Source organism: Streptomyces sp. NPDC051561, assembly GCF_044454195.1.
Taxonomy (GTDB): Bacteria; Actinomycetota; Actinomycetes; order Streptomycetales; family Streptomycetaceae; genus Streptomyces.
The window spans coordinates 114,086-229,428 of sequence record NZ_JBITDM010000011.1 but is presented as its reverse complement, the minus strand read 5'-3'; the positions used below and the strand labels follow the sequence as shown (position 1 = coordinate 229,428).

Sequence of the window (115,343 nt, the reverse complement as noted above, 5' to 3'; positions counted from 1 at the left end):
ATCAGTACGTCCGCGTACGCCGAACCCGCACCGGCCGCCGCGGGGGGCTCCTCCACCGCTGCGGCGGGCTCCTCCACGTCGAGCGCGGGCGGCGGCTCCGGCGGGGCGGGCGGAGCGGGACGCTCCGGTACCACCATGTCGCCGCGGAAGCTAGGCACCGCCTCCAGCAGGCTGGTCAGCGAGTCGCGCTCACTGGTGCTGTCGTCCGCCTCCATGGCCGGGGGCGGAGCGGGCCGCTCCAGTTGCCGGTCCATCATCGGTCGTTCCAGCTGCCGGTCCAGGGCGCGGTCCAACGGCCGCTCCAGGGAACGGTCGAGGGCCCGGTCCAGCGGCCGGTCGGACCGCTCGCGCGGCAGCCGTGCGATCCGGGGCACGAACGGGAAGCTGGGCTCCGGTGCCGCGGGGGTGTCGTCGCTCTCGCCGATCAGCGAGCGCGCCTCGTCGTCCACGGCCGCGACCAGCCGGCGTGGCGGGTCGTAGGTCCAGCTGGCCGAGTGCGGTTCGCCCGCGACCCGGTAGACCAGCAGGACCTCCCAGGTGCCGTCGTCGCGGCGCCAGGAGTCCCACAGGACGGTTTCCTTGTCGGCGCCGCGCATGAGCAGTCGCTCCTGCACCGCCTCGCCGAGCTGGGGTCCGGCGTTCTCGCCGGGGCGGCGGACCGGAGTCTTCCGGGCACGCTCGGCCATGAAGGCGCGCTCGGCGAGCACGGGGCCCTCGAAGCGGCGCACCCGGTCGACCGGAATCCCGGCCATCTGGGCGACCTCTTCGGCAGAGGCTCCTGCTCGTATCCGCGCCTGGATGTCGCGCGGACGGAGGTGGCTTTCCACCTCGATCTCGATCTGGCCGAGACGGGCGCGGTCATTGCGCACGGCGGCACGCAGCCGCTCGTCGATCGGAAGCGTGTACTCCGTGCTGTCCGCAGCCTTCAAAACCAGCCGTGTGCCGTCGTTGCTGACGGCCACGACACGCAGTTCGGGCATGGGGACCTCCCGGGTGGTGCCTGCCGACGTCACGTGCGTCGCTGCTTCCGCTAGTCGAGTGTGGCCTGCCCGGGTGCAGCCTGCCACTACCTTGCCGTGTTGCCCGGCGTGTCGGGCGTTGCGCCCTGGTTCGCCGTTATGACACGGTGACCTGTTGTCTACGCAAAGTAATCTCTGGTCACCCTGTGTCACAGACATCCGCTCGATGCCTGCGATGCCACCGGTGCGAGTGCCTGTCGGCTCCCTCCGAAGGCTCCGGACACCCATGGGGGAGACCGGATCCAGGGCTCGCCACAGTACTCCATTCGGGCCACATGGGTGGACCGGCGCGCCACCGAAGTTCTCCCCGACTGCGGGAGTTGTCGCCTTCCCGCAGGGTCAACCTCATGAACCCCCTCCTGCCCCGCCGGAGGGCGCGCGACGCCGCCGGGTGTCCTGATTCACAGAAAGATCAGAAGCGGAACTTTTCAGTCCTCCCAAATGTCTCCTATGTAGCAAGCTGGAACAGATGGGCAAGCAGGGGCTGGAGATGGACAAGAGGTTGGATACCGGCGAGGAGCCGACGAAACGCCGCATCGATCTGAGCGTCGCCCAGGTCGCGGGCAGCGCCGTCGCCGCAGTTGTCGCGGCCGTGCTGGCGTCCAAGCTCGGGGTGTACGGAACGGTCATCGGCGCCGGCGTCGTCAGCGTGGTCGCCACCAGCGGCGGAACGATTTTCCAGCACTTCTTCCGGCGCACCGGCGAGCAGATCCGTGAGGTCACGGTGCATGCCAGGCCGAGGGGAGGCCAGCCGTACGTCGACAATGCGACGCGGGTGCTCCGGTCGGTCGAGGTGCCGACGGACCTGGGGGCCGAGCAGCTGCCGGAGGGTCAGGTTCCGGGGGACGGTGAATTCACCGAGGGCACCGTGCACGGCACCCGGGTGCGTGGCTGGAAGCGGTCGGCGCTCGCGGCCGCGGTGGTGTTCGCGGTGGCGATGGGCGGCATCACGACGTACGAACTGGTCGCGCAGAAGGACCTCGGCGGCGGCACCGGCACCAGCATCGGCAACTTCGTGCGCGGCGGCGAGAAGAAGGACCCGCCCGCGGAGCAGCCGCCCGCCACCGACAGCCCCGACCGCGACACCCCGGACCCCGGTCGGGAGACTGGCCCGGACACCGGCAAGCAGAGCCCCGACCCCGGAACCGGCTCGGGTTCCGACTCCGGCGGCAAGGAGACGCCCGACCCCGGCGCCACCGCCACCCCCGACCCGGGCAAGTCCGACGGCACGACGAGCGGCGGCGGGAGTGCCAAGCCCACACCGCCGCCCACCGGGACGCCCGAGGAGGGCGCCGACCACGGTGGTACGGGTGCCACGCCCGGGACCGGCGGCTCGGCGGGCCTCCAGGCCCCGGCGCCGGGCGCCACCACCGCGCCGTAGGGGCCCCGCCCCCACCCCTGCTGCCGTGCGGGAAGGGCCCCGCGGTCCCCGCGCCTGCGGGAAAGTGCCCGCAGCCCCCACCCTGCGGGGAGTGCCTGATGCTGGCCGGCCGCCGCCCTGCGGGAGGAAGGCGCCCGCAGGGCTTTCGGGCCCTCAGTCGCCCAGTACGCGCCGCAGATAGTCGTTGCCGAACAGGCGCTCCGGGTCGAGGCGGTCGCGGACGGTGCGGAACTCCTCGAAGCGGGGGTAGACCGACGAGAAGTACTCGGCGTCGCGGGTGTGCATCTTGCCCCAGTGCGGGCGGCCGCCGTGGGCGGTCAGGATGCGCTCGACGGCGGTGAAGTAGCCCTGGTAGGGCGTGCCCTTGTACATGTGGACCGCGAGGTACGAGGAGTCCCGGCCGGACGCGGTGGACAGCGCGATGTCGTCGGCGGGGGCGGTGCGCACCTCCACCGGGAAGCTGATTTTCAGCGGCGACCTCTCGATCATCGCGCGGACCTCGCGCAGCGCGTCCACGGTGGCCTCGCGCGGAACGGCGTACTCCATCTCCACGAAGCGCACCCGTCGCGGGCTCGTGTAGACCTTGTACGGAATGTCGGTGTACGTCCGCGCGGACAGGGCGCGGCTGGCGATCTTGGCGATCGCCGGGATGGTGCGCGGGACGGCCCGGCCCAGCGAATTGACCACCTGGAAGAGGCCGTTGGACATCAGCTCGTCCTCGACCCAGCCCGCGACCTTTCCGGGCGGGGCGGCCGGGCCCAGGCTGCGGTTGTTGCGCTTGGTGTTGCAGTTGCCGGTGTGCGGGAACCAGTAGAACTCGAAGTGCTCGTTCTCCGCGACGAATTCGTCGAAACCGGACATCACCGTCTCGAAGCCCATCGGCTCCTCGCGGGCGGTCAGGAAGAAGATCGGCTCCACGGCGAAGGTGATCGCGGTGATGATGCCGAGCGCGCCCAGGCCCACCCGGGCGACCGCGAAGACCTCCGGGTTCTCCTTCTCGGAGCAGGTCAGGATCCGGCCGTCGGCGGTGACCAGCTCAAGTGCCTTGATCTGGGCGGCGAGCGAGGCCGATTCGCGGCCGGTGCCGTGCGTTCCGGTGCTGGTGGCGCCGGCCACCGTCTGCTCCATGATGTCGCCCATGTTGGTGAGCGAGAGGCCCTCGCGGGCGAGCGCCAGGTTGAGGCGCTTGAGCGGAGTGCCCGCCTCCACGGTGACCGTCCCCGCCTCGCGGTCGATCTCCCGGATGCCGGTGAGGAGGTCGGGGCGGATGTGCGCGCCGTCGGTGGCGGCGATGGCGGTGAAGGAGTGGCCGGTGCCCACGGGCTTGACCTTGAGGCCGTCGGCCGCTGCCTGCCGTACCGCCTCGGCCAGTTCCTCCACCGAGGAGGGGCTCACCGCGCGCGCGGGGCGTGCGGTGACGTTTCCTCCCCAGTTATGCCAGGCGGTGCCCGTCTTGGTGGTGTCGCTCATCGGCGTCGTGCCCTCCCCGAGTCGGTGCCGGCCTGCCCAGCCGGCGGTACCCCAGGAACGCCACCGCGGCCGCGACGGCTCCCGACAGTACGGGCACCACGTACGCTGCGTCCGCCCCCATCCCGTCGACCGCCCAGCCTGCGGCGGAGGAGCCGATCGAGATGCCGACGGCGAGCCCGGTGCTGGTCCAGGTCATGCCCTCGGTCAGTTTGGCGCGCGGTACGTGCTGTTCGACGAGGGCCATCGTGGTCACCATCGTCGGTGCGACGGAGAGGCCCGCGACAAAGAGCGCCACGGCCAGAAACGGAAGGTCCCCGGCCAGTTGGAGGGGGATCATACTCACGGCCATCGCACACACACCCAGCAACCACCGTTTCGTGGGTGCCCCCTTGAGGTGCAGCAACCCGAAGACCGCGCCCGCCAGGCACGAGCCGAGCGCGTACGCGGCCAGCACCAGGCTCGCCATCGCCTTGTGGCCCCGCTCCTCGGCGAAGGCCACCGTCACCACGTCGATCGAGCCGAAGATGGCCCCGGTGGCGACGAAGGTGGCCACCAGGACCTGGAGGCCGCCGGACCGCAACGCCGAGCCCCGGCCGTCCTGCTGGCGCGGATGCGGAACGGGCTCGGTGTCCTTCTGGGTGGTCAGCCAGAACACCCCGACGATCAGGAATCCGCCCGCGATCAGCGGTCCCGCCTCGGGGAACCAGGCGGTCGACAGACCGATGGAGACGATCGGTCCGAAGATGAAACAGACCTCGTCGGCGATGGACTCCCAGGAGTACGCGGTGTGCAGCTCGCGCGGGGACCCGCGGTAGATCGCCGCCCAGCGGGCCCGGACCATCGAGCCGACGCTGGGGACGGTGCCCGCGCCCGCCGCGAACACGAAGAGCGTCCAGTCCGGGGCGCCCTGCTGGGCACAGATCAGCAGACCGGCGACGGCGACGGTGGAAACCAGGGTGGCGGGCCGCAGCACCCGGCTCTGACCGTGCCGGTCGACCAGCCGGGAGATCTGCGGACCGAAGACCGCCGCCGACATCGCGAGGGTCGCCGAGAGCGCGCCGGCCAGCCCGTAACGCCCGGTGAGCTGGGAAATCATGGTGACGATGCCGATGCCCATCATCGACAGCGGCATCCGGCCGAGCAGACCGGCCGCGGAGAAGGCCCGGGAGCCGGGGGCGGCGAATATGGCGCGGTAGGGACTGGGACTGGACAACTGTAATTCCGCCGATCAGGCGCGCGCTTGGGGGTCCGGCGCCGATAACACGTGTAAATGGTTCGTACAGGTTACGTAAGGGAGCGGCGACGCGGGAGTGCGGTCACGTGCGGCGGCGCGCACCGGGTGGAGCAGGGTGCCGAACGCCGGATTGTCGGACGTGGGTGGCAGGATCGTTACATGTCTGATCAGCTCCATGCAGTTCCCGACAACGCGTCGCACGCGGCGCCCGGTTCCGCCCCCGACGCGACCGGCGCGGCCGCGGACCCCGCTCCGTACGACGCCCTGCTGCTGCTCTCCTTCGGCGGCCCGGAGGGCCCCGACGACGTGGTCCCGTTCCTGCGGAACGTGACGCGCGGCCGGGGCATCCCCGAGGCGCGGCTGAAGGAGGTGGGGCAGCACTACTTCCTGTTCGACGGCATCAGCCCGATCAACGAGCAGAACCGCCGCCTGCTGGACGCACTGCGCAAGGACTTCGCCGAACACGGCCTGGAGAGCCTCCCGGTCTACTGGGGCAACCGCAACTGGGCGCCCTACCTCACCGACGCGCTGCGCGAGATCACCCGCGACGGCCACCGCCGCATCGCGGTCCTGGCGACCAGCGCGTACGCCTCGTACTCGGGCTGCCGGCAGTACCGGGAGAACCTCGCCGAATCGATTGCCCTCCTTCGGGCGGAAGGACTGCGGCCGCCGCGCGTCGACAAGCTGCGGCACTACTTCAACCATCCCGGCTTCGTGGAACCGATGGTGGAGGGCGTGCTCAAGTCCCTGGCGGAGCTCCCCGAGGAGGTGCGTGCGGGTGCCCACCTCGCCTTCACCACGCACTCCGTCCCGACCGCCGCCGCGGACACCTCGGGCCCGGTCGACGTGCACGGCGAGGGCGGGGCGTACGTCGCCCAGCACCTGGACGTCGCCGCTCTGATCGCCGCCGAGGTGCAGCGGGCGACGGGTGTCGCCGACCGCCCCTGGGAGCTGGTCTACCAGTCGCGCTCCGGCGCCCCGCACACCCCGTGGCTGGAACCGGACATCTGCGACCACCTGGAAGCGCTGCACGGCGCGGGCGCCCCTGCCGTCGTCATGGTCCCCATCGGCTTCGTCTCCGACCACATGGAGGTCCTGTACGACCTGGACACCGAGGCCACCGGGAAGGCGGCCGAACTGGGGCTCCCGGTGGCCAGGTCCGCGACGGTCGGTGCGGATCCGCAGTTCGCCGCGGCGGTACGGGACCTGGTCCTGGAGCGGGCGGCCCGCGAGCGGGGCCGGACGGTCTCTCCCTGCGCGCTGGGCAAGCTCGGTCCCAGTCACGACCTGTGTCCGGTCGGCTGCTGCCCCGCGCGGGCGCCGAAGCCCGCCGCCGCGGGTGCGGACAGCCCCTTCGAGGAGGAGAGCGCGTGAGCGGCGACCTGAGCGGCGAAGCGCTCGAATCCCTCACCTCGGAGCTTCTCCCGGTCGCCCTGGAGGCCGCCCGGCGGGCCGGTGAGCTGCTGCGCGACGGGCGGCCCGACGACCTGGGGGTGGCCGCCACCAAGACCAGCTCCGTCGACGTCGTGACCGAGATGGACATCGCCGCCGAGAAGCTGATCACCGGATTCCTCGCGGAGCGGCGCCCCGAGGACGGGGTGCTGGGGGAGGAGGGGGCCTCCACCGAGGGGACCAGCGGCGTCCGGTGGATCATCGACCCGCTCGACGGCACGGTCAACTATCTGTACGGGCTGCCCTCCTGGGCGGTGTCGGTGGCCGCCGAGTACCGGGGCGAGGTGCTGGTCGGCGTCGTCGAGGCACCGCTGCGGCGGGAGAGGTACCGGGCGGTGCTCGGGGGCGGGGCGTACGTGGAAGGGCCTTCGACCGGCCGACAGCTGTCGGCCGGGGCGGCGCCGCCGCTGGAGCGGGCGCTGATCGGGACGGGGTTCGGGTACCTCGCCGAGCGGCGGGCGCGGCAGGCGGCGATCGCCGGGCAGCTGATTCCCGGTTTCCGGGACATCCGGCGCGGGGGGTCGGCGGCGATCGACCTCTGTGACGTGGCCTGCGGGCGGCTGGACGGGTACTACGAGCGGGGGCTCAACCCGTGGGACTACGCGGCGGGGGACCTGATCGCCCGGGAGGCGGGCGCGCTGACCGGCGGCCGCCCGGGGGAGCGCGTCTCGGGGGAGCTGGCGATCGCGGCGCCCCCTGGGGTCTTCGAACCGCTCCAGGCCCTGCTCGACGAGTTGGGCGCCTGGCACGACTAGCTCCCGTCGCCCGCCCCTCCCGGGCGCGGCCCCGTCCCGGCGCACGCCCCGGGCACGGCGAAGGCCCACTTCCTGCACGGGAAGTGGGCCTTCGCCATGGTGCGGGGCGTGCGCCGGGACCGGCATGGGGCAGGACGGGACTCAGGCGGCCGCCGCCGCGTCGATCCGGACCCCGTGTTCGGCGGCCAGGCGGTGCAGGTCGTTGAGTTCTTCCTGCTCGACGTCGACCAGGAAGTCGTCGCCGGCCTCGCGGGCCCGCGAGAGGTCCGACTGGGCGGCCTCTATGCGGTGCAGAAGACTCGTGGTGAAAGCGTCCATGTGCGCCCCCTCGTCATGGGTCGGTGGCACGGGGGTGTGCCGAGGGTGGTTCGACCACGCATGTACCTCCTGTGCACGCACTCCCTCTGGGGGACAGAGCGGGCTGTGGCGTGCCACATACAGGGCGTGATCGCGGGTGTTCTGTCGTCCTCCCCACGGCGTACCTCAGGGAAACCTCAACTGCCCCGGGAATCATGGAAATCGCGCCTCCGGAGGGCGGGTGCCCACCCCCCGGGAACACCCTCCGCAGGCCGTCTTACAGCCGGTTTACTGCTGAAACGGGCAGGATGGGCGGGTGCAGGAATTCCCTGCGTGAACTTCGTGCCGCGCGGTATCGATCAATGCCGCACCGGCGACCAGAGGAAGGAACCGACGTGCGCGTACTCGTCGTCGAGGACGAGCAGCTGCTCGCCGATGCGGTGGCCACCGGACTGCGCCGGGAGGCCATGGCCGTCGACGTCGTGTACGACGGCGCCGCCGCCCTGGAGCGGATCGGGGTCAACGACTACGACGTGGTCGTCCTGGACCGCGACCTGCCCCTGGTGCACGGCGACGACGTCTGCCGCAAGATCGTCGAGCTGGGCATGCCCACCCGGGTCCTGATGCTCACCGCTTCCGGTGACGTCAGCGACCGGGTGGAGGGCCTGGAGATCGGGGCGGACGACTACCTGCCCAAGCCGTTCGCGTTCACCGAGCTGACCGCCCGGGTGCGCGCCCTGGGACGACGTACCACCGTCGCCCTGCCGCCCGTGCTGGAGCGCTCCGGCATCAAGCTCGACCCCAACCGGCGCGAGGTGTTCCGCGACGGCCGGGAGATCCAGTTGGCGCCGAAGGAGTTCGCGGTCCTTGAGGTGCTGATGCGCAGCGAGGGTGCGGTGGTCTCCGCCGAGCAGCTCCTGGAGAAGGCCTGGGACGAGAACACCGACCCGTTCACCAACGTCGTACGGGTGACGGTGATGACGCTGCGCCGCAAGCTGGGCGAGCCTCCGGTGATCGTCACGGTGCCCGGCTCCGGCTACCGGATCTGAGGCGCCAGGTGACGACCACACCGGCCCCACCAGCCACCCCGCCCAAGCCGCAGTGGGACCCCGGGCAGGCCGAGCCCGCCTTTCCGTGGATCCGCTCCACGATCCGGATAAGGCTCACGCTGCTCTACGGCGGGATGTTCCTGATCGCGGGCATCCTGCTGCTCTCGATCATCTATCTGCTGACCGCACAGGCCCTGCGCGACGGCACCCAGCAGCCCGACTTCAAGATCACCGGGACGGGCATCCGGATCGCCAGCCCCAGCTGCCCCGACCTGGCGAGCGCCCGCGACAACAGCGAGCTGAACGCGGTGCTGCGCACCTGCCTCGGCAACACCCGACAGGAAGCCCTCAACGACCTGCTCAACCGGTCGCTGCTGGCCCTGGTGGGCCTCAGCGTGATCGCCTTCGCCTTCGGGTACGCCATGGCCGGACGCGTCCTCTCGCCGCTCGGCCGGATCACCCGCACCGCCCGCCGGGTGGCCGGCACCGACCTGTCCCGGCGCATCGAGATGGACGGCCCCGACGACGAACTGAAGGAGCTCGCCGACACCTTCGACGAGATGCTGGACCGCCTGGAGCGGGCCTTCACCGCCCAGCAGCGCTTCGTCGCCAACGCGTCCCACGAACTGCGCACCCCACTGGCGATCAACCGGACCCTGCTGGAGGTCCATCTCTCCGATCCGGGCGCTCCGGTGGAGCTCCAACAGCTCGGCAAGACCCTCCTCGCCACCAACGAGCGCAGCGAACAACTGGTGGAGGGCCTCCTCCTGCTGGCCCGCAGCGACAACCAGATCGTCGAGCGCAAACCCGTCGACCTGGCCGAGGTCGCCACCCGCGCCCTCGACCAGACCCGCGGCGAGGCCCAGGACAAGGGCGTGGAGCTGCGCGGCGAGCAGCAGCCCGCGGTGGTGCAGGGCAACGGCGTACTGCTGGAGCGAATTGCCCTGAATCTGGTTCAGAACGCGGTTCGGTACAACGTGCCCGAGAATGTGGGGAGCGAAGCGACTTCGGGCAAGGGTGCCGGCGGGCGACGGGAGAGCGGCTGGGTCGAGGTGACCACGGAGATCGAGCACGGCCAGGCGGTGCTGGTGGTTTCGAACACCGGTCCAGTGGTTCCCGCGTACGAGATCGACAACCTCTTCGAGCCGTTCAGGAGGCTGCGCACCGAGCGAACGGGCAGTGACAAGGGTGTCGGCCTGGGGCTGTCCATCGCGCGCAGCGTCGCGAGGGCCCACGGAGGCCGTATCATCGCGGAGCCTCGCGAGGGTGGCGGGCTCGTCATGCGGGTCACGCTGCCGGTGTGAGGCACGAAAAGTACGGAAGAGCACGTTGGTGAAGTCATCGATGTGTTCGCTTTAAGCGGAAATCCCGGGACGCGATCCCGGGAGTGACGTGTGTGATCGATCACAGGTCGCACTTTCCGGTCATCCACTCTCCGTGATCACCATCCCACCGTAAATCCGGTAAAAGTCCGGGTTTCCAGGGGGTGAGATCACGGGAAGTACACGGGGTGGCGCTCGGGCAGTGCGACATTCGGACCGTGTACGGTCCCGATCGCCATCCAAGACGATCACTCTGCGGAGTGCGTCTCAGGTGTCGATTGAGTAACAGACCTTGATGTGAGGCAAAATCTCCGCCTCAGGTCGGGCACAAGTCCGGCCTCTCACGCGTTACTGCGCTGGAGACACCGCAACCACCCAGAGGGGGAGAGCGACAATGGCAACGGATTACGACACCCCACGTAAGACCGATGACGACCTCAACGAGGACAGCATCGAGGAACTCAAGGCACGGCGGAACGACAAGTCGAACACGACCGTCGACGTCGATGAGTTCGAGCAGGCTGAAGGCCTGGAGCTGCCCGGCGCGGACCTTTCCAACGAGGAACTGTCCGTCCGTGTGCTGCCCCGTCAGGCCGACGAGTTCACCTGCATGAGCTGCTTCCTGGTCCACCACCGCAGCCAGCTGGCCCGCGAGAAGAACGGCCAGCCGATCTGCCGCGACTGCGACTAGGACGGGGTCGGCCGTGACTGGCGCGACACCGTTCAGGAAGCGGCCTTTCCGACGTGGCAAGAAGGCGTCGGAGGCACCACAGGGCGGGACGGACCCGCAGGACGCCACCTCGGCGCCCGACGAGTCCGCCGCCCTCCTGCCGTCCACCACGTCCACCGGCTCCGCCGTGGGACGCAGGGACGGCGATCTGAGTGACGCCGCCGGCGCACATGACGGCGAGCGGGGCATCATCGCCCGGCTCGGCGCAGTGAAGGGGTCCGTGACCGGGACCCGGCGTCTGGCGGCCCTCAGGCAGGGCACCCTCAAGGGCGGCGAGCGGGCCAGGGCGGGCGTCGCCTACCTCGCCGACCGGATCATCGAGAACGCCCCGCGCGTTCCCGTACGGGATCTGGCGACCCTGCGACGGCAGTTCACCGGGCTGACCGCGGAGGAACTGGCCGACAAGCTCGTGGCGGGTGCCGCCAACGGCACCTCGACCGTGGGCGCCGGCGTCGGAGCCGCCGCGATGCTGCCCGTACCGATGGCCATGCCGGCCGAACTGGCCACCGAGGTCACCGGTGTCGCCGCGATCGAGCTCAAGATGATCGCGGAACTGCACGAGGTCTACGGACAGCGCCCGCCCGGAAATCTCAGGCAGCGCACCATCGCCTACCTCGGCTCCTGGGCCGAGGAGCGGGGCGTCGACCTCACCAAGCCCACCACGCTCAACGCGGCGCTCGGCGGGCAGATGAAGCGCGAGCTGCGCCAGCAGATCATGAAGCGCATGGTCCGCAACCTGCCCAACCTGATGCCGTTCATGGTCGGTGCCGCCGTCGGCGCGGTGATGAACCGCCGCGACACCAGGAAGCTCGCCGACCACATCCGCGCCGACCTGCGCCGCAGGCAGATCCCCTGGGACGCACTCCCCGGGCTGCCGCCGCTGGACCACGCCAAGGAGCTCAGGGAACTGGAGGCGGGCGGCCCCAAGGAGCTGCCCTAGCTGCCGAGCTGCTCCGGGAGCCCGGGAGGCCCTGGCCGTGCCGGCCCTACGCGCTCTCCGCGGTCTCCTTGCGTGCCGCTGCCAGCATGTCCGCCAGGACCTGCGGGTGGCGGGTCGAGAGATAGGCGTACGGGGTCGGGTCCGACGGGTCGGTGATCCGGACCCGCAGCGCGGTGGGGATGTACGAGCGCAGCAGCATGAAGGCGCGCGGGTCGGCCTTGTGGGTGCGCCAGGCACGGGCCTCCTCGGCGTCCAGCACCTCCGCCTCGCCCAGTGCCGTGACCGGGATCCGGGCGTCGCCCGCGACCAGGGAACCGGCCACCACACGGATCCGCGCGGAGCCGTACGAACTCACCGCGACGGCGGCGAGCGCGATCCCGCCGATCACCCCGCCCAGCATCGGCAGCGGACCGACCGGCAGCAGGATCAGCCCGCACGCGATTCCCACGAGCGCGGTGATGAACCACCAGGAACGGGGTGCGGTCAGGCGTTCTTCGTAGGGCTGCATGAGTCCAAGCTTGGCACGGCACGCCCCGCGTCCGGCCACGCGGGGCGTCGCCCGCCGGGGGGCGGCCCCCGGGCCCCCGGCCGCAGGGGCATGCCGCCGGGCGGGGACCGAATGACCTCCACCGGGCAAACCGAAGTAAGGTCTGCGCCTGTGAGTACTGAGAACACCCGGGAGGCGACTCCCAGACGCCCGGCCGGCTCCACGGCCCTGACGCCCCCGGCCGAGGCCATAGCCCCCGTCCGGCACCCCGACGCCCCGGCCCCGGGAGAGCTTCTCGGCGCCCACTACGCGCACTGTTTCGGCTGCGGTGACGGGCAGCCCCACGGGCTGCACCTCCAGGCCAGAGCCGGCGAGGGTGTGCGCGTCGCCGCCGAGTTCACCGTCCAGGCGGCCCACCAGGGCGCCCCCGGGCTCGCCCACGGTGGCGTACTGGCGACGGCCCTGGACGAGACGCTCGGTTCGCTGAACTGGCTGCTGCGGGTGATCGCGGTGACCGGCCGGCTGGAGACCGATTTCGTCCGTCCGGTGCCCGTCGGCACCGTGCTGCACCTCGACGCCGAGGTCACCGCGGTGCACGGCCGCAAGATCTACTCCACGGCGACCGGCCGGATCGGCGGCCCCGAGGGGCCCGTCGCGGTCCGCGCCGACGCCCTTTTCATCGAAGTCAAGGTCGACCACTTCATCGACAACGGCCGCCCGGAGGAAATCCAGGCAGCCATGGCCGACCCCGACCAGGCCAGGCGCGCACGCGCCTTCGAGGTGAACCCATGAGCCGCAGTCCCGTCGATGTCCTGATCAGGCGGGTGGACCCCGGCGTACCGCTTCCGTCGTACGGCCACCCCGGTGACGCCGGGGCCGACCTGGTCACCACCGAGGCCTGCGAACTCGCCCCCGGCGAGCGGACGGTGCTGCCCACCGGCGTCTCGATCGCGCTGCCCGACGGGTACGCCGCCTTCGTGCACCCCCGCTCCGGGCTCGCCGCACGCTGTGGTCTGGCTCTCGTGAATGCCCCCGGGACGGTGGATGCCGGGTACCGTGGGGAGATCAAGGTGATCGTGGTCAATCTGGACCCGCGCGAGAGCGTGCGGTTCGAGCGTTTCGACCGGATTGCCCAACTGGTCGTCCAGCAGGTCGAGAAGGTGCGCTTCCACGAGGTCGCGGAACTTCCCGGTTCGGCGCGGGCCGAGGGGGGCTTCGGGTCCACCGGCGGCCACGCCGCGGTGGGCGGCCCGGCGGGTGCTCCGGTCAATGGCTCCGTGGACGAGCCGGATGACTCAACGGGTGGGAACTCATACGCTTCGGTCGTTACCGACCGGGAAGGACAGTGACGTGTTCGGACGTCGCAAGAAGAGCGAATCCGCCGAGGACGAGGCGGGCGTGACCGAGCAGGTCGCCGACGAAGTCCAGACCGACGAGAACGGCGAGGTGCGCAGGGTGAACCTGCCGCCGGCGCCGCGCCCCGACGGGCCCTGGGACGTCTCCGAGGTGTCCGAGCCCGCAGAGAACCGGGTCGACCTGGGCGGCATTTTCGTGCCCGGCGTCGAGGGCATGGAGCTGCGGGTCGAGGTCGCGGGTGACGCGATCGTCGCCGCCACGGTCGTGCTGCGGGACAGCGCCATCCAGCTCCAGGCGTTCGCCGCGCCCAAGAAGGAAGGCATCTGGGGCGAGGTCCGCGAGGAGATCGCCACCGGCATCACCTCGCAGGGCGGTGTCATCGACGAGGTCGAGGGACCGCTCGGCTGGGAGCTGCGCGCCCAGGTTCCGGTGCAGCTGCCGGACGGCAACAGCGGTGTGCAACTGGTGCGGTTCGTCGGCATCGACGGGCCCCGCTGGTTCCTGCGCGGAGTGATCTCCGGTCAGGGCGCGGTGCAGCCGGAGGCCGCGGGCGTACTGGAGCAGATCTTCCTGGACACCGTGGTGGTCCGGGGCGAGGGGCCGATGGCGCCGCGCGACCCGATCGTCCTGAAGCTCCCCGAGGACGCGCAGATGGTCGCCGAGGGCGTCCAGCAGGAGGAGCAGAGCGAGTCCCGCTTCTCCGGCGGCATGGGGCAGTTGCAGCGCGGCCCGGAGATCACCGAGGTCCGCTGAGGCTCTTGGGGCCGGTTTCCTGCCGGGATCCCTCTCTCGTACGTGGCCGGTGGCCCGCATCCCTCCCGGGGTGCGGGCCACCGGCCTTTTCGCCCCGCCGCCCCCTTTGTGGCCCGGATTTCTCGCCGATCGGGTGCGGAGGCGCCAATTCCCCCGCGACATGCGGGAGTTGATGCGTCAGGACCGTTGCGGGGCCGGTGGGAGGGCTCCCATACTGTGGCGGTCGCACGGGGGAGGAACGGGTGTGCTGAGGGGACTGCGCGGGCGGAGCGGCCCCGGTGGCTGAGTCCGCGGTGAGGACACGTACCCAGGGCACCGCCGGTGGCGGGCCGTCGGGCGGGAAACCGCAACGGGTGACACCGGTCCTGGTGCGCTGGGGCCGGCACCACGCCCTGGTGCTCTGCGCGGCGGCGCTCGCCGTGGCGCTCGCGGCGACCGTGCTGGCCGCCCTCGCCGCCCTCTCCGAGCACGCCGTCGAGGGTGGCGTCAGGGGACACCTCGCCAGTGATCAGGGAGCCGTGCTGGCGGTGACGGGGGACCACCCGACCACGAGCGGTCCGGCGGGCGCGGCCGACCGGGCGCGGACGGACGCGGCGGTACGCGGCGCCGTGGACCGTACCTTCGGCGGCGTCGCGCACCGCACCTTCTCGACGCTGCGGGCGCCCTCGTCGTTCGCGGCGGAGTTCGGGGTGATCGACGGGTCCGGCGGGGAGCGGGAGGACCTGACGGTGGCGGTGGTCTCCGTCGAAGGGGTCGGCGTGGAGGGGGCCGGGGTGGACGGGGTGCGCGCCACCGGTGCCGAGGAGGCGAACGCCCGGCTGGTGGAGGGACGCTGGCCCGCGGCTTCCGGCCGCGGCGGGGTGCTGGAGGGCGCGCTGCCGGTGAACCTGGCAACGCAGCTCGGAGTGCGGGTGGGCGGCAGTTTCGGCGTGGTGGGCGAGGACGACCGGCCCACCATGGTGCGGATGACCGGCAGTTACGAGACCGCCGGGGCCGGCCCCGCGCTGTGGCGGGGGGTCACCGGGCCCTTCGGGGACCGGGACCGGCTGGTGTTCGTGCACCGGGAGGCGTTCCTGGCCCGCAAGGAGTTCACCCGGTCCGCCAAGGACCAGTGGCTGGCCGTCCCCGAGCACGACCGGCTGGGGCTCGGCGACATCGAACCCCTCAGTGCACGGCTGGGCGCCTTCGTGGGCAGCGACACCGCCCTCTCCGTCTTCGGGGAACACCGGCCGCCCAAGGACGTCAGACTCACCGTCGACGGCGCCCTGGTAAGCGCCTTGGGCCGGCTGGAGACCCCGATCGCGGTCTCCCGGGCCGGCCTCTACATCCCGGCCAGTCTGCTCGCCGCGCTGGCCGCCGCCGCCCTCGTCCTCACCGCCCGCCAGCTCGCCGAACACCGGCGCCCCGAACTGGCCCTGCTCGCCGCCCGAGGAGCCGGAACCCCCCGGATCGCCGGATCAGCGGTGGCCCACTGGGCGACCGTCGCCGTCCCCGCCGGACTCGCCGCCCCCTTCCTGGCCGGACCGCTGCTGACGGCGCTGGCCGACACGGGGCTGATCCCCGGCGCCGTACCCGCGTCGGCACTGGTGCCGCTGAGCTGGGCACTGGCCCTGCTCGCGGTGCTGGTGCACGGGGCGGCGATGCTGGCGCCCGCCGTGCGGTCGGCCGGGGACCGGGAGGCGGTGGCGAAACTGCGGCGCAGGCTGGGCAAGCTGCCCGGAGTGCAGAAGGCGGGCACCGATGTGGCGCTGGGCGCCGTCGCCGTGCTGGCCTGGCTCCAGCTGCGGCAGTACCGCAGCCCGGTGGGCGACGCCGGTCTCGACCCGGTGCTGGTGCTCGCGCCCGTCACCATGACCTGCGCCGCCGCCCTGCTCGCACTGCGGCTGCTGCCGCTGATCGCCAGGGTCACCGAACCGCTGGCCGCGCGCGGCCGCGGGCTGGTGCTGCCGCTGGGTGGCTGGCAGGTGGGCCGCCGGGCCGCAGGCAACGCCGGGGCGACCCTGGTGGTGGCGCTCGCCCTGGCGGTCGGCGCGCTCAGCAGCACCTCGCTGGCCATGCTGGAGCGGAGCGACCACGACCAGGCCGTCCATGCCGTCGGCTCGGACCTGAGTATCGTCCCCGACCACACCGGTGGGCCCCGGTCCGACCAGCGATACGCGAAGTACGCGGCGCTGCCGGGCGCCACCGCCGTCACCCCGGTCTTCGACACCCCGGCCAACTCCGGCCAGAAACTGATCGCCCTCACCTCCTTCAACACCACCGCGGGACCCGTGCCCACCCTGCGCGCCGACCTCGCCGACCGTCCGACGGCCGAACTGCTCGCCGCCCTCGGCAAGGACGTTCCCGCCCACGGCGCCGCCCTCGACCCGGCGGCCACTCGCGGCCTCGACGGCCGGCTGCCGCTGCGGGTACGGCTCTCCGCCGACGGCCCCGGACCGGTGCGGCCGGTGACGCTGATGGTCTCCGTCGAGGACGGCGACGGCCTGGTGCACCGCCTCCGGGCGACGATGCGGGCCAACGGGGGCCGCCCGCAGACCGTTTCGGTGCCCCTGCCGACCCGGACGGACGAGAGGAATCCGCTGCGGATCGTCCAACTCGGCCTGAACATGGAGGGCGAGAGCGTGCGGCGCACCTACCGGCTGACCATCGACCGGGTGCCCGGCCTCACCGGCCGCCCGCAATGGGTCGACCCGGACCTCACCGGGCGGTTCGCTCCCCGTTCCGGCGCGCTCTGCCCGGGCACCGCACCGGAGACCTCGGCCGAGGTACCGGCCGGGCCCGTCCTGTGCTCCGACACCGAGGCCCCGGGAACCCTGCTCGACGCCGTAATGCGCGGCCCGCTGGTACCGGGCCCCTTCCCCAAGTGGGAGAACACCCTGCTCCCCAAAGCCACCGGGCTGCCGGCCGTCCCGGTACTGGCCACCGACGACTTCCTCACGGCCACCAACGCCACGGTGGGCACCCTCGCCCGGGTCTGGCTCCCCGGCGGGCGCCCCCTGTCCGTCCGTATCACCGGCAGGATCGCGGGAGTGCCCGGCGTCTCCCGCGACGTACCCCGGCTGATCGTCGACTCCCGGGTGCTCGCCGCCCAACTCGCCCCGACCGGACAGCTCCTGGACCGCGAGGCCCTGTGGTGGGTGTCGGTGCGCGGTGGGGACACGGGCCGCGCCCTGGCTGCCGTGGAGCAGCACGGATACGGGAAGGCCACCGATGTGGCCGGGGCCGAGCGGGAACTGGCCGACGACCCGCTGCGCCAGGGGGCCCGCGGGGCGCTCACCCTGTGCCTGCTGCTGGCGCCCGCCTTCGCGGTGGTGGCGTTCACCCTGCACACCGCGCTCTCCGCGCGCGCCAGACAACGGGAATTCGCACTGCTCCGGGCGCTCGGCGTACGGCGCGGTCAGCTTGCCGCCTATCTGTGGACCGAGCAACTGGCCATCGCGGCCGTCGCCGCCGTCCTCGGCACCTTCCTGGGCACCGCGCTCGCCTCGGTGATCATGCCGTTGGTCACCGTGGACACCGGGGGCGGCCCGGTCTTCCCCTGGCTGGTCACCGAGCTGCCGTGGGGACGGATCGGCCTGACCGTGGCCGCGACGACCCTGCTGATCTGCGGAGTGGTGACGGTGGCCGCGCGCTTCCTGGCCAGGATCGACCTGGCGCGGGTACTGCGGGCGGGGGAGGACCGGTGAAGCGCCCGGTGCGGTGGACGCGGGGGGCGGGGCCGGCGCGGTGGCTGCGACCGGTGCGGGCCGAGCTGCCGCTGATGGGCTGCCTGGCCGTACTGACCGGGCTGCTCGCCCTGGTCGCGGCGGTCGGCCCCGCCGTCGTCGACGGGCTGGCGGGGCGCGCACTGGCCTCCCGTATCAGCGACGAACAACTCTCCCTGCCGGCCGTCGAGTTCACCGGCATCGTCAAACGCAGGGCAGACGTGGCGCCGCCCACCGGGGAGCTGTCGACCGAACTCCGGGCCGCCGCCACCAAGATCCAGAGCGTCGCACCGTCACCCCTCAGGGGAAAGGTGGTCCACGACTCCGCCCGGATCGAGATCCGGTCCGGCACCGGGAACACCGGGGGCGGACAGGCCACCTTCACGCTGTTCCTTGCCGACGACGGCCCGAAGGCCGGGAGTTACGCCGAGGGCCGCCCCCCGTCCGCCACCAGCACCCGCCTGGAGACCGCCGTCTCCACCCGCACCCGGGACGCCCTGAAACTCCGGCTGGGCCAGCGCATCGCACTCGTCCCCGCCCCCGCCAGCGCACAGGCCGCCGGCACCGCGGAGGTGGTCGGCTTCTTCCCTCCCGTCGACAGCGGGCTGATGCGTGAGAAGCCGCTGCTGGCCACGCCGTTGAACACCTCGGGAGCCACCTCCTGGCGGGCCGCCGCCCTGATCGGGGCCGCCGCGACCGAGCAGCTCCAGGAGGACCAGGACCTCAGCCTGGGCGCCGTCTGGCGGCTGCGCCTGAACCTCGTCACCGCCGACGCCACCCCCCTCACCACCTCCCGCGGAAGGGACCAACTGAACAGCGCGGTCCGCGGGTTCCAGGACAGCGCCGCCAACGCCTACTGCGGATTCTCCTCCGCCGGCGGAGACGGCTTCGACTGCCTGCTCGGCCGCCACCCGTCGACCGGCCTCATGGACACCGGCGGCCTCGCCAGGATCCTCGACGGCTTCGACGCGGACTGGGCCAAGGCCCGGGTGATCATCGCCTTCGCCCCCATGTCGCTGTACTGCGTGGGCCTCGCCGCCTGTGCCGCCGCCGCCCTGCTCGGGCTGCGCCGCCGGCTCGCCGACGAGCGGCTGCGACGGGCCCGCGGCGCCTCCGCGCTCCGGCTCGCCGGGGCCGCCGCGCTGCGCACCGCACCGGCGGCGGTCCTCGGATACGGCGCCGGAGTGCTCGCCGCGCGGCTGTCCGCACCCGAGGGGGGCTCGCCGCTCGCCCACACGACCGCGCTGGCGGTGGCCGCCGCCGGCTGGCTGATGCTGCCCGCGCTGACCTGGTACGCGCTGCGCGACGGCGCACTGCACGCGCCGGTGCGTACCCGGACGCGGCGGGTGCGGGGTGCCGCGCTGCGCAGGCTCACCGCCGAGGGCGCGGTACTGCTGCTCACGGTGGCCGGGGTATACACCCTGCACGAGCGCGGGGCGGTCGACGAACCCGACCTCCCGATGGCCGCCGTACCCGCCCTGCTGGGGGTCTCCGTGGTGGTGCTCCTGGTGCGCTGCTACCCACCACCGGTACGGGCCGCCGCCCACTTCTCCGCCCGCAGACGCGGCACCGTCCCGCTGATCGCGCTCTCCCGGGCCGCCCGGGACGCCCCGTCCCGCTCCCTGGCCCTGCTCGTCCTGGTCACCACCCTGGCCACCGCGGTCTTCGGCGGAATCGTCGCCCAGACCCTCCTCGAAGGACGCGCCGAGACCGCCCGCGCGCAGGCCGGCGCGGACGCCTCCTACGTGGCGGAACGCCTGGACGCCCAGACGGTACGCGCCCTCGCCGAAACCCCCGGAGTCCGCCACCGCGTCACCACGGAACTGCGCAGCGCCGACCTCACCGACGCGGCCAACGGCGCCTCCCACGGCACCGTCGACCTGGTCTCGGCCGACTCCGGGGCGCTGCGCACCGCCGACCCCGGCTCCGCCGTCGGCCGGGCGCTGGCCGCACTGCGCGCGGACGGCGCCGACATCCCCGTACTGGCGGGCCCCGACCTGAAGCGGGGCGGCCGCTACCTGGCCGAGGTGGAGGGCAGGAACGTCCGGCTCAAGGTGGTCGGGCCGCTGCCGCCCGGCGCGGCACAGGAACACACACTCGGGCCGGTGCGCGGACGGTCGAACTCGCGGATGCTGCTCACCGACGCGTCGGTGCTGGGCGCCCTCGCCGGCCCGCCGACCGTCGACCGGGGCGCGCTGCTGCTGTACGGGGCGGACATCGACCGGCGGGCCCTGCGCTCGCTGGTCCCGCGGGCCGCCGAAGGGGCCGCCGTCGGGCAGCTGCACATCCTCGCCGACGAGCAGGCGGCCGTCCGTGACGACGGGGTGCTGGCGTCGATGACCACGGCGTTCCGGCTGTGCACCGCGCTGACCGTGCTGCTCGCCCTCGTCGCGCTGATACTGGACCTGCTGCTGTCCGCACCCGAACGGGGCCGCACCGCGGCCCGGTTGAGGACCATGGGGCTGGGCGACCGGGCCACCGGCGGGCTGCACCTGGTGCAGTTGCTGCCGATGGTGCTGGCGGCCGCGATCGGGGGCGGCGCGCTCGGGCTGTTCCTGCCGGACCTGCTCGGCCCCGCGCTGGATCTGCACGGGCTCACCGGGGGCACCTCCGCGCCGGTGGTGCGGGCCGACTACGGCGCGGCCGGGCTGCTGGGCGCGGGCTCCTTGCTGCTGGTCGGCGCGGCCGTCGTGGTGGAGACCGTCATGGCCCGGCGGCGGAAGCTGGGCACCGTACTGCGACTGGGGGAAGAGCGATGACGGGGAGTCCGGGGACGGGGAGTCCGGGGACGGGGAGTCCGGGCGGGGGCGGGGCCGCTTCGGGCCTCACCGATCTGGCGGCGCTGGAGGAGCGTGCCAGGGCGGCCGGGGTGCCGGCCCCCGACGAGGGGCTGATCCACTGCGACAACGTGGTGCGGGTGTACCGCACCGAGGACGTCGAGGTGCAGGCGTTGCAGGGCCTGGACCTGGTGGTGGACGAGGGGGAGTGCGTGGCGCTGGTCGGCGCCTCCGGAAGCGGCAAGTCCACTCTGCTGTCCATCCTTTCGGGCCTCGATCTGCCCACCGCGGGGCGGGCCAGGGTCGCCGGGCACGACCTGCTGGCCATGGGGCGGGCCGAACGGCTCGGCTACCGGCGCTCCACCGTCGGCTTCGTCTATCAGCAGACCGGGCGCAACCTGCTGCCGTATCTGACCGCGCTGGAGAACGTCGCACTGCCGATGAAGTACGCCCGGGTGCCGCGCCGCAAGCGGGCCGCGCTCGCCGGGGAGCTGCTCGACGCCCTGGGCGTCGGGTACTGCCGCAGCCGCCGCCCGCAGCAGATGTCCGGCGGTGAGCAGCAGCGGGTGGCCGTCGCGGTGGCCGGCGCCAACAGCCCGCAGGTGCTGTTCGCCGACGAGCCGACCGGCGAACTCGACACCGCCAGCGGCGAGGAGGTCTTCGCCGCCCTGCGCCGGGCCAACGAGGAGCTCGGCATGACGGTCCTGGTGGTGACCCACGACCCACTGGTGTCCGAGCAGGTCAGGCGCACGGTACGGATCAGGGACGGGCGCACCGCGACCGAGACGCTGCGGGCCGCGGGAGACCCGGGGGGCGAGGAGTTCGCGGTACTGGACCGGGTCGGCCGCCTCCAGCTGCCGCGCGAGCACATCGAGCGGTACGGGCTGCGGGGGCGGGTGCGGCTGTCGGCGGAGAGCGACCATGTGGGGGTGTGGTCGGGCGGGACGGGGGCGGGTGTGGTGGCGGAGCCGTCGCCGGACTCGCCCTCATCGTCGTCCTCGAAAGGTGATCGGCCAACCCCGTGACCAATGTCGTACCCATGGGCAACACTTGGCGCAAGAACGGTAGTGCGAGTGGTTCGCAGTACGAGCGGGGAGCGGAAGATGGCAGAGAGCACGGACGCGGCGGCAGGCGCGGGCACCGGAACCCTGGAGCGGGGCGGCCCGATGGTGCGCGTCGAGGATCTGCACCGCTCCTTCGGTACCGGAGCCGCCGCCGTGCACGCACTGCGCGGTGTCTCCTTCAGCGTCCCGCGCGGTGAGCTGGTCGCACTGAAGGGCCGGTCCGGCTCCGGCAAGACCACCCTGCTCAACCTGGTCGGCGGCCTCGACCGGGCGAACAGCGGCAGCGTCGTCGTCGACGGCACCGATGTCGGCGCCCTCGGCGAGAACGGGCTGCTGGAGATGCGACGCGACCGCATAGGCTTCGTCTTCCAGTCGTTCGGCCTGATCCCGATCCTCAGTGCCGCCGAGAACGTCGGGGTGCCGCTGCGGCTGCGCAAGGCCGACCCCAAGGAACGCGACGAGCGGGTCGCACTGCTGCTGTCACTGGTCGGGCTGGCCGACCACGCCAAGCAGCGCCCCGGCGAGCTCTCCGGCGGCCAGCAGCAGCGCGTCGCCATCGCGCGAGCACTCGCCAACCGCCCGGCGCTGCTGATAGCCGACGAGCCGACCGGCCAGCTCGACGCCGAAACCGGCCTCTCGGTCATGGAACTGCTCCGCGCGGTCGTCCGCAGCGAGGGCGTCACCGCCCTGGTAGCCACCCACGACCCCCAGCTGCTGGGCCTGGCGGACAGGGTGCTGGAACTCAGGGACGGCCACATCGTCGACGGGGTATGAGGCGGAGGGCCGGGGGCAGGGGCCGGCCCCCACGCCCGGGCGGGGGCCGCCACGGCCCCCGCCCTCACCGCCCGCATCAGAATCCCGTCAAGGCCTCCGCCCACCCCTCACCCCGTCCGATTCGTCCCGAACGTGCGACGTAAGGTCGGAGGCAGTGGACACCGGTCGCCTGTGTCCCCGGTGGAAGACAATGAGGCCATGGGACGCGGGACACGCGGAAAACTCCGGATCTATCTCGGTGCGGCGCCGGGCGTCGGCAAGACGTACGCCATGCTCTCCGAAGCCCACCGCAGGGTGGAACGCGGTACCGACTGCGTGGTCGCCTTCGTCGAGCACCACGGCCGGCCGCGCACCGAGGTGATGCTGCACGGCCTCGAAGAAGTGCCGCGCAAGGAGATCCCGTACCGCGGGACCACCTTCACCGAGATGGACGTGGACGCGGTCCTGGAACGCGCCCCCGCCGTAGCCCTGGTCGACGAACTCCCGCACACCAACGTCCCCGGCTCCCGGCACGCCAAGCGCTGGCAGGACGTGGAGCTGCTGCTCCAGGCCGGCATCGACGTCATCTCCACGGTCAACATCCAGCACCTGGAGTCCCTCGGCGACGTCGTCGAGTCGATAACCGGGGTGCGCCAGCGCGAGACCGTGCCCGACGAGATCGTCCGCCGCGCGGACCAGATCGAGCTCGTCGACATGTCACCGCAGGCACTGCGCCGCCGGATGGCACACGGCAACATCTACCAGCACGACAAGATCGACGCCTCGCTCTCCAACTACTTCCGCCCCGGCAACCTCACCGCCCTGCGCGAGCTGGCCCTCCTCTGGGTCGCCGACCGGGTCGACGAGTACCTCCAGCAGTACCGCGGCGAGCACAACATCCGCTCCACCTGGCAGGCCCGCGAGCGCATCGTCGTCGGCCTCACCGGCGGCCCCGAGGGCCGCACCCTGATCCGCCGCGCCTCCCGGATGGCCGCCAAGGGCTCCGGCAGCGAGATCCTCGCGGTGTACGTCGCCCGCAGCGACGGCCTCACCGCGGCCTCCCCCAAGGAGCTCGCCGTCCAGCGCACCCTCGTCGAGGACCTGGGCGGCACGTTCCACCACGTCATAGGGGACGACGTACCGAGTTCGCTCCTCGAATTCGCGCGCGGCGTCAACGCCACCCAGATCGTGCTCGGCTCCAGCCGCCGCAAGACCTGGCAGTACGTCTTCGGCCCCGGCGTCGGCCAGACCGTGGCCCGCGACTCCGGACCCGACCTCGACGTCCACATCGTCACCCACGAGGAGGCCGCCAAGGGACGCGGCCTGCCCGTCGCGCGGGGCGCCAGGCTCGGCTTCTCCCGGATCCTGGCCGGCTGGCTGGTCGGCACCGTGGGCCCGGCCCTGCTGACCGTGCTGCTGATCAGCATCCACAACGGTCCCGGCCTCGCCAACGACGTCCTGCTCTACCTCTTCCTCACCGTCGCCGCCGCCCTCCTCGGCGGCCTCCTGCCCGCCCTCGCCGCGGCCGCCGCCGGCTCCCTGCTGCTCAACTTCTTCTTCACCCCGCCCACCAGAACACTGACGATCGACGACCCCAAGAACATCGTCGCCATCGTGATCTTCTTCGCGGTCGGCGTCGCCGTCGCCTCCGTCGTCGACGTGGCCGCCCGCCGCACCCAGCAGGCCGCCAGGCTGCGCGCCGAGTCCGAGATCCTGTCCTTCCTGGCAGGCAGTGTGCTGCGCGGCGAGACCAGCCTGGACGCCCTGCTGGAACGGGTCCGCGAGACCTTCGCCATGGAGTCGGTGGCCCTGCTGGAGCGGGACAGCGACGTCGACCCATGGACCTGCGCGGGCAGCGTGGGGCCCCGCCCCTCCGAACGGCCCGAGGACGCCGACGTCGACATGCCCGTCGGCGACCACATGGCGCTCGCCCTCTCCGGCCGGGTGCTGCCCGCCGAGGACCGCAGGGTGCTCGCCGCCTTCGCCGCCCAGGCCGCCGTCGTACTGGACCGTCAGCGCCTGGTCGGGCAGGCCGAGGACGCCCGCCGTCTCGCCGAGGGCAACAAGATCCGCACCTCGCTGCTCGCCGCCGTCAGCCATGACCTCCGTACCCCCCTGGCCTCCATCAAGGCCGCCGTCACCTCGCTGCGCTCCGACGACGTCTCCTGGTCCGAGGCCGACGAGGCCGAACTCCTCGAAGGCATCGAGGAGGGCGCCGACCGCCTCGACCACCTGGTCGGCAACCTCCTGGACATGTCCCGCCTGCAGACCGGCACCGTCACCCCGCTGATCCGCGAGACCGATCTCGACGAGGTCATCCCGATGGCGCTTGTCGGCGTACCCGACGACAGCGTGGAACTGGACATTCCGGAGACCCTGCCGATGGTCGCCGTCGATCGCGGCCTGCTGGAGCGGGCCGCGGCCAACCTGGTCGAGAACGCGGTCAAGTACAGCCCCGAGCACACCCCCGTCTCCGTCGCGGCCAGCGCGCTGGGCGACCGGGTGGAGGTACGGATAACCGACCGTGGCCCCGGCGTCCCCGACGACAACAAGGAACGCATCTTCGAGCCCTTCCAGCGGTACGGGGACGCCCCCCGCGGCGCCGGAGTGGGCCTCGGCCTCGCGGTCGCCCGGGGCTTCCTCGAATCCATGGGCGGCACCCTCACCGCCGAGGACACCCCCGGCGGCGGCATGACCATGGTGCTCACCCTCAAGGTGGCCCCCGGCCAGACCCCCGTACAGCCCGATTTCTCGGCCCAGGCCCTCTCATGACTCCTTCGCCCGCGACCGAGCAGCAGACAGCAGCCAAGCAGCAGACAGCAGTGAGGAAGGTCCCCATGACCCGGGTGCTCGTGGTCGACGACGAGCCGCAGATCGTGCGCGCCCTCGTGATCAATCTGAAGGCACGCAAGTACGAGGTGGACGCGGCCGCCGACGGCGCCTCCGCGCTCCAGCTCGCCGCCGCCCGCCACCCCGACGTGGTGGTGCTCGACCTCGGCCTGCCCGACATGGACGGTGTGGACGTCATCAAGGGGCTGCGCGGCTGGACCCGCGTCCCGATCCTTGTCCTCTCCGCCAGGCACACCTCCGACGAGAAGGTCGAGGCCCTCGACGCGGGCGCCGACGACTACGTCACCAAGCCCTTCGGCATGGACGAACTCCTGGCCAGGTTGCGCGCCGCGGTCCGCCGTGCGGAGCCCGTCGGCGGGGGCGAGGAGGGCGACGTCACCATCGAGACCGAGGGCTTCACCGTCGACCTCGCCGCCAAGAAGGTCCACCGCGAGGGCCGCGACGTCCGCCTCACCCCCACCGAGTGGCACCTCCTCGAAGTGCTGGTCCGCAACACCGGCCGCCTGGTCAGCCAGAAGCAGCTCCTCCAGGAGGTCTGGGGCCCCTCCTACGGCACGGAGACCAACTACCTGCGGGTCTACATGGCCCAGCTCCGCCGCAAGCTGGAAACGGACCCGGCGCACCCCAAGCACTTCATCACCGAGCCGGGAATGGGCTACCGGTTCGAGCGCTGAACGCCGCCCCCCACGCCCCTCCCGCCCCATCCCCGCAAGCTGGTGACTACGCCGGGTGACCCCACCGGTCCACACCCCGGTACGCTTCCGGTATGAGTGCCGTACCTCGACCCGAGAAGCCGACCGGGCGGTTCCGCCGGATGCTCGACCGCCTGTCCAGCTCGCAGGAGGACCTGCACTCCGCCGAGCTGCAGGAGGACACCCAGGCAGTGGGGTGCACCCCCATATCCGCCTGCGACGACCGCCAGATCGTCAAGGTGACTGGTACGTTGCGCACGGTCACCCTGCGCCCCCGCGCCGGAGTGCCGGCCCTGGAGGCCGAGTTGTTCGACGGCACGGCACCACTGGACGTCGTCTGGCTCGGCCGCCGCTCCATAGTGGGCATAGAGCCGGGCCGCAAGCTCATCGCCACCGGCCGGATCTCCATGAGCCACGGCCGCCGGGTGCTCTTCAATCCCAAATACGAACTCCGACCACTCGGACAGGAGTAGCCGGTGACGTCCTACGACAAGCCGACCCACGACCCCCAGCAGGACGACACCGCGTACCCGTACGTCGTCCCCGCGGACGCACCGCCCCAGGACGCCGCCGCCAAGGCCGTCACCGAGGCCGCGCTCTTCGAGGCCTTCGGCGGTGTGCGGGGCATGGTCGAGACCGTGCTGCCGGGGCTGCTCTTCGTGACCCTCTTCACGATCACCAAGAACCTGCACACCTCGGCGATCGCGGCACTCGGGATCTCGCTGCTGCTCGTCGTCGTCCGCCTGGTCCGCAAGGACACCATGAAGCACGCCTTCAGCGGTGTCTTCGGCGTCGCCTTCGGCGTGGTCTTCGCGATGATCACGGGCAATGCCAAGGACTTCATGCTCCCGGGCATGCTCTACACCCTGGGCCTCTCCCTCGCGTACCTGATCACCGCGGTCGCCGGAGTGCCGCTGATCGGCCTGATGCTCGGCCCGGTCTTCAAGGAGAACCTCTCCTGGCGCACCCGCAACCCCGGCCGCAAGAAGGCGTACACCAAGGCGAGTTACGCCTGGGGTCTGATCCTGCTCACCAAGTGCGCGATCCTCTTCCCGCTGTACTGGTGGGCCGACACGACCAAGTTCGGCTGGGTCGCGGTCGCCCTCAAGATCCCGCCGTTCCTGCTCGCCGTCTACCTGACCTGGGTCTTCCTGGCCAAGGCGCCCGCCCCCATCGACGTATTCGCGGAGATGGAGGCCGAGGAGAAGGCCGAGAAGGAACGCAAGGAGGCGGCCGCCGCCAAGCCCCACGAGGCCTGAGCGGCTCTGCCCGTACGTACGCCTGAGGGGCCCCGCACCGTCCATGGTGCGGGGCCCCTCAGGCGTACCGGCCGCCGGGCCCACCCGGCGTACCGGAACTCAGCCCTTCGGCATGTCCTCGCGCTTGACCTGCAACAGGTCCTCCAGCTGCTCCTCACGCGCCTGCGCCGCCACGAACAGCAGCTCGTCGCCCGGCTCCAGGGTCTCCTCCGGAGTCGGCGTCAGGACCCGCGTGCCGCGGATGATGGTCACCAGCGAGGTGTCCACCGGCCACTCCACGTCGCCCACCTGCGTGCCCGACAGCGCGGACTCGGGCGGCAGGGTCAGCTCGACCAGGTTGGCGTCGCCGTGGCTGAAGCGCATCAGCCGTACGAGATCACCGACGCTCACCGCCTCCTCGACCAGCGCCGACATCAGGCGAGGCGTGGAGACCGCGACGTCGACGCCCCAGGACTCGTTGAACAGCCACTCGTTCTTGGGGTTGTTGACGCGGGCGACCACCCTCGGCACCCCGTACTCGGTCTTGGCGAGCAGCGAGACGACCAGGTTGACCTTGTCGTCACCGGTCGCGGCGATCACCACGTTGCAGCGCTGCAACGCCGCCTCGTCCAGCGAGGTGATCTCGCAGGCGTCGGCGAGCAGCCACTCGGCCGTCGGCACCCGCTCCACCGAAATGGCGGTCGGCGCCTTGTCGATCAGGAGCACCTCGTGCCCGTTCTCCAGGAGCTCGCCCGCGATGGAACGCCCCACCGCACCGGCTCCGGCAATCGCGACCCTCATCAGTGACCTTCCTCGGGACCCAGCGAACAGGCCGCCTCGACCTTCGCGACCTCGTGCGTGTGCATCATCACGTGCACGAGGTCGCCCTCCTGCAGCACCGTCTGGGAGCTCGGCAGGACCGCCTCGCCCAGCCGGGTGAGAAACGCGACACGCACGCCCGTCTCCTCCTGCAACTTGCTGATCTTGTGACCGATCCAGGACGGCGAGATGTGCACCTCGGCGAGCTGCACACCGCCGCTCGGGTCACGCCACAGCGGCTCCGCGCCCGAAGGCAGCAGCCGGCGCAGCATCTGGTCGGCGGTCCAGCGGACCGTGGCAACCGTGGGAATGCCCAGACGCTGGTACACCTCGGCCCTGCGGGGGTCGTAGATACGGGCGGCGACGTGCTCGATGCCGAACATCTCCCGGGCCACCCGGGCCGCGATGATGTTCGAGTTGTCCCCGCTGCTGACGGCGGCGAAGGCCCCGGCCTCCTCGATGCCCGCCTCGCGGAGGGTGTCCTGATCGAAACCGACCCCGGTGACCCTGCGGCCACCGAACCCGGATCCCAGTCGGCGGAAGGCCGTGGGGTCCTGGTCGATCACTGCGACCGTGTGCCCCTGCTGCTCCAGAGTCTGCGCGAGAGCGGCTCCCACTCGCCCGCAGCCCATGATGACGACGTGCACGTCCGTCCTTCCGGCCGTTAAGAGTCCATCAATAGTTTTTGTCGGACTCACTAGAGTCTCAGACCGCCGCCAAAGCTACACACGTCCGGTGGCCCACGGGGACCCCCGGTCAGAGACCTCTTGGCGCTCCGCACGCGGCTCCGGGAGATTCCGTGGCGGCCGGGGGTGGTGGCGGAGCCGCAAGCGTTCGACCGCTTACGATCCTCTGCGTGTCCAAACTGACCGACGTGCCCAAACGGATCCTGATCGGCCGGGCCCTGCGCAGCGACAAGCTGGGAGAAACGCTCCTCCCCAAGCGCATCGCACTTCCCGTCTTCGCCTCCGACCCGCTCTCCTCCGTCGCCTACGCGCCCGGAGAAGTCCTGCTCGTACTCTCCATCGCGGGTGTCTCGGCGTACCACTTCAGCCCGTGGATCGCACTCGCGGTCGTCGTCCTGATGTTCACGGTCGTCGCCTCCTACCGGCAGAACGTGCGTGCCTACCCGAGCGGCGGCGGCGACTACGAGGTCGCCAACACCAACCTCGGCCCGAAGGCCGGACTGACCGTCGCCAGCGCCCTGCTGGTCGACTACGTCCTGACCGTCGCCGTGTCGATCTCCTCCGGCATCGAGAACCTGGGCTCCGCGATCCCCTTCGTGGTCGAGCACAAGGTGCTCTGCGCGGTGGCCGTCATCGTGCTCCTCACGCTGCTCAACCTGCGCGGCATGAAGGAGTCCGGGAAGCTCTTCGCGATCCCCACGTACGTCTTCGTGGCCGGCGTCTTCATCATGCTGGCCTGGGGCACCTTCCGTGCCCTGACCGGCGACGACATGGCGGCCCCGACCGCCGACCTCGAAATCAAACCCGAACACCCCGGCCTGGCCGGTTTCGCCCTGGTCTTCCTCCTCCTGCGCGCCTTCTCCTCCGGCTGCGCCGCCCTCACCGGCGTCGAGGCGATCTCCAACGGCGTCCCCGCGTTCCGCAAGCCGAAGTCCAAGAACGCCGCGACCACCCTGGCCCTGATGGGCACCCTGGCCGTGGTGATGTTCTGCGGCATCATCGCGCTCGCCATGAACACCGGCGTCCGGATGGCCGAGAATCCGGCCGTCGACCTGGTCCGCGACGGCGTCCCGGTGGGCGACTCCTACGTCCAGAACCCGGTGATCTCCCAGGTCGCCGCGGCCGTCTTCGGCGAGGGCACCTTCTTCTTCGTGCTCCTGGCCGCCGCCACCGCGCTGGTCCTCTTCCTGGCCGCCAACACGGCGTACAACGGCTTCCCGCTCCTCGGCTCGATCCTCGCCCAGGACCGCTACCTGCCCCGCCAGCTGCACACCCGCGGCGACCGCCTCGCCTTCTCCAACGGCATCGTGCTGCTGGCCGGTGCCGCGGTGCTCCTGGTCTTCCTCTACGGAGCCGACTCCACCAAGCTCATCCAGCTCTACATCGTCGGAGTCTTCGTCTCCTTCACCCTGAGCCAGATCGGCATGGTGCGGCACTGGAACCGCCACCTGAAGACCACCAAGAACCAGGCCAAGCGCCGCCACATGATCCGCTCCCGCGCGATCAACACCTTCGGCGCCTTCTTCACCGGCCTCGTGCTGGTCGTGGTCCTCGCCACCAAGTTCACCCACGGAGCCTGGGTCGCCCTGCTCGGCATGGTGATCTTCTACGGCACGATGTCCGCGATCCGTAAGCACTACGACCGCGTCGCCTCCGAGATCTCCGCCGCCGAAGGCCCCTCCGACGACAGCCTGCGCCCCTCCCGGGTGCACTCCATCGTCCTGGTCTCCAAGGTCCACAAGCCCACCCTGCGCGCCCTCGCCTACGCCAAGCTGATGCGCTCCGACCGCCTCGAAGCCCTCTCCATCAGCGTCGACGCGGCCGAGACCAAGGCCCTGCGTGACGAGTGGGAGCGGCGCGGCATCAATGTCCCGCTCAAGATCCTGGACTCCCCGTACCGCGAGATCACCCGCCCGATCATCGAGTACGTCAAGGGTCTGCGCCGGGAGAGCCCGCGCGACGTCGTCTCCGTCTACATCCCGGAGTACGTCGTCGGCCACTGGTACGAGCACCTGCTCCACAACCAGTCCGCCCTGCGCCTCAAGGGCCGCCTGCTCTTCACCCCCGGCGTGATGGTCACCTCCGTCCCCTACCAGCTCGAATCCTCCGAAGCCGCCAAGAAGCGCGCCAAGAAGCGCGCGGACTGGAACGCTCCGGGCGCGGTACGACGGGGACCGGTCGACCGGCGGCCGAAGGAAGCACCCAAGGAGTCCGCCAAGGAGTCCTCGAAGAGCTGACCCCGCGCACAGCGGCAGCGGCTGGCGAGCGGCCGGACAACTCCCACGTAGACTGGTGGGCTGTTGTCCGGCCGTTCCTTTTGATCGATCCCTTGGAGTACCCCCACCATGCAGTCAGAGTCCAAGGAATCGTCGAAGGAATCCGCGACCCCCGAGGCGGCCCCCAAGGTCTCCCTCGTCGGCACCGAGTACGAGGTCGAGGTCGGCCCCGTCGCCCACGGCGGCCACTGCATCGCCCGTACCTCCGAGGGCCAGGTCCTCTTCGTACGTCACACCCTCCCCGGCGAGAAGGTCATCGCCCGCATCACCGACGGCGACGAGGGCGCCCGCTTCCTGCGCGCCGACGCGGTCACCGTCCTCACCGCCTCCAAGGACCGCGTCGAAGCCCCCTGCCCCTTCTCCGGCCCCGGCAAGTGCGGCGGCTGCGACTGGCAGCACGCCAAGCCCGGCGCCCAGCGCCGCCTCAAGGGCGAAGTCGTCGCCGAACAGCTCCTGCGCCTCGCCGGCCTCACCCCCGAGGAAGCCGGCTGGGACGGCACCGTGATGCCCGCCGAGGGCGACAAGCTCCCCGCCGGCCAGGTCCCGCAGTGGCGCACCCGCGTCCAGTACGCCATCGACGCCGAAGGCACCGTGGGCCTGCGCAAGCACCGTTCCCACGACATCCAGCCCATCGACCACTGCATGATCGCCTCCGAGGGCGTCTCCGAACTCGGCGTCGAGAAGCGCGACTGGCCCGGCATGGCCTCCGTCGAAGCCATCGCCGCCACCGGCTCCGGCGACCGCCAGGTCATCCTCACCCCCACCCCCGGCGGCCGCCTCCCCCTCGTCGAACTCGACAAGCCCGTCTCCGTCCTGCGCGTCCACGAGAAGGACGGCGGCGTCCACAAGGTCCACGGCCGCGCCTTCGTCCGCGAGCGCGCCGACGGCCGCACCTACCGCGTCGGCATGGGCGGCTTCTGGCAGGTCCACCCCCAGGCCGCCGACACCCTGATGCGCGCCGTCATGCAGGGCCTCATGCCCCGCAAGGGCGAGACCGCCCTCGACCTCTACTGCGGCGTCGGCCTCTTCGCCGGCTCGATCGCCGAACGCGTCGGCGACCAGGGCGCCGTCCTGGGCATCGAGTCCGGCAAGCGCGCCGTCGAGGACGCCCGCCACAACCTCGCCTCCATGCCCAACGTCCGCATCGAGCAGGGCAAGGTCGAGTCCGTCCTCCCGCGCACCGGCATCACCGAAGCCGACCTGATCGTCCTCGACCCGCCCCGCGCGGGCGCCGGCAAGCAGACCGTCAAACACCTCTCCACCCTGGGCGCCCGCCGCATCGCCTACGTCGCCTGCGACCCGGCCGCCCTGGCCCGCGACCTGGCCTACTTCGCGGAGGGCGGCTACAAGGTGCGGACGCTGCGGGTGTTCGACCTGTTCCCGATGACGCACCACGTGGAGTGCGTGGCGATCCTGGAGCCTGCCGCGAAGGACGCGTGACCCGCGGTTCGGTCACTTCACGAGGTCGTCGGCGCCGTCGGTGCCGACGGCCATCCGGGGTGAGGGCCCCGGTCGATCGATAGGTATGTTGACATAGGTATCTCGGTATATCTATGATGCCCGCATGCCCACCCCCAGCGCGTCCGAGCAGGACACCCGTCGCACCGCCTCCGGGCTCGCGGCCGTCCTGCCCGCGCTGCACCGGGCGCTCGACCGTCGTCTCACCCAGGACTTTCCGCACCCGAAGCTGCCCGAAGGCCAGCTGTCGCTGCTGCGGCTCGTCGGCGAACAGGACGGCATCACCGTGCGCAGGGCCGCCGACGAGCTGCTCATGAAGCCGAACAACGTGAGTGCGCTGGTCACTCAGCTGGCCGGCCTGGGGCTGCTGGAGCGCAGGCAGGATCCCGCCGACAAGCGCGTGGCACACCTGCACGTGACGACCGAGGCCCGGCGCCGGCTCGCAGCGGTCGACGACCTGGTGGAGGGGTACGTCGCCGAGGCGCTGCACGCCCTCACCGACGGGGAACTCGACGCCATCGGCTCCGCCCTCGGCGCCCTCCAGGGACTGGCGCGGCACATTCACCCCGCCACCGACTGACGGCGTTCGCGCGGTAGTCGGCAGGCGCATCCGTAGCCGGCCGTATGCCCCAACTCTTCTGAAAAGCAAGGCACTTCCATGTCCTCCACCGCCGTGGATCACTCACCCCTGCCCGCGCACTCCCCACCGGCCACCCCGCACGGCCGGCGCGGCAAGCCCTGGCTGACGCTCATCGCGGTCGCCTTCGGCCTGTTCATGGTCGGCCTGGACGGCTCCGTCGTCTCGATCGCCAACCCCGAGATCGGCCGGGACCTGAACGCGTCCACCGCCGACCTGCAATGGGTCACCAACTCCTACCTGCTGGCCCTGGCCGCCGCGCTGATCCTCGGCGGGAAGCTGGGCGACCGCTTCGGCAGGCGCACGTACTACCTGATAGGCGTGGCGGGTTTCACGGTCGCGTCCGTCGCCATCGGTCTGGCGGGCTCGATCGAGGGCGTCATCGCCTTCCGCGCTCTCCAGGGCCTGTTCGGCGCACTGTTGATGCCGAACACGCTCGGTCTGCTCCGCGCGGTGTTCCCGCCGAAGAAGTTCGGTATGGCAGTGGGCATCTGGGCGATGGTGTCCTCGGTGTCCACGGCGCTCGGCCCCATCGTCGGCGGGCTGCTCGTCGAGCACGTCAACTGGGAGTCCGTCTTCTACATCAACGCCCCGATCGGCGTCCTCGCGCTCGTCGTCAGCGCGCTGGTGCTGCCGCAGAGCAAGAGCACCACTGGCCGCCACCGCTTCGACGTTCCGGGCGTCATCCTGCTCGCGGCCGGCCTGCTGGTCGTGGTCTTCGGTGTGGTCAAGGGCGAGAGCTGGGGCTGGAGTTCCGGTACGACACTGGGCACGCTCGCCGTCGGCGTCGTGATCCTGCTGGTGTTCGTCCGGTACGAGACGCGCGTCGAACACCCACTCCTCCCGATGCGGCTGTTCCGCAGCCCCGCGCTGACCATCGGCACGATCATCACCGCGGTCAACTTCTTCGTCCTCCTCGGCGTGATCTTCTTCGTGATGCTGTACCTGCAGAACGTACGGGGCTTCACCCCCGTCGAGGCCGGGGTGCGCACGCTGCCGCTGAGCCTCGCCTCCGTCGTCGCCTCGCCGCTGGGCGCCAAGCTCACCGAGAAGTTCGGCGCCCGGCTGACCATGCCGCTCGGCATGGTCCTCCAGGCGGCCGCCTCCTTCGCGATGCTCGGCTGGGGGGTGCACTCCTCGTACGCGGCGATGTGGCCGCCGTTCATCGCCCTCGGCCTCGGCGTCGGCATGGTGATGGCCGCCTCCTCCGACGCGATCGTGGGCAACGCACCCGTCAAGGACGCCGGTGTGGCGGGCGGCCTCCAGGCCACGGCTCTCCAGGTCGGCGGCGCGCTCGGCACCTCCGTACTCGTCTCCCTCATCAGCAGCCGGGTCGGCTCCACCCTGACCGGCGAGCTGGCCGGAGCCGGGGTGCCCGCGCCCATGGCCGAGCAATTGCAGGGGGCCAAGGACGCGGTGGCGATGGGTGTCGCCCCGGTCGGCGGTGACATGCCCGGGCAGCTCAGGGCCGCGGTGATCGAGGGCAGTGGGCAGGCGTTCATCAACGGCGTACACACCGCCGCCCTCGTCACCGGCATCCTGTGCGTGGCCGGTGCCGTCCTCGCCGTGGCCGGCGTACGACGGAATCCGTCTCCCGCCAACCCTCACTGAGGTCCGGTCAGGAGCCGCGGCAGGTGTTCCCGCCGGAGGGCGCCCGGGTGTCCGAGCAAGGGCTGAGGTGCTCCCGGGGCGCAGCCCGGCGTGTGCCGAGTACGGTCCGCGCCGTGGTGCGCTTTGATCGGTGCGGAAAGCGTCGCGCAGCGGATCGCGTCGGCCAGGCAACAGATCGTGGGCGGAGTGCTCGGCATGACTGCGGAGAGGGCGGACCGGGAGAAGAGGGCGGAGAAGCCGGAGAAGGGAGAGGGGAAGAAGGGGGAGGAGGAGCAGGCGGGGGGCTCCGGGGCTGTCCACTGGTTGTTCGGTGACCAGTTGGGACCTCATTTCGTCGATCCGGCGCGGGGCGGCCCCCACCGCGATGCGCCGCTCCTGATGATCGAGGCCCGCAGTGTGTTCGGCCGGCGGCGATTCCACCGTGCCAAGGCCCACCTGATTCTCTCCGCGATGCGCCACCGGGCCGCCGAGCTCGGTGACCGGGTGCGGTACGTCAAGGCGGACACCTACCGCGACGGGCTGCGCGAGGCGGCGGGGGACGCTCCGGTGACCGTGCACCATCCGACGTCCCACGCGGCCCGCGCCTTCGTGGACGCGCTGCCCTCCGTACGGGTACTGCCCGCCCGTGGATTCCTCGTGACGCACGACGAGTTCAGGATCTGGGCGGACGGCCGGGGCACGAAACACCTCCGGCAGGAGGACTTCTACCGCTGGGTCCGCCAGTCGCACGACCTGCTGATGGAGGGCGACCGGCCCGCCGGCAGGCGCTGGAACCTCGACCACGACAACCGGCAGCCCCCGCCCAAGGGCGCCGACGACCTGGGTGTTCCCGCGCCCTACCACCCCCGGGAAAGCGACATCGACGCCGAGGTGCGGGCCGATCTCGACCGCTGGGAGCGCGACGGGGACGTCGTGTTCGTCGGCGAGGACGGGCCGCGCCGGTTCCCCGCCACCCGCCGCGAGGCACTCGCCGGGCTCCGCCGCTTCGTCGAGCACCGGCTCGCCACGTTCGGCGCGTACGAGGACGCGGTCCTGGCCAAGGACACGGTGATGAGCCACAGCCTCCTCTCCTCGTCGCTCAACCTCGGCCTGCTCGACCCCGCCGAATGCGTCGAACGGGCCGAGGAGCGATGGCGGTCGGGCGACGTGCCGCTCAACAGCGCCGAGGGTTTCGTACGGCAGATCGCAGGCTGGCGCGAGTACGTCTGGCACGTCTACTGGCACTTCGGCACGCGCTACCGCGAGAGCAACACCCTGCGCCACCACGCGCCGCTGCCCGACTGGTTCACCGAGCTGTCCCCGGCAGGGACCGACGCGAACTGCCTGAGCCACGCGCTGCGGCAGGTCAACGAGACGGGCTGGACGCACCACATTCCGCGCCTGATGATCCTGGGCAGTTTCGCCCTGCAGCGGGGATGGGAGCCCGGAGCCGTCACCGACTGGTTCCACCGCAGCTTCGTCGACGGCTACGACTGGGTCATGGTGCCGAACGTGGTGGGCATGTCGCAGTACGCGGACGGGGGCCGCATGACCACCAAGCCGTACACGTCCGGGGGCGCGTACATCGACCGCATGAGCGATCTCTGCGGCCCCTGCCGGTACAAGCCGACCGTACGGGTCGGCGAGGACGCCTGCCCCTTCACCGCCGGGTACTGGAACCTTCTGCACCGGCACCGCGACCGGTTCGAACACAACGCGCGGATGTCGCAGGCCGTGCGGGGGCTGGACCGCCTCCGCGATCTGGACGAGCTCCTCGCGCAGGAGCGCGACCGCCGGGACTGAGGACCGGCGACCGGGGCCCGAGACCCTGGGCGCCGACAGGAGCGGGCAGCGACAGGAGCGGACGGAACGGAGAGGAACAGCACATGGGCAGGCCGGCGGGAGAACCTGGATCCCCCTCGGGCGCGGGACAGCCCGGGTCCGCTTCGGGAGAGCCCGAGCAGCAGACACTCTTCGGCTGGGCGGACACCGCGCCGGACACCGCGCCGGGGCGCGCCGCCCTCCAGCCCTTCCGCGAGAGTCCGCAGGCGCGCCGGATGCTCGACGTCCGTGAGGTCTACGCGGAGCCCGCCGCCCTTGACTCGCCGCGCGGCCGGCAGATCATGGCCCGGCTGCCGGACGCCCGCGTGACCGAGGTCGCCAGTCACTGGAACATCCCCGCCCTGCACGGCAACGACGGCAACATCGGCCGGTGGGTCCGCATCAAGACCGAGACGCTCGTCCTCGGGGTCAAGCACACGCTCGCGACGCGCCCCAACGGAAGATCGGCCGACTGGATCGCTCCGGGCCCCTCCAACGGCTGCGCGATGGCCTGCGCCTATTGCTATGTCCCCCGCCGCAAGGGCTTCGCCAACCCCATCACGCTGTTCACCAACATCGAGGCGATCGTGGCCCACGTCCGGCGTCACGTACGGGCCCAGGGCCCCAAGACGGAACCCAACCAGTGCGATCCCGAGGCCTGGGTCTACGACATCGGCGAGAACGGTGACTGCTCCGTCGACGCCCTGGTCTGCGACAACACGGCCGATCTCGTCGCAGCGTTCCGAAGCCTGCCGACGGCGAAGGCCAGCTTCGCGACCAAATTCGTCAATCCCGACCTGCTCGCGCTCGACCCGCAGGGACGCACCCGCGTGCGCTTCTCCCTCATGCCGCCGGACGACGCCCGCCTCCTCGACATCCGCACCAGCCCGATCGACGAGCGGATCGCCGCGGCCGCCGACTTCCTCGATGCCGGATACGAGGTCCACTTCAACCTCTCGCCCGTGGTGCTGCGCCCCGGCTGGCAGCGTGACTGGGCCGGCCTGCTGACCCATCTCGACGACGTCCTGCCCGCGCGCGTGAAGGAGCAGGCGGCGGCCGAGGTCATCATGCTGACCCACAATCAGGCGCTCCACGAGGTCAACCTGGGCTGGCACCCGCGCGCCGAGGACGTGCTGTGGCAGCCGGAGGCCCAGGAGACCAAACGCTCGCAGAACGGGGCCGTCAATGTGCGCTACGCCCTGGAGATCAAGCAGCAGGCGCTGACCCGCATGCGGCAACTGCTGGCCGCACACGCTCCGTGGCTGCGTGTCCGGTACGCCTTCTGAGGCGAGGTGCCCGGACAGGCGGCCTCGGTACCGCGCGGCCGGGCTGCCCCCGGGAGTGCGGGGCGTAGCCGTTCGGGGAACCGCCGTGTCAGCTTCCCCCTCAGGGGAATCGTGCCGCCTTGCCCGATCCGGCCGATTGCGGATGGCTGTAATCGCCGGAGGTGTGCGTGGACAGGACCCGCGCAGCCTCCCGGATGCCCCTGCCGTGCTGGCAGACTGGGGCGGGTGACCAGCAACGACATCAGCGCCCAGGTGGGCGACCCCGAGCACCGGCCCGACAGCCCGTTCCAGCACGAGAACGTTTCGCGGGACGAGGCCCCGCAGTTCGTGCTGCCGCTCGTGGCGCACCTGGAGAAGACGGCGCCCCCTGCTCGTACCGACGCACTGGAGACCGCGGCCCGCGCGGTTCTGGTGATGCTCAGTGACGAGCGGTCCCTGGGCGAGGGAGAGGGTGAGGGCGAGTGGGCGCAGGTGATGCGCGACTGGCAGGACGCCCGTATCCGCAAGGTGGTGCGCAGGGCGCGCGGCGCCGAGTGGCGCAAGGCGGCCGCGCTGCCGGGGATCACGGTCACCGGGAAGTCGGCCGAGGTGCGGGTCTTCCCGCCGGTGCCGCTCGACGGCTGGCCCAAGGAACTGGCCAAGCTCCAAGTCTCGGGCACCGACCTGGACGATCCGGAACCGCCCGGCGAGCCGGACCGCACCCGGCCGGTGCTCTGGATGAGCCCCGATGTCGACATGTCGGCCGGCAAGGCGATGGCGCAGGCCGGGCACGGCGCCCAACTCGCCTGGTGGGAGCTGACCGATGAACAGCGCACCGAGTGGCGCGACGCCGGCTTCCCCCTGGCCGTGCGTACCGCGGAGGCCGCGCACTGGCGTGAACTGACCGCGAGCGGGCTTCCGTTGGTGCGGGACGCGGGCTTCACGGAGATCGCGCCGGGCTCCTGCACCGTCGTCGCCGATCACCCGGCGCTACGGCGGTGAGCTCCACCAAGGCGGACGGGCGGGTCGAACGGGGCAACCGCACCCGGCGCCTGGTACTGCGCCGGACCGTCGACATCGCCTCCGTCGAGGGGCTCGAAGCCCTGTCGGTGGGACGGCTCGCGACCGAGCTCGGGCTGAGCAAGAGCGGGGTGTTCGCACTGTTCGGCTCCAAGGAGGAGCTGCAACTGGCCACTGTCCGGGCCGCGTCGAGGATCTTCGCCGACGAGGTGCTGCGGCCGATGGACGGCATCCCCGCCGGAGTGGGGCGTCTCGCGCGCCTCTGCGAGAGCTGGCTCGGCTATTCGCAGCGCCGGGTGTTTCCCGGGGGCTGTTTCTTCTCCGCGGTGATGGCCGAGTTCGACGCCCGGCAGGGCCCGGTGCACGACGCGCTCGTGCGGTCGCTGGCGACGTGGATGGCGTACGTGGAGGGGTGCGCGTCGGACGCGCGGGCGGGCGGTGAACTCCGCGGCGACACCGATACGGAGCAACTGGCCTTCGAGTTGGTGGCGCTGATGGAGACCGCCAACGCGCACTCCCTCCTGACCGAGGAGACGCTGCCCTACGACCGGGCGCGGACGGGCATCACCTCCAGGCTGCGTGCGACGGCGACGGATTCCACGCTGGTGCCCCAAATCCCCTGATATGCCCGGTCGTTGACTTTCCCGTGTGCGGGCGAAAGTAATAGCACGATCGGTCGTTTAGTTTTATGCTCGGCAGCATGACCACTCAACGCGTCACCTCCCGACTCCTGCGCACCCGCTGGCGCGCTGGCCCCGTCCCGCTCGCCCTGTGCCCCGTCTTCGTGAGCGTCACCGACTTCACCGCGACCAGCCAACCGCAGGCGGGCGCGATCGCTCTGGCGGGCCTGCGCCTTCGCCGCACCTGGCCCCGGACCCCCGGCGCGCTCGGCATGTGGCTGTGGGCCGAGGTGGCGGGCAGGCGCTCGGGCTCGGTGAGCGTCTGGCGCGACGAGACCGCGCTCAGGGAGTTCGTGGGCCGCCCCGACCACCTCGCGGTCGTCCGGGCCCACCGGGGACGCGGCACGATGCGGGCCGCCGCCTGGGAGGCCGAGGACTTCGACCCGGACGCCGTATGGCGCCGGGCCCGCACTCTGCTCACCGGTGCGACTCCCTGGCCGCAGCACTTCGTTCGCCTGGCGGACGCATGACGAACTTCGTGGAACTGGACCGCGTCGCCGCGCTGGAGACGCTACGTCTGGTACGCGGCGCGGCCCTCGCCGCTGCCGCTGGCGCTGCCGACGGCGAGGGCAAGGAGATCTGGGACCGGCCGACCCCCTGCGACGGCTGGACCCTGCTCGATCTCCTCGGCCATATGACGGCGCAGAACCACGGTTTCGCGGCGGCCGCGCGGGGCGAGGGCGGGCTGCCCGCCCACTGGCGGGTGCCGGACATCGCCGCCGATCCGGCGCGCGCCTACGGGGAGTCCGTGGCCGCGCTCATCGTGCCGTTCGCCGAAGCGGGCGGCGGTGACCGGGAGTTCGTGCTGCCCGAGCTGGGCCGCGCGTTTCCCGGCCGGGTGGCCGTGTCCTTCCACTTCCTCGATCTCGCGGTGCACGCCTGGGACCTCGCCCGCACCCTCGCAGTGGAGCTTCGACTCCCGGACAGCGTCTGGGAGTCGGTCCTGCCGGTGGCACGCCGCGTGCCGGCCGACGCGCAGGCGCGCGGGCCCGGCGCCTTCTTCGCCCCGGTCCGTCCGGCGCCCGCGCAGGTGACCCCCCTGACGGAGACCCTGACCCTCCTCGGCCGTAGCCCCCGCTGGTCCCGGCCCGCCGACTAGCGCGAGCCCTGCTGGGCCGGTCCGCCGCCCGCGGCCAGCCGCATCAGGTCGGAGTCCAGGTCGATGCCCCCGACGGCCTCCGGGGCACCGACCGGGCGCGCGCTGGAGCCGAAGGTGTGCTGGTACTGGCCCCAGGCGCCGGCCGTGATCGACTGCCCGACGCCGGACTCGACCAGCGCGGCGAGTTCGGTCGCGGCGCGTTCGATCCGCTCGCCCAGGGCGCGGGCGGCCCAGTCCTCGGGGGCGGCGAACAGGGAGGTGGGGGTGGTGAGCGCGCGCATGTAGGCGAAGAGCGGGCGCATGTGGTCGTCGGGGACGAGGGCGTGCCGGGCGCTGCCCGCGGTGGCGGCGAGGGCGACGGGCTTGGCGATCAGGAGGTCGTTGTCGAGGATGTCGAGGAAGGACTTGAAGAGTCCGCTGACGCCCGCCTTGTAGACGGGGGTGGCGGCGATGACGGCGTCGGCGCCGGCGAGTTTGCCGAGGGCGTCCTGCAGCCGGGGGCCGGTCAGGCCGCCGACCGTGGCCTGGCCGATCTCGGTGACGAGGGTGCGCAGTTCGATGGTGGCCACCTGCGCGGTGACGCCGCGCTCGCGCAGCAGGTCGAGGGTCTTCTGGGCCAGCCGGTCGGCGAGCATCCGGGTGGAGGAGGGGTCGCTGACGCCCGCGCTGATGACGACGAGGGTGCGGGACCGGCCGGGCTGGGTGGTGGTGATGCTCACGGTGCGGTGTCTCCTGGTACTTCGGCGGTGGGTTCAGTGGCGTCGGTGGGGGCGTTCTCGGCCGCCTCGGTCAGTGCCGTGCACAGGCGGCGCAGTACCTCCAACTGGTCGGCGTCCAGTGCCCGGTTCATGGCCCGCTCGATCTGCCGGGCGTGCCGCCGCCCGACGGCGCGCTGCACCTCGCGTCCGGTGTCGGTCAGAGCGATGCGCTGGGCGCGGGCGTCGTCCGGGTCGGGGCGGCGGGCCAGCAGACCGCGGTCGCACAGCCGGGCCGTGATGCGGGAGATGCCGGACTGGGTGAGCAGGACCTGCTGGTTGATCTCGGTCAGGCGGAGGCCTTCCGCCGGGCACCGGGAGAGCGTGTAGAGCACGTCGTACTCGTACGGAGAGAGCTCGCCCCAGATGTTCTCGGTGGTGAACTCGCGCGCGAGGACCGACTGGGCGCGGAAGAGTGCCTCCCACGCCCCGACGGTCTCGCGCACGGTGCCGGGGCGCGCCGGTGAACCGCTCGCGGGTGGTCCGCTCCCACCGGCGCCGCTCGCGGGTGATCCGCTCCCGGTCGCGCCGCCTTCGGGGGTGCCGCTCACTGCCCTGCCGCTCACAGTTCCGGCTGGACGGCGACCAGCTCGGGGTCGGTGTCCTGGTACGGGGAGGTGCCGGTGGTGTTGTCGCCGCGGTTGGGGTTGGGGCGCGGCTGACGGGCGGGCTTGTCGCCGTACTTCACCCTGACCAGCGAGGCGTGTGTCGGCGCGTCCGGTACGCCGGGGGCGCGACGGTCCGCCATCTCCTTGCGCAGCACCGGGACCACCTCTTCGGCCAGCAGGTCGATCTGCTTGAGCACCTCGGCCTGCGGCAGACCGCCGAGGTCGACGTTCCACAGCTGGCGCTGGTAGTCGCCGTAGAGCTCCTGGAAGTGCAGGGTGTCCTCGATGACCTGCTGCGGGCTGCCGACGCTGGTCGGGGTGGCCTTCACCCACTCCTCCAGCGGGACCTGGATGCCGAACGGCGAGTTGTCGAAGTACGGCCGGTACTGCTCAATCGCGTCCTGCGAGCGCTTGGCGATGAACGACTGCCCGCCGAGTCCGACGATCGCGTCCTGCGCCCGGCCGTGCCCGTAGTGCTCGAAGCGCCGGCGGTAGAAGTCGACCAGCTGACGGAAGTGGCCGGTCGGGGCGAGGATGTTGTTCGCGAAGAAGCCGTTGCCGTAGTACGCGGCCTGCTCGGCCGTCTCCGGCGTACGGATCGAACCGTGCCAGACGAACGGCGGCACGTCGTCCAGCGGCCGGGGCGTGGAGGTGAAGCCCTGCAGCGGCGTACGGAACTCGCCGTCGAAGTCGACGACGTCCTCGCGCCAGAGCCGGTGCAGCAGGTTGTAGTTCTCCAGCGACAGCGCGACGCCCTTGCGGATGTCCTTGCCGAACCACGGGTACACCGGCCCGGTGTTGCCGCGCCCGAGCATCAGGTCGAGGCGGCCGTCGGCGATGTGCTGCAGCATCGCGTAGTCCTCGGCGAGCTTCACCGGGTCGTTGGTGGTGATCAGCGTGGTGGACGTGGACAGCTCGATGTTCTTGGTCACCATGGCGATCGCCGCGAGCAGCGTGGTCGGTGAGGAGTCGAAGAACGGCGGATTGTGGTGCTCGCCGACCGCGAAGACGTCCAGCCCCACCTCATCGGCGTGCCGCGCGATCTCGATCATGTTCTTGATCCGCTCGGCCTCGCTCGGCGTGTACCCGGTGACCGGGTCGCGAGTGACGTCGCTGACGGAGAAGATTCCGAACTGCATGGTGTGGCCTTTCCGGCTGCCTGGTACGGAGGTCCTGGCTGCCTCGTACGGACACTGGAACATGCATGATGCGTCATGTATTCCGAAGGGAGGGCAGGGCTCCCTGGCCGGGGGCGGCGAAGCGTGATTCAGTCCGTGCCGGGAACCACCGGCCCGGTCACCCCGGGGCCACGGAGGCGATTGACGCCATGGAGGGGACAGCGCGCATGACAGCCGACCGCACGGACCGTACGGATCGCACGGACCGCACCGACCTCGCGGACCTGACCGCCTTCGCGAGCGGAATCTTCGACGCCCAGCCGTTCAGCAAGTTCCTGGGCGCCGAGCTCACCGGGGTGGGGCCGGACTCGGCCGAGATACGGATCACGGTCCGGCCCGACCTCCAGCAGCAGCACGGCTTCGTGCACGGCGGCGTACTGAGCTACCTCGCCGACAACACCCTCACCTTCGCCGGCGGCCTCGCCCTCGGTGGCGACGCACTCACCGCCGAGTACAAGATCAACTACGCCAGGCCCGCCCTTGGTGAAACCGTCATCGCCAGAGCCCGTGCCGTGGTCACCACCCGCCGCCAGGCGGTCTGCCAGTGCACGGTCCATGTGGTGTCGGCGGAGGGGGAGGAGAAGCTGGTCGCGGTGGCGCAAGGGACGATCGTGGCGGCCCGGGGCAAGGAGGACTGACTCGGGGCCAGGGGGCTGAGAGTGCCTGACGCAGTTCCGGTCAGCGCTGACCGGCGAGAAAAGCGCTGACCTCGGCGGCGAAGCGATCCGGAACATCGTGGTGCACGACGTGTCCGGCGGGCAGCTCGGCCCGGTGGATACGGCCGGCCCGGCGGGCCACCATGTCCCGGGCGTGATCGGCGGTCAACTCGTCGCTGTGGGTTCCGTGGATCAACAGGGTGGGGCAGGTCACCGCGGTCCAGTCCTTCCAGTGGTCCCCGCAGAGCGCCTTCTGGGACGCCACCGTGTCGGCGAGATCGAAGGAGTACCCCCAGCCCTGAGCCGTCTGCCGGAAGGAACCCTCCAGATAGGGTGCCACCGTCCCCAGAGCCGCGGACAGCGCCTCCGGGGACGGCGCGGAGCCGGGCAGGCGGGTGGTGAACGACCAGTCGCAGTCCACGACCGCGCCGATGTCCTCGACGATCAGCGCGTCCACCTTGTCCGGGTGCCGGGCCGCGAACTGGTAGGCGTTCACCCCGCCCAGCGAGTGCCCCAGCACCGCCACCGGTCCGGTGGCCACCTCCCGGTGAAAGGCCGCCGCATCGGCCACGTACTCCTCCCGCTCGTAGCTGTGCGCGCGGTCGGACTCCCCGTGCCCACGCTGATCGAGCGCGATCACCCTCCACAGCGGAGCCAGCGCCGCGGCCAACGGCGCGAACACCACCGCTTCGCTGTAATGCCCGTGCAGCGCCAGCAGCGGCCTCCCCGGCCCCCCGAAGTCCAGATACGACAGTCGCCGAGCCCCCACCACGAAGAATCTACGCATGGTGCGGAGGGTAGATGACGGCCGCGAACGTCGTCCGCCACCCGGTCGGCCCCGCACTCCTCGGCCCCTGGCCTGCACGGTGCTGCTCGTTCTCCATGGGGCGCGGAGGGCTCTACGGGGTGCGGAGGGCGATGAGGGTGATGTCGTCGCGGGTGTCGCCGAGTTCGGTGGCCAGCAGTGCGCAGAGGTCGGCCAGAGGCAGGTGCTGGTGGGTGTCGAGTTGCTGGCGCAGGCGGGTCATGCCGGTGTCGATGATCTGGGTGCGGGATTCGACGAGGCCGTCGGTGTACAGGAGCAAGGTGGTGTGCGGAGGCAGGGCCATGCGGGCGGTGGGGCGTTCCATGGTGGGGCGCAGTCCGAGGAGCATGGCGTGGGGGCCACCGAGGTAGGTGCTGGTGCGTCCTGCGGTCAGGAGGAGGGGCGGGGGATGGCCTGCCACGGACCACGACAGCTCCCACGTTCCGTCGGTGGCCTGGTGGAGGCGGGCGAGGATGACGGTGGCGGAGTCGGCGAGGGTCAGGTGGGCCTGGGTGGTGTCGAGTCGCTGGAGGATCTGACCGGGGGTCTCCTCGGGGCGGTCGACGGCCAGGGCGCGGAGCATGTTGCGCAGTTCGCTCATGCGGGAGGCGGCCTGGATGTCGTGTCCTGTGACGTCGCCGATGACGACGGCGAGGTCGCCGTCGGGCAGCAGGAAGGCGTCGTACCAGTCGCCGCCGACTTCGGCGGCCTGCTGGGCGGGCTGGTAGTAGGCGGCCAGTTCCAGGCCGGGCACCGGTGGCAGGTCGGTGAGAAGTGCCTGCTGGAGGGTGACGGCGATGTCGGCCTGCGCGGCGTGCAGACGTGAGTTGTCGAGCCCGAGAGCGGTGCGGCGGGCGACCTCGTCGGAGAGCACCCGGTCGGCCTCGTTGAACGGGGGGCTTCCCGCGGTACGTACCAGGGTCAGCGCACCCAGTGTCTCGGCGCGCAGTCGCAGCGGTACGACCAGGACGTCGACGGCGTCGACCAGACTCAGCAGATCCGTGTCCGTCCCGGCGGCGGTTCCGGGGGAGGGCAGGTGCTGGGCGGCATCGCCCTGGCGGACGCGGTCCAACGCGGCCTGGTGGGCGGGGTGTTCGGGCGGGTGGGACGGGGAGGTGGCGTCGGGCAGTATCCCTGGAGCGTGGTGTGCCCAGGCGGTACGCGGCATGACGCCGTTGACGCTGAGGTGGATCAGGGCGGTGTCGGCGAGGCGGGGCACCAGTTGGCGCACGAGGCGGTCCAGGGCCCGGTCGGCGTGCAGGGTGCTGACGATGGCCAGGGTCAGTTCGCTGAGCCAGGTGACTTCGGCGAGATCGTACTCGGCCTGTTCGCGCATGGTCTCGCTGTGGGAGTAGCGGTCGGCGCGCTGGTCGGTGCGCTCCCGTTGGGCGGAGGCGTCGTGGAAGACGACGACCGCCCCCGCGCCGTGTCCGGCGGCGGAGGGCAGGGGGGCGGCGGACCACCACACCGGCAGTGGGGTGCCGTCCGCGCGCAGCAGTACCGCCCGGTCCCCGCTGATACGCATTCCCCTGGTGACGTCGGTGAGGACCGGCCGCTGTTCCTGAAGGCCCGCGTCGTTTCCGTGGGTGGGGTTGAGGGTGCGGTGGGCGTTGATGCCGACCAGCGCACCGCGCTCGTAACCGAGGAGGTGTTCGGCCCACGGGTTGCAGGCGATCACGGCGCCGTCGCTGTTGACGGCGTAGATGCCCGCGCCGGCGGTGTCGAACAGGGCGGACATCAGCGCCTCGCCGGCCAGCGGGAGGGCGGGGCAGCCTGCTTCAGAGGAACTCTCCACCGGCTGCATTGTGCCCGACACTTGCCGCACGGCAAATGTCGGGCCGTCCTGCCGCGCTGGTGCGAGGGGGTTACCCGGCTGTCGGAGCGGTCGCGGCGGCGACATCGGGGTACATGCCGAATACCTGTTCCAGGCCGGTCAGTTCCAGTAGTCGTCGCACCTGTATCCCCGCACCGGCCAGGCGTACGGACCCCTGGCGGGCTTCTGCCGAGCGCATCGCGTAGACCAGGGTGCCCAGCCCGGCGGAATCCATGAAGCTCACCCCGCCCAGATCCCACACGACCTGTCCCCGGCCCGCCGCGGCCAGTTCGTCGACTGCCTCCCGCACCAGCGGGCACGCGGCGAGGTCGATCTCACCGTGCAGGGTCAGCACCGCCCACGTCCCGACGTCGGGGGAGCGTTCCACACCGGACCCGGGAACCCACACGGTGGCTCCTCCTCACCTGGAATACCCCGATCATCCCATCTGTCCCGAAGCCGGGTGGCCATGATCACTTCGGCGGCGGGGCCTCGGGCATGTCCCGGGGGTGCGGCGGGGCGCCGTTCGCCCGGTATGCGGCGTGCGCGAAGGGGGTGCTGGTTGCCAGGAGGGTGCCATGTGCGCAATGGTTGCCTGAAGGCAACATTCCGTACGAGTTGATGAGGTGAGGGATTCGCCCCGCGGGTCCTGTCTTTTTGGTCTCAACCCGAGCGCAGACCGTCGCATCCACGGAGCCTGACTCCCCGTGGGCCCGTGCCCCCTACCCCGTGGTGGTCGCTGACCTCGCGGGCGCTGTCGTGCAGCGTAACGAGGCCGCGGCGATACTCCTGCCCCAAGCCGGGCCCGGCACACCGCTGGCCCAGGCAGCACCCTCCTGGCTGGCCGCCGCCCATGACGCGGTCCGTCGGGGCGGGCGCCGGCCGGTGCAGGGCTCCGACGTGCAGGGCTCGGACGTGCCGGAATCGGACGGCCCGCTGTCCGGCTTCATCGACGGGCGCCACTTCGAAGCGCACCCCAGCACCCGGGACGACGGCACCATCGCCTGGTGGCTGGTCGACGACACCGACCACCAGCTGGCCCGTGAAGCACTCCACATGGAGCGGGAGCGGACCGCTTTTCTCGCCAAGGCGTCCAGCACGCTGCTCTCCTCCCTCAACCTGGAGCGCTGCATGGACATCACCGCGCAGATGGCGGCCGAGAGCCTCGCGGACGCGGCACTGGCCATCGCGCCCTCCCGCGGCCATCGGCTGCCCGTGGTGACCTGCCTGCGCGGCGGCAAGCCCTCCCTTTCCCACCACACGGTGAACCCGGACGACGTACCGGGGCTGGGTGAGGCGCTGCGCGGGTTCCCGCCCGTGCCGTCCCGGTGGATCGACCCCGCTTCCGCCCCGGAGTGGATGATCCCCGAGGGGCTTGGGCCGATCGGGTCGATAGTGATCACCCCGCTTCCCGGACACGGTGTTCCCGCGGGCGTGCTGGTGCTGCTGCGCAAGGCCGGTACAGCGGCGTTCACCGACGAGGAGGAAGTCTTCGCCCGGCTCTTCGCCGCCCGCTCAGGAGCGGCGATGTCGGCGGCGCGCCTGTATGCGGAGCAGACGACGATCACCGAGATCCTGATGCGGGAGCTGCTGCCCCCGTCGCTGCACCAGATCTCCGGGGTGGACTACGCCGGCGCCTACCGGGCCTCGGACGACCACGAGCGGATCGGCGGCGACTTCTACGACGTCCATCCAGCCGCCACCGACGGCGAGCCGTCGTTCGTGGCGCTCGGGGACGTGTGCGGCAAGGGCCTGGAGGCCGCCGTCCTCACCGGCAAGATCCGCAACACGCTGCACGCGCTGCTGCCGATGGCGGACGACCACCAGCGGATGCTCAGCCTGCTGAACACCGCGCTGCTCAACTCCCACCACACCCGCTTCGCGACCCTGGTCCTGGCGTCCGCCGCCCGCCGGGGCAGCCAGGTTGAGGTCCGGCTCACCAGCGCCGGACACCCCAAACCGCTGATCATCCGGGCAAACGGCACCGTGGAGGAGGCCGACACCCGCGGCACCCTCGTCGGGGCCATGGAGAGCGCACCGGCCCGCACCACGACGGTCACGCTCGCTCCCGGGGAGACCTGCGTCCTGTACACCGACGGCATCACCGAGGCCAAGGGCGGCCCCATGGGCGACGCCCAGTTCGGGGACGAACGCCTCAGGCGGGCCCTGGCCGGATGCGCGGGCATGCCCGCCGAGGGCATCGTCGAGCACGTCCAGATGCTCGCCTCCCAGTGGCTGGGCGGCCGCCGCCACGACGACATGGCCGTCGTCGCCATCTCCACACCGCGCACCCACCATCTGAGTGCGGTGGACGGGCACACCCGGGGCAGGTACACGGCATGAGTACCAGCACACCCTCCCGCCTCCCGCACGGTGCCCGGCTCGGCGAACTGGTCGAGCAGTTGTGGAACACCGTGTCCGCGGGGGACGAGCACTCCGCGACCGAGGCCGTCGCGTGGGCCCTGAACAACGGCGTGGACCCCGAGGCGCTTCTCCTGGACGTCATCGCCGTCGTGCAGGGCAGGGTCGGGGAGGAATGGGCCGCCAACCGCATGAGCGTGGCCCAGGAGCACGCCGCGACCGCCATCAACGAGCGGGCGATCGCGGCCCTGGCCGTGCACTCCGCCGCTCGCCGGACCCCGTCGCTGGGGCGGGTGACGGTGGCGTGCGTCGACGGCGAGTGGCACGCCCTGCCCGCCCGCCTGGTCGCCGAAGTCCTCAAGCTGCGCGGCTGGCGGGTCGACTACCTCGGCGCCCAGGTCCCCGCCCCGCACCTGATCTCCCACCTGCACCGGACGAAGGCCGACGCCGTCGCGCTGTCCAGCTCGATCGCCACCCGCCTGCCCACCGCACACGCGGCGATCACCGCCTGCCAGGCCGTCGGGGTGCCCGTCCTGGTCGGCGGAGCCGCCTTCGGCCCGCAGGGCCAGTACGCGACCCTGCTGGGAGCCCAGGCATGGGCACCCGACGCGCGTACGGCGGCCGACCTGCTGGAGAAGGGCCCGCTGCCGGGCCCCCTGCTCGACCACCAGCAGTTGGACGACCTGCCGCACCTGGCGGACCAGGAATACACGATGGTCGCCCGCAACAGCTCCTCCCTGGTGCGCACCGTCTTCCACGCCCTCGAAGAGGCCTTCCCCGCGATGCGCGCCTACGACGACATCCAGCGCGAGCGCACCGCCGAGGACCTCGCGCACATCGTGGACTTCCTGGCCACCGCCCTCTATCTCGACGACGAGGCCCTGTTCACCCGGTTCCTCACCTGGACCGCGAACATCCTCCAAGCTCGCGGGGTGCCCGCCCAGTCCCTGCCGCCGGCCCTCCGGTTGTTCGCCCGGGAGCTGAAAGACTTCCCCCGGGCCGGCCGCCTCCTGCACCGCGGCCTCGAAGTCCTCACCACCGATCACCACCAGACCGCCGGGAAGCCCCGATGACCACCCCGCCCGCCGCCCTGCACCTGGCCCTCGTCGACGGCCAGGACAGAGTCCGCATAGAACTCACCGGCGACCTCGACTACGACAACGCCAACCTCCTCCTTGAGGAAGTCGGCATGGTGCTCACCAACCGCCCCCGGCTGAAGGAACTCCACCTGCACTGCGCGTCACTGGGCGCCATCGACTCGATGGGCCTGTCGGCCCTGCTGACGATCCGCCGACGCACGGACGCCGCAGCGGTCCACCTGCACCTCACCGAGCGCACCGCACAGCTGAACCGCATCCTCGACATCACCGGTACCCTCGACTTCTTCACGGCACCGCCCCCCACCGGCGCCGCGGACACCCAGCACACGGCACGTCCCGCCCCAGCCGGCAGGGACATGCGCGCGGCCCGCCCCACCGGACCCGACGGAACCCACTGAGCCACTGCCCGGACCGATCACCAGGCAGAAGCACAACCGACCGGGGAGTCATGCCCGCACCAGACGCCGCCCCCAGCACCCTCACCACCCAGGCCACCGACCACGCCAGCACCATCGCCGAACTCCTCGACGTGATGTGGGAACGCGCCCGGGACGCCACCGCGGGCGCCATCGCCCCGATGTCCACCTCGCAACTGCGCCTGATGTACGTCGTCGACCGCCAGGACGGCATCCGCATGCGGGCCGTCTGCCAGCTCCTCGCCGCCTCCCCGCCGAACGTGACCCGCCTCTGCGACCGCCTCCAGGCCGCAGGCTTCCTGGAGCGCCTGCCCTGCCCCGACAGCGGCCGCGAGATCACTCTGCGCCTGAGCCCGGCCGGCAAACGCCACCTCCAGCGCATCCGCGAGCAGCGCGAAAGCATGCTTCACGACGCCATCGACCACCTCGCCGTCGACGAACGCCGCGCCCTCACCAAGGGGCTTGCCGCCCTCACCGCCCAGCTCACCGCCCCGGACACCGAAAGACCGGCCGTATCCCTGGCTCCGCCCGCCGCCTGAAGCGCGCGGTCGTTCGCCGCCGCGGCCTTCTTCGCCTTCTCCACGTACACCGCGGCGAGCGACGGCAGCGAGACGGTCCTTCAGCTCGGCCAGATCGTGCTGCTGGTCTGCATCGGGGCAGTGGTCGCGATCGTCGTCAACGCGGTGATCGTGCCGCCGCTGCGCTACCGCGGCGCCGAGTACGGAATACGGATGCTCGCGAGCGCCATGGGCGAACTGCTCGCCGACATGTGGCCCGAATTCGGTGACGGGCACGTCCATGAGGAGGACACCGAGCGGTGTGCAAACGGGCGGAGCGGCTGGAGACGCCTATCGAGGAGGCGCGCAGCGAGCTGCTCACCGCCGAGGAGAGCCTGCTCTTCAACCCGCTGCGGATCGTCGGCCGCTCACGGAACCGGGCCAGGACCCACGCCACCTTCCACGGCTACACCGCCGTGTTCGCCGCCCTCGACGAGGACCTCCTGGGGGAGCAGACGCAGACCCTCGGCCACCTCGTCACCGAGGCTCGCCGCCGCCGGCGCGAAGCCGCCGAGGAGGCCGAACACCGGTCGCTCCCGCTGATCGACCCCACCCGCCCCTACGGAGTGCTGATCGTCGAGGCGACCCGTCTCGCGGAGGAGCTCCAGCACACCTCGGACGTACTCAAGGAACACGTACGCGGATGAGGGGTCCGCCCCCATAACGCGTACCCGAGGGAGCGAAGTGATGCCGGAAGGTGTGCGCGAGTGAGCGGCTCGATCCGGTCCGGTGCGGTGGCGGGTTCCGGGCCATAACACCGAGCGAGGGGGCAACTGGCAGCTCCCGGAGGGCAGTTGACGCTTCTACGGTTTCGGTACCCCACCGAGAACGAGGAGATCCCCCCATGCTCCACAGACATGCCAAGGCCGCCTGCGCCGCGTTCGCGGCCGTCGGCGCGCTGGTACTGGCAGGCCTGCCGGCCACCGCCTCCGCCGAGGTGACACCGCCCGCACCGGCCACCGCGGCCGAGACCCTGGGCGCCGCCAAGGCCTCGCCCGCACTGCTGCGGGCCATGCAGCGCGACCTCGGCGTCACCGGGGCGCAGGCCAGGGCGCGCCTGGTCAACGAGGCCAACGCCGGGGCCGTCGCAGGACGCCTGCAGAACGCGCTCGGCCGCGACTTCGCCGGCGCCTGGGTCCACGGCGCCGACTCCGCCACCCTCAGCGTCGCCACCACCGACGCCTCCGACGTGGCATCCATCCGCGCCCAGGGCGCGCACGCCGTCGTCGTACGGCACACGCTTCCCCAGCTGGAAAGCGCCCTGGCGAAGCTGGACAGGTCGGCTGCTTCGGGAGCCGCGGCCCTGGCCACGGAGGTACCGGTCCGGTACGTCGACGTCACGACGAACACCGTGACGCTGCAAGCCGTACGCCCCGCCGCCGCGAAGGCACTGGCCGCCAAGGCGGGTGTCGCGCCCTCGCTCGTACGGACAGAGAAGTCCGCACAGCGGCCACGTCCGCTCTACGACCTCAAGGGCGGCGACGCCTACTACATGAACGGCAGCGGCCGCTGCTCCATCGGCTTCCCCGTCACCAAGGGAACCCAGCAGGGATTCGCCACCGCCGGCCACTGCGGACGGCCCGGAACCACCACCACCGGTTACAACCAGGTGGCCCAGGGCTCCTTCCAGGCCTCCACCTTCCCCGGCCGCGACACCGCCTGGGTCGCCACCAACACCAACTGGACCGCCACCCCCTACGTCAACGGCAGCAGCGCACAGGTCGCCGGCTCCACCCAGGCGGCCGTCGGCTCCTCGGTCTGCCGCTCCGGTTCCACCACCGGCTGGCACTGCGGCACCATCCAGCAGCACAACACCAGCGTCACCTACCCCGAGGGCACCATCAGCGGCGTGACCCGCACCTCGGTCTGCGCCGAACCCGGCGACTCCGGCGGTTCCTTCATCTCCGGCAGCCAGGCCCAGGGCGTCACCTCCGGCGGCTCCGGCAACTGCTCCTCCGGGGGCACCACCTTCTACCAGCCGATCAACCCGCTGCTCCAGGGTTACGGGCTGACGCTGAAGACCACCACGGACCCCGGTCCAGGTCCGGGCCCGGGTGAGCCCAGTGGGACCTGGGCCGCGGGCACCGTCTACGCCACCGGAGCCACGGTGACGTACAACGGTGCCACCTACCGGTGCCTCCAGGGGCACCAGGCACAGCCCGGCTGGCAGCCGCCGAACGTGCCGGCGCTCTGGCAGCAGGTGTGAACCTGCCGCTCCGGCAGCCGGTGTGAGCCTGTTGCTCTGAAGCCGGTGTGAGCCTGTTGCTGTGCCAGTCGGTGCGCCTCCACCGCACCGAGGGCGCACGGCGTGGACGAGCCGCACTCTCTCCGGGACCTGACGGACCGGAGAAAGTGCGGCTCGTCCGCCTTCGTACCGTGTCGCTGGTAGGCCGTACGGGTGAGTGGCGTCAGAATTGCCGGATGCAGATACAGCACGTGGGTGGGGTGGTCCGGTGAGCAGGTATGACGTCACCGACGAGCAGTGGGAAGGGCTCGCCCAGGTCGTACCGCTGCGCAGCCGCAACGAATGGCCGTCCAGAACCGATCACCGCACGATGCCGCAGGAGTACGAGGCCGCGGAGCGGCGGCGGATGGTCGTGCTGCGGGTGGAGATCTTCTCGGACGCCCGGGAGGTCGCGGAGTACCTGATCGCACAGATCCCGGTTCTTCTCGACCTGACCGGCGCCGAGACCGATGTGGCCAAGCGGATTCTGGACTTCAGCAGCGGGGTGGTCTTCGGTCTCGGCAGCGGCATGCACCGGGTCGACCGGAATGTGTTCCTGCTGGCGCCGGTCGGTATGGAGGTCGAGGGCGTGGCTGCGGTCCCTCAATCGTAGGAGGCTTCTGGGGCGTAACGGTTCATCAGCGAGCCGGATGCATAGCGTCCGCCGTATGACTGCGACTTCACCGTCCCCGGTTCCGGCCACCGTGCCGTCCTCCGCTTCCGTACGTCCTCCCGCCGGCCCGCATCACCCCGACCGCCCGCACCATCTGAACCGCCCGAACAACCCGCACCGCCCCACGGTCACCGAACTGAGGCTCACCGCCTTCGGTGTGCACCGTGGGGCGGTGTTCGTCCTGGGCTCCCCGACCTTCTTCACGGGACCCAGCGGCAGTGGAAAGTCGACTGTGCTGCGGGTGTACGAGGCGCTGGCCAAGCTGGCGTCGGGCGAGACGCTGGGCGAGGTATTCGCAGATCCGGCCGGGTGCGTACCGGAGCGAACGGCGGCCGGTGGACAGTCCCGGCGCGGATTCCGGATCGGCATCACCGTCGACGGCCCGGCCGGCGCCGTACAACTCGACCTCGCCGTCCAGGCCGAGCCGGAACTCAGGATCGTCTCCGAACGTTTGACGTGTGACGGGCAGGAACTCCTCACCAGCCTGCTGCGGGATCCCGGCCGTCCCTCCGTCCAGGCCGCCTGGCTCACCGCGGGCGCCGTGCCGGTGACGCGCGTTCCGCTCCCCGACGACCGGCTGGCCACCGCTCTGCTCCCGCTGCGGGTGTCAGGACGGACCGAGGGCGAACTGCGGGTGCTGGCCGCCGCCGAGCAACTGCTGGTCCCGCTGCGATCGGTGTATGTGTGCGACCCCCGGCCGGACCGGATGCGGGCGCCGGTGGCTGTGGCGGAGGGCCTGCTGCGACGGGAGTGCGACAACCTGGCCGAGGTGCTGCGGCGCACCGCCGGTGAGTGTCCGATCCGGTACGCCGCACTGGTCGCCGCCGCCCGCGAGGGCTGCACCGGACCGGTCGAGGCCCTTGCCACGGAGGAGCTGGCGGACGGTACGGTACGAGCCCTGCTCGGCCGGGGCGCACGGGGTACGACCCCCCTCGGACGCCTCGGCGACGGCGAGCTGAGGTATCTGGCGCACGCGCTGGTGCTGCTGACCGGGCCTCGGGTGCTGGACGTGGAGCAGGAGGTCGGCGTCCCCGACGCCCACCGGATTCTCACCGTGCTGGCCGACGGCTTCGACCAGGGGCTGGACCGACGGCAGGCCCGGGCCCTCGCGGAGCTGGCGGGCCGGATGTGCGCCCGGGGGCACATCCGGCTGGTGGGGACGGTCGGGGACGGTTCCTGCGTGCGCGGGGTGGAGGGGGTGACGGTGGTAGACCTGGGGGCGTGACGGACGATTCGGCGGCGGTGACGGGTGTGGCGGGTGCGGGCGTGAGTGCGGGTGCGGAGGGTGGGGGCAGTGCTGGTGGTCCCGGTGGTGCAGGCGGTGCACGCAGGGACGGGACCGATGTGGCGGCGCTGCAAGAGCGGTTGGCCGCCTTCGCCGCCGCACGGAACTGGGAGCAGTACCACACGCCGAAGAATCTGGCGGCGGCCCTCAGTGTCGAGGCATCCGAACTGGTAGAGATCTTCCAGTGGTTGACGCCCGAGCAGTCCGCACGCGTGATGGAGGAGCCGGAGTCCGCGCACCGGGTGGCGGACGAGGTCGCCGATGTACTGGCGTATCTGCTGCAGTTCTGCGAAGTGCTCGGCATCGACCCGCTGTCCGCGCTGGCCGCGAAGATCGAGCGCAACGAGCGGCGGTTTCCGGTGCCCGGGGCCTGAATGCATCCGGGGTCGGCCCCGGGCGGGCTCCGGGCCGACCCGGAGACCGCCCGGGGCTCACCCGGTGCTCACCCGGACGACGGTGGAAACGGAAGCTGGGGCGGGAGGGCGCCACGCGGGTTGAGGATACGGTTTCGTCACTCTTCGGAGTGATGGCGATATCCACAACCGCCTTTGTATCCACAGATTTCCGCATAGCACTGGTTTTCCTGACCCTTTGCCCTCACTCTGGGTAGTGGACAGGCAGTGGGATACGGAGCGAGCGGGACGGCAACGGGGGTGGCTGATGGACGCGGTGAGACTCATCCGGGTCAGCAGACACGCACTGGCTCAGAGCCAGACGTCACGGGAAATCCTGACGGAGGCGTGGCAGGCGCAGGCGCTGACCCAGGCGATCGGAGGGCTGCTGGCGATGAAGGGTCCGCCGGAGCTCAGAGGGGAGGCGCACGGGCTCTGTGAGGCCGGTGGCAGGGGAAGTGGTGCGATCGACTGGCCGGCGTTGCGGTCGGGCGATCCGGAGGTTGCGGGGTTACTGGCCGGGCAGCCCCCCGACCTCGGCCCGCGGGCGGTGCGGCTCACCGAAGTCGCGGACGCGCGGGAGACGTTGGTGAATCTGGGCGGGCTGCTGGGAGAGGTGGGGATCGCACTCGTGGGGGCGGCCTGCGCCACCGACGAGGACGGGTTCTACTGGCAGACCATCGAGGCGATCGACGCCGCCGACGAGTCGAACGACCGGGTGCGCGGACTGCTCCGCCGGCTCACGGTGTGGGAGCGCAGCAGGTTGCAGGGCGCCGCCCATGACTCGGCGGCGGGGCCTTGATGACCCTGTGCCGGTCAGCGGGACCGGTCGCGGTCGCTGCCGTGGCGGCCGTCCGAGTGGCCGGTGCGGTGGCTCTCGCGAGAACTCCCGGAGGTGCCGGCGCTCCCGGCAGTGCTGGTGCCGGCCGCGGATGGCGGGCGGTCACCCGTGGTCTGCAGATCGGCGTCGAGCTGCGAGAGATCGGCGGTCAGCGCCGCCATCAGTTCCTCCATCTGCTGCAACAGGCCCTTTGGGGCGGCCTGCTGGCCCGGTACGGACTGCGGTACCGGATTCGCGGACGCGGCCCGTTCGGGCACGGCTTCCTGGGACATGGCGGCCTCCTCGGCCCAGGCCCTTCCCTTGGGGGAGGGCGGTGTTGCCATCAACGCCCCGACAGCGCTCGTCGGCACGCGGGCCGGGCTGTCCGGCTCCGTCCGAGCAAACGAGTGCTCCGGGCACCGGTCACTGACACCGCCGTGCGAGGACCCCCACGGTGACGGATATTCACCCGACAGAGCAGATGGGGGACAGATGAGGCGGACGGGGTTGACGGCAGTTCGAAGGTGCAGGATGGAGGTATGGATCTTCGAATCTTCACCGAGCCCCAGCAAGGGGCGAGCTACGACAAGCTGCTGACCGTCGCGAAAGCCACCGAGGACCTCGGTTTTGACGCTTTCTTCCGGTCGGACCACTACCTGCGGATGGGCTCCGCCGACGGGCTTCCCGGACCGACCGACGCCTGGATCACCCTGGCTGGACTTGCCCGGGAGACCAAGCGGATCCGGCTCGGCACCCTGATGACCGCGGGCACGTTCCGGCTCCCCGGAGTGCTGGCCATCCAGGTCGCACAGGTCGACCAGATGTCCGGCGGGCGGGTCGAACTGGGCCTGGGCGCCGGGTGGTTCGAGGAGGAGCACAAGGCGTACGGGATTCCCTTCCCCAAGGAGAAGTTCGGCAGGCTGGAGGAGCAACTGGCCATCGTCACCGGTCTGTGGGAAACCGGGGCGGGCAAGACCTTCAGCTATGACGGCACCTACTACCAGCTGACCGACTCGCCGGCCCTGCCCAAGCCCGCACAGTCCAAGGTGCCGGTGCTGGTCGGCGGGCACGGAGCGGTGCGCACCCCGCGGCTGGCCGCACAGTACGCGGACGAGTTCAACATCCCGTTCGCCTCGCTGGACGACACGGCCCGCCAGTTCGGGCGGGTGCGGGCGGCGGCCGAGCGGGCCGGACGGAAGCCGGGCGACCTGGTGTACTCCAACGCACTGGTGGCCTGTGTGGGCAAGGACGACGCGGAGGTCGCCCGCAGGGCGGCGGCCATCGGGCGGGAGGTGGACGAACTCAAGGCGAACGGGCTGGCGGGATCGCCCGCCGAAGTGGTGGACCGGCTCGGAGAATTCGGGGCGATCGGCTCGGCACGGGTGTATCTCCAGATGCTGGACCTGGACGACCTCGACCACCTGGATCTGATCTCCTCACAGGTGTTGTCCCAGCTGGGCTGAGTTGAGCCCAGTCGTCCTGGAGTCACCTGTGGAGCTGGAGTCACCTGTGGAGCCCACCCGCCCGCTCGCCGCCGTGCTCGCCGGGAGGACCGTTGTCCTCGACGGCGGTCTCTCCAACCAACTGGAGTCGCAGGGCTGCGACCTGTCCGACGCCCTCTGGTCGGCGCGGCTGCTCGCCGACGATCCGGGGCAGATCGAGGCGGCGCACACGGCGTATGTGCGGGCGGGCGCCCAGGTGCTGATCACCTCCAGCTACCAGGCCACCTTCGAGGGATTCGCGCAGCGGGGCGTGAGGCGTGCCGAGGCGACCGGGCTGCTCGCCCGGAGCGTGGAACTGGCCCGTGCCGCGAGCAGGTCGGCGGAGCGGCCGGTGTGGGTGGCGGCCTCGGTGGGGCCGTACGGGGCGATGCTCGCGGACGGGAGCGAGTACCGGGGGCGGTACGGGCTTTCGGTGGGGGAGCTGGAGCGGTTCCACCGGCCGAGGGTGGAGGCGTTGGCCGCGGCGGCGCCCGATGTGCTGGCCCTGGAAACGGTGCCGGACGCCGACGAGGCGGAGGCGCTGCTGCGGGCGGTGGAGGGCAGCGGGGTGCCGGTCTGGCTGACGTACAGCATCGCCGGGGAGACCACCCGGGCCGGCCAGCCGTTGGCGGAGGCGTTCGCGGTGGCGGCCGGCAATGACCAGGTGATCGCGGTCGGGGTGAACTGCTGCGAGCCCGGGGATGTGGAGCGGGCGGTGCAGATCGCGGCGGAGGTCACCGGGAAGCCGGTCGTGGTGTACCCGAACAGTGGTGAGGAGTGGGACGCGAAGGGGCGGGGGTGGACCGGGCACGGGACCTTCGACGTGGGGCGGGTGCGGGACTGGCAGGCGGGCGGGGCGCGGCTGGTCGGCGGCTGCTGCCGGGTCGGGCCGCAGCAGATCCAGGGGCTGGCGCGGAGCGTGGGCTGACCTGAGGCCGCTGGCGCCATGAGACGGCGGGGTGACCGCAAGCCGCGCCGGTGAGCGATGGAGGCGGCGGCCGGGACAGAGAAGGGTGCGACTCCCCTCCGGCGCCCCGCTGTGCCGCAGCCCCTCAAACGGGCGGCAGCACAGCGGGGCGCGGCGTAACTCCTGTGACAGGGGAGGGGAGTTGATCGTTCTTGACTCGGGTGGGGCCAGTGCCTAGTGTTCCTGTTCACTCTGCTTGACGCATCGTCAACACGTCGCGTCCGAGGCGCCATCGGGGGCGAGCGATGAGTCTGTTCGGGCAGGGGCGCCCCTTTCTCGACGCGCTCTCGCGCCAGGACCGGGACACCCTGCTCGCGCTCGGCGCTCCGCGGGCGTACGAGCCGGGGCAGGTGATGCTCCAGGAGCGGGACACCGGCACCTTCGTCCTCGCGGTGCGCGCCGGGTGGTCCGTGGTCTCCGTGTCCACCGAGCGCGGCGCCCGCCTGATCCTCGCGTTACGCGGGGCGGGTGAGGTGATAGGGGATCTCGCGGCTGTCGATCAGGGGCCGCGCAGCGCGACGGTGACCGCACTCGGGCCGGTCGAGGCGACCTCGATCAGCGGGGAGCGGTTCCGGCACTTTCTCTCCGCGCGCCCGCACGCCACCGCGATGATCATGCGGCAGTTCAGTGCGCGGCTGCGCAGCGCCGACAGCGAGCGCCGCTCGCTCGCTTCCGAGACGGTGCTGCGCCGGCTGGCGGTACGCCTCCTCGAACTCGCCGAGCGGGCCGGGCGCGCGGGGGAGAAGGGTGCCGTGGTGGTCGAACTGCCGCTGCCGCAGCACGACTTGGCTTCCGCGGTCGGGGCGACCAGGGAGGCGGTCGCCAAGGCGTTGCGGCTGCTGCGCGAGCAGGACGTTGTCCACACCGGGAACCGGCGGGTCACCGTCACCGACATGGAACTGCTGGTCCTGCTGGCGCAGGGCCGGGCCGGCCCGCCAGGACGGACCGGCCCCGGTGGCCCCGGCGGGAAATCTCCCCGGGATGTGTAAACGGCTACATCGCGCAGTGGCGGACGGTACGAGAGTGATTCCGGCGGACAACGGCACGGGAGGCATTGATGTACGGAGCGGCAGGCGCGGCGGAGCCGGGGGACGGCCGTCCGGGGGCGACGGCGTCACAGGCGGCCCCTCGGGCGACGTACTCCGGAGCGGTCAACCGGCTCGTGGTCTTCGCTGACGCCTGCGGGTCCGGGGCGATGGGCCTGGAGACCAAGAAGCGGATGCGGGTGGCGATGTACGCCGCCTTCGGGGAGGCGTTCGCGGCGGTCGGGGTGGCACCCGGCAAGCTCCACATGGAGGACCGGGGCGACGGAATCCTGGCCGCACTGCCCGCCGACGTACCGCCGTCGCTCATGGTCGGCCGCTGGCTGAGCACCTTCTACGAGAACCTGCGGGAACAGAACCACGGCAGGTCGGAGCGGTTACGGGTGCGGGTCGGCATGCACATGGGGCCGGTGTACGACGACTCCAGGGGGCTGGTGGGGCGGGCCGTCGACCTGACCTGCCGGCTGTGCGACAGCGACACCGCTAAACGGGTCATGAGGGCGGCGCCCGGATCCGACCTGATGATCGTGGTCTCCGACTGGCTGTACACCGAGGTGGTCGCCGAGGGCGGGCGGCACATCGAGCCCCGGCAGTACCGCAGTGGCCGGGTCCGTTCCAAGGAGACCGATGAGGCCGCCTGGTTCCATGTCCCGGGCCTCGCGAAACCGCCCGGGGAGGCGGTGTCCGCACCCGGGAATCCGACCGCGGTGAATCCGGCCGCGGAACCCGGACGCGATGGTGGGCCGTTGGAGGGGGACGGCTCACCATCGCCCGGCGCGGACCCGACGGCACCCCAACCGAGTCTCCCCGCGCAGGAGTTCCATGTCCGCGGCGACAATCTGAGCGTCAGCGGCAGCACGATCCACGGCGGATTCACGGGCTTCCGCAAGGAGAAGGAGGGGAGGCCGGCGCCGGGGGACACCGTCCCGGGCCGGGGGGCCCTCACCGCCGAGCGCGGGACTCCAAGGGACGACTCGTGGTCCGCGACGCCGGGCCGGGACGCCGGTGCGGACCGCCGCCGCGGCCGCAGCGAGGGTGACGCATGAGCGACGTGGACGAGGGGGCCGGTGCGGAGCCTGCGGCCGGTGGCGGCGAGGCCGGGCAAGGGGCGGGGCGGGGCGGCGCGGACGCCGGCCAGGGGGCGGACGGCAAGGGGCAGCCCGAGGGGAAGGGGCAGGGGGCCGCTGCCGGACCGGGCGGCGGAGGCGGTGAGGGTGAGGAGCCCAGACCCGAGCCGAGCCCCTTCGACCAGGTGGGCCGAGGCCCGCTCGACGGTGGTGGTACCGGGGGTTCCGCCACCGTCCACGCCGCGTTGCAGAACTTCGCCGCGCCAGGTGCCGCACGGGACCGCTACGACATCGGCGGCGACAGCCAGGTCTTCCAGGGCAACACCTTCATCAACCAGCTCGGCCCGTGGCACGGCGCCGGCGGCATCAGCGGCACGAACGGCACCGGCGGCGCCCTGGTCGCAGGCCCCGTGCCCAAGGAGGAGCTGGACCGCCTCGCGGACGTCTACTGCGAGGCGGCCGGATATCAGCGGATGAAGGACCTGCTGCGCGAGCGCCGCCTGCTCGTCCTGTGCGGCGAACCCGGCAGCGGCCGCACCGCGACCGCCCTCGCCCTGCTCTCCGAACTCGCCCGGGACCGCGTGCACCGCCTCGACCCCGGCAATCCACTGCACTGCGTCGAAGCCTCGGAGATCGAGCAGGAGTCCGGGTACCTCCTGGAACTCCCCGCCGACGAGGCACACCAACAGCCCCTGCACGAACGCGACGTCGACCGCCGCGAGTCCCGGGCGGCCTACGCGCGCGGACCCGGCCGCCCCACCGAACTCCACCTCGACCGGCTCAGCGGAATCCTTGCCGAGCGTCGGGCGTACGCCGTGGTGCTGGCCGGTGGCGGGGAGCTGGCCGGACAGTTCCTGCGCGGCAGATACGGGCAGCCGTGCCGGCCACCGCGCACCGAAAAGGTGCTCCACCGCCATCTGCGCGTGCTCCTCAAGGAAGCACCCGAAGGCGCCCTCGACCGGGCACGTGGCCTCTTCGAGACGGCGGCGCTCAAGGACGCGCTCGGCCTGGACGAACTCCGCCCGCACGAAGCCGCGGGCCTCGCCGCACAGCTGGCGTTACGTCAGGCGGAGGAGCTGACCAACCTCCAACTCCTGGCCGGATGCGGGGTGTTCGTACGTGAACAGGCGCGCGTGTGGTTCGCCGGCGCCGACCGGCCCGGGGCGCTCCCGGCCGCGCTGCCCGCACTGGACGCCGCCGCGTTCCGGATCGCGGTCGCCGTGTTCAACGGATCCTCGTACAGCCTCACCGCCGAGGCGGGCGAGCAGCTCGCCTGGGAGCTGGCGATGACCCTGGACCCCGAACAGGCCCTGGGGCGGAGGCTGTTCGCGGTGCACGACCAGGACCGGCCGGTGCAGGCAAGGGCCGTCGTGGAGGACGGCGAGTTCGATCTGGGCGACGCCAAGGTGCCGATGCGCGCCGTCCGTTTCCAGGGGCGCGGCCTGGCCACCGCCGTACTCCAAGAGGTGTGGCACGGCTACCACAACGTACGCGGACCCCTCACGCGGTGGCTGCGCGCACTGTGCGACGACCCGCGCCCGCAGGTGTGGGTGCGGGCGTCCGTCGCCGCCGGGGTGCTGTGTTCCTGGGACTGGGTGTACGGGGCGGGGGAACTGCTCGGCCCCATGGCCGGAACCGACAGCCCGACCCTGCGGATGGCCGCCGCGACCGCACTCGCCGAGGCCTCCCGGGAGAGCACCGTGTGCCCGGCCGCCCGCGCCACGCTCAAGACCTGGGCGAAGAGCGGCGACGAGGCCCTGCGCACCACCGCCCTGCTGACCCACGGATACGGCATGGCGGCCGGCTCCGTCGGCGCCTCCCTCGACGAACTCGCCAAGGTGGTACGCCGCGAGGACGCCGACCTCGACGAACTCGCCACCGCCGCCTTCAGCGTCACCAGACTGCTGGCCGGGACCGACCCCGAAACCGTCGTGGCACGGCTCGGCGGCTGGCTGCGCGAGGAGCGCCGGGACCTGGCCAACCTGGTACTGCTCGCGGTGATCGGGGCGCTGGGCACCAGGGCGACGTACCTCTGGGGACTCCACGAGGACGAGCAGATGGCACGCCACGGCTCGAAACCGCTGATCGCGGCACTGCTGGTGACCCGGCCCGCACTCCGCCGCAGACTCGCGGACCTGGTGCGGCACGCACTGGTCACCGCACGCTCGGGCGACGCCGCGCTGGACGCACTGGGCGGCTGGCTGCGCAGAGCGGCGGCGGACGAGGAGCAGATGGGGCCGCTCTGCGGATTCCTGTCGCTGCTCGCAGTCGACCGCCGGGACCGCGACCGGCTGCGGCACCTGCTGGACCGGCTGGTCAACGATCCCGGTGAGGCACTGGACAAGGCGGCGGCAGGACGGATGTGGCGCGCCGTGGGAGAGGGAGCCGAACGATGACGGACCGGGAGCCCCAGGAGCCGCGCGAACAGCCGCGGGCGCGGGCCGGGCAGCAGCAGGACCCGCAGCGCAAGCGGGCCCCACAGCAGCAGGAACAGCAGCGCAAGCGGGCCCCGCAGCCCGCGAAGCAGCCGCGCGTCGAGCATCAACAGCCCTACGGGCGACCCGAGTCGGGCCAGGAACAGGAACAGGAAGCCGCGGGCCCGGTGGTCGGCGAGTACGCGCCCCCGTACGTGCGGCACAGCAGCCAGGTGGCGGCCGTGATGCTGTACAAGAACGGCGGGTACAGCATCCTGTGGCCCGACCACCGCGAGGACGTCCGCAAACCGTGGGTCGGCTCCCCGTACAGCATCGTCGAGGTGCGCCTGGGCACCTATGTGACCTCCTTCGCCCTGCGGCTTCCGGCCGCGGGCGATGCCGCGTTCTTCGACGCGACCGCACGGGTGCACTGGAGGGTCGTCGACCCGCGCGCGGTGGTCGCCCAGAACGTGCGGGACGTCGGCGAACTGCTGCGCGACGATCTCCTCGCCGGACTGCGGAACGTGTCGCGCCGCTTCCGGCTCACCGAGTCGCACCGTGCGGACGACGCGTTCCGGGCGGAGGTGGAGGCAGGGCGTATCGACCTCGGCCGGGATCTCGGGCTCTCCACCCGGGTCCATGTCTTCATCGACCTCAGCGAAGAGGTCAAGAAGCATGTCCAGGAGAAGGACATCGTGGACATCGACATGGCCAACGAGGTCCGCAGGGACGAGGCGGTCAGGCGCAGGGCCGAGCGCAAGCGCCGGGCGGTCCAGGAGGAGGCGGCGGCCCTCCAGCAGGTCCTGAGCAGGGGCGAGGAGAGCGAGATCGCCTACTACATGGCCACCAACCCGGACATCCAGTGGGAGATCCGCAAGCGCATCCAGGAGGAGAAGAGGGCAGGTCAGCAGGACTTCATCGGCCTGTTCCACAAGCTGCTGGACACCGGGAACCTGGAGCGGCACGACATCGGCGACCACATGTACGAGGTGATCCAGTACCTGCGGGAGCAGTCGGGAGGAGTGGTCGGCGGGGTCGGGGACTCGATGCTGACCGCCGGGCGGGGCGGGGGGCGCGGGGTGCGCGAGGCGCTGGAGGGGAACCGGAACGGGCGCTCGGGACGTGATGGTGACCATGGCCGGGAACTTGAGCGCGGCGGTGGCGGTGGCGGTGGCGTACGGCGGGAACGGGGCGAGCCCGTCGATCCGTACTGGGGGGAGGAGACCGAGGGAGTGGGGGAGCCCGGGGGGCGGGTCTACGAGGGAACGGTGGTGGAGTCCTGGGCGGACCGGGAGCGGGAACGTGGCCGGGAACGTGGCCGGGAACGTGACTGGGAGCGGGAACGTGAGTGGGAGCGGGAGCCAGGACGTGAGTGGGACCGCGGCCGGGACCGCGATCGCGACGCCGTACAGGGCCAGGAGCCGGACCGGGAGCCGGACGACTGGCGGGACCCGGACGACTTCGGCCCCAACCACCGTTCGGCACAAGGGGGTTGGACCCATGACGGGCAGCCCCGGCGGACCAGCGGTCAACGGACCTCGCGCCCAAGTGCGGACTTCGACGACTGGGACGACGAATGACCACCACTGACCCGCACCGCGCCCCGACCACGGATCCCGAGCCGCAGCCCGGGGCACCTGCGAGCGCGCCGGGAACGCCTGATCCTGGGGCCGGGCCGGGAACGCCTGCGCGCGGGACCGCAACCCCCGCGCCCGCAGCCCCCGCGCCCGGGGCCGCACCCGCGCCCCCGAGCCCCGTACCGTCCAACTTCCTTCCCCCAGATCTCGCACTGCCGAGCGCCCCACCGGCCGCCCCCGCATCCGGGCCTTCCCGGCCCGGCCCCGCGCCTGCTGCCGACCCCCGGAGCCCCGATGTGCGCTACCTCGCCGAGCGGCTGCTGGATTCCGTACGGGAGGACATCGGGCGGGCCGACGCCAAGGCGGCGATCCTGCTGTCCGGCGGGCTGGCCTTTCTGGCCGTGGTGTGGGCGAGGGACGGGGCGCAGGCCCCCTCGGGGTTCGCGCTGGGACTGGTGGTGACGGGTGGACTCCTCTGGCTGGCAGGCCTGTTGATGCTCATCGGGGTGGTGCTGCCGCGCACCCGGATCGGTGCCGACGCGACATTTTTGCGCGCCCTCACCGAGGGCACCCCGCCCGAGGTGCTGCACGGGCGGCTGGCCGAGTCCGGCACGGACATCGTGCGCCGGCTGCTTGAGCAGGCGAGTGCGCTGGGTGCGGTGCTCACCGCCAAGTACCGCTGGCTGCGCGCGGGGGTCTGCTGTCTGACCCTCGGCGTGGTGCTTTCCGCAATCGGCCAGGTGTGGTGACGAGACGATGGATCAGCTGATGAATGTGACGGTACGCCGGGTGCGCGAGCGGAGCTTGAACCTGGGACGTGCCGTCGGCCTGGGCGCCGTACTCCTGGCACTGTCGGGCGCGGCCCTGCCCCTGCCACACATGACCCAACAGGGATTAACGGCAACGCAGTTACCCGCCGTCGAAGGCCCCGACCCGATCGACTTCGCCGTGGTCGTCGACCTCTCCAAGAGCCTCTCCGAACAGGACCTGGCCCGGGAGGTGGAGGCCGCGGCGCTGCTCAGCCAGGGGGAGATATCCGAGCGGTCGCGGGCCGCGGTGATCGGCTTCGGGAGCTCGGAGAAGGCCGGACAGTCGGCGGTGCGCGAGGTGTGCGGGCTGACCGTGTCGGACGCGGCGGGACGCCAGAAACTCAGCGACTGCGTGCAGCAGCTCGGCAACCGCGACCAGAAGCGCATCGGCCCCGGCACCGACTTCCCGGCCGCCGTGCGCCAGGCCGTCAACCGGCTCACCAAGGAGGGCAAGCCGGGCATCCCCAAGGTGGTGTTCCTGCTCACCGACGGCAAACTCGACGTCGGCGACAGCCCGGCCTACGGTGCCGACCGCACCAGCCGCCAGACCAACGCGGCGGGGCAGCTCACCGATGAACTCGCCCGCGCCCGCGAGGAGTCGGTGCAGATCTGGCCGCTCGGCTTCGGCAACCAGATCGACCGCGGCGCACTCACCGCGATGGCCGACGGCGGCTACCGGGGCGGCTGCGCCAACCTCCCCGGCGCCACCCCGAAGATGAGGGTCGTCGACAACTCCGAGCAGATCGACAAGGCCCTCCAGGAGACCTTCGCCGCCGCCCGCTGCGCCCAGGTCGCCGAGGGCACCCGCGGCAAACCGCCGGGCGACCTGTCGGTGACCATCCCGCCGATCGCCACCGACGGCTCCCTCACGGTCAGCAAGCACGACCCCAAGGTGTCCGTGACGTACTACGACCCGAGCGGGAAGAAGGTCCCCACCAGCGGTTCCGCCGACGGATCCAGCTTCGAGGTCAGCGGGCAGGACGGCCCGGTGGAGGCACTGCGGGTGAAGAACCCGCTGCCCGGCAAGTGGCGGGTGCGCGTCGAGGCGCCCGAGGGGCACCGCGGCCAGGACGTCGCCGTACGGGCGATCTGGCAGGGCAACCTCCGCTCCGCGATCACCCTCGACCCGTCGTCGCCGCGCGCCGGCGAACAGGCCGTGGTGGAGATGCGGATGCAGACCCGGCGCGGAGTCGTCATCACCGACCAGAACCTCCTCAAGGGCATCCAGGTCGGCGTCAAGGTCACCGGGCAGGGCTTCGCACCCCTGGCCGCCGCCCTCAAGGACGACGGCAGCAAGCCCGATGCGAAGGCCGGGGACGCCCGCTACACCGGCACCCTCGACATCCCCAAGGGCGCCACCGGCAGCCTGGCCCTCACCGGCGAGATGACCGCGCCGGGCGTGACCGGCGACCACCGCCCGTACTACACCGAGCTGTCCTCCGGAAAGACACCAATCACGGCCGGACTGAACGTCGAGCGCAGCACGGTGTACCCCGGGGGAACTCTCGAAGGGTCCCTGGACGTTACGAACAATGACACCGTGGCGCACACCCTCACCCTCGGTCTCGCGGACCAGCCGCCCGGTTCGCAGCTGAAGGTGTCGCCGGTCAAGGTGCGGGCCGAGCCCGGCAGTTCGCACCACACCTTCACGGTGTCCGTCGGTGCGGGCATCGCGCTCGGTGAGCTGGCGGGCACCGTCGTCCTGACCGACGGCGACGACCGGCGGCGCGTCCTGGACACCACCTCCCTCGACGCCCTGGTCGAGGCGGAACCCACCTGGTGGGACCGCTGCTGGGGGGCCGCCCTGGGCGCGCTGGCGCTGCTGCTGGTGGCTGCCGCGGTGCTGGAGATACGGCGCAGGGACCGCGAGCGGCGTCGGGACCTCACCGGCGTACGGCTCGAACTGCGCCGGGACGGCCGGTCGCTGGACACCCTGACCGTGCGGTCGGGCCAGAGCAGCGGCCACCAGTTCCGGTTCGCCGTGGAGCGGGCGAGCGGTGCCGCGCCCAAGCTGATGCGGGTCACCGGGTCCGGGGAGGTGCACCGGCTGAGCCGCAATGCCGCCGGAGTGATCTCCGTACGGACCCAGCGTGGGCGTGAACGTCTTCTGGCGGAAGGCGAGTTGGTGGAGCTGGACGACGGTCTGGAACTGCTGGTGCACGACAACCGGCGGACCCCCGCGGCCGGAACCCCCGGGACCGGCCGGACCTCGCGCGGACCGTTCGGGCCACGCAGGCCCGGCCGGGCCGGTGGCCCCCGGACCGGCGACTCCCACGGGGCGTCCCCGGACGGCAGCCGGGGCGACCACCAGGGATCCGCCGCCGGATCCGGACCCACCCGCCCGTACGACGGCAACTTCTGAGCCGGGAGACGAGAGAGAAGATGAAGATCTACCAGCCCATGCTGTTCGTCGGGCTCGGCGGCACCGGCGGCCGGATCGGCGCCGAACTGGAGCGCGGCCTGCGCCGCGAACTCTGCGGCCCCGACGGCACCAAGCTCGCCGTCGACGACCGCCGCAAGCGCTTCCAGCTGCCCGACTGCCTCCAGTTCGTGTACGCCGACTTCAGCGAGTCCGAGCTCGACCAGCTGCCGCACCTCCAGGCCAAGGGGGCCGAGTCGGCGGCGTACGCCAGAACCTCCCGGGTCGTCCACGACCTGCTGCCCGCCCACTACGACAGCTCCCCGGACGTCGCCCGGATGCTGCGCGTCGCCCTGCACGACGAGACCAAGGGCTGGCTGCCGCCCAAGGAGCGCGAACCCCGGGTGGCCCCCCTGCACAACGGGGCCGGCCAACTGCCCACCGTCGGCAGGTCCGCGCTCTTCGCCACCCTGCGCAACGGCCTGGAACCCGTCCTCGGGCAGCTCCGCTCCGCGATCAGCGCGATCAGCAACTCGGCCGGTGACCTGCGGGACGTCGGCGGACGGCAGATCCGCGGCTGCGACGTGTTCGTGGCGTTCTCCGTGGCCGGTGGCACCGGCGCCGGAATCTACTACGACTTCATCCACCTCATCGGGCACGAGTTCCGCAAGTCCAAGGTGCCCGGGGTGAAGATCTACCCGCTGGTCGTGATGCCGTCCGCGTTCCCGCCCGAGGCCGGCGGCGGCCGGGACGCCGAACTCAACGCGGCCCGCGCCCTGGTGGACCTCTCCCGCCTCGTCGACGACCAGAACGTACCCAGCGCCCAGTCCGACTTCGGCGACGTCGAACAGAGCGGCTCGCTCGCCGTCCGCTACCCCGGCGAAGGCCTGGTCAGGCTGCGGTCCTCGACGGTGCAGACCGCGTTCCTGTTCAGCAAACCGTCCGGGATCAGGGCCGAGGACCTGCGCCGCTCCGCGACCGCCATGGTGATGTCGCTGATCGGCACCGAGGTCGGCGAAGTCACCGCGGGCGGGCACGCCGAGGGCGACTACATGTCCTTCGCGGCCAGCTTCATCAACAAGAGCGTGGAGCGCTCCACCCCGTCCCGCTCCGGCATCGGCTACCGGGGCATGTCCACCAGCCTCGCCGCCTCCCTGACCGTCCCGGTCGACGACCTCGCCGAGATCGTCGCCAGCCGGTTGCTCGCCCAGGCGGTACGCGACATGAGCGAGCGGGCCCTGCGCCCGGACGACCAGGGCACCGAGCGGATCCGCGACTTCTTCGAACGCTCCGGCGTCGGCCGGCTCTGGGCCCGCGAGGCCCCCGCCGTCCCGGCCCCCGACCCGCTGCCCAAGGGGACCAAGGACATCGGGCAGGCCCTCCGCTACCGGATCGGCGACATGGAGGACGGCCTGGTCCGCCTCGACCGCGAGCTGGACCGCGAGATTCCACGGATGGCGGAGGACTTCAAACCGCTGACCGCGGCACGCGAGATCACCGGGCTGATCGGACCGTTCCGAACCGAGAAGGTCCTGCTCGGACTGGCCGACCATCCGCAGCGGCCCGCCGCCGTCGGCTTCGGCGGCATGCTCGACAACCGCAAGAACGACCCCGAGAAGCCCGACGGAGTCACCCCCTCCGCACCCCAGGTCCCCCGCATCAAACGCAGCGTCGGCGGCATCGTCCCCGCCCGCTGGGGCGACCCGGACGTACAACTCGCGATCGAGGAGCAGAACCGCTGGTACCAGTGGCGGGCCAACCGGCTGTGGCACCGCGGCTGGAAGGACCACGAGATGCGCTGGCGCGCACCCCTGGCCCAGACCCTCAAGGAAGTCTCCACCCTGGTAAGGGCGTTGAAGGCGCACGAGGAGGACGAACGCAAGTCCTTCCGCGACCGCCGCAAGGAGCTCTACCGCGACGACCGCACCGGCGTCACCTATCTGCTGCCCCCGCAGGGCACCCTCGGCGCCTTCTACGACGACGTCTTCCACCGGCTCCGCGAGAACGAGGGCATCTCCGGCGAGCAGGACGCCGCCGGACTGCTGGACAAACTGGTCCAGCCCGCCGACTGGCAGCTCGCCCTGGACGCCGTACGACGCTCCCCGCGCGACGCCGTCAAGGAGATCAAGCAGGTCGTGGAACGCCGGGTCAAGGGCCTGTTCGGCGAGGCCAGCATGCTCGACGACCGGCCCCTGCTGCCCTCCCTCGGCGTACTCCTCCAGGCGGCCGCGGGCGACGAGGACGCGGAGGCGTCGGTGGACGGGCGGTGGCTGCAACAGTTCCGCTCCCAGCTCGCCAGCTTGCTGCCGGTCGGCTTCACCCCCGACGGGAACGGCCCCCTCAAGGTCCTCATCGTCTACCCGCAGAGCGAGACCAACGACCGCAACGCCCAGTTCCTGCAACAGGAACTGAACCTGCCGCGCGACCTGGGCGGCAGGCCGGAGACCCGGGCCGTCGACACCCAGGCGATCACCGTCGTCCTGTTCCGCAGCGGAATGAGCCTCACCGACGTATCGGAGGTACGGCACGTCCTGCGGCTGTGGTCGGAGTCCCGCGACGCGGCGGGCACCGACGACTTCCTGCACTGGCGCCAGCGCCTCGGCTACCGCGACGACTGGCTGGCCAGCACCGAGGACGACCGGCAGCGCATCCTGCACCGCATCCTGTGCGCGATGTGGAACGGGAGGGTCGAGGTCCGGGGCCCCGCCCACTCGCCCGAGGCCATCCGCATCCGCCTCCAGGACGGCGACTCCGCGACCATGACCCTGCGCCTGGAGGCCTTCGACGAGTCCGTCTCCAGCTGGTCGGGCCTGCTGCGGGCGTACGAACAGTGGGCGCTGCTCGACGAGGGCCAGATCATCGAGGACTTCTGCGACCAGCTGATGGCCGCCCAGCCACGCGGGCTCACCACCACCCCCACCGGCCCCTCGGACCTCTTCCGCATCCTGGTGCAGGAGGTCGCGCCCCAGCAGACGGCCCTGCTGGAGGAGATGGCGGGGGAGTACGGGGCCCAGGACGAGGAGTGGATGGTTCCACTCCACGGTTTCTGGGAGCGCACCTTCCAGGGCGCGCTGGACCTCCGCTTCCCCGGCGCCCTGCGCCCCACCCGGCCGAACCTCCGTGCGCTCTTCCAGCGGTACGGGGTGGAACGGAGCGCCGGCACCCGGCCGGGGCCCAGCGCGGGCCGCCACCCGAACGGACACGGGGCGGGGGAGCCGTCCCGGACGACCGGGCGACGACCGGGCGGCGAACGTCCGCAGGCGGGGCCCGCGTCCGGCGAACGGGCGCGGGGGGCCCCGTCCTACGACGAGGGGGCGCGTGCGCAGCCCGACCCGGATGAGCCCCTGTGGTTCGACGACGAGGCTGCGTGGTCGGAGGGGCCGGCGGGGTACGAGGAGCCCGCGGGGTACGAAGAGCCCGCGGGGTACGAAGAGCCCGCGGGGTACGAGGAGGGTGGCCGGAACGAGGAATCCCGGCGGAACGGGGATCCTCGGCGGAACGGGGGTGCACGCAGGGCGGAGGACCCTCGCGGGGCCGGGGGAACCCGCCGGGCTGAGGAATCCCGCCGGGCGGAGGATCCTCGCCGCGCTGGGGAACCTCGCCGGGCCGAGGAGCCCCGTAGGGCCGAGGAGCCTCGCCGGGCCGAGGATCCCCACAGGCCGGAGGAACCCGGTGGCCGGGGTGACCCGGAGTGGCTGTCGGGCGATACCGCGACGGGTGGCCCCGCTTGGCGGGCCGCGCAGCAGCAGGACGGAACAGGTGACTTGGGCCCCTTCAGCGGTGCCGCGCGTAGTGGTGGCCTCCGCAGCGCCGACCCTCACGGCGGCGGCCCCCGTGAGGGCGGCCCCCACGGCGGCGGCCCCCGCCATGGCGGCCCCCGCACCGGAGATCCCGGCGACGACGGGTTCCGGAGCAGCGGGTTCGCCGACGAGAGTCCGTACGACGACAAGCAGGCCGACCAGGACGCCGATGGGGGGCGGCCCATCCGTGAGCCCTCGGACGCGGAGCGCTTCCGTGAGCCCTCGGACGCAGAGGGATTCCGTGAGCCCTCCGACGATCCGCGGTTCCGTAAGCCCGCGGCCGAGCAGTGGCCGGAAGGGGATCACCGGTGAGCAACGGACAGGGGGCGCCCGAGCACGCGGTCTGCCTCGATCTGCGCCCCGTGAGCGGCCCGGACGCCCCACCCGGCGCCGCCGCCCGCGCGGTGCGCGAAGCACTCACCGCCGTACGGTCCTCCGCCGACGCGCGGCGCCGTTTCCTCGTCGTCGACCACGCCGCGCGCCTCGACCGCAACCAGCTCCTCTACGAACGGCTCTTCACGCACGGCTCCGCCCGCATCGTCTGCCTGGCGATCGGGCCCGCCGACGAGGGCTCCGCCCCGGATGACGCAGCCGCACTCCTGGGGCCCGCCCGCCCGCTGGCCCGGCCGCTCTCGCTGCGCCCGCCGGACGCCGGAGTGCTCTGGGTCCTCGACCCGCTCGCCGGCGAGGAAGCCCCCGCGAGCACCCTGACGCCCAACGGGGCCGACGACGGCGACGTACTCCGCCCACTGCTCGAAGTGCTCGCCGAACCACGGGTGTTCGACGCCGTGCTGCGGTCGCTGGGGCAAGTGATGGACGGCGTCGCCGTGCCCGGCGTACGCATCCTGGAGCACGATCTGACCGAGGCAGCCCGCAGCCGCACCTGGCGACAGGCCCTGGACACCCTGGCCGGACAGGACGTGCCGGCACCCGCCCCGGTCACCGCGGCCTCACCCGCCGCCCACTCCGGATACGCCGGCGAAACCGCCGCCGGCCCCCCGGAATCCGTGCCCCCCGAACTCGCCCCACTGCTCGGCGGCGGTGTCCCCAAAAGCATCCGCGACCGGGCCTGGCTGGTGCACGGCGGCGACGCCGAACAGCGCCACCGCCGCTGCCAGAGCGCACTGCGCGACGCCGAAGGGGCGTACGAACGGGCCCGACCTGCCTCCGGCCTGTTCGCCAGCAGCCGCCAACAGGCAGACATACCGAGCGTGTTGGCGGAACTCTCCGGAGCGCTGACCGGCTACCGCGAAGCCATCGCGGGCGCCCTCACCGACGGAGACGGCCTGCGTCTGCTGCCCGAACAGCGCAGTCGGCTGAGCAGGCGCGGCATCGAACTCCCCGAAATCACCGAGGTCTCCCGGGAGAGCGTCGCACCGGGACTGCGCGGCTTCACCGAGCAACTCCTCGGCAGAGGACTCCCGTTGAGGTCGGTCGCGGCCCGGCTCGGCGCACTCTCCGACCTGTCCGCACCCGTGGGCAGCGCGGCCCGGCTCACCCAGCTCGACCGGACCTGCCCACCCGGTTACGCAACTGACCTCAGCACCCCCGCCCTCTTCGTGGTCGGCGGCGAACGGCCCGGCGCCACCGACCTCGCCCTCGCCTTCGTGCTGGCCTTCGCCGCCGGACTGTGGCCGCGGCTCGGCTGGCTGATCGGCCCCCTCGCCGGTGCGCTGATGGCGGTCCCCGCACTCCTGATGCTGCTCCGCAGGCCCAACCGGTCACCGGGCGGGCGAGTCGACGGAGGCGGCGACACCGGCTGGCTCGGCCGGCTGCTTTGGGGCGTCGTCGGCGGCGTGGTGGGCGGTCTTGTCGGCCAGCTCGCCTCGGTGCCACCCTGGTGGGGGGCCTGCGCACTGGTGCTGGCGCTCGCCCTGTCCGCACTGCTCTCGGTGCGCGACTGGACAGCGGCCGTCGACGCCTGGTGGGTGGAGATGCGGGTGGGGGAGGCCGCGGACCGGGTCGACGGCGTCGACCGGCTGCTCGCCGAAACCGCGGTGCACGACTGGCTGTTCGCCGACGCCCGCTACCACTGCTCGGACGGGGCGCGCTCCATTGCCGTACTGCTGCGGCGAGTTGCCCACCAGGTGGAGAGCTACGAGGCTCCCCGGCGTGCCGTACCTTCGCGGCGGACCGGTGCCGGCCCCGAGGAGGGCGTCGGCTACGAGTACGAGACCGCCGGCCACGAGGAACCCGGGATGACACCCGAGCCCGAAACCAACCCCAGCACCCAGGTGTGGAGTTGGGACAGCTGGAGCGACGCAGTCGACTCCGAGCCCACCGGAAGCACGCTCGACGACCTCTTCGCCGCGCCCGGCCCGGCCCCCGCGCCGGGCCAGGATCCGGCGTCGTACCGTACAAGCCAACTCCCCCCGGAAAACTGGGACATGGGCGAAGAGATGCGTCCGCCCTGGCTGGAGCGGGAAACCGGCGACGGCGGCACCGCACTCGTCCCCACCCTCGTCACCGACCTCACCCATGGCATCACCCTGCTCCTCGCCACCTGCTGGGCCACCGTCGAACGGGACCCCGACGCCGCCTCCCGGCTCCCCGTCGAACCCAAGGTCGGCGAACTCCTCGACCAGGAGTACGAGGCCCTGCGCCGCGACGCGGCCGCCGCACCCCCACCCTTCGCCCCCGCACCCGAACAGCGCCCGGGTGTAGCCCAGTTGCTCGGTGTCGCCATCGACCGCACCGCCGAAATGCTTGACTCGGAAGGCTTCGCCGACCGGGCCCTGCGCCTGTGCGCGGCCGAACACCGCCGGATGCTCTCCAAGGACCCGGAGGCGGGACGCCGCGTCACCTTCGCCCCCGAGGCCGCCCGGCGGGGTGCCGAACCCGCCGACCCCGACGGCTGGCACGGCAGCACCGACGACGTGGTCTGGACCCCGGGCGGACGGCACGCCGGGGTCATCGACCTGGTGCCGCTGCGCTCCGGCGGAGTACGCACGGTACGCAGTTACGACCTGCCGGAAGACGAACCGGAAGCGGAGGGCAGCAACGCATGACAGAGGCGCTACCGGTCGAAGAGCTGGAATTCTTCCTGCTCAAAGGGGACTGCGTCCGCTTCCCGGCCGGGTTCGGCGAAGACCGCCGCGCACCCGGCCGGGAGGTGGCACTGACCCGCGAGGTGAAACTCGGCGACGGCTGGGAGGTCACCCAGCACCGGCTGCCGCTCTCCGCGCGCGGCAACACGGCGGCGTACGACGCACTGGAACGCGAGGTGGCCGCCGCCGTCGCCGTCGAGCGGAGCTACGGGGCCGAACAGTACGGCGAGATCTTCACCCGGCTCGTCGGCCACAATCTGGAGGTCGCCGAGCCCTTCGTGCTCTACAAACGGCCCGTCGGCAACCCGCTCGCCGACAGCCTCGGCTCCCTCGGCGTCCAGGCCCAGCGCAATGTGATCGGCCAACTAGTACTCGCCGTACGACTGTTGGCGGCAGCCGGACTGGTGCACCGGGCGCTCACCCCGTACACCGTCCGCTGGGACGGCACCCGCATCCAGCTCCCCGAGCCGTACGCCGTCATCCGCGTCGGCGACCCCCGCGACGCCTTCGGCACCGGCCCCTGGGCCTCCCCGGAACAGCGGACAGGGCAGGGCACGGCCGACGGACGCGACGACGTATGGGCCGTCGCCCAGCTCGCGTACACCCTGCTCTCCGGACGGCAGAGCAACGGGCAGGGGCCGCCCGCCGACCTCGCCGACTACCGGCAGCTGGGAGCACTCGGCGACGGGGGAGCCTTCGCCCCGTACGCCGACAACCGGCCCCACCCCGAACGCCTCCTGCAACTCCTCAACGTCCCCGACCCCCTGGTCATGGCCCCCACCGCCAGCGATCCCCTCGCCCGCGACCGCGCCGACTTCGACACCCGCACCGCGGCGAAACGCCGGACCCTGGGCCTCGGCGACACAGCGCAGAGCCCACCGGACACCAACGGGCAGGACTGGAACGGCGGTTACGAGTACCCGGCCCCCCGCCCCGGCCGCCTCTCCCTGCGCGACCGGTTCACCACCGGCAGATCCCGCAGGACCACCGCCCCACCACCACAACCACCCGAACCACCGGTCGTCCCGCGCCCCGCACTCTGCCCGCACTGCCGGCTCCCCGTCAGCTACGACGAGGGCCGGCTCTTCGCACGCAACGCCAAGAAGGAGTACAAACCGCTCGACCTCACCAACGAACACCGGCCGATGCACCGCAAGGAAGCCCTCCGCCACGCCTTCCAGAAGTGCCCGCACGGCCCCACCGGCCGCCCCCACTACCTTCCCGTCCCCTACCTCACCAACGGCGAACCCCTCACCATCGCCATGGTCGGCAGCTCAGCCGCCGGCAAGACCCACCTCCTCGCCGCGATGCTCGGCGAGATCGAACAGGGCGGCCTCGAACCGTACGGACTGACCTGCCTCCCCCTGAACCCCGACTGGCACCGCGAATTCCTCCAGGAAAGCGTCCAGCGCCTCCACCAGGGCGACATGCTCGACCCCACCCACCAGGAACCCTTCGCCGACTTCGCCGACGGACTCCTGGTCACCGGACACGGAGTGAGCAGGCCGGTCCTCTTCTTCGACCTCGCGGGCGAGGACCTCGCACAGGACAACGAGGTGACCCGTTTCCTCGGCGAGGTCGGCGCGTTCATCTTCGTACTCGACCCGCTGCGCGCCTTGCGCCTGCCCACCCTCGACCCAGTGCGCGCACGCGTCGGGATCCACCAACGCGACCTGGGCGACGAAGCGTTCACCACCGTCCTCAACCGCATCCCCAGAAACGGGCGTTACGTCGAAGCGGCCGCCGCCGTAGCCGTCAACAAGAGCGACCTCGTACGCTTCGACCCGGCCGTCGACCACTGGCTCAACCGCGCCCCGCACACGGACCTCACCGCGGCATCCGTCCGCGCGGAGAGCCGCGACGCCTACGCCTTCGTACAGCACCACGGCAGCCGGGCCTGGCTCAAACCGTTCGACGACTGCGCACGCTGCACCCTGCACTTCGTCGCCGCCACCGGCGGACAGGAACGCGACGCGGCCTTCCCCCACGGGGTACGGCCCAGGCGGGTACTGACCCCGCTGCTGTCGATCTTCGCCATGCACGGGCTGCTGCCCGGCGCCGACAGGGGAGAGGTGGGGGCCTGATGGGCAGGCAGCAACCCGGAGAACTCGTCGAACAGATCGTCTTCCGCTGGGACGCGGGCAACCGCTCCGGCAACACCGGGTTCGGCCCGGTCGCCTGGTCCTGCGCACCCGACCAGGCACAGGAACTCTTCCGCAGCGTGGCACCCCTGCTGCGCGGCGGCCACAGCCCCACCGACGGACCCGACGCCTCCGCCCTGGTCCGCCTCGAACACGAGCAGGGCATGGTCATGCTGCTGCGCCGCACCCCCCGGCGTGACCCCGGCGGCCGGCCGGGCACCCTCTGCCACGCCCTGATCGGCTCGGCGCAGGCCCTCGACCCCGACACCTGCATCGGCCTCGACAGCTGGTCGTGGGCGGACGACGGCACGGACTGGGGAGAGGTACGGGGCGAACTGGCCCGGGTCCCGTCCGGGGCCCTGCACGGTACGTCGATACGTGGCCTGGCCGACCTCATCGACGACTTCGACGGCGCCACCCCGCAGGCCGCCCGCCCGCTGGTCGCCGCCACCGCCGAACTGCTGCGGCACCCCCGGCGCGGGCTGATGATCCTGGACCGGGAGGGCGGACGCAGCGCCGGTCGCACGCTGATGGGCATGTACGGAATCTTCAGCGGCATCCTCCCCGGCCTGTGGACCTTCGCCACCCGGGACACCGCCGAATCCGGCCTGATCCGCTTCGCCTTCGTCCGACGCTGGCCCGGGTCGGCGGCCCCCGACGCCCGCCGCACCCGCGTCGACCCCGACGAACGCCACGGCGACCGCGCCGAGGAACTCGCCACCCAACTGGTCGGCCACTACCTGTCCCGGGTCGGCCAGCAGGACCTCATGTACGAGGTCTCGGACGCCCTCGGCCAAGCGGCGGGCCCCGCCCCGCTGGACGGCGACCGGATGCAGCGCGCGGCCGAACGCGCCCTGCACAACCTGAAACCGGTCATCCCTCCGGTACGGGGACGGGCGGAGCCGTCGCGGCAGGGGGAGCCCCGGGAAGTGCTGCGCGACCAGCAGGCGGAGCAGCAGCCCGCGCCGGAGCGGGACAACGGTGGCATCGGAGAAGGCATCCCCGGGCCGGGCCCCGCACAGGAGCAGGTGCGCGACCGCGAAACCGATCAGGAGCTGATCCGCCAGCAGGAGCTGGCCAGGGCACGCGAGCGCGACCAGCTGATCGCCCACGCCCAGGAACGCCGCCGCGCCCAGGAACGCGAACAGGAACAGGAACTCCGACGCCAACGCCAACTCCGCATCGAACGCGACCGCCGGGAGGCGAGTGCACGTCGGGAGCTGAGCGACCGTCGGGAGGCGAGTGAGCGCAGGGAGGCGAGTGAACGCGGGGAGGCGAGTGAACGCGGGGAGTCGAGCGAACGCCGCCGCGAGGACCAGTCCCGCGAGAGGCACCCCGACCACCGGGACACCCCACCCCTCGGGCCCTCAACCACCCAACCCCGGACGCCCCACCCTCCGGCGCCTACCGTCCGCCCTGAGACCCCGCCGGCCCCCTCTTCCGCCCCGACCCCGCCCCCCGAGCCCACTACCCAGCCCGCTTGGGCAGCGACCCCGCCCCCCGAACCCATTACCCAGCCCGCTCGGTCGGCGGGGCCGCCCCCCGAACCCATTACCCAGCCCGCTTGGGCGGCGGGGCCGCCCCCCGGGGGCGGAACGGGCGGGCAAGGGGGCGGCCCCCAGGCGGAGCCGCACCCCCATGCCCCGGCCCCCCAGAGCCCGCACCCCCATGCCCAGCCCACCTCGGCCCAGCCCATCTCGGCCCAGCCCACCTCGGCCCCGCCCACCCAGCCCCCACCCCCCTGGCCCACCCCCTCCACCACCACCCGCCGCCCCCTCCTCCCCACCCGCCGCCGCAAACCCTCCCTCACCTACAACGACCTCCTCACCCTCCTCCACCCCCTCGACCACACCACCCCCGCCGAAGCCCAGCAGCAGGCCGCCGCCACCCTCCCCGGCGCCGCCGACACCGACCTCATCGGCGTCCTCCGCCAAGACCTCGGCCACACCGCGAACACCCTCCTCGTCACCGAAGCAGCCACCCGCTGGCCGCACTGGCGCGACACCCTCCGCCTGCACTTCTGCGAAACCCTGCTGGAAGCCGACCTCCTCCTCCAGCGCCGCGAGGACGACCCCGCCGGCACCTACCCCAGCGACGAAATCCGCGCCGCCAACGCCGCCACCCTCTACCGCTGGGCCGTCCGGCCCCACGCAGCCGAGGACGGCCCGAGCAAACGCCTCGCCGAGCTGCTGCCCGCGCTGCGCAACGGCCCCGACCCCGCCGCCCGGTCCGCCGTACAGCAGATCCTCGAAGAAGGGGAACTGCCGGGCCTGCGCGAAGAGGTGTGGCGGGCGGTACTCACCCGAGGCCGTGAACCCCGCGGCAGCCGCGCGGACGGCTCCGACCGGCCACCCCCGAAAGCTGGACCACCGCCAGAAGCCGCCCCGCCCCCGAAGGCCGCACCATCCCCAGAAGCCGCCCCGCCCCCGAAGGCCGCACCATCCCCAGAGGCCGCCCCGCCCCCGAAAGCCGACCCACCCCCGGAAGCCACCCCGCCCCGCCCGGCGCCGGAGGACGACCACGCCCGCAGGATCAAGCTCGTACTGATTCTGTTCGCAGGGCTGGGCGTCCTGGTGATCCTCCTGCTCGTACTGATCGTCCTCTCACTCTGACGCCGACCCCCGAACCCGAACCCGACCCCGACCCCGGCCCCGAACCCCCGCCCAGGCCCCCGGGAAGCCCCATCAGCAGGGCGCAGCCGCCCCGTCTCGGTCAGGATGGGAACCATGGGATTCCATGTCGATTCCGAGACCGGGCGGCTGCGCCGCGTCATCCTGCACCGCCCCGACCTGGAGCTGAAGCGGCTCACGCCCAGCAACAAGGACGCACTTCTCTTCGACGACGTGCTCTGGGTGCGCCGGGCGCGCCAGGAGCACGACGGGTTCGCGGACGTACTGCGCGACCGGGGGGTCGAGGTCCATCTCTTCGGCGACCTGCTCACCGAGGCCCTTGAACTCCCGGACGCGAGACGCCTCGTACTGGACCGGGTCTTCGACGAGAAGGAGTACGGCCCGCTCGCCACCGACCATCTGCGTGCCACCTTCGACGAGCTGTCCGCCGCCGACCTCTGCGAGGCGCTGGTCGGCGGAATGACCAAGCGTGAGTTCCTGGAACGCCACCCCGAACCCACCTCGGTCCGCTTCCACGTCATGGAGCCCGACGACTTCCTGCTCGGCCCGCTGCCCAACCACCTCTTCACCCGCGACACCTCCGCCTGGATCTACGACGGGGTGTCGATCAACGCGATGCGCTGGCCCGCCCGGCAGCGCGAGACCGTTCACTTCGAGGCGATCTACCGTCACCACCCGCTCTTCACCGGCCCCCAGGCGGGCTCCTTCCACACCTGGTCCGAGGGGCAGAGCGACTATCCGTCGACCATCGAAGGCGGCGACGTGCTGGTCATCGGCAAGGGCGCGGTGCTGATCGGGATGAGCGAGCGGACCACCCCGCAGGCGGTGGAAATGCTGGCCAAGGGACTCTTCGCGGCGGGCTCGGCGCGGACCATCATCGCCCTGGACATGCCGAAGCGGCGGGCGTTCATGCACCTGGACACGGTGATGACGATGGTCGACGGCGACACCTTCACCCAGTACGCCGGGCTCGGCATGCTCCGCTCGTACACCATCGAACCAGGCGTCGGCGACAACGAGCTGAAGGTCACCGACCATCCGCCGGAGCACATGCACCGTGCCATCGCCGCCGCACTCGGCCTGGATTCGGTACGGGTACTCACCGCGACCCAGGATGTCCATGCGGCGGAACGGGAGCAGTGGGACGACGGCTGCAACGTTCTCGCGGTGGAGCCGGGGGTGGTCGTGGCGTACGAGAGGAATGTGACCACCAACACCCACCTGCGGAAACAGGGCATCGAAGTGATCGAGATCCGGGGCAGCGAGCTGGGCAGGGGCCGGGGCGGGCCGCGCTGCATGAGCTGTCCGATCGAACGCGAGGCCGTATAAAAGTCCGGTTGCCCGTATAGTGATGCGCTCTCCCGTATAGGGTTTCATTAGTTCGAGCAGTCGTGCCTACGCACAGCCGTCCGGTCGTCCCCTGGAGCATCACTCATGACGTCACACCTCGAAGGCCCCGCAGGCCCCACTGACCTCAAGGGCCACACGGACCTCAAAGGTCGCCACTTCCTCAAGGAGCTGGACTTCACCGCAGAGGAGTTCCGCAGCCTGCTGACCCTGGCGGCCGAACTCAAGGCGGCCAAGAAGTCCGGCACCGAGGTGCAGCACCTGCGCGGCAAGAACATCGCGCTGATCTTCGAGAAGACGTCCACCCGCACCCGCTGCGCCTTCGAGGTCGCCGCCGCCGACCAGGGCGCCTCCACGACGTACCTCGACCCGGCCGGATCCCAGATCGGGCACAAGGAGTCGCCCAAGGACACCGCACGGGTACTCGGCCGGATGTTCGACGGTATCGAGTACCGGGGCGACGCCCAGGCCACCGTCGAAGAACTCGCCGCACACGCCGGCGTCCCCGTCTTCAACGGTCTCACCGACGACTGGCACCCCACCCAGATGCTCGCCGACGTCCTCACCATGACCGAGCACTGCGCCAAGCCCCTGGAACGGATCTCCTTCGCCTACCTCGGCGACGCCCGCTTCAACATGGGCAACTCCTACCTGATCACCGGCGCCCTCCTCGGCATGGACATCCGGATCGTCGCCCCACGCGCCTACTGGCCCGCCGAGACCGTCGTCACCGAGGCCCGCAGGCTCGCCGAGGCCAGCGGCGCCCGGATCACCCTCACCGAAGAGGTCGAGGAAGGCGTCCGGGGCTCGGACTTCGTTCTCACCGACGTATGGGTGTCGATGGGGGAGCCCAAGGAAATCTGGGCGGAGCGCATCAAGGCCCTCGGCCCGTACGCCGTGACCATGGACGTGCTGCGCGCCACCGGCAACCCCGACGTGAAGTTCCTGCACTGCCTGCCCGCCTTCCACGACCTCGGCACCAAGGTCGGCCGCGACATCCACGCGCAGTACGGACTGACCTCGCTGGAAGTCACCGACGAGGTCTTCGAGTCCGCGCACTCGGTGGTCTTCGACGAGGCGGAGAACCGGCTGCACACGATCAAGGCGGTCATGGTCGCGACGGTCGCCGGGCCTGCCGCATAGCTGCGAGGGCCACACCGCGCAGGCCGCCGGCACCGTACAACTGGATAGCAATGCGCCCAATTGGGTGAATATGCAGTGCGCTGGTTAACATGACACCGCTTGATGGGGTTCGAGCTCTCATGCTCGGACCCCCTTTGCTTTGCGTACGTCATGCACCGGAGAAGAGAACCACCCCATGTCACCCCTGAAACGCATCAAGTCGCCCGACCTCCTCGTCTCCGAATCCGGCGCCGACCTTGAGGGCCACGGCCTGAAGCGCACCATGGGGCTCTTCCAGCTCGTGTGCTTCGGCGTCGGCGCGATCGTCGGCACCGGCATCTTCGTCGGACTCTCCGACAGCGTCGCCGAAGCAGGACCCGCCGTCGTCATCTCCTTCGTCCTCGCGGCGATCACCTGCATCTTCACCGCCTTCTCCTTCGCGGAACTCGGCGGCGCGATCCCGGTCTCCGGCAGCTCGTACTCCTTCGCCTACGCCACACTCGGCGAGCGCATCGCGTTCCTCGTCGGCTGGTGCCTGCTCCTCGAATACGGCGTCTCCGTCTCCGCCGTCGCGGTCGGCTGGGGCCAGTACCTCAACGAACTCCTCGACAGCCTGATCGGCTGGCAGCTGCCCGCCGCCCTCTCCAGCCCGCCCGGCGACGGAGGCGTCGTCAACATCCCGGCCGTCGTCGTGATACTGCTCGCCGCACTGCTCCTGGCACGCGGAATCCGCGAGAGCGCCCGCGCGACCGCCGTCATGGCCGTCGTCAAGATCGCGGTGCTGATCCTCTTCTGCGCGATCGCCTTCACGGCGTTCAACTCCGACAACCTCTCGCCGTTCGCCACGCACGGGCTGATGGGCGTCACCTCCGGCGCCTCGGTCGCGTTCTTCTCGTACATCGGCTTCGACGCGATCACCACCGCCGGCGAAGAGGTCAAGAACCCGCGGAAGAACATCCCGATCGCGATCATGATCTGCATCGGGGTGGTGACCCTGCTGTACTGCCTGGTGGCGATCGCCGCCATCGGCGCGATGTCCGCCGACGACGTGGCCTCCAAGCCCGCCGCGCTCTCGCTGATCGTCAACCAGGTCACCGGATCCTCGCTGGGCGGCGGAATCATCGCCTTCGGCGCGGTCGTCGCCATCGCCTCCGTGGTCCTCGCGGTGATGTACGGGCAGACCCGGATCCTGATGTCGATGTCCCGCGACGGACTCATCCCACGCGTCTTCGAACGCGTCTCGCCCAAGACCTCGACGCCGGTCACCAACACCTGGATCGTCGCCGCCGTCTTCGCCGTCCCGGCCGCCGTCGTCCCGCTCGACGTCGTCATGAACCTCACGACCATCGGCACCCTCGCCATCATGGCCGCCGTCAACATCGCGGTGATCGCCCTGCGCCGCCGCAACCCGGACCTCCAGCGGTCCTTCCGGGTGCCGCTCTTCCCGGTCCTGCCGGTGCTCGGCGTGCTCTTCTGCCTCTACCTGATCTACGGAACCGGCTGGCGGACCTGGCTCCAGTTCGGCGCGTTCCTCGTGGTGGGAGCGCTGGTGTACGCCCTCTACGGCCGCCGGCACTCACGGCTGGGCAAGACGGAGGAGCAGCCCACTCCGGTCACGCCGGGGGCGCAGGCAGGGTGAACCACACCGATTTACCGGTGGCGGTACGCCGATGGCCGCAGGACGAGCTCAACGCACGTATCAACAACAGGCCACGACCGTGCTCCTGCCAGGGATCCGGACACTCCCAGCCGGTCGAACGGTCCAGATTCCCCGGCGGCCCGGGGTCGCCGTCATGCACCTCGACCTGACAACCGGTCGCCAGCAGCTCCACCACCAGCTCGATGGGGGCGGAGCTGCTCGTGTGCTCCACGGCATTGGCCACCAGCTCCGCCGTCAGCAACTCCGCCGTGTCGCTGTCCGCCGCCGGAGCCCGCAGATCCGTCAGCGCCGTACGCACCAGCGCGCGTGCGATCGGCACCGCGGACGCCGAGTGCGGCAGGGCGATACGCCAGGAAGTCGGGCCTGAGGCAGGGGGCAAGGAAAGGGTCCTCTCGGACAGAGGGGGTCTCCTGCCCACCGTACGAAGCGGAAGGCCGTTCCCATAGGGCCGCTCGCCCGGGCGAAAAGGGACATGCGCCACAGTCGAACGGGACCTATGGCGCGTGACATCACGTGTATCGCGTACTCGTGACGGGAGTCACGGACCGGTGATAACTTCGAAGGACCCCGCACCCACACAGCCGGACCCCCCACGCAACCGCCTTGACGGGACCACCACGGCACCCGCCACCGAAGGAGGCCGCGCCCCATGAGCCCGTTCCTCAGCTCCGCCCAGCGCACCGAGAAGTGGCGTCATCTGCGGCTGACCCTGGACGACGGAGTCGCCACGGTCACCCTGGCCCGGCCCGAGAAACTCAACGCCCTGACCTTCGGTGCGTACGCCGACCTGCGCGACCTCCTCGCCGAGCTCAGCCGGGAGCGCACCGTGCGCGCCCTGGTCCTGGCGGGGGAGGGGCGCGGCTTCTGCTCGGGCGGCGACGTGGACGACATCATCGGCGCCACCCTCGCCATGGACACCGCACAGCTCCTCGACTTCAACCGGATGACCGGCCAGGTCGTGCGCGCACTGCGCGAGTGCCCCTTCCCGGTGATCGCGGCGCTGCACGGGGTGGCGGCCGGTGCGGGCGCCGTCCTCGCGCTCGCCGCGGACTTCCGGATCGCGGACCCCTCCGCCCGGTTCGCCTTCCTCTTCACCAAGGTCGGCCTCTCCGGCGGCGACATGGGTGCGGCCTATCTGCTGCCCCGCGTCGTCGGTCTCGGCCACGCCACCCGGCTGCTGATGCTGGGCGAACCCGTCCGCGCCCCGGAGGCCGAACGGATCGGCCTGCTCAGCGAGTTGACCGACGAGGGTCAGGCCGACATCCGCGCCGCCGCCCTCGCCCGCCGCCTCGCCGAAGGCCCCGCCCTGGCGTACGCCCAGACCAAGGCCCTGCTCACCGCCGAACTCGACATGCCCCTGGCCGCCTCCGTCGAACTCGACGCCGCCACCCAGGCCCTGCTCATGAACGGCGAGGACTACGCCGAATTCCACGCGGCCTTCACGGAGAAGCGGCCGCCGAAATGGCAGGGACGCTGACCATGACCCACCTCCCGGGGGGCCCTCCCCCCTCCCCCTCCCACCCACCCCTCCCCACCCCGGCCCCCACCCCACCCCCCACCCCGGCGCCCACCCCCACCCCCGGGGCTCACCCCACCCCCCTCCGCGTGGCCGTCATCGGCGGCGGCCCCGGCGGTCTCTACGCCGCAGCTCTCCTCAAGCGCCTCGACCCGCGTCGTGAGGTCACCGTCTGGGAGCGCGGCGCCCCCGAGGACACCTTCGGCTTCGGGGTCGTCCTCTCCGACGAGACCCTCGGCGGGATCGAGCACGCCGACCCCGAGGTGTACCGGGCGCTGACGGCCGAGTTCGTCCGCTGGGACGACATCGACGTCGTGCACCGGGGGCAGCACCTCACCTCAGGAGGCCACGGATTCTCCGCTCTGGGCCGGCGCAGGCTCCTTGAGATCCTGCACGCCCGGTGCCGTTCCCTCGGCGTCACCCTGCACGTCCGCACGGAGTCCCCGACCGCCGCCGAACTGGCCGGCTCCCACGACCTGGTGATCGCCGCCGACGGAGTGCACAGCCTCACGCGGCAGGCCCACGCCGATGTCTTCCGTCCCCGCGTCACCTCCCATCGCTGTCGCTACATCTGGCTGGCCGCCGACTTCGCCTTCGACGCCTTCCGCTTCGAGATCGCCGAGACCGAGCACGGAGTGATGCAACTCCACGGCTATCCCTATGCGAAGGACGCGACCACCGGTGAGGGCTCCTCCACCGTCATCGTCGAAATGCGCGAAGAGGTCTGGCGGGCCGCCGGCCTGGACACCTGTGACGAGACCGAGTCCACCGAACGCTGCGCGAAGATCTTCGCCGACGCTCTCGGCGGCCGCTCCCTCAAGGGCAACAACTCCTCCTGGATCGCCTTCCGCACCGTCGTCAACGACCGCTGGTCGCACGGCAATACGGTCCTGCTGGGCGACGCCGCCCACACCGCCCACTTCTCCATCGGCTCCGGCACCAAGCTCGCCGTCGAGGACGCCCTCGCCCTGGCCGCCTGCATCGAGGAGCAACCCGACCTGGCCACCGCACTGGCCGCCTACGAGAGCGAACGCCGCCCGGTCGTGGAGTCCACCCAGCGTGCCGCCGCCGCCAGCCTCCGCTGGTTCGAGGACCTGGCCGGCTATCTCGACCAGCCACCCCGCCAGTTCGCCTTCAACCTCCTCACCCGCAGCCGCCGTGTCACCCACGACAACCTCCGGCTGCGCGACAGTGCCTTCACCGAATCCGTGGAGCGGGACTTCGGCTGTCCCCCGCCCGGCACACCCCCGATGTTCACTCCCTTCCAGCTGCGCGGACTCACTCTGCGCAACCGCGTCGTCGTCTCACCCATGGACATGTACTCCGCCGAGGACGGTGTCCCCGGTGACTTCCACCTCGTCCACCTCGGTGCCCGCGCCCTGGGCGGCGCCGGCCTGGTCATGACCGAGATGGTCTGCGTCAGCGCCGAGGGCCGCATCACCCCCGGCTGCGCCGGCCTCTACACCCCCGAACAGGCCACCTCCTGGCGGCGGATCACCGACTTCGTCCACCGGCAGTCCCCGGGCACCGCCATCGGGGTCCAGCTCGGCCACTCCGGCCGAAAGGGCTCCACCAAGCTGATGTGGGACGGCATCGACCAACCGCTCGACGACGCCAACTGGCCCCTCGTAGCCCCCTCCCCACTGCCCTACCGGGAGGGCGTCAACCAGATCCCCACCCAGCTGGACCGCTCCGGGCTCATCGACATCCGAGAACAGTTCGCCGCCTCCGCCTGGCGTGCCGCCCGCTGCGGCTTCGACCTCCTCGAACTTCACTGCGCCCACGGCTACCTGCTCTCCGGGTTCCTCTCCCCTCTCACCAACCAGCGCACCGACTCCTACGGCGGAACCCTCGCCCGCCGCCTCCGCTTCCCTCTCGAAGTCTTCGATGCCGTCCGGGGCATCTGGCCCGACGACAAGCCCATGACCGTCCGTATCTCCGCCACCGACTGGGCCGAGGGCGGCACCACGGAGGAGGAGGCCGTCGAGATCGCCCGAGCCTTCGTCGCTCACGGCGCCGACGCCATCGACGTCTCCACCGGCCAGGTCGTCTCCGAAGAGGCTCCCGAATTCGGCAGGTCCTACCAGACCCCGTACGCCGACCGGATCCGCAACGCCCTCGGCGTCCCCGTCATCACGGTGGGGGCCATCTCCTCATGGGACGACGCCAACTCCCTCCTCCTCGCCGGACGGGCCGACCTGTGCGCCCTGGCCCGCCCCCACCTCTACGACCCCCACTGGACCCTGCACGCCGCCGCCGAACAGAACTACTCCGGCCCCGGTGCGCCCTGGCCCCTCCCGTACCGGGCCGGCAGCCGCCGGCCTCCGACCGGCCGCACCGACGGTCCCAAGCCCCGCCTCAGCCTCCGTCCTTCATGACGTGGTGATCACCACCCGGTCGGTGAGCGGCCGGTACCCGATCCGCTGGTAGAGCGCGTTGCTGGTCGGGTTGGCCAGGTCGGTGAAGAGGAGGACCTCCGGGACTCCGGCCGCCCTGGCCGCCGCGCTCACCGCTGCCGTCACCGCGGCCGCGTACCCCCGGCCCCGGAGTCCCGGCGGCGTATAGACGGGGGCCACCCGCACCGAGCCCGCCACCGCGCGGCTGACTCCGGCCATCGACACCGGCACCCCCGCGGTGTCCAGCCACAGGGTCAGCCCGCCATGCGCTATTCGATCGTCCACCGCGGCCCCGACCCGCGTGGCCGGCAGGCCGGTGTCCCGGCCGAAGGCGTCGAACCACTCGATCAGCAGGTCCCGGTCGGTGACGGTCGCCGTACGGGCGCGCCCCGGTGGTGCGGGTTCCGGGGGTATCAACTCGCCCAATCGGTAAAGGCGTTGCTCCATCCCCGTCCGGGACGAAGGCCACTCGGCAGCCAGTGCCTCGGCCGCACCCCGGTCGGCATTGACCGCCGTCACTCCGTACTTCTCGCAGGCCCGGGCCAGCGGGGCGAGCGCCTCCGCCGGGACGGTTCCCAGCAGTAGTGGATGCGGCGGCGTCCACATCGCCGCCCCCTGCACAGCGCCGTCGGTCCCGCGCCACCAGCCGAACAGCGGCGCATGGTCACCGAAGGTGCGAAGGCCCCGTCTGTGGAGCGTCGCGGTGACGGTGAGCAGTTGTGTGTTCTCCGCGGGACGGGCGGCCACCGTCGACTCGGCCGCGTCCCGATACGTATCGAGGTCCTCGCTGAATGTCCAGGTCATGCCTCATCATGCGCAGGCCGCAGGAATCCGGGTGCGCGGTTTTCCACAGGGGCGGCCTATGGTCGTACAAATGCCGCTCCGGCGTCCCGGAGCCTGGCGTGCAACTCCGCGAAGACCTCTGCGGAACGGCCACCCGGCCATTCCTTGGGCAGCAGTTCGGGCGGCAGACCCGGGTCCGCATACGGCAGGTGCCGCCACGAATCCAACGCCAGCAGATAGTCCCGATAGGCCCGCTCGGCCAATTCGGGCCCAGGAGTATCCCGCTCGGCCAACTCCGGCCCTGGGCCATCCCCCTCGGCCAACTCCGGCCCAGGAGCATCCCCCACCCCCCTCCCCTCCCAATACCCCAGCACCCGCTCGTGCCGCCCCAGGAACTCCTCGTGCAACCGGGCGAGCCCTGTGAGGTCCCACCACCGCCCCACCGCCTCGGCGGTCGCCGCGAACCCCAGATGATCGCCCCTGAACAGGTCCACGTACCGCGCCAGTTGAAGCCGCTCCAAGGTGTGCCGAGTCTCCTCGTACAGACCCCCGGGGGCGATCCACACCCCCGGCGCCGCCGTCCCGAACCCCAGCCCGGCCAGCCGCGAACGCAGCACATGGCGCTTGGCCCGCTCCGCCTCCGGCACGGAGAACACCGCCAGCACCCAGCCGTCCGACAGCCGCGGTTCCCGGCGCGCATAGATACGGCGGTCGCCGTCGTCCAGCAGTTGACGGGCATCGTCCGACAGCGCGTACCCGGCCGCGCCCCCCGCGGTCCGCGCGGACACCAGCAGCCCGCGCCGCTTCAGCCGGGACACGGCGGAGCGCACCGACGGCGCGTCCACGCCGACCGCGGCGAGCAGCCGGATCAGCGAGGCGATCGGCATCGGCTCGCCGTCCGCCTCGCGTCCGTCGGGGCCGTACTCGCCGCGCCCGTAGGCGCCGTACAGGGTGATGATCAAAGAGCGGGGAGTGTGCAGGTCAGCCACGTGATCACTGTACGGTCCCGGATTCTCCGGGGCCTTCCCGCCCGGGGGATTCCTGCTGGGCGCCGCGCAGCCTGAAGCGTTGCAGTTTGCCCGTGGGAGTACGCGGCAGCGCATCCAGGAAGACGATCTCGCGCGGGCACTTGTACGGCACCAGTTCCGTCTTCACGAACGCCCGCAGCAGCTCCGCCGTCGCCTCGGTCCGGGCAACACCGGCACGAACCACCACATAGGCCCCGACCACCTGCCCCCGTACCGGGTCCTCGCGGCCCACGACCGCCGCCTCCAGGACATCCGGATGCCGCAGCAGGGCGTCCTCGACCTCGGGGCCCGCGATGTTGTAACCGGCGGAGATGATCATGTCGTCGGCGCGTGCCACATAACGGAAGTACCCCTCGGTGTCGCGCACATAGGTGTCCCCGGTGAGGTTCCAGCCGCCCCGCACATACATCTGCTGGCGCGGATCGGAGAGATAGCGGCAGCCCACCGGGCCCCGCACCGCCAGCAATCCCGGCTCACCGTCCGGCACTTCGCGCCCCGCCGGGTCCATTACGCACGCCTGCCAGCCGGGAACAGGGCGCCCGGTCGAGCCGGGCCGGATCTCGTCGTCGGCCGCCGAGATGAAGATGTGCAGCAGTTCGGTGGCGCCGATGCCGTTGATGACGCGCACTCCGGTGCGCTCGTACCAGGCCTGCCAGGTCGCGGCGGGCAGGTTCTCGCCCGCCGACACACAGCGGCGCAACGCGCTCAGGTCGTACGCCGTCGGCGTGGCCAGCTCGTCCAGCATCAGCCGGTAGGCGGTCGGCGCGGTGAACAGCACGGTCACCCGGTGCTCGGCGAGTGCGGGCAGCAACTGCTGGGGGCCGGACTGTTCGAGCAGCAGGGCGGAGGCTCCCACCCGCATCGGGAAGATCACCAGGCCGCCGAGGCCGAAGGTGAATCCCAGCGGCGGGCTGCCCGTGAACACATCGTCCGGTTCGGGGCGCAGTACGTGCTTGGAGAAGGTGTCGGCGATCGCCAGGACGTCGCGGTGGAAGTGCATGCACGCCTTGGGGTGGCCGGTGGTCCCCGAGGTGAAAGCGATCAGCGCGACGTCGTCGGACGCCGTGGCCACCGCCTCGTACAGCGTCGGTTTGATCGCCGCCTGCCGCACCAGGTCGTCGGGCGCGTCCCCGCCGAACGACGCGATCCGCAGCCCCGGCACCTCCGCCTTCACCAGGTCGTCGACCGTGCGCACGTCGCACAGGGCGTGGCTCACCCGTGCGATGTCGCAGAGGGTGGCCAGCTCGGCCGGACGATGCTGCGCCAGGACGGTCACCGCTACCCCGCCCGCCTTCAGCACGGCCAGCCAGCAGGCCACCATCCAGGGGGTGGTGGGGCCGCGCAGCAGCACCCGGTTGCCGGGGACGACGCCCAGGTCGCCGGTGAGGACATGGGCGATCTGGTCGGTGTGGTCGCGCAGTTCGCCGTACGACCAGACCTCGCCGGAGAGGGTACGCAGGACGGGCCGGTCGGCGCGGAACTCCTCCAGGGTGCGGTCCAGCAGCTCCACGGCACAGTTGAGGCGGGCCGGATAGCGCAGTTCCGGCAGTTCGAAGACGAGCTCGGGCCACTGTTCGGCGGGCGGCAGATGGTCGCGCGGGAAGGTATCGGTGTGGGCCGAGGGGTGCAGCTCCATGGCCATGACGGGTTGGCCCCCTTGCAGCGAGCAGTCCGGGTTACGGCTGACGACTCTGGCGGGTGGGTGATCCGGCCGTGCGGCAGCGCTGCTGCACCGGCGACTCCGTGCTCGGGGCTGCCGTGCTCAGGACCTCCGCGTGCAAGGCCGCTGTGCACATGCTTCAGTGCTGATGCCCACGAGCGTATCGTGATGGTGACGACAGTCAACGGTCCGCGATAACACGCGAGATGAGAGGGGCCACCGATGCCCGGATTCGCGCTGGAGCCGGAACAACTGGCGTGGTGCGAGGAGCTGCGCACGCTGGCCCGGGAGCGGTTGCGCCCGCTGGCGGAGAAGGGGGAGGCGGGGCAGCTCAACCGGCCGCTCATCGCCGAACTCGGTGAACTCGGGCTGCTTGAGCGGCTGTTCTCCTCGGGTGCGCTCGACCTGTGCCTGATGCGTGAGTCCCTTGCCCACGGCTGTACGGAGGCGGAGACGGCCCTCGCCCTCCAGGGGCTCGGCGCGTCGCCCGTCGCACGTGCGGGCAGCGACGAGCAGCGGGCGCGCTGGCTGCCCGGTGTACGGGCCGGGCGTGTCGTCGCCGCCTTCGCGCTCAGCGAGCAGGCCGCCGGGTCGGACGCGGCCGCCCTCACCCTGAAGGCCGAACCGGCCTCGGGCACCCCGGCGGGAACGGGCGGCTGCGCGGGCGGCTGGCGGCTCAGCGGTGAGAAGTGCTGGATCTCCAACGCCCCGTACGCCGACTTCTACAGCGTCTTCGCCCGTACGACGCCGGGCGCCGGCGCGCGCGGCATCACCGCGTTCCTGGTTCCCGCCGACCGGCCCGGTCTGACCGGCGCCGCGCTCGACATGCTTTCCCCGCATCCCCTCGGCAGCCTCACCTTCGACGGTGTGCGGGTCACCGAGGCCGATGTGATCGGCGCACCGGACAAGGGGTTCCGGGTCGCCATGGACACCCTCAACCTCTTCCGGCCGAGCGTGGGCGCGTTCGCGGTCGGCATGGCCCAGGCCGCGCTGGACGCGACGCTCGATCACACCGCGTCCCGGACCGCTTTCGGCGGACCGCTGAAGGACCTCCAGTCGGTGGCACACCAGGTCGCCGAGATGGCCACCCGTACGGAGGCGGCCCGGCTGCTCGTCTACGCGGCGGCGTCCGCGTACGACAGGAACGAACCGCACGTGCCCAGAAGTTCCGCGATGGCGAAGCTCTTCGCCACCGAGTGCGCGCAGTTCGTGGTGGACGCGGCCGTACAGCTGCACGGGGCCCGAGCCCTCCAGCGCGGACACCTCCTCGAACATCTCTACCGGGAGGTGCGTGCCCCGCGCATCTACGAAGGCGCGACCGAGGTCCAGCGCACGATCATCGCCAAGGAGCTGTACGTAGCCGATCGCCCCCGGCCGAAGCCGTAGAGCCGCCTCGCAAGCAGCCCCTCCGCGCCGATGGGCCCACCCCCTCATCGACCTTCCACCAGGAGACCCGAGCCGATGCCCCTTCAGCGTCACAACCCCGCCGAACTCTCCCCGCCCACCGGCTTCTCGCACGCCGTCAGCGTCGCCGCCACCGGCTCCCGCCTGGTCTTCCTGGCCGGACAGACCGCCCTCGACGGCGCCGGGAAGATCGTCGGGGAGACCCTGCCCGAGCAGTTCGAGACCGCCCTCACCAATCTGCTGGCCGCCCTCGCCGACACCGGCGGCACCCCGGACGCCCTCGCCCGAGTGACCGTCTACGCCACCGACGTCGCCGACTACCGCGAGCGCGCCGCTGAACTCGGCCGTATCTGGCGCCGGTTGGCAGGCAGTGAGTACCCGGCGATGGCGGTGATCGGGGCGGTCCGGCTCTGGGACGAGCAGGCACTCGTGGAGCTGGACGGTATCGCCGTGCTCTGAGCGGTGGTTGGGGCACGAGGTGCGCCAAGATCCCTTGGCAGGCCATGTGTTGTGTGACATATTACTGCCGTGCTCACGAGACGCCTCTTTGACGTGGTCGTGGTCGGTGCCGGTGTGGTCGGCGCCGCCTGCGCCTTCTACGCCGCCCGGGCCGGACTCTCCGTCGCCGTGGTCGACCGCGGACCGGTCGCGGGCGGCACCACCGGCGCCGGCGAGGGAAACCTCCTGGTCTCCGACAAGGAACCCGGCCCCGAACTCGACCTCGCGCTGCTCTCCACGGGCCTCTGGCGCGCACTCGCCGAGGAATTCCCGCAGTCCATCGAGTACGAGGCCAAGGGCGGACTCGTCGTAGCGGCCCGGGAAGCGGGGCTCACCGCCCTCCGCGCCTTCGCCGCCACGCAGAGCGCGGCAGGTGTGACCTGTGAGCAGGTCGACCGCCTCGCGGACCTCGAACCCCACCTCGCGCCCGGACTCGCAGGCGGGATCCACTACCCCCAGGACGCCCAGGTCCAGCCCGCCCTGGCCGCCGCCCACCTCTTGAAGGCCTCGGGAGCGGAGCTGTTCCTGGGTGAGGAAGTGAGGGGAGTGCTGCGCGGTGCCGAGGGTGCGATACGCGGGGTGCGCACCCCGCGCGGAGACATCCCGGCCGGAGCGGTCGTCAACGCCGCCGGGACCTGGGGCGGCCACCTCGCCGAGCTGGCCGGAGTCACCCTTCCCGTACTGCCCAGGCGCGGATTCGTGCTGGTCACCGAGCCACTGCCCCGGGTGGTGCGACGCAAGGTGTACGCCGCCGACTATGTGGCCGATGTGGCCAGTGGGTCGGCGGCGCTCCAGACCTCGGCGGTGGTGGAGGGCACGGCCGCCGGACCGGTGCTGATCGGGGCGAGCCGGGAGCGAGTGGGCTTCGACCGGTCGTTGTCGGTGGAGGTACTGGGGCGGCTGGCGCAGCAGGCGGGGGAACTGTTCCCGGTGTTGCGGGAGGTGCGTGTGATGCGGACGTATCACGGCTTCCGGCCGTACCTCCCGGACCATCTCCCGGCGATCGGGCCGGACGCCCGGGCGCCGGGGCTCTGGCACGCGTGCGGGCACGAGGGGGCGGGGGTCGGCCTGGCACCGGCGACGGGCGCGTTGATCGCGGCGGGCCTGGTGGGGGAGCGGGGCTCGGGTCCGGGCAGGGCCTTGGCCTCGGTCGAGCTGGAGCCGTTCCGTCCGGATCGGTTCGGGGCGGGGGCCGGGGCGGAGTGAGAGGCGCAGAAGGTGAATCGGCCATGTCGAAGGAGAGGGCGGGTCGGCCATGTCAGACAGGAGTGTGTCCGTGTTCCGTGCGCGTCGTGGGCTTCGTACCCCACTGGGGCTGGCCCAGGCCGACCCGGATGCCCCGTTCGAGATCACCCTGGACGGGAAGGTGATCCCGGCGCTGCCCGGACAGAGCGTCGCCGCCGTGCTCTGGTCGGCCGGAGTGCTGTCCTGGCGGACCACCCGGCGCGAAGGCCGGCCGCGCGGCGCGTTCTGCGGGATCGGATCCTGCTTCGATTGCCTTGCCACCATCAACTCGCTTCCCAATCAGCGCACGTGCCTGGTTCCCGCCGAGCCCAGGGACGCTGTGACCACACAGGAAGGGAATGGCCGCGATGACCTTGCCGTCTGAGCGGGCCCAGGGTCAGGGGCAGCGCGGGGATCAGCCGCAGTCGCACGGCGCCACGTACGACCTCGCCATCGTCGGCGCGGGCCCCGCCGGACTCGCCGCCGCCGTCACCGCCGCCGAACTCGGGCTGCACGTAGCCCTGGTGGACTCCGCCGCCCGGGCCGGCGGCCAGTTCTACCGACACCCCGCCCCCGGCCTGCGCGCCCGCCGCCCCGAGGCCCTGCATCACGCATGGTCCGCCTACACCGGGCGCACCGCACGACTGGACGTACAACTCGCCGCCGGACGCGTCCGCCACCTGGCCGAGCACCATGCGTGGGCCATCACCGGGGAGGCGGGGGAGTGGGCCGTGCAGGCGGTGCGGGGACCGGACGGGGCAGGTGCGGGCGTGGCGGTCCGGGCACGCAAGGTGCTGCTCGCCACCGGGGCGTACGAACGTCAACTCCCCTTTCCCGGCTGGACCGTGCCAGGTGTGGTCGGCGCGGGCGGAGCCCAGGCCATGCTCAAGGCGGGGCTGGTCCTGCCCGGGCAGCGTGTCGTCGTCGCCGGGAGCGGCCCGCTGCTGCTCGCGGTCGCGGGTTCGCTGGCCGCCGCCGGAGCCACGGTGCCGGTCGTCGTCGAGGCGAGCGGTTACGCCGGCTACGCCCGCAGCCCGGGCGCGCTCGCGGCGAACCCGGGCAAGCTTGCCGAGGGCGCCGTGCATGCCGCCGCGCTGGTCCGGCACGGCATCCGCATACGCACCCGCAGCGCGGTCACCGAAGTCCACGGCAAAGACAGAGTGGAGGCGGTGACGGTACGTCGGCTCGCGCGTGACTGGAGCCCGTTGCCGGTGCCCGGAGTGCGGATCCCCTGCGACGCACTCGCCGTGGGCCACGGGCTGGTCCCGCAGATCGAGCTGGCGACCGGCCTCGGCTGCGCCACCCGGCGCACCCCGGACGGCAACCACGCCCTCGTCGTCGACCGGAGGCAGCGCACCACCGTCCCCGGAATCTGGGCGGCAGGCGAGACCGCGGGAACCGGCGGCTCCGAACTTGCCTTCACCGAGGGCGAACTGGCCGCCCGCGACATCGCCGGTAACGGTACGGGGCCCCGCCCCCTCGGCCGCCGACGCGACCGCCTGCGCCACTTCGCCGACACCATGGCCGCCGCACACGCCCCCGGACCCGGCTGGGCAGACTGGCTGCGGCCCGACACCGACGTCTGCCGGTGCGAGGAGGTCACCGCCGGGCAGATCCGCGAAGCCGTCGACGAACTCGGCGCCCGCGACGCCCGCACGGTCAAACTCCTCACCCGCGCCGGAATGGGCTGGTGCCAGGGCCGCATGTGCGGCCCGGCGGTCTCCCGGCTCGCACAAGGCGACGGGAGGAGCGACAGTGCCCCTGACCGCCGTCCCCTCGCCTGCCCGCTCACCCTCGGCGAGCTCGCTCAACTCGGGGAAGCCTCGTCCGATGGAGAAGCCTCGCCACCCGGAGAAGCCTCGCCACTCAGCGCATCCGCCCGGCCCGGCGAATCCGGCGGCCTTCCCGCGCATCCCGACGCGTGCTCCAGGCGCCCCGAACCCACCGACACCTGACGACAGTTGCCACCTCCGCGCCCTTGTCCGGCACGTACGCCCCTCAATAAAATGTCACACATCACCCCAGGGAGCTCCTGCATGAACGCCACGCCCGCATCCGCAACCGGCTCCACCACGCCCGCCCCCCGCACCCACCCCTGGCGCGGCATCATGGTCGCCACCACCCTTCCCTTCCGGGACGACCTCACCGTCGACTTCGACACCTACGCCGCCCAGGTGGCCCGACTCCTCGAAGCGGGCTGCGACGGGGTGGTGCCCAACGGATCCCTCGGCGAGTACCAGACCCTCACCGACGACGAGCGCGCCCAGGTCGTCCGCACCGCCGTCGAGGTCGCAGGCGGCGACCGCGTCATGCCCGGAGTGGCCGCCTACGGCAGTGCCGAGTCACGCCGCTGGGCCGAGCAGGCGGCGGAGTCGGGCGCCGGCTCCGTACTGCTGCTGCCTCCCAACGCCTTCCGCGCGGAGGCGAGTTCGGTGCTCGCGCACTACGCCGAGGTCGCCTCCGTCGGCGTCCCCGTCGTCGCCTACAACAACCCCTTCGACACCAAGGTCGACCTGACCCCCGAGTTGCTCGCCGCTCTCCACTCCGACGGCAGTATCGTCGCCGTCAAGGAGTTCAGCGGTGACGTCCGCAGGGCGTACGAGATAGCCGAACTCGCCCCGGAGCTGGACCTGTTGATCGGTGCGGACGACGTCCTCCTGGAGCTCGCCCTCGCCGGAGCCGTCGGCTGGATCGCCGGATACCCCAACGCGCTCCCGTCCTCCTCCGTCGCCCTCTACCGCGCCGCCATCAACGGAGACCTCGCCACCGCGCTGCCCCTCTACCGCACCCTTCACCCTCTTCTGCGCTGGGACTCCAAGACCGAGTTCGTGCAGGCCATCAAGCTCTCCATGGACCTCGCGGGCGAGCGTGGCGGCCCCACCCGGCCGCCCCGCTTCCCGCTGCCCACCGCAGAAGCGGCCGCTGTCCGCGCCACCACCGAGAAGCTCATCGCCGACGGACACCACTGACCGGCGACACCCCAACACCGCCCCCAGGAGACCCCGTTGCGCACTCGCCACGTCTTCCACGCCGTCGACTCCCACACCGAGGGCATGCCCACCCGCGTCATCACCGGCGGCGTGGGCACCATCCCCGGCGCGACCATGGCCGAACGCCGCCTGTACTTCGCCGAACACCGCGACGCCGTCCGCAACCTCCTCATGAACGAGCCGCGCGGCCACGCCTCCATGAGCGGCGCCATCCTCCAGCCGCCGACCCGCCCGGACGCCGACTACGGCGTCCTCTTCATCGAGGTCTCCGGCTACCTTCCCATGTGCGGCCACGGCACCATCGGCGTCGCCACCGTCCTCGTCGAGACGGGCATGGTCGAGGTCCGGGAGCCCGTTACCACGGTCCGGCTCGACACCCCCGCGGGACTCGTCTCCGTCGACGTGCGGGTGCAGGACGGAGCGGCCACCGCCGTCACCCTCACCAACGTCCCCGCCTTCAGCGTCGCCCTCGACCGCAAGATCGAGGTACCCGAACTGGGCACACTGACATACGACGTGGCGTACGGCGGGAACTTCTACGCCTTCGTCCCGCTGGAATCCGTCGGCCCCGAAGGCCTCCCCTTCGACCGGGCCCGCAAGGACGACATCCTCGCCGCCGGACTCGCCCTCATGGAAGCGGTCAACGCCGACCCGGCGCACCGCCCCGTCCACCCCGAGGACGACCGCATCGGCGGCCTCAAGCACGTCTACTTCGCGGCCCCCGGCTCGGACGCCGTCCGCTCCCGGCACGCGATGGCCATCCACCCCGGCTGGTTCGACCGTTCCCCCTGCGGCACCGGCACCTCCGCCCGGATGGCGCAGCTGCACGCCCGTGGCGAACTGCCGCTGGACCGCGACTTCGTCAACGAGTCCTTCATCGGAACGGAGTTCACAGGGCGGCTCATCGACACCACGGATGTCGGCGGCATGCCAGCAGTCGTCCCCGCCGTCACCGGCCGCGCCTGGATCACCGGCACCGCCCAGTACTTCCTCGACCCCACCGACCCCTTTCCAGCAGGGTTCGTCCTGTGACCGGCAGCCCCCTCGCCGCGACTGCCCGAGTCGTCTCCCGCAACCCCGCCGACCCGGTCGACATCGTCGCGAATGTGCCAAACACCGGAACGTGGGCGACAGTTGAGGCCGCCGACAATGCCCGTGACGCGCAGCGTGCCTGGTACGCGGCCGGTGCGTCGGCCCGCTCGGCCGCCCTCACCGACGCCGCCCGGGCGGTCGAGCAGGCGGACACCGAGCTGGCCGAGCTGGCGGTACGGGAGGTGGGCAAGCCTCTCACCGAGGCGCGCGCCGAGGTCTCCCGTACCGTCGCTATCCTCCGCTACTACTCCCAACTCCCCTACGACGCAACGGGATCGGTCCACGAGCCTGCGGCCGGGCCCGGGCTGCTCCTCACCCGCCGCAGGCCGCACGGTGTCGCCGGACTGGTCACTCCATGGAATTTCCCCTACGCCATCCCTGTCTGGAAGGCAGCTCCGGCACTCGCCGCCGGAAACACCGTCGTGCTCAAGCCCGCGCCGGAGGCGACGGCATGCGCACTGCGCCTCACCGAACTGCTCCAACAGGCCCTGCCGACACGGGTTTTCACCCTCGTGCCCGGGGGCGCACCGGAGGGGCACGCCCTGGTCACCGCTGCGGACGTGGTGTCGTTCACCGGGTCCACCGCCGCCGGTGGTGCCGTCGTCCGCGCCGCCACCGCACGCGGCATCCCCGTCCAGGCCGAGGCCGGCGGGCTCAACGCGGCCCTCGTACTGCCCGACGCCGACCCCGTCGGCGCTGCCGCCCACATCGCCTCCGCCATCGCCGGGTACGCGGGCCAGAAGTGCACTGCCACCAGCCGGGTCATCGCGGTCGGCGGCGCACTGGGCCCGTTGCGCGAAGCGCTCGCCGAGGCACTGCGCGCGATCCCCGCTGCCGATCCCACCCAACTCGACACCGTATGCGGCCCTTTGATCTCCGAACGGGCGCGCGAGAGAGTGCTGGCCGCCTCCCGTGACGTACCTCTGCTGGCAGGCGGAAAGCAGTCCGACGGGCCCGGCTGGTATGCCGGGCCCACCCTCGTCGAGCAGGTTCCGTCCGGGCATCCACTGCTGCGCGAAGAGGTCTTCGGGCCGGTCGCGGTGCTGCTGCACGCACGGGATCTCGATACGGCGATCCGGATGACCAACTCGGTGCCGTACGGCCTCGTCACCTCGGTGCACACCGGAAACCTTGACGCGGCACTGCGGGGACTCGACGGCCTCGACACGGGCATGATCCGAATCAACGCCCCCTCCACAGGAGTTGACTTCCACCTTCCGTTCGGCGGAACCAAGTCGTCCAGTCACGGCCCGCGCGAACAGGGCCGCACCGCGCTGGACTTCTACACCACGACGCGCACCTACGCCCTTCACCAGGCAGCCATCGGCGCAACGTGACATTGTACGCTGGCAGTCCGCAGCAACACGGAGGACCGCCATGGGCGAACTCAAGCAGCAACGCCATCTGATCACCGCACAGGAGCGGCTCCGCGACCAGGTCGCCAACGCCCTGCGCGCGGCGCTCATCGCGGGTGAACTCCGCCCCGGGTCCGTGTACTCGGCGCCGGGGCTGGCCGCCGATTTCGGTGTCTCCGCCACCCCCGTGCGCGAAGCGATGCTCGACCTGGCCAGGGAAGGCCTGGTCGAGCCGGTACGGAACAAGGGATTTAGGATCACTGAGGTCAGCGAGCGCGACCTGGACCAGTACGCGGAGATCCGCGCACTCATCGAGGTACCGATCATCGGCCGGGTCGCCAGGACGGCGAGCCGCGAACAGCTGGAAGCACTGCGTCCGGTCGCCGAGGAGATCGTCGCGGCGGCCCGCGAGCACGACCTCATCGGCTACCTGGAGGCAGACCGCCGCTTCCATCTGACGCTGCTGGGGCTGACTGGCAACGACCGCCTGGTGGAGACGGTCGGTGACCTGCGGAAACGATCTCGGCTCTATGGGCTGACCATGCTGGACGAGCGTAATGAGCTGCTGCCGTCGGCTGAGGAGCACCTGGAGCTGCTCGATCTGATGCTGGCCGGTGACGCGGCGGGCGCGGAGGCCTGCATGGCCCGCCATCTGGAGCACGTACGGTCGTTGTGGGCACAGGCCCGGGACGAACCGGTGGAGCCGAGTCGGCCGGCTGCGCGGAAGCTGGGCGTTCGCTAGCTGTACTGGCCGGGGACGTTAGTCAATCGTGTGAACGGCGGCTGACTGCCACACGCGGTGTGGGGACGGTGATGGTTGTACTGGTGGAGCCAGCCGGAGAGTGCGTCTCGTCGTTCTTGCTCGCCGGTGTAGCAGCGGGCGTAGGCCCAGCCGTCGGCCATGGTGCGGTGGAAGCGCTCGACCTTTCCGTTGGTCTGCGGACGGTAAGGGCGTGTGAACTTCGGCGTGATCGACAGCGCGTCGCACGTGTCCCGCCACAGGTTTGACCGATAGGCACCTCCGTTGTCCGAGAGCACCCTCTCGATGGTGACGCCGCGCGCGGCGAACCACTCCACCGCGCTGTGCAGCACGCTGACTGCGGTCATGGACGTCTCGTCATCGTGGACCTCGGTGTATGCGACGCGAGAGTGGTCATCGATGACGGTGTGCACAAATGCGTGTCCGAGCTTCGGGCCGCCGTAGGCGTTGCGTGACTTGCCAGGAGTCGCGGAGCGGTGTTTTTCGCCTTGGCGGCGACCGACGTAGCGCCAGCCGCCGCCGTCGGGGATGTTCCCGAGCTTCTTCACGTCCACGTGCACCAGCGATCCCGGATGGTCGTGCTCATACCGGCGGACGGGCTCGCCGGACGCGCGGTCGACGTAGGCGAGTCGGTTCAGGCGGGCCGATCGCAGGATTCGGTGCACTGTCGACGGGGCGATGTTGAGTCTTCCCGCAGACGTAGTCGTAGGCTGACGCACCTTTTCGTCACGGTCTTGGGTGTCTTGGCCGGCGAGCTCCGCGGTCGTGAGGATCGGTCCTGCATGGACTCGCCTGCGAGGTAGCGGTCGAGCCAGCGCTTCACGGTCGGCCAGGACACCTGGAATCGGGCCGCGACTTCGCTGAAGGGCCAGCCGTCGTCAGCGACGAGTCGAGCGACTTTCAGACGGTGGCGCGGTGTGAGGGCCGCGTTCGTACGGGACATTTCTGAGCTCCTGGACAGGCTGAAGGGCCGGCCATGGTGTGTGGCCGGCCCTTCAGCTTGGAGACATGTGGGTAGGGATTGTGCGGCTCAGTCGACTGGGGAGACTCGGATGAGGTTGCCGTCGGGGTCTGTGATCACGAACGTGCGGCCGAAGACAGCATCGTGCGGCTCCTGCACGACGTGGACTCCCTTCGAGGTCCAACTCGTGAAGATCTCGTCGATCGCTTCCGGTGGCCCCGGCACCATGAGTCCGATCTCGGTCGTACGAGGGGTGCTCGGGACCGCGTGCTCGCTGTAGCCCGTCCACAGCGCGAACAGGACACCGGGGGCAGCTTCGAAAGCTACGTAGTGGGGACTGGTGAAGGTCGGTTCGATCTCGAACAGGTCACTGTAGAAGGCGGTGGCGGCCTCGGCGTCGCGGACGCCGATCAGGAACAGGTTCGGTGTGGGCATGGAGCGCTCCTCAAATCGCTGGTTACTCGGTACCGCACCCAGTGGATTGCCCCATCGCGACAGAACCTGTCATCTTTTCTGAGAACATGGGTCAGCATGAAGGCCTCAAGGCTCTTGCATCTCCTGTTGCTCCTGCAGACCCGCCAGCGGTTCACCACGACGGAGCTCGCCGCGCGTCTTGAGGTGTCCCGGCGTACTGTGCTGCGGGATGTCGAGGCGCTCTCGACAGCGGGTGTGCCCGTCTACGCCGAACGCGGGCGTAACGGCGGGATCGTCCTGCTTCCCGGCGCACGGCTCAACGCATCCCATCTGGAACCGCCAGAACTGGAGGCCCTCTCCGTAGCTGGCTTGGACAGCGCACAACGTGAGCGAATGGGCCTGTCTGCGGTGTGGGAGTCGGCGGAGCGCAAGATCGCCGCTCGCCAGGCTGCAGCACCTGAGTCGCCGAGCCCGCTGCGGCTGGCGGACCTGGTGCTTGTCGACAGTGCCGCGTGGTTTGCTGCCCCCGAGGCAGCGGTCGATGTATCGGATCTGGCCTCGGCCCTGAGACACCGTCGACGCCTTCGAATCCAGTACCGGCGCAGCGCCGAGAGCCAGGCCTCGACACGGGTGGTTGACCCGTACGGGATCGTGGCGAAATCAGGTCGCTGGTATCTCGTCGCCGATGACCAGGGGGTCAGCCGGCTGCTCGCTCTGGAACGACTTTCGGCCTTCGAACAACTCGACGCGCCAGCCGTACTCCAACCAGACGAAAGCCTCCGCACCAGATGGGCCGCGTTGAAGAAACGCACCGAGGGGCAAGATCGTGTGAGCGTGACCATCCGCCTGCCGGAAAATGGCCTCGATCTGGCGCGACGCATCCTCGGCACCCGCATCCACCATGTCTCCGACCCGGAAAACGCCTCGCGCGTCGTCATCGTGCGCTACCCCGAGATCGAGTCGGTGCGTCAGCTCCTCCAGTTCGGCGACCACATCGAGGTGCTCGCCCCAGAGGCGGCCCGCGCACGCATCAGTCAGCTCGCCAGGGACCTGGCTGACAGACACTCAACCCCCGGAGCCTGATTGCCGATCAGAACCCCTGCTCTCAATCAACGTCTCCGGTCAGTACATCTAGAGAGGACCAGTTTGTCGTACCAGGATGGGGTTCGTCCGAGCGGTGTGCCGTGGGCGGTGCGTGGGATGCGTGCGAGGCGTGCGGTGCGCGTGGGTAGTGCCGAGCAGGGGAGGACCCTCCCATGGAATGGACCCTCGAAATCGTCAGCGTGCCTGTGAGTGATGTGGACCGGGCCAAGGAGTTCTACGCGGACAAGTGCGGGTTCAAGGTCGATGTGGACATGCAGGTGGCGGAGGGGGTGCGGGTGGTGCAGTTGACTCCGCCGGGGTCGCGGTGCTCGATCGTCCTCACTCAGGGGGCGGCGCCGCCGGCGGAGCTGATGCCGGAGGCGGCGCCGGGGTCGCTGCACGGGGGCCAGTTGTGTGTGATCGATGTGGAGGCGGCTCGGGAGGAGCTGGTGGGGCGTGGGGTGGGAGTGAGCCCGGTGATGCATCTGGGGGAGAAGGGGTGGGAGGAGGGCAAGGGGGAGGTGTGGAACTCCTGGGTGTTCTTCAGGGATCCGGATGGGAATTCTTGGACGATTCAGGAGGCGCCGACGGGGTTGGGCGAGAGGTAGGAATTTGTGGGGGTACGTCGCCGGGGGTGGGCCGGGGCGGGAGGGGCGGACGGCCCCGCCGCCCAGGCGGGCTGACGGGGCGGGAGAGGACTATTCCAGCAAGGTTCCCATCCAGTCTTCTACGGCGGTGGCCTGGCGGGGGAGGGCACGGGACATCAGGTGGGCGCCGTCTGCGGTGATGACCAGGTCGTCCTCGATCCGGACTCCGATGCCGCGGAACTCACGGGGGAGGGTTTCGTCGTCCGGCTGGAGGTAGAGGCCGGGCTCGACGGTCAGGACCTGGCCCTCCTCCAGGACGCCGTCCAGGTACTGGTCGGCCCGCGCCTGGGCGCAGTCGTGGACGTCCAGGCCCAGCATGTGGCCCGAACTGCACAGGGAGTACCGCCGGTGCAGCCCGCTGTCCGGCCGCAGGGACTCCTCCGCGGACACCGGGAGGACGCCCCACTCGGCGAGTCCCTCCGCCAGCACCCGTGAGCACTCCCGGTGGAAGTCGCGGAAGCTCGCACCCGGCTTGAGGGTCGCGATGCCCGCGTCCTGGGCGGTCAGCACCAGGTCGTACACCTGCCGTTGGACGGATGAGAAGCGTCCGGAGAGCGGCAGTGTCCGGGTGATGTCGGCGGCGTATAGGCTGTCGGTCTCCACCCCCGCGTCCAGCAGCAGCAGTTGGGACGGATCGAGTGCGCCGTCGTTGCGTATCCAGTGCAGGACGCAGGCGTGCGCGCCGGACGCGGCGATCGTGTCGTACGCGGTGCCATTGCCCTCCGCGCGGGCCCGCAGATCGAAGACGCCCTCGATCCAGCGTTCGCCGCGCCGATGGCGCAGGGCCGCCGGCAGTGACCGTACGACGTCCTCGAAGCCGGACACCGTGTGGTCCACCGCGAGCTGGAGCTGCCCGACCTCCCAGGCATCCTTGACCAGGCGCAACTCGCTCAGAGCGGCCGCCAGTTCAGCATCCCGGGAGGCGTCCCTGGCCCCCGCCGAGGGCTTGAACCCGTCCAGGTGCGCACACCGGATGCCCGTCAGCCGCTGGGCCTCGTCCAGGTCGGGACGCCGCCCCACCCAGAACTCCCCGTACCTGCGGTCCCGGTAGAACTCGCCGCGCCCCTCGGTGCGCGGCGACCGCGGACGCACGTGGAGGACCGCGTCTCCGTCCGGCTCGATCACCAGCAGATGACCCGGCTGGTCCTCGGTCGTCAGGCCGGTCAGCCAGGCGTACGCGCTGTGCGGCCGGAAGCGGTGGTCACAGTCGTTGGTGCGGACCTTCAACTCACCTGCTGGAATCAGGAGTTGCTGCCCGGGGAAGCGGGCGGCGAGGCGCGCCCTGCGGCCCGCGAAGTGGTCGAAGCCGGGAACTCTTTCGCCGGACGGGGCGGGGGTGGGTGCCCAGTGGTCGCTCATGTAGGCGTCGAGTGCGGGTGAAACCGGCAAATCATGGCTGACGGTCCGTAGTTGAGGGCCGGTGCCGGTGCTGGAGGGGTGCGAGGTCACGTTTTCGCCTCCGAGGGCAGGAGAGTTGTCTGAGGGCTTGTCAGTGCAATTTCACATTACTATGTTACGGGTCACACCTCGGGCCCGGGAGTCGACGAATCCGTCCTCCCCGGCCCACTCAACTCCCCACACAGATCCGGAGATCCAGGTGTCTCACCCGCGCATGTCACGCAGGATCCTGCTGGCCGCAACCCTCTCCGCCACCTTGGCGCTGCCGCTCGTCCAGACCTCCGCCCAGGCCGCGCCGCTGCCCCCCACACCGGCCCCCGCCGCCGCTGCCCTCCCGCAGCCCAAGGCCCCCGCCCCCAACCCCTTCGACGAGGTGCGACGCCTCGCCAAGGCGCCGCAGCCCGCCAGCCAGGCGGCCCCGGCGCCACGCTCCCTGACCGCCCAGGGCCGCATACCCGGCACCCAGACCAAGACGGTCAAGGGCACCGGGACCAACCCGGCCAAGGGTGCGCAGAGATCCGTCGGCCCCAGAGCCGCCGTCGCCCCATGCACCCTCGACGGCATCACCGGCCTGAGCCCCGCCCGGTTCGCCGACTTCCTCGCCGACCCGGCCGTCACCGCCGACGGCTGTCTGCGCGACCTCATCTGGACCTGGGACGCCCGCCTGATTCCCGTGATGTCGGACGCCCACGTCCAAGCCGTCTCCCAGCGGGCCCAATCCCTCGCCGCAGCCCACGACGGCCGCAACACCAGCCACCTCCTGGAGATTTTCACCTACCTCCACGCGGTCGCCTACCACGACTTCTCGCGCGACGAGATCGACATCACCGACGCCCCCACCGTCGACGCGATGCGCCGCGCGATCGCCGCCTTCGGTACCGCTGCCCGTACCTTCGACGTCACCAAGGCCAACGCGGAAACCCTCCGCGAAGCCCTCATCGCGGCCAGCTCCCCGGGCCTGCGCCAGCACCAACTAGCCCTGGTCAAAAAGGTGTTGGCCACCATGGATCCGTCCCACACGGCCACCCACAAGGACCGCGACTGGGCCGGCGCCGCCTTCTCCGCGCTCACCCTCAACTACCTCGGCGTCTACTCCGGCAACCAGGACACCGCGTTCCGCGCCGCCGTCAGCAGCGACGCCTCGTACCGCGCCACCTTCAAGGCCTTCGCCGGCTACACCCACCTCAAGGGCACCGAGAACGAGTGGGTGGTGCGCGACGCACTCGGCGAGTACGGCAGGTTCGGCGAGATCCCCGCACTCAAGGACGGCGTCGTCGCCGACCTCGGCACCCTGCTGACCACGGCCAAGCAGAACTTCGGCGAAGGCAGCCAGCCCTGGGCGAAGGTCGCCACCTGGCTCAACTACTTCGGCGCCTGCAAGCAGTACGGGGTCTGCAAGGAGGACATCGAGAAGCGGATCTTCCCCTACACGTACTCCTACGACAACGGCGCCATCAAGGTCCGCACCGGCCTCGACCGTGCCACCGTCGACCAGCTCTACTATGCGTCCAAGCAGGTCAAGGCCCAGTTCCACCGGGTGATCGGCACCACCGAGCCGCTCGCCGGCGACACCAACACCACCCTCAACATCGTCCTGTACGGCTCGCGCGCCGACTACGAGACGTACCACCCGCTGCTCACCGGCATGGACACCAACAACGGCGGCATCTACATCGAGCGCGGCGCCACCTTCTACACCTACCAGCGCCGCGTCCCGCAGGACTCCTCGCTCACCCTCGAAGAGCTCTTCCGCCACGAGTACGTCCACTACCTCAACGGACGCTTTGCCGTGCACGGTTCGTTCGGCGAAGGTCCCTGGTACCAGGGCGACCGTACGACCGCCATGGACGAAGGGACGGGCGAGTTCTTCGACGGCGCGACCCGGGACGACGGGATCGCCGTACGCCAGTCGCTGGTCGAGGACATCATCCAGGACACCTCGGGCGGCGGACCGCGCATGACGGTCAATCAGTTGCTGCACGCCACCTACGACGGCGACGGCTTCCGGTTCTACTCGTACGCCGGAACCTTCTTCGAGTACCTCTGGCGCGACCACCCGGGCAAGCTCCAGGAGATGTACCGCCATCTACGGTCCAACGACCCCGCCGCGTTTGACGGTTGGCGCAACCAGCAGGGCTCCGACACCAACCTCCAGCGCGGTTACGACGCCTTCCTCGACCAGCAGATCGCCATCGTCGACGACCTCTTCGTGCCCAACACCCAGTACACGCCCAACGGTTCACTGAAGTACACGGCCGTGGCCGACGTGAGGAGCGCCTTCAGGAGCGCCACCTCCATCGACCCGGCCTGCAAGGACGACGGCGGCAAGGAGATGGGGCGGTTCATCTGCACCGGCCGCATCACCGCGAACATCTCCAACCCCAACGACCCGAGCACCGTGTTCAAGGAGATGTCGGAGACGGTCGACTACTTCATCCTCGACCGGTCCAAGCCAGCGGCGAACAACCTCGCCGACATGAACTGCTCCTTCGGCAAGGTCGCACTCTGGTCCTCGGGTCAGGCGGGCAGTGCGGACTACGTCTGTGAGGGGCCGCTGAAGCGCTAGGCCTCAACCGTCCGAGTGCACCGGAGGGGCGGAAATCAACTCCCCGCCCCTCCGGATCACTTGACCTCGCGGCTACGTCACTTTCCCTTGTCCGCCACATCGCCGAAGGTCAGCCCGGTTCCCGCCAGATCGGCCCGGATCCCCTCAGGCTCCACCTTGACCTCCCGCAGCCGCAGCTCGCCGGGAGTCTTCGGGAGCCGGAAGGACATCGACAGCTTCTCGGAGAGCTCCGGCGGACGCATCGCCAGGAGGGAGGCGATCATCTTCGGGTCGATGCCCACCTTCTCCAGCAGCCACGGGTGGTCGATCACCACATCCACCAGATTGAGCTGCATCAACTGCTTCACGAACTTCGGCGACCCGGTCAGCCGGTGCAGCTCCTCCTCGCTGCTGAGCGCCTTGCGCACCCAGTTCTCCGGGATTCCGAGGCGGTCCACGACGGCGGGAACCGCCAGCAGTTCCTTGACCCGGGCCGCCTCCTTCGCCAGCCGCGCCGCGGCCTGCGGATGCAGACGCAGACCGGAAGTCGCCCGGTCCTTGCCCGGCCGGTATGTCACCAGCCCCGGCAGATCCACCCGCATGTGATCAATGGTGGTGGACACCGCCTGGTCGCCGTCGCGCCGGATGTGCGCCTCCGCGCCGATCAGCACCTTGGTACCGGCGATCGGCAGCTCGCCGCTCACCTTGATCCGGTCGTGCCCGTCCTTCCTGAACTTGGCCTGGGACGAGCCGAGTTCACGGTTGAGATCGTCGAAAGAGAGCAGTACATCGCCCTCCACGCTGCCGATGACCGCACCCTGGATGGAGGTGGGGAGATCGCCGACGATGCTGATGTCACGGGCCGTCGCCCGCACCTCGGCGATGGACACCCGGTCCGCGGCGACATCGGGCACCGCGACATCCACCCGGTCCAGGCGCTTGTCGAAGACCTGGGTGAGGAACGGGAAGCCATGGATGTCGACCTCGGGGGCGGTCGCCAGCTTCATCGACTTCTTCAGCTGGTCCTCGGCCCTGTCCTGCGCGTACAGCAGCGCGAACCGGTCGGCCATCAGCAGGAACGCCAGGCAGACCACGACGGCCACCAGCACTTTGAAGACCACCGGTACGGCTTTCAGGCGGCTGCGTCCCCGGTGGTTGGGGGGCTGCCACTCGTCGTCCTCCTCGTCCTGTTCCGACCGCAGACGCAGGCCCAGCAGCCCCTCGTCGGGCTGGTAGGCGGCGTAGTCGGGCTCGGGTGGGGCGAGGCTGGCGAGCTCTTCGTAAGGGTTGTTCGGCTTGCTCCGAGCGGGGGGAGCAGAGGGGGCGAGCGGATCGTGGGGGGACGTGGGACGAGGGTTTATGCGTGTGGGGGGTCGCATCGACTCATCCCACCATGTGAACCACCCTCGAACGCAAGCTCGGTGACCGTCTCAGCCGCCTTTGATGGCATTTGCGAAAAGGAGCCGCGGCCGTACTGCCGGTTACCGTGGAGCCGTGACCAGCGAAGAAGCCCTCCGCCCGCAGTCGTTGATGCTGACCTTCCTCGGCGACCAGGTCCTCGGCCGGGACGTCTGCGTCTACTCGGGCAGCGTGATCGAACTGTTCCGGCGCGCGGGCGTGGGCGAACAGGCCACCCGCTCCACCCTGACACGGATGGTGGGCCGCGGCCTGCTGCGCCGGCAGCGCGAGGGCCGACGAATGTACTTCGGCCTCACCGGCCACTGCGAAACCATCCTGCGCGACGGTGACCGCCGGATCTGGCACACCGGCGCGGTCAACCGGGACTGGGACGGCACCTGGACCCTGCTCGGCTTCTCGCTCCCCGAGGCGTGGCAGCGCCAGCGCCACGACCTGCGCTCGCGACTGGTCTGGAACGGCTTCGGACCCCTCTTCAGCGGCCTGTGGATCGCGCCCGGCGAGGTCGATGTGGCCGCGCTGGTCGCCGAGCTCGGCCTGTCCGCCCATGTGAAGGTCTTCCGGGCGCACGCCGACGCGGGGACCGACATCGGTGCGATGATCGAGGAGGCCTGGCAGCTGTCCGAACTCACCGCACGCTACGAGGAGTTCGTACGCCGCTGGCAGCCGGTCGGGCAGCACGGACCCGACGTGGGGTACGACGCACTGGTGCTGCGGCTGCGGATGTCCACCGAATGGCTGCGGCTGGTCCGCAGTGACCCGAGGCTCCCGCTGAAACACCTGCCGGACCACTGGCCGGCCGAGCGGGCCGAGCGGACGTACCGCAGTGTGCACGCCCAACTCGACACGGCAGCAGGGGAGTCGGCGGCCCAGCTGCTCGACCTGGTGCCGGTGCGTCCCGACCCCGGGCCCGCCTTCGATCAGGCCTCCGCCCCTGGCCCCGGCCCCGAACCCGCCCCCGTGGCGGATCAGACGTAGAAGCGGGACACGCTCTCCAGCACGCACGCGGGCTTCGCGCCGCCCTCGATCTCGATCGCGCCACCGACGGTGATCTGCACTCCGCCCTTGATGTCCGCCACCTCGGTCAGCTTCGCGACCAGCCGCAGCCGCGACCCGGCCGGAACGGGGGAGGGGAAGCGCACTTTGTTGAGGCCGTAGTTGACCTTCGTCCTGACGCCCTCGACATCGAGCAGCTTGGTGAAGAGCGGTATGAAGAGGGAGAGCGTGAGGTAGCCGTGGGCGATCGGCGCCCCGAACGGTCCGTCCTTGGCGCGCTCCGGGTCCGTGTGGATCCACTGGTGGTCACCGGTGGCATCCGCGAATCCGTTGATCCGCTCCTGCGAGACGGTGATCCACTCGCTAGCGCCGAGGTCGCTCCCTTCGAGCTTCTTGAGTTCACCGAGGTTCTGGACGGTTGTGGTCATGGCTGTGCCTTCCCTCTGACGGGGTTGGTTTTACGATGAGTTGGACGTTCTGTGTGCCGTACAGCGCGCGCACCCGGGGCTTGACGAGCTTTCCCGATGCGGTGCGCGGCAGTTCCTCCGCCACCACCACCGACTTCGGGATCTTGTACTTGGCGAGCCGCCCGTCGAGGGACCCCAGGATCTCCCCGGGCCCGGCCTGTGACCCCTCCCGTACGACGACGACCGCGCGCGGCACCTCGCCCCACTGCGGGTCAAGGACGCCGATCACCGCGCATTCGACGACATCGGGATGGGCGAGCAGGGCATCCTCGACCTCGGCGGGGTAGACGTTCTCGCCACCGGAGATGATCATGTCCTTGAGGCGGTCGACGATGGTGACGAAGCCGTCGGCGTCCACCCTGGCCATGTCCCCGGTGCGGAACCAGCCGTCGTGGAACGCCTCCGCGCTCTCCACGGGCAGCCCCCAGTAGCCGGGCATCACATGCGGTCCGCGCACCTGGATCTCCCCGGTCTCGCCGGTCCTCACGGGCGTGAGATCGGGGCCGACCACGGCGACGTCACTGAAGAAGTGCGGCACCCCTGCCGAGCCGGCCTTCTCGACGGCGTGCTCCGCGTCGAGGAACAGCGTGCCGGGTGCGGCCTCCGTCATCCCGTAACCCTGCTGGAAGTTGAGACCCCGCTCCTGGTACGTCCCGATGAGGCCGGTCGGCACCGGGGCGCCGCCGCAGCTCAGATGGCGCATCGAGGAGAGGTCCGCATCGGCCCAGCGAGGATGGCGGGCCATCCGGTCGTACATGGTGGGTACGCCGAACATGAAGGTGATCCGGTGTTCCGCGATCAGGTCGAAGGTGGCGGCAGGGTCGAAGGACTCGACGATGACGCAGGTGCCGCCCTTGAGGAGCACGGGGAGGGTCAGCATGTTGAGCCCGGCCGTGTGGAACAGGGGAGCGGACACCAGGGCGCGTTCGTCGGATGCCAGGTCCTGGTCGATCAGGACGTTGACCGCGTTCCAGGCGAGGTTGGCGTGGGTGAGCATGGCGCCCTTGGGGCGGCCGGTGGTGCCCGAGGTGTACATGATGATGCAGACGTCGTCGTGGGCGACCGGTTCGTCGATCGGGGCGGACGGGGCCGCGGCGATCGACTCCTCGTACGGTGGGCCGACTTCCAGCAGGTCAGGACGAGGGCCCGGCCGATTGTCAGTGGCGTCGTACAGACTGGACGCGTGGACCAGGAGACGGGCTCCGGAGTCCGCGAGCTGGTAGGCGATCTCGGGCATCGCCAGCCGGGTGTTGAGCGGTACGAAGACGGCGCCGAGGAGACCGGTGGCGAAGAGGGTCTCCAGGAAGGAGGGATGGTTGGGGCCGAGATAGGCGACCCGGTCGCCGCGCCGCACGCCGCTGGCGTGCAGGACGTGGGCGAGGCGGGTGGTGCGGTCGTGGAGATCGGCGTAACTGAACGTCCGCTGCTGGTGGATCAGCGCAGTGCGGTGCGGGGTCTTGCGGGCACGGCGTGCGGGCCAGGAGCCGATTCCCTCGTTGCGCATCGTTGCGTCCCCTTCATTGGGTGAGGCCGATTCACTGGGTGGGGCGCGGGCGGGGCTTCACGGGGTGAGGCCGAGCAGCCTGGCGGCATTGTCCTTGAGGATCTTCGGACGCACCTCGTCCTTGATGCCCAGCTTGTCGAAGTCGGCGAGCCAGCGGTCCGGGGTCAGGACCGGGTAGTCCGATCCGAACAGGACCTTGTCCTTGAGGAGGGTGTTGGCGTACTGGACCAACTGCGGCGGAAAGTACTTCGGCGACCAGCCGGACAGGTCGATGTGGACGCCCGGTTTGTGGGTGGCGACCGCGAGGGCCTCGTCCTGCCAGGGGAAGGAGGGATGAGCCAGGATGATCTTCAGGTGCGGGAAGTCGGCGGCCACGTCGTCGACGTACATGGGGTTGGAGTACTTCAGCCGGATACCCCCGCCGCCCGGGACCCCGGCACCGATGCCGGTCTGCCCGGTGTGGAAGAGGGCGACGGCCCCGGCCTCCTCGATCACCTCGTACAGCGCGTAGGCGATCCGGTCGTTGGGGAAGAACCCCTGGATGTTCGGGTGGAACTTGAAGCCCTTGACGCCGTACTCCTCGACGAGCCGGCGCGCCTGCAGCACCCCTGCCTTCCCGCGGAACGGGTCGATGGAGGCGAACGGGATGAGGACGTCCGCGTTGGCGGCGGCGGCCCCGGCGACCTCCTCGTTGGGGACGGGCTCGGTGCCGGTGGCGTGCTGGGCGTCCACGGTGAAGACCACCGCGGCCATCCTCCGCTCCCGGTAGTACGCGGCGATCTCGTTGAGGGTGGGCTTCCGGTTGCGGCCCTCCAACTTGAAGTAGGCGCTGGACGCGTCGTGCAGGTCGTCGTCGAGGGAGGAGTTGCCCTTGGCGGAGACCTCGGCGTGGGTGTGGACGTCGATGGCGACGAGGTCGTCGACGTTCATGGTGGGAGTGGCCGGTGTGTTGGGTGTTGAAGGTGCGCTGGGTGTTGAAGGTGTGCCGGGCGTGGCAGGTGTGCTGGTCATGTCCTTACGCCTCCTTGCCGGCCGGCGACGCGGCCGGCGACGCGGGGATCTTCGGAGCCGGGATGCCGACCGTCTGCGGTGCGGCGCCCACCGAGGTGTGCCAGGACTCCGCGAGGGATTTTGGGCTCCAGCCGCCGTCGGCGTACGCCACCGAGATCTCCTGCGGGTGCGACCACAGCGCCAGCTTGTCGCCGCCGATGCCGATGCACTGACCGGTGATGCCGCGCGCCGCTTCCGAGGCGAGGAAGGCAACGAGTGCCGCGCAGTCCTCGGCGGTGCCGAAGCCCTCGCCCTTGCGCAGGAAGCCGGGCAGCGGTTCGCCGCCGCGCATGGCCTCGACGTACGGGGCGAAGGCCGGGATGGTCTCGGTCATCGCGGTCGCGGCGACCGGCACGATGGCGTTGACGGTGATGTGGGCACGGCCCAGCTCCATCGACCAGGTGCGGGCCATCGCGGCGATGCCGGCCTTGGCGGCGGCGTAGTTGGTCTGCCCGAAGTTGCCGCGCTGCCCGGCGGGGGAGCCGACCAGGATCAGGCTGCCGCCCTCACCCTGCTCCCGCATCCGGATCGCCGCCGCCCGGGCGCAGGCGAAGGTGCCTCGCAGATGGACGCCGATGACGGTGTCGAAGTCCTCGTCGGACATCTTCCACAGCACCTTGTCGCGCAGTACGCCCGCGTTGGTCACCAGGATGTCGAGGCGCCCGAACTCCTCGACCGCGCGGCCGACCAGGCGTTGTGCCGCCTCGGTCGTCCCCACCGCGACGACCTCGGCGACCGCGGCGCCGCCCGCTTCCCGGATGGTCTTCACGGCCTGCTCGGCGACCGCCTCGTCCAGGTCGTTGACGACCACCGACGCCCCGGCCGCGGCCAGCGCCTGCGCATAGGCGAGCCCGAGGCCGCGTCCGCTGCCGGTGACGAGGGCGACCTTGCCGGACAGATCGAGAGTGGGCACAGGAGTCTCCTTACGGAGTGGGTGAGTTGAGGGGGAGCGCGAGGGAGCGGGTTCGGTCGGGGCCGGGCTCCGCTGCCGAGATCGAAGCTAAGGACAATCATTGTTCACGTCAATGGTTGTTGGCACATTCGATCTGCGTCATCCTGGTTCCGTGCGCCTCGCGCACACCGCACCCATCGAGACCCGGGAGTCCGCCATCAGCAAGCCAGTCGCCGCCCCCGCATCCGCCGCCCCCGCCGCCCCCGCATCCGCCGTCCCCGGTGCCGCTGCGGAAAAGCCGATCGACGCCCATGAACCCTGGATGCGCGGCCTGCACGCCGACACTGGATATCTGCTCTACCGGCTCGGTCTGCGCTCCGGCCAGCTCTTCAACACCTCCCTCCAGGAGTCCGGACTCCGGCTGCGCCACTACGCCCTGCTCCGCTTCCTGGCCGGCTCCGAAGGGGCCCTCCAGCGGGAGTTGAGCGCCCGCCTCGGCTACGACCCCAGCGCGATCGTCGGCCTCGTTGACGACCTCGAACGCCTCGGCCTGGTCGAGCGCCGCCCCTCCCCGGGCGACCGCCGCAGTCGCGTCGTCGTCCTCACCGCGCCTGGCCGCACCTTCCTCCAGGGCAGCGAAACCGCAGGCCAGCGCGTGACCGATGAACTCCTCGCCCCTCTCGACAGTGCCGAGCGGGAAACCCTCCACACCCTGCTCCGCCGGGTCGCCGAGGCGGGTCTCGCCTGATTGATGGTGTGCAAATCGTTGACGGCGGTGACGGTGGTGCCTACCTTCGCGGTGACATTGGCCCGGCCCCAGGGAGCCCGTCGTGCAGCCGCCCCGTACCCCAAGCCGCCAGTCAGCAGGCGGTCAACCCCCTTTCGAAGCGCAGCAGTCGCAAGAACAGCGGTCACAGGCAGGGCAGTTGAGGCGCGTCGCACTCTCCGGAATGCTCGGCACCGCAGTGGAGCTCTATGACTTCCTCGTCTACGGAACGGTCGCGGCCCTCGTCTTCGGCGAACTGTTCTTCCCTCAGGCGGACCCGGCCGTAGGCACCATCGCCGCCTTCGGCACCTTCGCCGCGGGCTATCTCGCCCGCCCGCTGGGCGGCATCGTCTTCGGTCACTTCGGCGACCGCGTCGGCCGCAAATCGATCATGCTGCTGACCATGGTGATGATGGGCACCGGCAGTTTCCTGATCGGCCTGCTGCCGACCTATGACGCCATCGGCGTCTGGGCCCCGATCCTGCTGGTCACGCTGCGCGTCGTTCAGGGCCTGGCGATCGGCGGCGAATGGGGCGGCGCCACCCTGATGGTCGTGGAACACGTCGAGCACGCGGGCGGCAAGCGCCGCGGCCTGTGGTCCAGCGCCACCCAACTCGGCGCGCCGCTCGGCTCGGTGCTCTCCGCCGGAGTCGTCACCCTCGTCTCGGCCCTGCCCGACGACGACTTCCGCAGCTGGGGCTGGCGCGTGCCGTTCCT

General features: G+C 71.2%; 95 protein-coding genes and 2 pseudogenes (2 of these 97 running past the window's edge). 71 read left to right on the top strand and 26 right to left on the bottom strand.

Annotated features, from left to right (window positions below):
• Nucleotides 1–980, bottom strand: the 5' portion of a protein-coding gene (sepH, locus tag ACIA73_RS24545; protein WP_399440815.1) for a septation protein SepH. Its footprint begins 148 nt before the window's first position; the window shows 980 of its 1,128 coding nt (coding positions 1–980); the start codon lies at nt 978–980; its stop codon lies off the left edge, out of view.
• A 508-nt stretch (nt 981–1,488) separates the two neighbouring features.
• Here sepH and ACIA73_RS24540 point away from each other — a divergent pair.
• Entirely contained in the window at nt 1,489–2,400 is a 912-nt protein-coding gene (locus ACIA73_RS24540) for a hypothetical protein (protein ID WP_399440814.1), read from the top strand.
• 153 nt (nt 2,401–2,553) lie between these two features.
• Here ACIA73_RS24540 and ACIA73_RS24535 read toward each other — a convergent pair whose 3' ends face one another.
• Both ACIA73_RS24535 and ACIA73_RS24530 read right to left on the bottom strand, forming a co-directional pair.
• Entirely contained in the window at nt 2,554–3,870 is a 1,317-nt protein-coding gene (locus ACIA73_RS24535; protein ID WP_399440813.1) for a D-arabinono-1,4-lactone oxidase, read from the bottom strand.
• The gene (locus ACIA73_RS24530) at nt 3,833–5,083 is read right to left on the bottom strand and encodes an MFS transporter (protein WP_399440812.1); all 1,251 of its coding nucleotides are present in this window, start codon (nt 5,081–5,083) and stop codon (nt 3,833–3,835) included. Before ACIA73_RS24530 ends, ACIA73_RS24535 begins: the two co-directional genes overlap by 38 nt.
• Before the next feature lie 180 nt (nt 5,084–5,263).
• Between ACIA73_RS24530 and ACIA73_RS24525 the strand changes: the two genes are divergently transcribed.
• Together ACIA73_RS24525 and ACIA73_RS24520 are read left to right on the top strand one after the other, a co-directional pair.
• Nucleotides 5,264–6,478, top strand: a complete 1,215-nt coding sequence (locus ACIA73_RS24525; protein ID WP_399440811.1) for a ferrochelatase — start codon at nt 5,264–5,266, stop codon at nt 6,476–6,478.
• A complete protein-coding gene (locus tag ACIA73_RS24520) occupies nt 6,475–7,311 on the top strand; it encodes an inositol monophosphatase family protein (RefSeq protein ID WP_399440810.1) in 837 nt (278 codons plus the stop codon). Before ACIA73_RS24525 ends, ACIA73_RS24520 begins: the two co-directional genes overlap by 4 nt.
• A gap of 141 nt (nt 7,312–7,452) precedes the next feature.
• Here the strand turns inward: ACIA73_RS24520 and ACIA73_RS24515 are convergent, their stop codons facing one another.
• Complete coding sequence (locus ACIA73_RS24515) at nt 7,453–7,629, bottom strand: hypothetical protein (RefSeq protein ID WP_399440809.1); 177 nt, start codon at nt 7,627–7,629, stop codon at nt 7,453–7,455.
• Nucleotides 7,630–8,003: 374 nt separating this feature from the next.
• Between ACIA73_RS24515 and ACIA73_RS24510 the strand changes: the two genes are divergently transcribed.
• From ACIA73_RS24510 to ACIA73_RS24495, 4 genes are all read left to right on the top strand, one after another.
• Nucleotides 8,004–8,657: a response regulator transcription factor gene (locus tag ACIA73_RS24510; RefSeq protein ID WP_185026810.1), complete on the top strand. Its 654-nt coding sequence runs from the start codon at nt 8,004–8,006 to the stop codon at nt 8,655–8,657.
• Nucleotides 8,658–8,665: 8 nt separating this feature from the next.
• Complete coding sequence (locus tag ACIA73_RS24505; RefSeq protein ID WP_399440808.1) at nt 8,666–9,961, top strand: sensor histidine kinase; 1,296 nt, start codon at nt 8,666–8,668, stop codon at nt 9,959–9,961.
• 412 nt (nt 9,962–10,373) lie between these two features.
• On the top strand, nt 10,374–10,670 hold the full coding sequence (locus tag ACIA73_RS24500) for a DUF4193 domain-containing protein (protein ID WP_185026814.1): 297 nt from the start codon (nt 10,374–10,376) through the stop codon (nt 10,668–10,670).
• A gap of 13 nt (nt 10,671–10,683) precedes the next feature.
• On the top strand, nt 10,684–11,649 hold the full coding sequence (locus tag ACIA73_RS24495) for a hypothetical protein (RefSeq protein WP_399440807.1): 966 nt from the start codon (nt 10,684–10,686) through the stop codon (nt 11,647–11,649).
• Nucleotides 11,650–11,695: 46 nt separating this feature from the next.
• On the opposite strand, the gene ACIA73_RS24490 is transcribed toward ACIA73_RS24495, so the two are convergent.
• The gene (locus tag ACIA73_RS24490; protein ID WP_399440806.1) at nt 11,696–12,157 is read right to left on the bottom strand and encodes a DUF3093 domain-containing protein; all 462 of its coding nucleotides are present in this window, start codon (nt 12,155–12,157) and stop codon (nt 11,696–11,698) included.
• A gap of 150 nt (nt 12,158–12,307) precedes the next feature.
• On the opposite strand from ACIA73_RS24490, the gene ACIA73_RS24485 reads away from it, so the two are divergent.
• From ACIA73_RS24485 to ACIA73_RS24435, 11 genes are all read left to right on the top strand, one after another.
• Nucleotides 12,308–12,928, top strand: a complete 621-nt coding sequence (locus ACIA73_RS24485; protein WP_399440805.1) for a PaaI family thioesterase — start codon at nt 12,308–12,310, stop codon at nt 12,926–12,928.
• Nucleotides 12,925–13,485: a dUTP diphosphatase gene (dut, locus tag ACIA73_RS24480; protein WP_399440804.1), complete on the top strand. Its 561-nt coding sequence runs from the start codon at nt 12,925–12,927 to the stop codon at nt 13,483–13,485. Before ACIA73_RS24485 ends, dut begins: the two co-directional genes overlap by 4 nt.
• A 1-nt stretch (nt 13,486) precedes the next feature.
• Nucleotides 13,487–14,245, top strand: a complete 759-nt coding sequence (locus ACIA73_RS24475) for a DUF3710 domain-containing protein (RefSeq protein WP_399440803.1) — start codon at nt 13,487–13,489, stop codon at nt 14,243–14,245.
• A gap of 278 nt (nt 14,246–14,523) precedes the next feature.
• Nucleotides 14,524–17,931 carry an FtsX-like permease family protein gene (locus tag ACIA73_RS24470; RefSeq protein ID WP_399440802.1) on the top strand — a complete coding sequence of 1,136 codons (3,408 nt, stop codon included), beginning with the start codon at nt 14,524–14,526 and terminating at the stop codon, nt 17,929–17,931.
• The gene (locus ACIA73_RS24465) at nt 17,928–20,708 is read left to right on the top strand and encodes a hypothetical protein (protein ID WP_399440801.1); all 2,781 of its coding nucleotides are present in this window, start codon (nt 17,928–17,930) and stop codon (nt 20,706–20,708) included. Before ACIA73_RS24470 ends, ACIA73_RS24465 begins: the two co-directional genes overlap by 4 nt.
• Entirely contained in the window at nt 20,705–21,751 is a 1,047-nt protein-coding gene (locus tag ACIA73_RS24460) for an ABC transporter ATP-binding protein (RefSeq protein WP_399440800.1), read from the top strand. Before ACIA73_RS24465 ends, ACIA73_RS24460 begins: the two co-directional genes overlap by 4 nt.
• 78 nt (nt 21,752–21,829) lie before the next feature.
• Nucleotides 21,830–22,564: an ABC transporter ATP-binding protein gene (locus tag ACIA73_RS24455; protein ID WP_399440799.1), complete on the top strand. Its 735-nt coding sequence runs from the start codon at nt 21,830–21,832 to the stop codon at nt 22,562–22,564.
• 198 nt (nt 22,565–22,762) lie between these two features.
• Complete coding sequence (locus ACIA73_RS24450) at nt 22,763–25,315, top strand: ATP-binding protein (RefSeq protein ID WP_399440798.1); 2,553 nt, start codon at nt 22,763–22,765, stop codon at nt 25,313–25,315.
• A 65-nt stretch (nt 25,316–25,380) separates the two neighbouring features.
• On the top strand, nt 25,381–26,067 hold the full coding sequence (locus tag ACIA73_RS24445) for a response regulator (RefSeq protein WP_399440854.1): 687 nt from the start codon (nt 25,381–25,383) through the stop codon (nt 26,065–26,067).
• A gap of 92 nt (nt 26,068–26,159) precedes the next feature.
• Nucleotides 26,160–26,558: an OB-fold nucleic acid binding domain-containing protein gene (locus ACIA73_RS24440; RefSeq protein ID WP_399440797.1), complete on the top strand. Its 399-nt coding sequence runs from the start codon at nt 26,160–26,162 to the stop codon at nt 26,556–26,558.
• 3 nt (nt 26,559–26,561) lie between these two features.
• Entirely contained in the window at nt 26,562–27,344 is a 783-nt protein-coding gene (locus ACIA73_RS24435) for a DUF3159 domain-containing protein (RefSeq protein ID WP_399440796.1), read from the top strand.
• A 99-nt stretch (nt 27,345–27,443) separates the two neighbouring features.
• Here ACIA73_RS24435 and ACIA73_RS24430 read toward each other — a convergent pair whose 3' ends face one another.
• Both ACIA73_RS24430 and ACIA73_RS24425 read right to left on the bottom strand, forming a co-directional pair.
• Nucleotides 27,444–28,124 carry a potassium channel family protein gene (locus ACIA73_RS24430; protein WP_399440795.1) on the bottom strand — a complete coding sequence of 227 codons (681 nt, stop codon included), beginning with the start codon at nt 28,122–28,124 and terminating at the stop codon, nt 27,444–27,446.
• Entirely contained in the window at nt 28,124–28,789 is a 666-nt protein-coding gene (locus ACIA73_RS24425; protein WP_399440794.1) for a potassium channel family protein, read from the bottom strand. Before ACIA73_RS24425 ends, ACIA73_RS24430 begins: the two co-directional genes overlap by 1 nt.
• A 209-nt stretch (nt 28,790–28,998) precedes the next feature.
• On the opposite strand from ACIA73_RS24425, the gene ACIA73_RS24420 reads away from it, so the two are divergent.
• From ACIA73_RS24420 to ACIA73_RS24375, 10 genes are all read left to right on the top strand, one after another.
• A complete protein-coding gene (locus tag ACIA73_RS24420) occupies nt 28,999–31,065 on the top strand; it encodes an APC family permease (protein ID WP_399440793.1) in 2,067 nt (688 codons plus the stop codon).
• 108 nt (nt 31,066–31,173) lie between these two features.
• Nucleotides 31,174–32,544 (top strand): class I SAM-dependent RNA methyltransferase, encoded by a 1,371-nt coding sequence (locus ACIA73_RS24415; RefSeq protein WP_399440792.1) that lies wholly within the window; start codon nt 31,174–31,176, stop codon nt 32,542–32,544.
• A gap of 124 nt (nt 32,545–32,668) precedes the next feature.
• Nucleotides 32,669–33,142 (top strand): MarR family winged helix-turn-helix transcriptional regulator, encoded by a 474-nt coding sequence (locus tag ACIA73_RS24410; protein ID WP_399440791.1) that lies wholly within the window; start codon nt 32,669–32,671, stop codon nt 33,140–33,142.
• A gap of 78 nt (nt 33,143–33,220) precedes the next feature.
• The gene (locus tag ACIA73_RS24405) at nt 33,221–34,810 is read left to right on the top strand and encodes an MFS transporter (protein ID WP_399440790.1); all 1,590 of its coding nucleotides are present in this window, start codon (nt 33,221–33,223) and stop codon (nt 34,808–34,810) included.
• Nucleotides 34,811–35,005: 195 nt separating this feature from the next.
• Nucleotides 35,006–36,592 (top strand): cryptochrome/photolyase family protein, encoded by a 1,587-nt coding sequence (locus ACIA73_RS24400; RefSeq protein ID WP_399440789.1) that lies wholly within the window; start codon nt 35,006–35,008, stop codon nt 36,590–36,592.
• A gap of 83 nt (nt 36,593–36,675) precedes the next feature.
• A complete protein-coding gene (locus ACIA73_RS24395) occupies nt 36,676–37,896 on the top strand; it encodes a spore photoproduct lyase family protein (RefSeq protein WP_399440788.1) in 1,221 nt (406 codons plus the stop codon).
• 225 nt (nt 37,897–38,121) lie between these two features.
• Complete coding sequence (locus tag ACIA73_RS24390; protein WP_399440787.1) at nt 38,122–38,877, top strand: aminoacyl-tRNA hydrolase; 756 nt, start codon at nt 38,122–38,124, stop codon at nt 38,875–38,877.
• The gene (locus ACIA73_RS24385; protein ID WP_399440786.1) at nt 38,874–39,518 is read left to right on the top strand and encodes a TetR/AcrR family transcriptional regulator; all 645 of its coding nucleotides are present in this window, start codon (nt 38,874–38,876) and stop codon (nt 39,516–39,518) included. Before ACIA73_RS24390 ends, ACIA73_RS24385 begins: the two co-directional genes overlap by 4 nt.
• Nucleotides 39,519–39,595: 77 nt before the next feature.
• Nucleotides 39,596–40,045: a hypothetical protein gene (locus ACIA73_RS24380; RefSeq protein ID WP_399440785.1), complete on the top strand. Its 450-nt coding sequence runs from the start codon at nt 39,596–39,598 to the stop codon at nt 40,043–40,045.
• Nucleotides 40,042–40,674, top strand: coding sequence for a TIGR03086 family metal-binding protein (locus ACIA73_RS24375; RefSeq protein ID WP_399440784.1), 633 nt, complete (start codon nt 40,042–40,044; stop codon nt 40,672–40,674). Before ACIA73_RS24380 ends, ACIA73_RS24375 begins: the two co-directional genes overlap by 4 nt.
• On the opposite strand, the gene ACIA73_RS24370 is transcribed toward ACIA73_RS24375, so the two are convergent.
• The 3 genes from ACIA73_RS24370 to ACIA73_RS24360 all read right to left on the bottom strand — a co-directional run bounded on the left by ACIA73_RS24370 (nt 40,671) and on the right by ACIA73_RS24360 (nt 43,176).
• Nucleotides 40,671–41,393 (bottom strand): CE1759 family FMN reductase, encoded by a 723-nt coding sequence (locus tag ACIA73_RS24370; protein WP_399440783.1) that lies wholly within the window; start codon nt 41,391–41,393, stop codon nt 40,671–40,673. The two genes, ACIA73_RS24375 and ACIA73_RS24370, sit on opposite strands and share 4 nt — an antisense overlap.
• Nucleotides 41,390–41,875 carry a MarR family winged helix-turn-helix transcriptional regulator gene (locus ACIA73_RS24365; protein WP_399440782.1) on the bottom strand — a complete coding sequence of 162 codons (486 nt, stop codon included), beginning with the start codon at nt 41,873–41,875 and terminating at the stop codon, nt 41,390–41,392. The genes ACIA73_RS24370 and ACIA73_RS24365 overlap by 4 nt, the downstream gene beginning before the upstream one ends.
• 116 nt (nt 41,876–41,991) lie before the next feature.
• Nucleotides 41,992–43,176: a CE1758 family FMN-dependent luciferase-like monooxygenase gene (locus tag ACIA73_RS24360; protein ID WP_399440781.1), complete on the bottom strand. Its 1,185-nt coding sequence runs from the start codon at nt 43,174–43,176 to the stop codon at nt 41,992–41,994.
• A 206-nt stretch (nt 43,177–43,382) separates the two neighbouring features.
• Here ACIA73_RS24360 and ACIA73_RS24355 point away from each other — a divergent pair, with 206 nt between their 5' ends.
• Entirely contained in the window at nt 43,383–43,853 is a 471-nt protein-coding gene (locus tag ACIA73_RS24355; RefSeq protein WP_399440780.1) for a PaaI family thioesterase, read from the top strand.
• Between the two features lie 40 nt (nt 43,854–43,893).
• On the opposite strand, the gene ACIA73_RS24350 is transcribed toward ACIA73_RS24355, so the two are convergent.
• The 3 genes from ACIA73_RS24350 to ACIA73_RS24340 all read right to left on the bottom strand — a co-directional run bounded on the left by ACIA73_RS24350 (nt 43,894) and on the right by ACIA73_RS24340 (nt 46,898).
• Nucleotides 43,894–44,658 carry an alpha/beta fold hydrolase gene (locus ACIA73_RS24350; protein WP_399440779.1) on the bottom strand — a complete coding sequence of 255 codons (765 nt, stop codon included), beginning with the start codon at nt 44,656–44,658 and terminating at the stop codon, nt 43,894–43,896.
• A gap of 112 nt (nt 44,659–44,770) precedes the next feature.
• Entirely contained in the window at nt 44,771–46,471 is a 1,701-nt protein-coding gene (locus tag ACIA73_RS24345) for a SpoIIE family protein phosphatase (protein ID WP_399440778.1), read from the bottom strand.
• 70 nt (nt 46,472–46,541) lie between these two features.
• On the bottom strand, nt 46,542–46,898 hold the full coding sequence (locus ACIA73_RS24340) for an STAS domain-containing protein (protein WP_399440777.1): 357 nt from the start codon (nt 46,896–46,898) through the stop codon (nt 46,542–46,544).
• A 350-nt stretch (nt 46,899–47,248) separates the two neighbouring features.
• On the opposite strand from ACIA73_RS24340, the gene ACIA73_RS24335 reads away from it, so the two are divergent.
• The 10 genes from ACIA73_RS24335 (at nt 47,249) to ACIA73_RS24290 (ending at nt 56,299) form a co-directional block, all read left to right on the top strand.
• Nucleotides 47,249–48,832: a PP2C family protein-serine/threonine phosphatase gene (locus ACIA73_RS24335; protein WP_399440776.1), complete on the top strand. Its 1,584-nt coding sequence runs from the start codon at nt 47,249–47,251 to the stop codon at nt 48,830–48,832.
• The gene (locus tag ACIA73_RS24330; protein ID WP_399440775.1) at nt 48,829–49,923 is read left to right on the top strand and encodes a B12-binding domain-containing protein; all 1,095 of its coding nucleotides are present in this window, start codon (nt 48,829–48,831) and stop codon (nt 49,921–49,923) included. Before ACIA73_RS24335 ends, ACIA73_RS24330 begins: the two co-directional genes overlap by 4 nt.
• Nucleotides 49,920–50,348 carry an STAS domain-containing protein gene (locus ACIA73_RS24325; protein WP_399440774.1) on the top strand — a complete coding sequence of 143 codons (429 nt, stop codon included), beginning with the start codon at nt 49,920–49,922 and terminating at the stop codon, nt 50,346–50,348. The genes ACIA73_RS24330 and ACIA73_RS24325 overlap by 4 nt, the downstream gene beginning before the upstream one ends.
• Before the next feature lie 50 nt (nt 50,349–50,398).
• Entirely contained in the window at nt 50,399–50,905 is a 507-nt protein-coding gene (locus tag ACIA73_RS24320; RefSeq protein WP_399440773.1) for a MarR family winged helix-turn-helix transcriptional regulator, read from the top strand.
• 278 nt (nt 50,906–51,183) lie between these two features.
• Nucleotides 51,184–51,570 (top strand): hypothetical protein, encoded by a 387-nt coding sequence (locus ACIA73_RS24315; RefSeq protein WP_399440772.1) that lies wholly within the window; start codon nt 51,184–51,186, stop codon nt 51,568–51,570.
• 197 nt (nt 51,571–51,767) lie between these two features.
• Nucleotides 51,768–53,129: a carbohydrate-binding protein gene (locus ACIA73_RS24310; RefSeq protein WP_399440771.1), complete on the top strand. Its 1,362-nt coding sequence runs from the start codon at nt 51,768–51,770 to the stop codon at nt 53,127–53,129.
• A gap of 247 nt (nt 53,130–53,376) precedes the next feature.
• Nucleotides 53,377–53,760: a cell division protein SepF gene (locus ACIA73_RS24305; RefSeq protein WP_399440770.1), complete on the top strand. Its 384-nt coding sequence runs from the start codon at nt 53,377–53,379 to the stop codon at nt 53,758–53,760.
• Between the two features lie 55 nt (nt 53,761–53,815).
• Complete coding sequence (locus tag ACIA73_RS24300; protein ID WP_399440769.1) at nt 53,816–55,045, top strand: AAA family ATPase; 1,230 nt, start codon at nt 53,816–53,818, stop codon at nt 55,043–55,045.
• 119 nt (nt 55,046–55,164) lie between these two features.
• Nucleotides 55,165–55,479 (top strand): nucleotide pyrophosphohydrolase, encoded by a 315-nt coding sequence (locus ACIA73_RS24295; RefSeq protein WP_399440853.1) that lies wholly within the window; start codon nt 55,165–55,167, stop codon nt 55,477–55,479.
• 286 nt (nt 55,480–55,765) lie between these two features.
• Complete coding sequence (locus tag ACIA73_RS24290) at nt 55,766–56,299, top strand: DUF6099 family protein (RefSeq protein ID WP_399440768.1); 534 nt, start codon at nt 55,766–55,768, stop codon at nt 56,297–56,299.
• A gap of 113 nt (nt 56,300–56,412) precedes the next feature.
• Here the strand turns inward: ACIA73_RS24290 and ACIA73_RS24285 are convergent.
• Nucleotides 56,413–56,610 (bottom strand): annotated as a pseudogene (locus tag ACIA73_RS24285) (hypothetical protein); the annotation flags it as partial.
• Between the two features lie 246 nt (nt 56,611–56,856).
• Between ACIA73_RS24285 and ACIA73_RS24280 the strand changes: the two are divergent.
• From ACIA73_RS24280 to ACIA73_RS24210, 15 genes are all read left to right on the top strand, one after another.
• Entirely contained in the window at nt 56,857–57,780 is a 924-nt protein-coding gene (locus ACIA73_RS24280) for an LLM class F420-dependent oxidoreductase (protein WP_399440767.1), read from the top strand.
• A gap of 46 nt (nt 57,781–57,826) precedes the next feature.
• Complete coding sequence (gene mmuM / locus ACIA73_RS24275) at nt 57,827–58,726, top strand: homocysteine S-methyltransferase (RefSeq protein WP_399440766.1); 900 nt, start codon at nt 57,827–57,829, stop codon at nt 58,724–58,726.
• Nucleotides 58,727–59,010: 284 nt separating this feature from the next.
• On the top strand, nt 59,011–59,754 hold the full coding sequence (locus ACIA73_RS24270; protein ID WP_399440765.1) for a Crp/Fnr family transcriptional regulator: 744 nt from the start codon (nt 59,011–59,013) through the stop codon (nt 59,752–59,754).
• Nucleotides 59,755–59,822: 68 nt separating this feature from the next.
• On the top strand, nt 59,823–60,854 hold the full coding sequence (locus tag ACIA73_RS24265) for a hypothetical protein (protein WP_399440764.1): 1,032 nt from the start codon (nt 59,823–59,825) through the stop codon (nt 60,852–60,854).
• Nucleotides 60,851–63,271 (top strand): hypothetical protein, encoded by a 2,421-nt coding sequence (locus ACIA73_RS24260; protein ID WP_399440763.1) that lies wholly within the window; start codon nt 60,851–60,853, stop codon nt 63,269–63,271. The genes ACIA73_RS24265 and ACIA73_RS24260 overlap by 4 nt, the downstream gene beginning before the upstream one ends.
• Nucleotides 63,268–64,869, top strand: a complete 1,602-nt coding sequence (locus ACIA73_RS24255; RefSeq protein ID WP_399440762.1) for a hypothetical protein — start codon at nt 63,268–63,270, stop codon at nt 64,867–64,869. Before ACIA73_RS24260 ends, ACIA73_RS24255 begins: the two co-directional genes overlap by 4 nt.
• 293 nt (nt 64,870–65,162) lie before the next feature.
• Nucleotides 65,163–65,615: a Pycsar system effector family protein gene (locus ACIA73_RS24250; RefSeq protein WP_399440761.1), complete on the top strand. Its 453-nt coding sequence runs from the start codon at nt 65,163–65,165 to the stop codon at nt 65,613–65,615.
• Between the two features lie 7 nt (nt 65,616–65,622).
• Nucleotides 65,623–68,037 (top strand): VWA domain-containing protein, encoded by a 2,415-nt coding sequence (locus ACIA73_RS24245; RefSeq protein WP_399440760.1) that lies wholly within the window; start codon nt 65,623–65,625, stop codon nt 68,035–68,037.
• Nucleotides 68,038–68,057: 20 nt separating this feature from the next.
• Complete coding sequence (locus tag ACIA73_RS24240; RefSeq protein WP_399440759.1) at nt 68,058–72,146, top strand: tubulin-like doman-containing protein; 4,089 nt, start codon at nt 68,058–68,060, stop codon at nt 72,144–72,146.
• Nucleotides 72,143–74,842 carry a hypothetical protein gene (locus ACIA73_RS24235; RefSeq protein ID WP_399440758.1) on the top strand — a complete coding sequence of 900 codons (2,700 nt, stop codon included), beginning with the start codon at nt 72,143–72,145 and terminating at the stop codon, nt 74,840–74,842. The genes ACIA73_RS24240 and ACIA73_RS24235 overlap by 4 nt, the downstream gene beginning before the upstream one ends.
• Complete coding sequence (locus tag ACIA73_RS24230; protein ID WP_399440757.1) at nt 74,839–76,965, top strand: hypothetical protein; 2,127 nt, start codon at nt 74,839–74,841, stop codon at nt 76,963–76,965. The genes ACIA73_RS24235 and ACIA73_RS24230 overlap by 4 nt, the downstream gene beginning before the upstream one ends.
• The gene (locus tag ACIA73_RS24225) at nt 76,965–79,634 is read left to right on the top strand and encodes a hypothetical protein (protein ID WP_399440756.1); all 2,670 of its coding nucleotides are present in this window, start codon (nt 76,965–76,967) and stop codon (nt 79,632–79,634) included. The genes ACIA73_RS24230 and ACIA73_RS24225 overlap by 1 nt, the downstream gene beginning before the upstream one ends.
• A gap of 114 nt (nt 79,635–79,748) precedes the next feature.
• Entirely contained in the window at nt 79,749–80,981 is a 1,233-nt protein-coding gene (locus ACIA73_RS24220; protein ID WP_399440755.1) for an arginine deiminase, read from the top strand.
• Nucleotides 80,982–81,086: 105 nt separating this feature from the next.
• Nucleotides 81,087–82,142, top strand: coding sequence for an ornithine carbamoyltransferase (gene argF / locus ACIA73_RS24215; protein ID WP_399440754.1), 1,056 nt, complete (start codon nt 81,087–81,089; stop codon nt 82,140–82,142).
• A gap of 175 nt (nt 82,143–82,317) precedes the next feature.
• Nucleotides 82,318–83,760 (top strand): amino acid permease, encoded by a 1,443-nt coding sequence (locus tag ACIA73_RS24210; protein ID WP_399440753.1) that lies wholly within the window; start codon nt 82,318–82,320, stop codon nt 83,758–83,760.
• Here ACIA73_RS24210 and ACIA73_RS24205 read toward each other — a convergent pair.
• Nucleotides 83,735–84,160 (bottom strand): ATP-binding protein, encoded by a 426-nt coding sequence (locus ACIA73_RS24205; protein ID WP_399440752.1) that lies wholly within the window; start codon nt 84,158–84,160, stop codon nt 83,735–83,737. The genes ACIA73_RS24210 and ACIA73_RS24205 overlap by 26 nt on opposite strands.
• 270 nt (nt 84,161–84,430) lie before the next feature.
• Between ACIA73_RS24205 and ACIA73_RS24200 the strand changes: the two genes are divergently transcribed.
• Nucleotides 84,431–85,258, top strand: coding sequence for an enoyl-CoA hydratase family protein (locus ACIA73_RS24200; protein WP_399440751.1), 828 nt, complete (start codon nt 84,431–84,433; stop codon nt 85,256–85,258).
• 2 nt (nt 85,259–85,260) lie between these two features.
• Complete coding sequence (locus tag ACIA73_RS24195; RefSeq protein WP_399440750.1) at nt 85,261–87,675, top strand: bifunctional salicylyl-CoA 5-hydroxylase/oxidoreductase; 2,415 nt, start codon at nt 85,261–85,263, stop codon at nt 87,673–87,675.
• Here the strand turns inward: ACIA73_RS24195 and ACIA73_RS24190 are convergent.
• From ACIA73_RS24190 to ACIA73_RS24180, 3 genes are read right to left on the bottom strand one after another with little or no spacing between them, the layout of a single operon-like run.
• The gene (locus ACIA73_RS24190) at nt 87,670–88,497 is read right to left on the bottom strand and encodes a GNAT family N-acetyltransferase (protein WP_399440749.1); all 828 of its coding nucleotides are present in this window, start codon (nt 88,495–88,497) and stop codon (nt 87,670–87,672) included. The genes ACIA73_RS24195 and ACIA73_RS24190 overlap by 6 nt on opposite strands.
• 56 nt (nt 88,498–88,553) lie before the next feature.
• On the bottom strand, nt 88,554–89,465 hold the full coding sequence (locus tag ACIA73_RS24185; RefSeq protein WP_399440748.1) for a PaaX family transcriptional regulator C-terminal domain-containing protein: 912 nt from the start codon (nt 89,463–89,465) through the stop codon (nt 88,554–88,556).
• Nucleotides 89,466–89,469: 4 nt separating this feature from the next.
• On the bottom strand, nt 89,470–91,140 hold the full coding sequence (locus ACIA73_RS24180; protein ID WP_399440852.1) for an AMP-binding protein: 1,671 nt from the start codon (nt 91,138–91,140) through the stop codon (nt 89,470–89,472).
• Between the two features lie 246 nt (nt 91,141–91,386).
• Between ACIA73_RS24180 and ACIA73_RS24175 the strand changes: the two genes are divergently transcribed.
• From ACIA73_RS24175 to ACIA73_RS24135, 9 genes are all read left to right on the top strand, one after another.
• Complete coding sequence (locus tag ACIA73_RS24175; protein WP_399440747.1) at nt 91,387–92,550, top strand: acyl-CoA dehydrogenase family protein; 1,164 nt, start codon at nt 91,387–91,389, stop codon at nt 92,548–92,550.
• A gap of 75 nt (nt 92,551–92,625) precedes the next feature.
• Entirely contained in the window at nt 92,626–93,027 is a 402-nt protein-coding gene (locus ACIA73_RS24170; RefSeq protein WP_399440746.1) for a RidA family protein, read from the top strand.
• A 69-nt stretch (nt 93,028–93,096) separates the two neighbouring features.
• Nucleotides 93,097–94,272: an NAD(P)/FAD-dependent oxidoreductase gene (locus tag ACIA73_RS24165; RefSeq protein WP_399440745.1), complete on the top strand. Its 1,176-nt coding sequence runs from the start codon at nt 93,097–93,099 to the stop codon at nt 94,270–94,272.
• A gap of 70 nt (nt 94,273–94,342) precedes the next feature.
• Nucleotides 94,343–94,675: a (2Fe-2S)-binding protein gene (locus ACIA73_RS24160; protein WP_399440744.1), complete on the top strand. Its 333-nt coding sequence runs from the start codon at nt 94,343–94,345 to the stop codon at nt 94,673–94,675.
• Complete coding sequence (locus ACIA73_RS24155; protein WP_399440743.1) at nt 94,659–96,245, top strand: NAD(P)/FAD-dependent oxidoreductase; 1,587 nt, start codon at nt 94,659–94,661, stop codon at nt 96,243–96,245. Before ACIA73_RS24160 ends, ACIA73_RS24155 begins: the two co-directional genes overlap by 17 nt.
• Before the next feature lie 81 nt (nt 96,246–96,326).
• Nucleotides 96,327–97,259, top strand: coding sequence for a dihydrodipicolinate synthase family protein (locus ACIA73_RS24150; RefSeq protein ID WP_399440742.1), 933 nt, complete (start codon nt 96,327–96,329; stop codon nt 97,257–97,259).
• A 36-nt stretch (nt 97,260–97,295) separates the two neighbouring features.
• Nucleotides 97,296–98,312 carry a proline racemase family protein gene (locus ACIA73_RS24145; RefSeq protein WP_399440741.1) on the top strand — a complete coding sequence of 339 codons (1,017 nt, stop codon included), beginning with the start codon at nt 97,296–97,298 and terminating at the stop codon, nt 98,310–98,312.
• Nucleotides 98,309–99,709 (top strand): aldehyde dehydrogenase family protein, encoded by a 1,401-nt coding sequence (locus tag ACIA73_RS24140; protein WP_399440740.1) that lies wholly within the window; start codon nt 98,309–98,311, stop codon nt 99,707–99,709. The genes ACIA73_RS24145 and ACIA73_RS24140 overlap by 4 nt, the downstream gene beginning before the upstream one ends.
• Nucleotides 99,710–99,749: 40 nt before the next feature.
• Nucleotides 99,750–100,469, top strand: coding sequence for a GntR family transcriptional regulator (locus ACIA73_RS24135; protein ID WP_399440739.1), 720 nt, complete (start codon nt 99,750–99,752; stop codon nt 100,467–100,469).
• Here the strand turns inward: ACIA73_RS24135 and ACIA73_RS24130 are convergent.
• Both ACIA73_RS24130 and ACIA73_RS24125 read right to left on the bottom strand, forming a co-directional pair.
• Nucleotides 100,466–101,430: pseudogene (locus tag ACIA73_RS24130) on the bottom strand (IS481 family transposase). The gene ACIA73_RS24135 and the pseudogene ACIA73_RS24130 sit on opposite strands and share 4 nt — an antisense overlap.
• A gap of 87 nt (nt 101,431–101,517) precedes the next feature.
• The gene (locus ACIA73_RS24125; protein WP_399440738.1) at nt 101,518–101,883 is read right to left on the bottom strand and encodes a VOC family protein; all 366 of its coding nucleotides are present in this window, start codon (nt 101,881–101,883) and stop codon (nt 101,518–101,520) included.
• Nucleotides 101,884–101,979: 96 nt separating this feature from the next.
• Here ACIA73_RS24125 and ACIA73_RS24120 point away from each other — a divergent pair, with 96 nt between their 5' ends.
• On the top strand, nt 101,980–102,945 hold the full coding sequence (locus ACIA73_RS24120; protein ID WP_399440737.1) for a helix-turn-helix transcriptional regulator: 966 nt from the start codon (nt 101,980–101,982) through the stop codon (nt 102,943–102,945).
• 173 nt (nt 102,946–103,118) lie between these two features.
• Entirely contained in the window at nt 103,119–103,553 is a 435-nt protein-coding gene (locus tag ACIA73_RS24115; protein ID WP_399440736.1) for a VOC family protein, read from the top strand.
• Nucleotides 103,554–103,643: 90 nt separating this feature from the next.
• Here ACIA73_RS24115 and ACIA73_RS24110 read toward each other — a convergent pair whose 3' ends face one another.
• Nucleotides 103,644–105,041 carry an aminopeptidase P family protein gene (locus ACIA73_RS24110; protein ID WP_399440735.1) on the bottom strand — a complete coding sequence of 466 codons (1,398 nt, stop codon included), beginning with the start codon at nt 105,039–105,041 and terminating at the stop codon, nt 103,644–103,646.
• Nucleotides 105,042–105,204: 163 nt separating this feature from the next.
• Between ACIA73_RS24110 and ACIA73_RS24105 the strand changes: the two genes are divergently transcribed.
• Complete coding sequence (locus tag ACIA73_RS24105) at nt 105,205–107,556, top strand: collagenase (RefSeq protein WP_399440734.1); 2,352 nt, start codon at nt 105,205–105,207, stop codon at nt 107,554–107,556.
• Between the two features lie 77 nt (nt 107,557–107,633).
• Here the strand turns inward: ACIA73_RS24105 and ACIA73_RS24100 are convergent, their stop codons facing one another.
• Nucleotides 107,634–108,914, bottom strand: coding sequence for a DUF2993 domain-containing protein (locus ACIA73_RS24100; RefSeq protein WP_399440733.1), 1,281 nt, complete (start codon nt 108,912–108,914; stop codon nt 107,634–107,636).
• 115 nt (nt 108,915–109,029) lie between these two features.
• Here ACIA73_RS24100 and ACIA73_RS24095 point away from each other — a divergent pair, with 115 nt between their 5' ends.
• A complete protein-coding gene (locus ACIA73_RS24095) occupies nt 109,030–109,929 on the top strand; it encodes a PaaX family transcriptional regulator C-terminal domain-containing protein (protein ID WP_399440732.1) in 900 nt (299 codons plus the stop codon).
• Here the strand turns inward: ACIA73_RS24095 and ACIA73_RS24090 are convergent.
• From ACIA73_RS24090 to ACIA73_RS24075, 4 genes are all read right to left on the bottom strand, one after another.
• Complete coding sequence (locus tag ACIA73_RS24090; protein ID WP_399440731.1) at nt 109,920–110,375, bottom strand: MaoC family dehydratase; 456 nt, start codon at nt 110,373–110,375, stop codon at nt 109,920–109,922. The two genes, ACIA73_RS24095 and ACIA73_RS24090, sit on opposite strands and share 10 nt — an antisense overlap.
• Nucleotides 110,347–111,918 (bottom strand): long-chain fatty acid--CoA ligase, encoded by a 1,572-nt coding sequence (locus ACIA73_RS24085; protein WP_399440730.1) that lies wholly within the window; start codon nt 111,916–111,918, stop codon nt 110,347–110,349. The genes ACIA73_RS24090 and ACIA73_RS24085 overlap by 29 nt, the downstream gene beginning before the upstream one ends.
• Before the next feature lie 57 nt (nt 111,919–111,975).
• Complete coding sequence (locus ACIA73_RS24080; RefSeq protein WP_399440729.1) at nt 111,976–112,848, bottom strand: amidohydrolase family protein; 873 nt, start codon at nt 112,846–112,848, stop codon at nt 111,976–111,978.
• 85 nt (nt 112,849–112,933) lie between these two features.
• On the bottom strand, nt 112,934–113,881 hold the full coding sequence (locus tag ACIA73_RS24075; RefSeq protein WP_399440728.1) for an SDR family NAD(P)-dependent oxidoreductase: 948 nt from the start codon (nt 113,879–113,881) through the stop codon (nt 112,934–112,936).
• 301 nt (nt 113,882–114,182) lie between these two features.
• Between ACIA73_RS24075 and ACIA73_RS24070 the strand changes: the two genes are divergently transcribed.
• On the top strand, nt 114,183–114,608 hold the full coding sequence (locus tag ACIA73_RS24070; RefSeq protein ID WP_399440851.1) for a MarR family winged helix-turn-helix transcriptional regulator: 426 nt from the start codon (nt 114,183–114,185) through the stop codon (nt 114,606–114,608).
• Between the two features lie 202 nt (nt 114,609–114,810).
• Nucleotides 114,811–115,343 carry the start of an MFS transporter gene (locus ACIA73_RS24065; protein ID WP_399440727.1) on the top strand. It continues 787 nt past the right edge of the window, so the window shows 533 of its 1,320 coding nt (coding positions 1–533); it begins with the start codon at nt 114,811–114,813; the stop codon falls past the right edge of the window.

Bases quoted from the DNA above. Each gene is read 5' to 3' on its own strand.
- ACIA73_RS24540 (WP_399440814.1), top strand. From the start codon at position 1,489: ATGGGCAAGCAGGGGCTGGAGATGGACAAGAGGTTGGATACCGGCGAG.
- ACIA73_RS24535 (WP_399440813.1), bottom strand. From the start codon at position 3,870: ATGAGCGACACCACCAAGACGGGCACCGCCTGGCATAACTGGGGAGGA.
- ACIA73_RS24525 (WP_399440811.1), top strand. From the start codon at position 5,264: ATGTCTGATCAGCTCCATGCAGTTCCCGACAACGCGTCGCACGCGGCG.
- ACIA73_RS24515 (WP_399440809.1), bottom strand. From the start codon at position 7,629: ATGGACGCTTTCACCACGAGTCTTCTGCACCGCATAGAGGCCGCCCAG.
- ACIA73_RS24500 (WP_185026814.1), top strand. From the start codon at position 10,374: ATGGCAACGGATTACGACACCCCACGTAAGACCGATGACGACCTCAAC.
- ACIA73_RS24490 (WP_399440806.1), bottom strand. From the start codon at position 12,157: ATGCAGCCCTACGAAGAACGCCTGACCGCACCCCGTTCCTGGTGGTTC.
- dut (WP_399440804.1), top strand. From the start codon at position 12,925: ATGAGCCGCAGTCCCGTCGATGTCCTGATCAGGCGGGTGGACCCCGGC.
- ACIA73_RS24460 (WP_399440800.1), top strand. From the start codon at position 20,705: ATGACGGGGAGTCCGGGGACGGGGAGTCCGGGGACGGGGAGTCCGGGC.
- ACIA73_RS24455 (WP_399440799.1), top strand. From the start codon at position 21,830: ATGGCAGAGAGCACGGACGCGGCGGCAGGCGCGGGCACCGGAACCCTG.
- ACIA73_RS24450 (WP_399440798.1), top strand. From the start codon at position 22,763: ATGGGACGCGGGACACGCGGAAAACTCCGGATCTATCTCGGTGCGGCG.
- ACIA73_RS24445 (WP_399440854.1), top strand. From the start codon at position 25,381: ATGACCCGGGTGCTCGTGGTCGACGACGAGCCGCAGATCGTGCGCGCC.
- ACIA73_RS24440 (WP_399440797.1), top strand. From the start codon at position 26,160: ATGAGTGCCGTACCTCGACCCGAGAAGCCGACCGGGCGGTTCCGCCGG.
- ACIA73_RS24430 (WP_399440795.1), bottom strand. From the start codon at position 28,124: ATGAGGGTCGCGATTGCCGGAGCCGGTGCGGTGGGGCGTTCCATCGCG.
- ACIA73_RS24415 (WP_399440792.1), top strand. From the start codon at position 31,174: ATGCAGTCAGAGTCCAAGGAATCGTCGAAGGAATCCGCGACCCCCGAG.
- ACIA73_RS24410 (WP_399440791.1), top strand. From the start codon at position 32,669: ATGCCCACCCCCAGCGCGTCCGAGCAGGACACCCGTCGCACCGCCTCC.
- ACIA73_RS24405 (WP_399440790.1), top strand. From the start codon at position 33,221: ATGTCCTCCACCGCCGTGGATCACTCACCCCTGCCCGCGCACTCCCCA.
- ACIA73_RS24400 (WP_399440789.1), top strand. From the start codon at position 35,006: ATGACTGCGGAGAGGGCGGACCGGGAGAAGAGGGCGGAGAAGCCGGAG.
- ACIA73_RS24395 (WP_399440788.1), top strand. From the start codon at position 36,676: ATGGGCAGGCCGGCGGGAGAACCTGGATCCCCCTCGGGCGCGGGACAG.
- ACIA73_RS24380 (WP_399440785.1), top strand. From the start codon at position 39,596: ATGACCACTCAACGCGTCACCTCCCGACTCCTGCGCACCCGCTGGCGC.
- ACIA73_RS24375 (WP_399440784.1), top strand. From the start codon at position 40,042: ATGACGAACTTCGTGGAACTGGACCGCGTCGCCGCGCTGGAGACGCTA.
- ACIA73_RS24360 (WP_399440781.1), bottom strand. From the start codon at position 43,176: ATGCAGTTCGGAATCTTCTCCGTCAGCGACGTCACTCGCGACCCGGTC.
- ACIA73_RS24355 (WP_399440780.1), top strand. From the start codon at position 43,383: ATGACAGCCGACCGCACGGACCGTACGGATCGCACGGACCGCACCGAC.
- ACIA73_RS24350 (WP_399440779.1), bottom strand. From the start codon at position 44,658: ATGCGTAGATTCTTCGTGGTGGGGGCTCGGCGACTGTCGTATCTGGAC.
- ACIA73_RS24330 (WP_399440775.1), top strand. From the start codon at position 48,829: ATGAGTACCAGCACACCCTCCCGCCTCCCGCACGGTGCCCGGCTCGGC.
- ACIA73_RS24325 (WP_399440774.1), top strand. From the start codon at position 49,920: ATGACCACCCCGCCCGCCGCCCTGCACCTGGCCCTCGTCGACGGCCAG.
- ACIA73_RS24320 (WP_399440773.1), top strand. From the start codon at position 50,399: ATGCCCGCACCAGACGCCGCCCCCAGCACCCTCACCACCCAGGCCACC.
- ACIA73_RS24310 (WP_399440771.1), top strand. From the start codon at position 51,768: ATGCTCCACAGACATGCCAAGGCCGCCTGCGCCGCGTTCGCGGCCGTC.
- ACIA73_RS24300 (WP_399440769.1), top strand. From the start codon at position 53,816: ATGACTGCGACTTCACCGTCCCCGGTTCCGGCCACCGTGCCGTCCTCC.
- ACIA73_RS24290 (WP_399440768.1), top strand. From the start codon at position 55,766: ATGGACGCGGTGAGACTCATCCGGGTCAGCAGACACGCACTGGCTCAG.
- ACIA73_RS24280 (WP_399440767.1), top strand. From the start codon at position 56,857: ATGGATCTTCGAATCTTCACCGAGCCCCAGCAAGGGGCGAGCTACGAC.
- ACIA73_RS24270 (WP_399440765.1), top strand. From the start codon at position 59,011: ATGAGTCTGTTCGGGCAGGGGCGCCCCTTTCTCGACGCGCTCTCGCGC.
- ACIA73_RS24265 (WP_399440764.1), top strand. From the start codon at position 59,823: ATGTACGGAGCGGCAGGCGCGGCGGAGCCGGGGGACGGCCGTCCGGGG.
- ACIA73_RS24260 (WP_399440763.1), top strand. From the start codon at position 60,851: ATGAGCGACGTGGACGAGGGGGCCGGTGCGGAGCCTGCGGCCGGTGGC.
- ACIA73_RS24255 (WP_399440762.1), top strand. From the start codon at position 63,268: ATGACGGACCGGGAGCCCCAGGAGCCGCGCGAACAGCCGCGGGCGCGG.
- ACIA73_RS24245 (WP_399440760.1), top strand. From the start codon at position 65,623: ATGGATCAGCTGATGAATGTGACGGTACGCCGGGTGCGCGAGCGGAGC.
- ACIA73_RS24240 (WP_399440759.1), top strand. From the start codon at position 68,058: ATGAAGATCTACCAGCCCATGCTGTTCGTCGGGCTCGGCGGCACCGGC.
- ACIA73_RS24230 (WP_399440757.1), top strand. From the start codon at position 74,839: ATGACAGAGGCGCTACCGGTCGAAGAGCTGGAATTCTTCCTGCTCAAA.
- ACIA73_RS24225 (WP_399440756.1), top strand. From the start codon at position 76,965: ATGGGCAGGCAGCAACCCGGAGAACTCGTCGAACAGATCGTCTTCCGC.
- ACIA73_RS24220 (WP_399440755.1), top strand. From the start codon at position 79,749: ATGGGATTCCATGTCGATTCCGAGACCGGGCGGCTGCGCCGCGTCATC.
- argF (WP_399440754.1), top strand. From the start codon at position 81,087: ATGACGTCACACCTCGAAGGCCCCGCAGGCCCCACTGACCTCAAGGGC.
- ACIA73_RS24210 (WP_399440753.1), top strand. From the start codon at position 82,318: ATGTCACCCCTGAAACGCATCAAGTCGCCCGACCTCCTCGTCTCCGAA.
- ACIA73_RS24200 (WP_399440751.1), top strand. From the start codon at position 84,431: ATGAGCCCGTTCCTCAGCTCCGCCCAGCGCACCGAGAAGTGGCGTCAT.
- ACIA73_RS24195 (WP_399440750.1), top strand. From the start codon at position 85,261: ATGACCCACCTCCCGGGGGGCCCTCCCCCCTCCCCCTCCCACCCACCC.
- ACIA73_RS24190 (WP_399440749.1), bottom strand. From the start codon at position 88,497: ATGACCTGGACATTCAGCGAGGACCTCGATACGTATCGGGACGCGGCC.
- ACIA73_RS24180 (WP_399440852.1), bottom strand. From the start codon at position 91,140: ATGGAGCTGCACCCCTCGGCCCACACCGATACCTTCCCGCGCGACCAT.
- ACIA73_RS24175 (WP_399440747.1), top strand. From the start codon at position 91,387: ATGCCCGGATTCGCGCTGGAGCCGGAACAACTGGCGTGGTGCGAGGAG.
- ACIA73_RS24170 (WP_399440746.1), top strand. From the start codon at position 92,626: ATGCCCCTTCAGCGTCACAACCCCGCCGAACTCTCCCCGCCCACCGGC.
- ACIA73_RS24155 (WP_399440743.1), top strand. From the start codon at position 94,659: ATGACCTTGCCGTCTGAGCGGGCCCAGGGTCAGGGGCAGCGCGGGGAT.
- ACIA73_RS24150 (WP_399440742.1), top strand. From the start codon at position 96,327: ATGAACGCCACGCCCGCATCCGCAACCGGCTCCACCACGCCCGCCCCC.
- ACIA73_RS24135 (WP_399440739.1), top strand. From the start codon at position 99,750: ATGGGCGAACTCAAGCAGCAACGCCATCTGATCACCGCACAGGAGCGG.
- ACIA73_RS24125 (WP_399440738.1), bottom strand. From the start codon at position 101,883: ATGCCCACACCGAACCTGTTCCTGATCGGCGTCCGCGACGCCGAGGCC.
- ACIA73_RS24120 (WP_399440737.1), top strand. From the start codon at position 101,980: ATGAAGGCCTCAAGGCTCTTGCATCTCCTGTTGCTCCTGCAGACCCGC.
- ACIA73_RS24115 (WP_399440736.1), top strand. From the start codon at position 103,119: ATGGAATGGACCCTCGAAATCGTCAGCGTGCCTGTGAGTGATGTGGAC.
- ACIA73_RS24105 (WP_399440734.1), top strand. From the start codon at position 105,205: ATGTCACGCAGGATCCTGCTGGCCGCAACCCTCTCCGCCACCTTGGCG.
- ACIA73_RS24100 (WP_399440733.1), bottom strand. From the start codon at position 108,914: ATGCGACCCCCCACACGCATAAACCCTCGTCCCACGTCCCCCCACGAT.
- ACIA73_RS24090 (WP_399440731.1), bottom strand. From the start codon at position 110,375: ATGACCACAACCGTCCAGAACCTCGGTGAACTCAAGAAGCTCGAAGGG.
- ACIA73_RS24085 (WP_399440730.1), bottom strand. From the start codon at position 111,918: ATGCGCAACGAGGGAATCGGCTCCTGGCCCGCACGCCGTGCCCGCAAG.
- ACIA73_RS24080 (WP_399440729.1), bottom strand. From the start codon at position 112,848: ATGAACGTCGACGACCTCGTCGCCATCGACGTCCACACCCACGCCGAG.
- ACIA73_RS24070 (WP_399440851.1), top strand. From the start codon at position 114,183: ATGCGCGGCCTGCACGCCGACACTGGATATCTGCTCTACCGGCTCGGT.